This window comes from Mesorhizobium sp. M0340 (genome assembly GCF_040321535.1).
In the GTDB taxonomy this organism is placed as follows: Bacteria; Pseudomonadota; Alphaproteobacteria; order Rhizobiales; family Rhizobiaceae; genus Mesorhizobium.
This window is the reverse complement of record NZ_JAMYRR010000003.1, coordinates 282,923-396,039: the sequence shown is the minus strand read 5'-3', so window position 1 is coordinate 396,039 and position 113,117 is coordinate 282,923. Positions and strand designations below refer to the sequence as shown.

106 protein-coding genes, 2 tRNA genes, 1 pseudogene and 1 riboswitch (2 of these 110 running past the window's edge) are annotated in these 113,117 nt (G+C 62.4%); of the genes and pseudogenes, 51 read left to right on the top strand and 58 right to left on the bottom strand.

Annotation, left to right across the window (positions count from 1 at the left end):
* From murA to NKI79_RS06605, 10 genes are all read left to right on the top strand, one after another.
* Nucleotides 1–648 carry the 3' portion of a UDP-N-acetylglucosamine 1-carboxyvinyltransferase gene (gene murA, locus NKI79_RS06650; RefSeq protein ID WP_352800573.1) on the top strand. The gene continues 645 nt to the left of window position 1, outside the view, so the window shows 648 of its 1,293 coding nt (coding positions 646–1,293); the start codon falls outside the window, past its left edge; it ends in the stop codon at nt 646–648.
* A 93-nt stretch (nt 649–741) separates the two neighbouring features.
* A complete protein-coding gene (locus NKI79_RS06645; RefSeq protein WP_254820565.1) occupies nt 742–1,173 on the top strand; it encodes a DUF2948 family protein in 432 nt (143 codons plus the stop codon).
* Nucleotides 1,174–1,177: 4 nt separating this feature from the next.
* Nucleotides 1,178–2,470, top strand: coding sequence for a histidinol dehydrogenase (gene hisD / locus NKI79_RS06640; RefSeq protein ID WP_352800571.1), 1,293 nt, complete (start codon nt 1,178–1,180; stop codon nt 2,468–2,470).
* Between the two features lie 2 nt (nt 2,471–2,472).
* Nucleotides 2,473–2,958, top strand: a complete 486-nt coding sequence (locus NKI79_RS06635) for a UPF0262 family protein (RefSeq protein WP_352475885.1) — start codon at nt 2,473–2,475, stop codon at nt 2,956–2,958.
* 1 nt (nt 2,959) lies between these two features.
* Nucleotides 2,960–3,427 (top strand): arsenate-mycothiol transferase ArsC, encoded by a 468-nt coding sequence (locus NKI79_RS06630; RefSeq protein WP_292663983.1) that lies wholly within the window; start codon nt 2,960–2,962, stop codon nt 3,425–3,427.
* 89 nt (nt 3,428–3,516) lie between these two features.
* Nucleotides 3,517–3,735, top strand: coding sequence for a translation initiation factor IF-1 (gene infA / locus NKI79_RS06625; RefSeq protein ID WP_006200926.1), 219 nt, complete (start codon nt 3,517–3,519; stop codon nt 3,733–3,735).
* 25 nt (nt 3,736–3,760) lie between these two features.
* A complete protein-coding gene (locus tag NKI79_RS06620; RefSeq protein ID WP_352800569.1) occupies nt 3,761–4,390 on the top strand; it encodes a Maf-like protein in 630 nt (209 codons plus the stop codon).
* Entirely contained in the window at nt 4,387–4,578 is a 192-nt protein-coding gene (gene yacG, locus NKI79_RS06615; protein WP_023677402.1) for a DNA gyrase inhibitor YacG, read from the top strand. The genes NKI79_RS06620 and yacG overlap by 4 nt, the downstream gene beginning before the upstream one ends.
* 319 nt (nt 4,579–4,897) lie before the next feature.
* Nucleotides 4,898–4,973 (top strand) — tRNA-Phe (locus NKI79_RS06610).
* A 341-nt stretch (nt 4,974–5,314) separates the two neighbouring features.
* The gene (locus NKI79_RS06605; RefSeq protein ID WP_352800567.1) at nt 5,315–5,683 is read left to right on the top strand and encodes a VOC family protein; all 369 of its coding nucleotides are present in this window, start codon (nt 5,315–5,317) and stop codon (nt 5,681–5,683) included.
* A gap of 74 nt (nt 5,684–5,757) precedes the next feature.
* Here NKI79_RS06605 and NKI79_RS06600 read toward each other — a convergent pair whose 3' ends face one another.
* A complete protein-coding gene (locus tag NKI79_RS06600) occupies nt 5,758–6,231 on the bottom strand; it encodes a hypothetical protein (protein ID WP_352800565.1) in 474 nt (157 codons plus the stop codon).
* A 107-nt stretch (nt 6,232–6,338) separates the two neighbouring features.
* Here NKI79_RS06600 and NKI79_RS06595 point away from each other — a divergent pair, with 107 nt between their 5' ends.
* On the top strand, nt 6,339–7,223 hold the full coding sequence (locus NKI79_RS06595) for a sigma-70 family RNA polymerase sigma factor (protein WP_352800563.1): 885 nt from the start codon (nt 6,339–6,341) through the stop codon (nt 7,221–7,223).
* 150 nt (nt 7,224–7,373) lie between these two features.
* Here the strand turns inward: NKI79_RS06595 and ggt (NKI79_RS06590) are convergent, their stop codons facing one another.
* From ggt (NKI79_RS06590) to NKI79_RS06550, 9 genes are all read right to left on the bottom strand, one after another.
* Nucleotides 7,374–8,966, bottom strand: a complete 1,593-nt coding sequence (ggt, locus tag NKI79_RS06590) for a gamma-glutamyltransferase (protein WP_352800561.1) — start codon at nt 8,964–8,966, stop codon at nt 7,374–7,376.
* Between the two features lie 21 nt (nt 8,967–8,987).
* Nucleotides 8,988–9,707, bottom strand: coding sequence for an ABC transporter permease (locus NKI79_RS06585; protein WP_352800613.1), 720 nt, complete (start codon nt 9,705–9,707; stop codon nt 8,988–8,990).
* Nucleotides 9,704–10,417 carry an ABC transporter permease gene (locus NKI79_RS06580; protein WP_352800560.1) on the bottom strand — a complete coding sequence of 238 codons (714 nt, stop codon included), beginning with the start codon at nt 10,415–10,417 and terminating at the stop codon, nt 9,704–9,706. The genes NKI79_RS06585 and NKI79_RS06580 overlap by 4 nt, the downstream gene beginning before the upstream one ends.
* Before the next feature lie 69 nt (nt 10,418–10,486).
* The gene (locus NKI79_RS06575) at nt 10,487–11,332 is read right to left on the bottom strand and encodes a transporter substrate-binding domain-containing protein (RefSeq protein ID WP_254820023.1); all 846 of its coding nucleotides are present in this window, start codon (nt 11,330–11,332) and stop codon (nt 10,487–10,489) included.
* Nucleotides 11,333–11,415: 83 nt separating this feature from the next.
* Nucleotides 11,416–11,820, bottom strand: a complete 405-nt coding sequence (locus tag NKI79_RS06570) for a GntR family transcriptional regulator (protein WP_352800612.1) — start codon at nt 11,818–11,820, stop codon at nt 11,416–11,418.
* Nucleotides 11,821–11,832: 12 nt separating this feature from the next.
* Nucleotides 11,833–12,087 carry a GntR family transcriptional regulator gene (locus tag NKI79_RS06565; protein WP_352800558.1) on the bottom strand — a complete coding sequence of 85 codons (255 nt, stop codon included), beginning with the start codon at nt 12,085–12,087 and terminating at the stop codon, nt 11,833–11,835.
* A gap of 543 nt (nt 12,088–12,630) precedes the next feature.
* Nucleotides 12,631–13,008, bottom strand: a complete 378-nt coding sequence (locus tag NKI79_RS06560; protein WP_352800556.1) for a VanZ family protein — start codon at nt 13,006–13,008, stop codon at nt 12,631–12,633.
* A 638-nt stretch (nt 13,009–13,646) separates the two neighbouring features.
* Nucleotides 13,647–13,913: a DUF6894 family protein gene (locus tag NKI79_RS33210; protein WP_502894180.1), complete on the bottom strand. Its 267-nt coding sequence runs from the start codon at nt 13,911–13,913 to the stop codon at nt 13,647–13,649.
* 102 nt (nt 13,914–14,015) lie between these two features.
* Nucleotides 14,016–14,207 carry a DUF3606 domain-containing protein gene (locus tag NKI79_RS06550; RefSeq protein ID WP_254820019.1) on the bottom strand — a complete coding sequence of 64 codons (192 nt, stop codon included), beginning with the start codon at nt 14,205–14,207 and terminating at the stop codon, nt 14,016–14,018.
* Between the two features lie 418 nt (nt 14,208–14,625).
* Here NKI79_RS06550 and NKI79_RS06545 point away from each other — a divergent pair, with 418 nt between their 5' ends.
* The 3 genes from NKI79_RS06545 to NKI79_RS06535 all read left to right on the top strand — a co-directional run bounded on the left by NKI79_RS06545 (nt 14,626) and on the right by NKI79_RS06535 (nt 16,033).
* A complete protein-coding gene (locus NKI79_RS06545; RefSeq protein WP_352475896.1) occupies nt 14,626–14,925 on the top strand; it encodes a DUF1236 domain-containing protein in 300 nt (99 codons plus the stop codon).
* A gap of 138 nt (nt 14,926–15,063) precedes the next feature.
* On the top strand, nt 15,064–15,513 hold the full coding sequence (locus NKI79_RS06540) for a hypothetical protein (RefSeq protein WP_352475897.1): 450 nt from the start codon (nt 15,064–15,066) through the stop codon (nt 15,511–15,513).
* Between the two features lie 175 nt (nt 15,514–15,688).
* On the top strand, nt 15,689–16,033 hold the full coding sequence (locus NKI79_RS06535; RefSeq protein ID WP_352475898.1) for a hypothetical protein: 345 nt from the start codon (nt 15,689–15,691) through the stop codon (nt 16,031–16,033).
* Nucleotides 16,034–16,122: 89 nt separating this feature from the next.
* On the opposite strand, the gene ggt (NKI79_RS06530) is transcribed toward NKI79_RS06535, so the two are convergent.
* The 3 genes from ggt (NKI79_RS06530) to NKI79_RS06520 all read right to left on the bottom strand — a co-directional run bounded on the left by ggt (NKI79_RS06530) (nt 16,123) and on the right by NKI79_RS06520 (nt 21,654).
* Nucleotides 16,123–17,859: a gamma-glutamyltransferase gene (ggt, locus tag NKI79_RS06530; RefSeq protein WP_352475899.1), complete on the bottom strand. Its 1,737-nt coding sequence runs from the start codon at nt 17,857–17,859 to the stop codon at nt 16,123–16,125.
* Nucleotides 17,860–18,144: 285 nt separating this feature from the next.
* Nucleotides 18,145–19,437 carry an L-rhamnose catabolism isomerase gene (rhaI, locus tag NKI79_RS06525; RefSeq protein ID WP_352800553.1) on the bottom strand — a complete coding sequence of 431 codons (1,293 nt, stop codon included), beginning with the start codon at nt 19,435–19,437 and terminating at the stop codon, nt 18,145–18,147.
* Between the two features lie 114 nt (nt 19,438–19,551).
* Nucleotides 19,552–21,654 carry a bifunctional rhamnulose-1-phosphate aldolase/short-chain dehydrogenase gene (locus NKI79_RS06520; protein ID WP_352800551.1) on the bottom strand — a complete coding sequence of 701 codons (2,103 nt, stop codon included), beginning with the start codon at nt 21,652–21,654 and terminating at the stop codon, nt 19,552–19,554.
* 187 nt (nt 21,655–21,841) lie between these two features.
* On the opposite strand from NKI79_RS06520, the gene NKI79_RS06515 reads away from it, so the two are divergent.
* The 7 genes from NKI79_RS06515 (at nt 21,842) to NKI79_RS06485 (ending at nt 28,982) form a co-directional block, all read left to right on the top strand.
* A complete protein-coding gene (locus tag NKI79_RS06515; RefSeq protein ID WP_352644289.1) occupies nt 21,842–22,651 on the top strand; it encodes a DeoR/GlpR family DNA-binding transcription regulator in 810 nt (269 codons plus the stop codon).
* A 54-nt stretch (nt 22,652–22,705) separates the two neighbouring features.
* Nucleotides 22,706–23,701: a rhamnose ABC transporter substrate-binding protein gene (gene rhaS / locus NKI79_RS06510; protein ID WP_254820009.1), complete on the top strand. Its 996-nt coding sequence runs from the start codon at nt 22,706–22,708 to the stop codon at nt 23,699–23,701.
* A gap of 83 nt (nt 23,702–23,784) precedes the next feature.
* Nucleotides 23,785–25,326, top strand: a complete 1,542-nt coding sequence (locus tag NKI79_RS06505; protein ID WP_352800548.1) for a sugar ABC transporter ATP-binding protein — start codon at nt 23,785–23,787, stop codon at nt 25,324–25,326.
* Entirely contained in the window at nt 25,323–26,300 is a 978-nt protein-coding gene (locus tag NKI79_RS06500; protein WP_254820007.1) for an ABC transporter permease, read from the top strand. Before NKI79_RS06505 ends, NKI79_RS06500 begins: the two co-directional genes overlap by 4 nt.
* Nucleotides 26,297–27,298, top strand: a complete 1,002-nt coding sequence (locus NKI79_RS06495) for an ABC transporter permease (protein WP_352800546.1) — start codon at nt 26,297–26,299, stop codon at nt 27,296–27,298. Before NKI79_RS06500 ends, NKI79_RS06495 begins: the two co-directional genes overlap by 4 nt.
* On the top strand, nt 27,298–27,615 hold the full coding sequence (rhaM, locus tag NKI79_RS06490; RefSeq protein ID WP_352800544.1) for an L-rhamnose mutarotase: 318 nt from the start codon (nt 27,298–27,300) through the stop codon (nt 27,613–27,615). The genes NKI79_RS06495 and rhaM overlap by 1 nt, the downstream gene beginning before the upstream one ends.
* A complete protein-coding gene (locus tag NKI79_RS06485) occupies nt 27,612–28,982 on the top strand; it encodes an FGGY-family carbohydrate kinase (protein WP_352800543.1) in 1,371 nt (456 codons plus the stop codon). The genes rhaM and NKI79_RS06485 overlap by 4 nt, the downstream gene beginning before the upstream one ends.
* 141 nt (nt 28,983–29,123) lie before the next feature.
* Here the strand turns inward: NKI79_RS06485 and NKI79_RS06480 are convergent, their stop codons facing one another.
* Nucleotides 29,124–30,374, bottom strand: coding sequence for a D-amino acid dehydrogenase (locus tag NKI79_RS06480; protein WP_352800541.1), 1,251 nt, complete (start codon nt 30,372–30,374; stop codon nt 29,124–29,126).
* A 43-nt stretch (nt 30,375–30,417) separates the two neighbouring features.
* The gene (gene galE / locus NKI79_RS06475) at nt 30,418–31,413 is read right to left on the bottom strand and encodes a UDP-glucose 4-epimerase GalE (protein ID WP_352800539.1); all 996 of its coding nucleotides are present in this window, start codon (nt 31,411–31,413) and stop codon (nt 30,418–30,420) included.
* A 266-nt stretch (nt 31,414–31,679) separates the two neighbouring features.
* On the opposite strand from galE, the gene hemA reads away from it, so the two are divergent.
* On the top strand, nt 31,680–32,957 hold the full coding sequence (gene hemA / locus NKI79_RS06470) for a 5-aminolevulinate synthase (RefSeq protein WP_254816350.1): 1,278 nt from the start codon (nt 31,680–31,682) through the stop codon (nt 32,955–32,957).
* Between the two features lie 36 nt (nt 32,958–32,993).
* Here hemA and NKI79_RS06465 read toward each other — a convergent pair whose 3' ends face one another.
* On the bottom strand, nt 32,994–34,160 hold the full coding sequence (locus tag NKI79_RS06465; protein ID WP_352800537.1) for a pyridoxal phosphate-dependent aminotransferase: 1,167 nt from the start codon (nt 34,158–34,160) through the stop codon (nt 32,994–32,996).
* Nucleotides 34,161–34,271: 111 nt separating this feature from the next.
* Complete coding sequence (mscL, locus tag NKI79_RS06460; protein ID WP_352800611.1) at nt 34,272–34,694, bottom strand: large conductance mechanosensitive channel protein MscL; 423 nt, start codon at nt 34,692–34,694, stop codon at nt 34,272–34,274.
* Between the two features lie 234 nt (nt 34,695–34,928).
* On the opposite strand from mscL, the gene NKI79_RS06455 reads away from it, so the two are divergent.
* Nucleotides 34,929–38,417, top strand: coding sequence for a hybrid sensor histidine kinase/response regulator (locus NKI79_RS06455; protein WP_352800535.1), 3,489 nt, complete (start codon nt 34,929–34,931; stop codon nt 38,415–38,417).
* Between the two features lie 3 nt (nt 38,418–38,420).
* Here the strand turns inward: NKI79_RS06455 and NKI79_RS06450 are convergent, their stop codons facing one another.
* Nucleotides 38,421–39,083, bottom strand: coding sequence for a response regulator (locus NKI79_RS06450; RefSeq protein WP_473556440.1), 663 nt, complete (start codon nt 39,081–39,083; stop codon nt 38,421–38,423).
* Nucleotides 39,084–39,202: 119 nt separating this feature from the next.
* The gene (locus NKI79_RS06445; protein WP_352644304.1) at nt 39,203–39,634 is read right to left on the bottom strand and encodes a hypothetical protein; all 432 of its coding nucleotides are present in this window, start codon (nt 39,632–39,634) and stop codon (nt 39,203–39,205) included.
* Nucleotides 39,635–39,760: 126 nt separating this feature from the next.
* On the opposite strand from NKI79_RS06445, the gene NKI79_RS06440 reads away from it, so the two are divergent.
* Together NKI79_RS06440 and NKI79_RS06435 are read left to right on the top strand one after the other, a co-directional pair.
* Nucleotides 39,761–40,111, top strand: coding sequence for a DUF952 domain-containing protein (locus tag NKI79_RS06440; RefSeq protein ID WP_352800533.1), 351 nt, complete (start codon nt 39,761–39,763; stop codon nt 40,109–40,111).
* Nucleotides 40,108–41,184: a quinone-dependent dihydroorotate dehydrogenase gene (locus tag NKI79_RS06435; protein ID WP_352800532.1), complete on the top strand. Its 1,077-nt coding sequence runs from the start codon at nt 40,108–40,110 to the stop codon at nt 41,182–41,184. Before NKI79_RS06440 ends, NKI79_RS06435 begins: the two co-directional genes overlap by 4 nt.
* Nucleotides 41,185–41,187: 3 nt before the next feature.
* Here the strand turns inward: NKI79_RS06435 and NKI79_RS06430 are convergent, their stop codons facing one another.
* Nucleotides 41,188–42,450: an MATE family efflux transporter gene (locus NKI79_RS06430; protein WP_352800609.1), complete on the bottom strand. Its 1,263-nt coding sequence runs from the start codon at nt 42,448–42,450 to the stop codon at nt 41,188–41,190.
* A 212-nt stretch (nt 42,451–42,662) separates the two neighbouring features.
* On the opposite strand from NKI79_RS06430, the gene NKI79_RS06425 reads away from it, so the two are divergent.
* Nucleotides 42,663–43,565 (top strand): histone deacetylase family protein, encoded by a 903-nt coding sequence (locus tag NKI79_RS06425; protein ID WP_352800530.1) that lies wholly within the window; start codon nt 42,663–42,665, stop codon nt 43,563–43,565.
* A gap of 3 nt (nt 43,566–43,568) precedes the next feature.
* Here the strand turns inward: NKI79_RS06425 and NKI79_RS06420 are convergent, their stop codons facing one another.
* Nucleotides 43,569–43,871, bottom strand: a complete 303-nt coding sequence (locus NKI79_RS06420; protein ID WP_352800528.1) for a DUF6460 domain-containing protein — start codon at nt 43,869–43,871, stop codon at nt 43,569–43,571.
* A 92-nt stretch (nt 43,872–43,963) separates the two neighbouring features.
* Between NKI79_RS06420 and NKI79_RS06415 the strand changes: the two genes are divergently transcribed.
* A tRNA-Gly gene (locus NKI79_RS06415) sits at nt 43,964–44,037 on the top strand.
* A gap of 286 nt (nt 44,038–44,323) precedes the next feature.
* Here the strand turns inward: NKI79_RS06415 and NKI79_RS06410 are convergent.
* Nucleotides 44,324–45,313: a LysR family transcriptional regulator gene (locus NKI79_RS06410; RefSeq protein WP_352475919.1), complete on the bottom strand. Its 990-nt coding sequence runs from the start codon at nt 45,311–45,313 to the stop codon at nt 44,324–44,326.
* 317 nt (nt 45,314–45,630) lie between these two features.
* On the opposite strand from NKI79_RS06410, the gene chvE reads away from it, so the two are divergent.
* The 5 genes from chvE to NKI79_RS06385 all read left to right on the top strand — a co-directional run bounded on the left by chvE (nt 45,631) and on the right by NKI79_RS06385 (nt 51,279).
* Nucleotides 45,631–46,695 carry a multiple monosaccharide ABC transporter substrate-binding protein gene (gene chvE / locus NKI79_RS06405; RefSeq protein WP_254816339.1) on the top strand — a complete coding sequence of 355 codons (1,065 nt, stop codon included), beginning with the start codon at nt 45,631–45,633 and terminating at the stop codon, nt 46,693–46,695.
* Nucleotides 46,696–46,794: 99 nt separating this feature from the next.
* Complete coding sequence (gene mmsA / locus NKI79_RS06400; RefSeq protein ID WP_254816338.1) at nt 46,795–48,327, top strand: multiple monosaccharide ABC transporter ATP-binding protein; 1,533 nt, start codon at nt 46,795–46,797, stop codon at nt 48,325–48,327.
* Nucleotides 48,324–49,616 (top strand): multiple monosaccharide ABC transporter permease, encoded by a 1,293-nt coding sequence (mmsB, locus tag NKI79_RS06395; protein WP_352800526.1) that lies wholly within the window; start codon nt 48,324–48,326, stop codon nt 49,614–49,616. Before mmsA ends, mmsB begins: the two co-directional genes overlap by 4 nt.
* Before the next feature lie 191 nt (nt 49,617–49,807).
* Nucleotides 49,808–50,800 carry an AraD1 family protein gene (gene araD1 / locus NKI79_RS06390; protein ID WP_254816336.1) on the top strand — a complete coding sequence of 331 codons (993 nt, stop codon included), beginning with the start codon at nt 49,808–49,810 and terminating at the stop codon, nt 50,798–50,800.
* A 26-nt stretch (nt 50,801–50,826) separates the two neighbouring features.
* Nucleotides 50,827–51,279: a hypothetical protein gene (locus NKI79_RS06385; RefSeq protein ID WP_352800524.1), complete on the top strand. Its 453-nt coding sequence runs from the start codon at nt 50,827–50,829 to the stop codon at nt 51,277–51,279.
* A gap of 16 nt (nt 51,280–51,295) precedes the next feature.
* Here the strand turns inward: NKI79_RS06385 and NKI79_RS06380 are convergent, their stop codons facing one another.
* Entirely contained in the window at nt 51,296–52,390 is a 1,095-nt protein-coding gene (locus tag NKI79_RS06380) for a 2'-deoxycytidine 5'-triphosphate deaminase (RefSeq protein ID WP_352800522.1), read from the bottom strand.
* 134 nt (nt 52,391–52,524) lie between these two features.
* Nucleotides 52,525–52,602, top strand: a riboswitch (SAM riboswitch).
* 70 nt (nt 52,603–52,672) lie between these two features.
* Between NKI79_RS06380 and NKI79_RS06375 the strand changes: the two genes are divergently transcribed.
* A complete protein-coding gene (locus tag NKI79_RS06375; protein WP_254816333.1) occupies nt 52,673–53,863 on the top strand; it encodes an O-succinylhomoserine sulfhydrylase in 1,191 nt (396 codons plus the stop codon).
* Nucleotides 53,864–53,899: 36 nt separating this feature from the next.
* Here NKI79_RS06375 and NKI79_RS06370 read toward each other — a convergent pair whose 3' ends face one another.
* Entirely contained in the window at nt 53,900–55,054 is a 1,155-nt protein-coding gene (locus NKI79_RS06370; protein ID WP_352800520.1) for a ceramide glucosyltransferase, read from the bottom strand.
* A gap of 228 nt (nt 55,055–55,282) precedes the next feature.
* Here NKI79_RS06370 and apaG point away from each other — a divergent pair, with 228 nt between their 5' ends.
* The gene (gene apaG, locus NKI79_RS06365) at nt 55,283–55,675 is read left to right on the top strand and encodes a Co2+/Mg2+ efflux facilitator ApaG/CorD (RefSeq protein WP_254816331.1); all 393 of its coding nucleotides are present in this window, start codon (nt 55,283–55,285) and stop codon (nt 55,673–55,675) included.
* Nucleotides 55,676–55,681: 6 nt separating this feature from the next.
* Here the strand turns inward: apaG and NKI79_RS06360 are convergent, their stop codons facing one another.
* From NKI79_RS06360 to NKI79_RS06350, 3 genes are all read right to left on the bottom strand, one after another.
* Nucleotides 55,682–56,692, bottom strand: a complete 1,011-nt coding sequence (locus NKI79_RS06360; RefSeq protein WP_352800519.1) for an Hsp33 family molecular chaperone — start codon at nt 56,690–56,692, stop codon at nt 55,682–55,684.
* A gap of 162 nt (nt 56,693–56,854) precedes the next feature.
* On the bottom strand, nt 56,855–57,766 hold the full coding sequence (gene argF, locus NKI79_RS06355) for an ornithine carbamoyltransferase (RefSeq protein ID WP_254816329.1): 912 nt from the start codon (nt 57,764–57,766) through the stop codon (nt 56,855–56,857).
* A 14-nt stretch (nt 57,767–57,780) separates the two neighbouring features.
* Nucleotides 57,781–58,980: an aspartate aminotransferase family protein gene (locus tag NKI79_RS06350; protein WP_352800517.1), complete on the bottom strand. Its 1,200-nt coding sequence runs from the start codon at nt 58,978–58,980 to the stop codon at nt 57,781–57,783.
* Between the two features lie 355 nt (nt 58,981–59,335).
* Here NKI79_RS06350 and NKI79_RS06345 point away from each other — a divergent pair, with 355 nt between their 5' ends.
* Entirely contained in the window at nt 59,336–59,860 is a 525-nt protein-coding gene (locus NKI79_RS06345; RefSeq protein WP_352475925.1) for a GcrA family cell cycle regulator, read from the top strand.
* A gap of 117 nt (nt 59,861–59,977) precedes the next feature.
* Here the strand turns inward: NKI79_RS06345 and NKI79_RS06340 are convergent, their stop codons facing one another.
* From NKI79_RS06340 to NKI79_RS06330, 3 genes are all read right to left on the bottom strand, one after another.
* Complete coding sequence (locus tag NKI79_RS06340) at nt 59,978–60,985, bottom strand: magnesium and cobalt transport protein CorA (protein ID WP_023677347.1); 1,008 nt, start codon at nt 60,983–60,985, stop codon at nt 59,978–59,980.
* 117 nt (nt 60,986–61,102) lie between these two features.
* Nucleotides 61,103–61,828, bottom strand: coding sequence for a phosphate signaling complex protein PhoU (phoU, locus tag NKI79_RS06335; RefSeq protein WP_254816325.1), 726 nt, complete (start codon nt 61,826–61,828; stop codon nt 61,103–61,105).
* Nucleotides 61,829–61,945: 117 nt separating this feature from the next.
* The gene (locus NKI79_RS06330) at nt 61,946–63,211 is read right to left on the bottom strand and encodes a sensor histidine kinase (RefSeq protein ID WP_352800515.1); all 1,266 of its coding nucleotides are present in this window, start codon (nt 63,209–63,211) and stop codon (nt 61,946–61,948) included.
* 213 nt (nt 63,212–63,424) lie between these two features.
* On the opposite strand from NKI79_RS06330, the gene ppk2 reads away from it, so the two are divergent.
* Nucleotides 63,425–64,327 carry a polyphosphate kinase 2 gene (gene ppk2 / locus NKI79_RS06325; protein WP_352475928.1) on the top strand — a complete coding sequence of 301 codons (903 nt, stop codon included), beginning with the start codon at nt 63,425–63,427 and terminating at the stop codon, nt 64,325–64,327.
* Between the two features lie 24 nt (nt 64,328–64,351).
* On the opposite strand, the gene NKI79_RS06320 is transcribed toward ppk2, so the two are convergent.
* The 3 genes from NKI79_RS06320 to NKI79_RS06310 form a co-directional block, all read right to left on the bottom strand.
* On the bottom strand, nt 64,352–65,101 hold the full coding sequence (locus tag NKI79_RS06320; RefSeq protein WP_352475929.1) for an enoyl-CoA hydratase-related protein: 750 nt from the start codon (nt 65,099–65,101) through the stop codon (nt 64,352–64,354).
* A gap of 15 nt (nt 65,102–65,116) precedes the next feature.
* Nucleotides 65,117–65,755 carry an acyl-homoserine-lactone synthase gene (locus tag NKI79_RS06315; protein WP_352475930.1) on the bottom strand — a complete coding sequence of 213 codons (639 nt, stop codon included), beginning with the start codon at nt 65,753–65,755 and terminating at the stop codon, nt 65,117–65,119.
* 97 nt (nt 65,756–65,852) lie between these two features.
* On the bottom strand, nt 65,853–66,584 hold the full coding sequence (locus NKI79_RS06310; protein ID WP_023677341.1) for a helix-turn-helix transcriptional regulator: 732 nt from the start codon (nt 66,582–66,584) through the stop codon (nt 65,853–65,855).
* A 271-nt stretch (nt 66,585–66,855) separates the two neighbouring features.
* On the opposite strand from NKI79_RS06310, the gene NKI79_RS06305 reads away from it, so the two are divergent.
* Nucleotides 66,856–67,707, top strand: a complete 852-nt coding sequence (locus NKI79_RS06305; RefSeq protein ID WP_352800512.1) for an ABC transporter substrate-binding protein — start codon at nt 66,856–66,858, stop codon at nt 67,705–67,707.
* Nucleotides 67,708–67,715: 8 nt separating this feature from the next.
* On the opposite strand, the gene NKI79_RS06300 is transcribed toward NKI79_RS06305, so the two are convergent.
* Nucleotides 67,716–68,126, bottom strand: coding sequence for a tellurite resistance TerB family protein (locus NKI79_RS06300; RefSeq protein ID WP_352800510.1), 411 nt, complete (start codon nt 68,124–68,126; stop codon nt 67,716–67,718).
* Nucleotides 68,127–68,372: 246 nt separating this feature from the next.
* Between NKI79_RS06300 and NKI79_RS06295 the strand changes: the two genes are divergently transcribed.
* Nucleotides 68,373–70,028 carry a lysine--tRNA ligase gene (locus tag NKI79_RS06295; RefSeq protein WP_352800508.1) on the top strand — a complete coding sequence of 552 codons (1,656 nt, stop codon included), beginning with the start codon at nt 68,373–68,375 and terminating at the stop codon, nt 70,026–70,028.
* On the opposite strand, the gene NKI79_RS06290 is transcribed toward NKI79_RS06295, so the two are convergent.
* The 8 genes from NKI79_RS06290 to NKI79_RS06255 form a co-directional block, all read right to left on the bottom strand.
* Nucleotides 69,991–70,830 carry a thermonuclease family protein gene (locus tag NKI79_RS06290; protein ID WP_352800506.1) on the bottom strand — a complete coding sequence of 280 codons (840 nt, stop codon included), beginning with the start codon at nt 70,828–70,830 and terminating at the stop codon, nt 69,991–69,993. The two genes, NKI79_RS06295 and NKI79_RS06290, sit on opposite strands and share 38 nt — an antisense overlap.
* An 11-nt stretch (nt 70,831–70,841) precedes the next feature.
* Nucleotides 70,842–71,486 carry a S24 family peptidase gene (locus NKI79_RS06285; protein ID WP_352800504.1) on the bottom strand — a complete coding sequence of 215 codons (645 nt, stop codon included), beginning with the start codon at nt 71,484–71,486 and terminating at the stop codon, nt 70,842–70,844.
* An 81-nt stretch (nt 71,487–71,567) separates the two neighbouring features.
* Nucleotides 71,568–73,787 (bottom strand): 3-hydroxyacyl-CoA dehydrogenase NAD-binding domain-containing protein, encoded by a 2,220-nt coding sequence (locus tag NKI79_RS06280; RefSeq protein WP_352800502.1) that lies wholly within the window; start codon nt 73,785–73,787, stop codon nt 71,568–71,570.
* Nucleotides 73,788–73,799: 12 nt separating this feature from the next.
* Complete coding sequence (locus NKI79_RS06275) at nt 73,800–75,008, bottom strand: acetyl-CoA C-acetyltransferase (protein ID WP_254816314.1); 1,209 nt, start codon at nt 75,006–75,008, stop codon at nt 73,800–73,802.
* A 17-nt stretch (nt 75,009–75,025) separates the two neighbouring features.
* Nucleotides 75,026–75,481 carry an OsmC family protein gene (locus NKI79_RS06270; protein ID WP_254816313.1) on the bottom strand — a complete coding sequence of 152 codons (456 nt, stop codon included), beginning with the start codon at nt 75,479–75,481 and terminating at the stop codon, nt 75,026–75,028.
* A gap of 8 nt (nt 75,482–75,489) precedes the next feature.
* Nucleotides 75,490–76,659, bottom strand: a complete 1,170-nt coding sequence (locus tag NKI79_RS06265) for an acyl-CoA dehydrogenase family protein (protein WP_352800499.1) — start codon at nt 76,657–76,659, stop codon at nt 75,490–75,492.
* A 238-nt stretch (nt 76,660–76,897) separates the two neighbouring features.
* The gene (locus tag NKI79_RS06260; RefSeq protein WP_352800497.1) at nt 76,898–78,694 is read right to left on the bottom strand and encodes an acyl-CoA dehydrogenase; all 1,797 of its coding nucleotides are present in this window, start codon (nt 78,692–78,694) and stop codon (nt 76,898–76,900) included.
* 249 nt (nt 78,695–78,943) lie between these two features.
* Nucleotides 78,944–79,405 carry a MerR family transcriptional regulator gene (locus NKI79_RS06255; RefSeq protein ID WP_352506231.1) on the bottom strand — a complete coding sequence of 154 codons (462 nt, stop codon included), beginning with the start codon at nt 79,403–79,405 and terminating at the stop codon, nt 78,944–78,946.
* 552 nt (nt 79,406–79,957) lie between these two features.
* Between NKI79_RS06255 and NKI79_RS06250 the strand changes: the two genes are divergently transcribed.
* The 4 genes from NKI79_RS06250 to NKI79_RS06235 all read left to right on the top strand — a co-directional run bounded on the left by NKI79_RS06250 (nt 79,958) and on the right by NKI79_RS06235 (nt 87,068).
* Nucleotides 79,958–83,797 carry a peptidoglycan-binding protein gene (locus NKI79_RS06250; protein ID WP_352800495.1) on the top strand — a complete coding sequence of 1,280 codons (3,840 nt, stop codon included), beginning with the start codon at nt 79,958–79,960 and terminating at the stop codon, nt 83,795–83,797.
* A 191-nt stretch (nt 83,798–83,988) separates the two neighbouring features.
* Nucleotides 83,989–84,912, top strand: a complete 924-nt coding sequence (locus NKI79_RS06245) for a sulfite exporter TauE/SafE family protein (RefSeq protein WP_352800493.1) — start codon at nt 83,989–83,991, stop codon at nt 84,910–84,912.
* Nucleotides 84,912–85,703 carry a TIGR02186 family protein gene (locus tag NKI79_RS06240; RefSeq protein WP_352686777.1) on the top strand — a complete coding sequence of 264 codons (792 nt, stop codon included), beginning with the start codon at nt 84,912–84,914 and terminating at the stop codon, nt 85,701–85,703. The genes NKI79_RS06245 and NKI79_RS06240 overlap by 1 nt, the downstream gene beginning before the upstream one ends.
* 108 nt (nt 85,704–85,811) lie before the next feature.
* A complete protein-coding gene (locus tag NKI79_RS06235) occupies nt 85,812–87,068 on the top strand; it encodes an Hsp70 family protein (RefSeq protein ID WP_352800491.1) in 1,257 nt (418 codons plus the stop codon).
* Between the two features lie 5 nt (nt 87,069–87,073).
* Here NKI79_RS06235 and NKI79_RS06230 read toward each other — a convergent pair whose 3' ends face one another.
* Entirely contained in the window at nt 87,074–87,976 is a 903-nt protein-coding gene (locus tag NKI79_RS06230) for a LysR substrate-binding domain-containing protein (protein WP_352475944.1), read from the bottom strand.
* 279 nt (nt 87,977–88,255) lie between these two features.
* Between NKI79_RS06230 and NKI79_RS06225 the strand changes: the two genes are divergently transcribed.
* Genes NKI79_RS06225 through NKI79_RS06215 form a run of 3 tightly spaced genes read left to right on the top strand, consistent with a single transcriptional unit; the run spans nt 88,256 to nt 92,866 of the window.
* A complete protein-coding gene (locus NKI79_RS06225) occupies nt 88,256–91,189 on the top strand; it encodes a molybdopterin oxidoreductase family protein (RefSeq protein ID WP_352800489.1) in 2,934 nt (977 codons plus the stop codon).
* Complete coding sequence (locus tag NKI79_RS06220) at nt 91,186–91,920, top strand: 4Fe-4S dicluster domain-containing protein (RefSeq protein ID WP_352506166.1); 735 nt, start codon at nt 91,186–91,188, stop codon at nt 91,918–91,920. Before NKI79_RS06225 ends, NKI79_RS06220 begins: the two co-directional genes overlap by 4 nt.
* 10 nt (nt 91,921–91,930) lie before the next feature.
* Nucleotides 91,931–92,866 (top strand): dimethyl sulfoxide reductase anchor subunit family protein, encoded by a 936-nt coding sequence (locus tag NKI79_RS06215; RefSeq protein ID WP_352506165.1) that lies wholly within the window; start codon nt 91,931–91,933, stop codon nt 92,864–92,866.
* A 2-nt stretch (nt 92,867–92,868) separates the two neighbouring features.
* On the opposite strand, the gene pdeM is transcribed toward NKI79_RS06215, so the two are convergent.
* The 5 genes from pdeM to NKI79_RS06190 form a co-directional block, all read right to left on the bottom strand.
* Nucleotides 92,869–93,567, bottom strand: coding sequence for a ligase-associated DNA damage response endonuclease PdeM (pdeM, locus tag NKI79_RS06210; protein ID WP_352800486.1), 699 nt, complete (start codon nt 93,565–93,567; stop codon nt 92,869–92,871).
* A gap of 14 nt (nt 93,568–93,581) precedes the next feature.
* Complete coding sequence (locus NKI79_RS06205) at nt 93,582–96,104, bottom strand: ligase-associated DNA damage response DEXH box helicase (RefSeq protein ID WP_352800484.1); 2,523 nt, start codon at nt 96,102–96,104, stop codon at nt 93,582–93,584.
* 67 nt (nt 96,105–96,171) lie between these two features.
* Nucleotides 96,172–97,062, bottom strand: coding sequence for a C40 family peptidase (locus NKI79_RS06200; RefSeq protein WP_352800482.1), 891 nt, complete (start codon nt 97,060–97,062; stop codon nt 96,172–96,174).
* Nucleotides 97,063–97,413, bottom strand: coding sequence for a MarR family winged helix-turn-helix transcriptional regulator (locus NKI79_RS06195; protein WP_023676939.1), 351 nt, complete (start codon nt 97,411–97,413; stop codon nt 97,063–97,065).
* A 69-nt stretch (nt 97,414–97,482) separates the two neighbouring features.
* Nucleotides 97,483–98,847: a leucyl aminopeptidase family protein gene (locus NKI79_RS06190; RefSeq protein ID WP_352644366.1), complete on the bottom strand. Its 1,365-nt coding sequence runs from the start codon at nt 98,845–98,847 to the stop codon at nt 97,483–97,485.
* A gap of 122 nt (nt 98,848–98,969) precedes the next feature.
* On the opposite strand from NKI79_RS06190, the gene NKI79_RS06185 reads away from it, so the two are divergent.
* Entirely contained in the window at nt 98,970–99,791 is an 822-nt protein-coding gene (locus NKI79_RS06185; protein WP_254816398.1) for a tetratricopeptide repeat protein, read from the top strand.
* A 114-nt stretch (nt 99,792–99,905) separates the two neighbouring features.
* Here the strand turns inward: NKI79_RS06185 and NKI79_RS06180 are convergent, their stop codons facing one another.
* From NKI79_RS06180 to NKI79_RS06140, 9 genes are all read right to left on the bottom strand, one after another.
* Nucleotides 99,906–100,922 carry a type II secretion system F family protein gene (locus NKI79_RS06180; RefSeq protein ID WP_254816298.1) on the bottom strand — a complete coding sequence of 339 codons (1,017 nt, stop codon included), beginning with the start codon at nt 100,920–100,922 and terminating at the stop codon, nt 99,906–99,908.
* Between the two features lie 9 nt (nt 100,923–100,931).
* A complete protein-coding gene (locus NKI79_RS06175; protein WP_352800479.1) occupies nt 100,932–101,945 on the bottom strand; it encodes a type II secretion system F family protein in 1,014 nt (337 codons plus the stop codon).
* Nucleotides 101,946–101,974: 29 nt separating this feature from the next.
* Nucleotides 101,975–103,480: a TadA family conjugal transfer-associated ATPase gene (locus NKI79_RS06170; RefSeq protein ID WP_352800477.1), complete on the bottom strand. Its 1,506-nt coding sequence runs from the start codon at nt 103,478–103,480 to the stop codon at nt 101,975–101,977.
* A 29-nt stretch (nt 103,481–103,509) separates the two neighbouring features.
* Nucleotides 103,510–104,793 (bottom strand): CpaE/TadZ family protein, encoded by a 1,284-nt coding sequence (locus tag NKI79_RS06165; RefSeq protein ID WP_254816295.1) that lies wholly within the window; start codon nt 104,791–104,793, stop codon nt 103,510–103,512.
* A gap of 55 nt (nt 104,794–104,848) precedes the next feature.
* The gene (locus NKI79_RS06160) at nt 104,849–105,583 is read right to left on the bottom strand and encodes a CpaD family pilus assembly protein (protein ID WP_352800475.1); all 735 of its coding nucleotides are present in this window, start codon (nt 105,581–105,583) and stop codon (nt 104,849–104,851) included.
* A gap of 14 nt (nt 105,584–105,597) precedes the next feature.
* Complete coding sequence (locus NKI79_RS06155; protein ID WP_352800473.1) at nt 105,598–107,127, bottom strand: type II and III secretion system protein family protein; 1,530 nt, start codon at nt 107,125–107,127, stop codon at nt 105,598–105,600.
* The gene (cpaB, locus tag NKI79_RS06150) at nt 107,124–107,939 is read right to left on the bottom strand and encodes a Flp pilus assembly protein CpaB (RefSeq protein WP_254816292.1); all 816 of its coding nucleotides are present in this window, start codon (nt 107,937–107,939) and stop codon (nt 107,124–107,126) included. Before cpaB ends, NKI79_RS06155 begins: the two co-directional genes overlap by 4 nt.
* Nucleotides 107,940–108,128: 189 nt before the next feature.
* Nucleotides 108,129–108,647 carry an A24 family peptidase gene (locus NKI79_RS06145; protein WP_352800470.1) on the bottom strand — a complete coding sequence of 173 codons (519 nt, stop codon included), beginning with the start codon at nt 108,645–108,647 and terminating at the stop codon, nt 108,129–108,131.
* Between the two features lie 152 nt (nt 108,648–108,799).
* Complete coding sequence (locus NKI79_RS06140; protein ID WP_254816290.1) at nt 108,800–108,970, bottom strand: Flp family type IVb pilin; 171 nt, start codon at nt 108,968–108,970, stop codon at nt 108,800–108,802.
* Nucleotides 108,971–109,305: 335 nt separating this feature from the next.
* Here NKI79_RS06140 and NKI79_RS06135 point away from each other — a divergent pair, with 335 nt between their 5' ends.
* The 3 genes from NKI79_RS06135 to NKI79_RS06125 all read left to right on the top strand — a co-directional run bounded on the left by NKI79_RS06135 (nt 109,306) and on the right by NKI79_RS06125 (nt 111,092).
* The gene (locus tag NKI79_RS06135) at nt 109,306–109,728 is read left to right on the top strand and encodes a pilus assembly protein N-terminal domain-containing protein (protein WP_352800468.1); all 423 of its coding nucleotides are present in this window, start codon (nt 109,306–109,308) and stop codon (nt 109,726–109,728) included.
* Nucleotides 109,729–109,880: 152 nt separating this feature from the next.
* Entirely contained in the window at nt 109,881–110,441 is a 561-nt protein-coding gene (locus tag NKI79_RS06130; protein WP_254816288.1) for a TadE/TadG family type IV pilus assembly protein, read from the top strand.
* Between the two features lie 30 nt (nt 110,442–110,471).
* Nucleotides 110,472–111,092: a TadE/TadG family type IV pilus assembly protein gene (locus tag NKI79_RS06125; RefSeq protein ID WP_254816287.1), complete on the top strand. Its 621-nt coding sequence runs from the start codon at nt 110,472–110,474 to the stop codon at nt 111,090–111,092.
* Nucleotides 111,093–111,194: 102 nt separating this feature from the next.
* Here the strand turns inward: NKI79_RS06125 and NKI79_RS33205 are convergent.
* Nucleotides 111,195–111,323, bottom strand: a pseudogene (locus NKI79_RS33205) (phosphate/phosphite/phosphonate ABC transporter substrate-binding protein); the annotation flags it as partial.
* Nucleotides 111,324–111,479: 156 nt separating this feature from the next.
* Here NKI79_RS33205 and NKI79_RS06120 point away from each other — a divergent pair.
* Nucleotides 111,480–112,721, top strand: coding sequence for a phosphopentomutase (locus NKI79_RS06120; RefSeq protein ID WP_352800465.1), 1,242 nt, complete (start codon nt 111,480–111,482; stop codon nt 112,719–112,721).
* Nucleotides 112,714–113,117: the beginning of a bifunctional DNA-formamidopyrimidine glycosylase/DNA-(apurinic or apyrimidinic site) lyase gene (mutM, locus tag NKI79_RS06115; RefSeq protein ID WP_352751487.1), read on the top strand. 487 nt of this gene lie beyond the right edge of the window; the window shows 404 of its 891 coding nt (coding positions 1–404); the start codon lies at nt 112,714–112,716; the stop codon falls past the right edge of the window. Before NKI79_RS06120 ends, mutM begins: the two co-directional genes overlap by 8 nt.

Genomic DNA, 113,117 nt, shown 5'->3' with positions numbered 1-113,117 from the left:
AAGATCTCGGGCGCCGGCACGGCGACCATTACCGTCGACGGCGTCGAGGCGCTGTCGGGCGCCCGCGTCAGGGTGATCCCCGACCGTATCGAGACCGGCACCTATGCTATGGCGGTGGCGATGACCGGCGGCGACGTCGTGCTCGAAGGCGCGCGGCCCGACCTGTTGCAGACGGTGCTGGACATCATTTCGCAGACCGGCGCTGAGATCACGCAGACCAATTCCGGCATCCGCGTCAGCCGCAATGGCGCCGGCATTTCACCGGTTGACGTGACGACGGCGCCCTTCCCGGCTTTCCCGACCGATCTGCAGGCGCAGTTCATGGGCCTGATGACGATGGCCAAGGGCAAGTCGCGCATCACCGAGACGATCTTCGAAAACCGCTTCATGCACGTCCAGGAACTCGCCCGGCTCGGCGCCCACATCACGCTGTCCGGCCAGACCGCGATCGTCGACGGGGTGGCGAAGCTGAAGGGCGCGCCGGTCATGGCGACCGATCTTCGCGCCTCGGTGTCGCTGGTCATCGCCGGCCTCGCCGCCGAAGGCGAAACCACGGTCAACCGCGTCTACCATCTCGACCGCGGCTTCGAGCGGCTGGAGGAAAAGCTGTCCGGCTGCGGCGCGGAGATCGAGCGCATTTCGGGCTAGAGCCTTTCCGCAGGGCTTGTGGCGCGGTTGCACGGACCGGAAAGACCGCCTAACAGAAGGCTGAATAGTCCAACCTTCAGGTGTGAAATCCGCATGGCCCTCAAGCTTGTCGCGCTCGACGATCAGGATCTGAGCATCATCTCGGCGCATGTCCAGGATGCCGTCATGAAGGTCAGCGATCTCGAATACCTGCCTTCGGTAAAGCGCTTCGTGCTGACCATGAATCGCTTCGTCTGGGAGGCCAAATCCGGTTTCTTTCGCCAGCACAACGAGCGGCGGCAGGCTGTGCTGCATTTCGACCGGGTGCTCGGCGCCAAGACCAGCGGCATTGCCCGCGACAAGCCCGACGAAGTGCTGTCGCTGCTGGCGATCAGCTTTCTTGCGCTCGACAAGCCGGCCGGCATCGTCGAGCTGATCTTTTCGGGCGGCGGCGCGATCATGCTCGATGTCGAATGCATCGAGGCGCGGCTTGCCGATGTCGGCGGCGCCTGGGAAGCGACGTCGCGCCCGGCCCACAGGGTTTGAGCCGATGGCCATCACGCTTCGCCAGTCCGACGCCGATTTCGAGCAGCGCTTTGCCGCGTTCCTGCTGACCAAGCGGGAAGTCTCGGCCGATGTCGACGCCGTGGTGCGTGAGATCATTGCCAAGGTGCGCGCCGAGGGCGACGCCGCGCTGGTCGACTACACGCAGAAATTCGGCGGCGGCGACCTGGCCGAGCTCGGCATCGCCGTCTCCAGGAACGACATTGCCCAGGCTTACGATGCAGCCGATCCGCAAACGGTCGAGGCGCTGAAATTCGCCCGCGAGCGCATCCGCGCCCATCACCAGCGGCAGCTGCCGCAGGACGACCGCTACACCGATGCCGCCGGCGTCGAGCTCGGCTCGCGCTGGACGGCGATCGAGGCCGCGGGGCTCTATGTGCCGGGCGGCACGGCGAGCTATCCGAGCTCGGTGCTGATGAACGCGGTGCCGGCCAAGGTCGCCGGCGTCGAGCGCATCGCCATGGTGGTGCCGGCCTCCGGCGGCGACGTGCCGCCGCTGGTGCTGGTGGCAGCGGACCTTGCCGGCGTCTCAGAAATCTACCGCGTCGGTGGCGCGCAGGCGATCGCCGCCCTTGCCTTTGGCACCGAAACGATAAAGCCTGTCGCCAAGATCGTCGGCCCTGGCAATGCCTATGTCGCGGCGGCCAAGCGCCAGGTGTTCGGAACGGTCGGCATCGACATGATCGCCGGGCCCTCGGAAGTGCTGGTTGTGGCGGACGGCAGCAACGATCCGGACTGGATCGCCGCCGACCTGCTCGCCCAGGCCGAGCACGACGTATCGTCGCAGTCGATCCTGATCACCGACGATTCTGCCTTTGGCGCAGCGGTCGAACAGGCGGTGGAGCGGCAGTTGCAGAACCTGCCGCGCGGAGAAACGGCGGCGGCGAGCTGGCGCGATTTCGGCGCGGTGATCCTGGTGCCGACGATCGAGGCGGCACTGCCGCTGGTCGACCGCATCGCCGCCGAACATGTCGAGCTTGCCATCGACGACCCCGAAGCTTTCCTGGCGCGAATGCGCAATGCCGGTGCGGTGTTTCTCGGCCGCCACACGCCGGAGGCCATCGGCGACTATGTCGCCGGCTCCAACCACGTGCTGCCGACAGCGCGCTCGGCGCGCTTCTCGTCCGGACTTTCGGTGCTCGATTTCGTCAAGCGCACTTCGGTCCTGAAGCTCGGGCCGGAGCAGTTGCGGGCGCTGGCGCCGGCGGCGATTACGCTCGCCAAGGCGGAAGGCCTCGATGCGCATGGACGCTCCGTCGGCATCCGGCTGAACATGTAGACATGTCCGATTACGACCAAACCCGCGCCAGGCTGATCGATGTCGAGCTCGACGAGACGATCGGCCGCTCGACGCCCGATGTCGAGCATGAGCGGGCGGTGGCGATTTTCGACCTGATCGAGGAGAACCGTTTTCAACCGGTCAATGACGATGGCGCCGGGCCGTACCGACTAAAACTGTCGCTGGCCCAATCCCGGCTGGTTTTCGCCGTGACGCGTGAGGACGGCGCAGCCGTGGTCACCCACATCCTGTCGCTGACGCCGCTCAGGCGCATCGTCAAGGATTACTACATGATCTGCGAAAGCTATTATGATGCCATCCGAACCGCGACGCCCAGCCATATCGAGGCGATCGACATGGGCCGGCGCGGCCTGCACAATGAAGGCTCGCAAACGCTGATGGACCGGCTTGCCGGCAAGATCGAGATTGACTTCGACACGGCGCGCCGGCTGTTCACGCTGGTTTGCGTGCTGCACTGGCGAGGCTGAACTGGCCGCCCCGCTGCCCCGCCCGATCCTGCCCCGCTCGATCCTGTTTGTCTGCGGCATGAACGCAGTGCGCTCGCCGATGGCCGAATTGCTGGCACGCAAGGTGCTCCCGCCCACCACCTTCGTTGCCTCGGCCGGGGTGCGCGGCGGGGAACGCGATCCGTTCGTCGATGCCGTGCTGGCCGAAGAGGGCCTTTCACTGGGCGAACGGCACCCGAGAACGATGGACGACCTCGAGGACGATTATTTCGACCTGATCGTGACGCTGGCGCCGGAAGCCCACCACACCGCGCTCGAGCTCACCCGTTCGCTGGCCGTCGAAGTCGAATATTGGCCGATGCCCGACCCGACCGGCGTCAGCGGCACGCGCGAGCAGATCATGGCTGCCTATCGCGACGTGCGCGAGCGGCTGAAGGCGCGGATCGGCCGGCGTTTTCTCGGCAACGGGGCTGAAAACGCCGCGGATTAAGCATGTTCACAAGCGGACGTTTATCATATAGGTTCCGCGCAACTTTCCGGCCGGGGCGCTGGAAGTACCCATCCAAGCAAAGGTATCGAATGCCGAAGGAAGAAGTCCTCGAGTTTCCGGGTGTCGTGACGGAACTGCTGCCCAACGCGATGTTCAGGGTCAAGCTCGAAAACGAACATGAAATCATCGCCCATACGGCCGGCCGCATGCGCAAGAACCGCATCCGCGTTCTGACCGGCGACAAGGTCCTGGTCGAGATGACGCCCTACGACCTGACCAAGGGCCGCATCACCTACCGCTTCAAGTAAGTTCAAGGACCCGGCCGGGATCGCGATGGGCATTTTGCAGAAGCTCGTGCTTGCCTCGGGTTCGCCACGCCGGATAGAGCTGCTGCAGCAGGCCGGCATCGAGCCGGACCGTGTGCTGCCGGCCGATGTCGACGAGACGCCGCTGCGTGCCGAGCATCCGCGCTCGCTGGCCAAGCGGTTGGCGACGCAGAAGGCCGAGAAGGCGCTGGCCTCGCTGAAGACCGAGACCGACTACGTGCCTACATTCGTGCTGGCCGCCGACACGGTGGTCGCCGTCGGGCGGCGCATCCTGCCCAAGGCCGAGACGCTCGACGACGCCGCCAACTGCCTCGGGCTTTTGTCCGGCCGTTCGCACCGCGTCTATTCCGGCATCTGCCTGATCACGCCAGGCGGCAAGCAGCGTTTGCGGCTGGTCGAGACCAGGGTGCGCTTCAAGCGACTGCCGCGCGAGGAGATCGAGGCCTACATCGCGTCGGGAGAATGGCGCGGCAAGGCCGGCGGCTATGCCGTCCAGGGGCTTGCCGGTGCCTTCGTCGTCAAGCTTGTCGGCTCCTACACCAACGTCGTCGGCCTGCCTCTCTACGAGACGGTGGCGCTGCTCAGCGGCGAAGGGTTCAAGGTGCACGCCAACTGGCTGTTGGGTACGCGGCTATGAGCCCGGACGACAAGGTCACGCCGTTGCGGCCCAAGCGGCCATGCCCGGAATGCGGCAAGCCATCGGCGCGCGAAACTTACCCGTTCTGTTCGACGCGCTGCAAGGACATCGACCTCAACCGCTGGCTGAAGGGGGTCTACGTCATCCCGGGCCGCGACGACGAGGATGAGAACGACGACCAGAAATAGCACCGTCCACCTGCGGTTTTCCACAGGCTTGGGACGGCTTCGCAGCCGCGATCGTGACCGATGATCGGCCTTGCGGACTGCCTGTCGCTTCCCGACTGAAATCAATGTCCAGAACCTGTTCCATCCGGGTAGTGTCGGACGGAACAGGTTTTGGCGTTTTGTCTGAGCATGATCTTTTCCGAAAACCGGATTCCACTTTTCGGGATCATGCTCTAAGCGCTGGACAGGCCGGATTCCCGTGCTATAACCCACGCGCTTTCAAGGGGTGCCGACGGCGCTTTCATGAACCCGGTGTGCAGATTGCCGCCCACTGGGGCAGGCCCAGATAGCTCAGTTGGTAGAGCAGCGGACTGAAAATCCGCGTGTCGGTGGTTCGAATCCGCCTCTGGGCACCATCCACCTCCGGTCCATTCTGGACACATAGGTTACGGTTTATACCGGAGAGATAGGTAACACCCTTGGCCCGAAAGGGTTTTGGGGTGGTTCGAGCCTACATGTCTCATCGTCGAAATAGCCCAGATCATGTCCACGAAGCTGACCAGCCAGATATGGTCCTCGCCCTGTTTGGTGCCCGACGGTCTGGCCGGCGAAGACCTGGCTGAGGTTGATCTTTTTGTCCAAAAACCTCATCCGACTTTTCGGCGGGCATCCAGAAGGCCCGCTGCTGCACTCAGCTCCACCGACTGGGAAACCTTTGCCGAAGTTGACTGTTGTAGCTCCAAGACAGAGGAGAAGGTTGAATGGCTTCCGTCCGATACATCGTTGCGGAGTCGATGAGGCGGCCGCATTCTATCGAGACTATCTCGATTTCAAGATCGAAATGCACAATCCGGGCAAGTTCGCCGCGCTGCTGCGTGACGACTTGACGCTGTATCTCAGCGCCCCAGGTGCGGGGAGCGGTGGTCAGGCGGGCGGCGATCCGAAGCCGGGCGGGTGGAACCGATTTATGATCGTTACGAAGGGACTCGATGTGCTCATTGAGCGGTTGCGTCGGGCTGATGCAAGATTCCGCGGCGACATCAGCGACGGCGGTGCCGGTCGCGCCATCTTGCTCGAGGATCCATCGGGCAACGTCATCGAGCTATTCGAGTTCAAGAAGGACTGAGCTTGAACAAAGCTGGTGGTTGAGGGAATACGAATTCCCGCGATCAATGTGGATTGCCGCGCGTTTGCGAGTTGTTACGCCATAGTTCGACTCAGAACCACGCAGAGGAGCGCGAGCCCAAGCACGACCGTTGTCACGAGGTTGACCCTTTCGGCTTTGGCGATTGCTGTCGCCACGTCGCTGCCTTGGTCTCCTGTTGCAGAGCCCCGGATATTCCCGACCAGGTGGACCCACTTCCTCTCGGCGATCCGATTGGCCGATGCACCGAGAAACAGCGCCAGTATTGCCAAGCCTACGCTCAGCGTTGTCCACACGCCGCGGGCACCGGCCACGTACATCCACACGCGGGTCGCAACCGTCAGAAAGGCCAAGACAGCATAGAAGGGGCCGGTGCCGTAGCGCCGCGCGAGCGTCTGCAGGAATCCGACGCCGGACGGCCCCGCTTGAACGACGGCGGGGCCTATGACCACCACATAAAACACGGCTGCGCCGAACCAAGTCCCGAGCAAGGCAACAAAGATCGGAATCAGTGGGTTGGTCGGTTCCATGATGATATCTCCTTTGTCTCACCCCAGGCCGTTGAAAGGGGAGTTGTCACATCGGATGGGCGTCGTCCGTCATCACTGTGACGGACAGCGATGGGAAAATGTGACAGATGGAACCGGATCAATGGCTGGCAAAGCGCTTCGAAGCTGATCGCACGCATCTGCGGAAGGTTGCATACCGCCTGCTCGGTTCATCGACAGAGGCCGACGATGCAGTGCAAGAAGCGTGGCTGCGCCTCAGCCGCTCAGATGCCCGGAGCGTCGACAATCTTACCGCTTGGCTCACTACAGTCGTTGCGCGCGTCTGCCTCGACATGCTGCGGGCGCGCAAATCACGCGCGGAGACTCTGCAGGCGCTCTCCGCGTGGGGCGCGGATTCGGGAGACGCCGCGGACCTCGACAAGGAATTAGCGATTGCCGATTCGGTCGGCCTTGCGTTGAGTGTCGTACTCGAAAAGCTTGCTCCTGCCGAACGTGTCGCCTTTGTGCTCCACGACGTCTTTGATGTGCCCTTCGAAGAGATTGCCCCTATCGTCGCCCGCACCCCGGTCATGGCGCGGCAACTGGCAAGCCGAGCTCGTCGTCGCATACGGGGTCAGCCCACTGTTTCCGCTGCTGAATTGAACGGGCGGCGGCGGCTTGTGGATGAGTTTCTTAACGCAGTTCGTTCCGGCAACATTGATGCGATCGTGGCCCTCCTCGACCCGGACGTCGTTATCCTTGTTGATTCGTCTGCGGCTCCTGACGGAAGAGCGGTGGAAGCACATGGGTCCACAACAGTTGCGAGGGGGGCTCTTGCCTTCGCGGCACGTACGCAATTCGCGACGCCAATGCTTCTGAACGGGGCGCCAGGGATTGTTGTGGCGCCGACCGGACGTGCGCGATATGCACTGACGATAGACGCGGCAGGGGAGAAAATCCGAGCCATTGAAGTGATCGGCGATCCCGCTCGCCTGAGTCAGATCGATTTTGCCACGCTCAATTCACCAGATTAGCACAAGTCGCGACTTATGATTTGTCGCTACATCCAGCTGCCTGCCGTTGTCGATGGCGTGCGAGAATTATCTGGACCATGGCGCCAGCGACGCCGGTCAAAATGTCGATGAAAACGTCTTCGGCATCTCGGATCCCGCTCTGGCCACAACCTACAGACCGAGGGCGCAGCCGTCCTTGCGCGGTTCAGAACCGCCCAGCAGGGTCCCGTTTGCCCAATCGATGCGAATGGCCTGCGCACCGCCGATCGGGTCCGTGGCAGGAATGATTTCGAAACCGCGTCGGCTAAGTTCAGCTAGGGTTTCGCCAGCAAGCCCGTGTTCGGCCTGGACCTTCATCGTGCCGCTGACGGGGGCGATCCGCGGAAGATCGATCGCCTCCTGCAGATCCATCCCGAAGTCGAGCACTTTCGTCAGCAGGTGCGCATGGCCCATTGCCTGATAGTAGCCACCCATGACGCCGAAAGGCATTTCTGCCCAGCCGCCTCTCGCAAGCATCCCGGGTATGATGGTATGCAAAGGTCGCTTGTTCGGTGCCACTGCATTAGGGTGCCTGGGGTCAAGCGAAAAGCTTTGCCCGCGATTGTGCAAGACGACACCGGAGCGTGGCGAGACCAGGCCCGAGCCAAAGCTGTCGAAGACCGAGTTGATGAAACTGACCGCATTGCGATCCTTGTCGACAACCGAAATATAGACCGTGTCGCTGTGCAGCGGCATATCGAACGCCGGCAGATCCGCGCGGGCGCGCTTTAGGTCAATCATGCCGGCCAGACGATCGGCCCAGGCATTCGACAACATGTCGGCCACCGGGACCTCGGACGCGTCGGGATCGGCGACGAGCAGGTCACGCGCGGCGTAAGCGAGGCGTGTCGCTTCGATTTCCAGGTGAAGCCGGTCCGCGGATTGCGGGTCGCCGTGCGCTTCGAAGCGCGAAAGGATGTTTAGAATGAGCAGCGCGATCACACCCTGGCCGTTCGGCGGACATTCGAACACCTCGCAGCCTCGAAACGCCGCGCTGACCGGGGTCACGTACTCGCCTGTTGCCGAGGCGAAATCTTCGAGTGTGTGCAATCCGCCGAGCCCACGAAGATAGGCGACCATGTCTCCGGCCACAGGGCCAGTGTAGAAGGCCTCTCGTCCCTTCTTGGCGATCAGCCGCAGCGTTGCAGCCAACTCAGGCTGGCGATGCACTTCGCCAACGCCTGGCGCGCGGCCGTTTGGCAGGAAAATCCGTTTGGCGGCTACATCGGAGGCCAGAAGTTCTTCCTCCAACGCCCAGTCACGATGGACCCGCGGTGAAATGGCGTAGCCTTCCTCGGCGAAACGTATAGCGGGGGCCAGGATTTGATCGAAGGGCATATGTCCATGATCAGCGTGCAATCTGGTCCAGGCATCGATGGCTCCCGGGATGGTGACGGAGCCAGGAGAATTACGGGCCACCTCCGCCATGCCACGTTCAAGGAACCAGTCAATTGTCAGGGCGGCGGGTGTCCTGCCCGATCCGTTGTAGGCGATGACCTCGCCGGATCCGTTTCGCGACAGAAGAGCGAAGCAATCGCCTCCAATGCCGGTCGAGGCTGGCTCGACGACACATTGCACCGCGCAGGCTGCGATGGCGGCATCCATGGCGTTGCCGCCGGCCGCCATGATCTCCACCGCCGTCAGGGTCGCCGACGGATGAGAGGTGGCGGCCATGGCCTCGCGTGAAACGACAACCGAGCGCGTTGGTTTCTCAAAATTTCGCATGCTATGCCCTTCTGGTCGTGCTCAAGAGGCGGCGTCGCTCATCGTCGAGGGGCGCTGCCGCAGATGCCGCGACATCCAGTATTCGAGTGCCGCCAAGGCACGGATGATCGCGAAGTTCAAAGTGAGATAAATGGCGCCCGCGCAGATGAAGACTTCAAAGGCGCGGTAGGTCTGGGAGATCAATCCCTGGGCAATTCCAGTCACCTCCATCAAGGTTACGATGGAAGCCAGAGACGTGCCCTTGACCATCAGGATGATTTCATTGCCGTAACTCGGCAGCGCCTGGCGAAAGGCCAGCGGCAGGATAACGTGCCGATAGGTCAAATAGCTGGACAAGCCGACAGACCGGGCCGCCTCGACAAGGCCGCGTGGCACCGATTGAATCGCGCCGCGGAGGATTTCGCTGCCATAGGCGGTGGTGTTGAGTGTCAGCGCGATGATTGCGCACCAGTAGGGTTCGCGGAAAACGGCCCATAATCCAATTGCCGACAGTTGGTGCCGGAACTGACCAAGGCCATAATAGGTCAGAAAAATCTGCACCAGCAGGGGCGTCCCCCTGAACACGGCAACGAAGCCACGGATCGGCAGGACGACGAAGGGCGATTCCGATTGCTGGGCAAGCGCCAACGTGACGGCAAGAACGAAGCCGGCAACGATGGAAGTCAGGGCCAGTTCCATCGTGAGCGGCAGGCCGGCGAGTAGTTTCGGCAGGATTTCGAGGAAAAACCTGAAATCTATCATGCCGACCGGACGCGCCACGGCGCCTTTCGTTCCAGACGGTAAAAGGCATTGCCCGTGACGGAAGCGATAGCCAGATAGAGCAAGGCTGCAGCAATGTAGAAGATGAACGGTTCACGGGTCGAACCGGCGGCGATCTGTGCCTGGCGCATCAGTTCAACGAGGCCGATTACCGATATCAGCGACGAGTCCTTCAGAACCAATTGCCACACATTGCCGAGGCCTGGCAGCGCGTATCTCAGGAGCTGGGGAAAAATAATCTGGCGCAGCCGCTGCAGCCGGTTGAGACCAAGCGCGCAAGCGGCATCGTGCTGTCCCTGGTCGATGGCGACGTAAGCCCCTCGATAGACCTCGGCTTGATAGGCGCCCGAGATGATTGCGATAGCCAAGGTTCCAGTGGCAAAGGCCGGAACGCCGACGAATCCGGACCCTCCCAGGCTATGACCAAGCGAGGTCAGGGCGACACTACCGCCATAGTAAAGCAGATAAATGGTCAGAAGGTCGGGCACGCCCCTGAAAACCGTGCAATAGCCAAGGGCCAAGAACCTTAGCAGTTGGGAGTTGTGGAGACGCCCGGCCGCTGCCAGCCCGCCAAATACAGCGCCAAGCGCAAAGCCCAGCACAGAGAGAAGCAGTGTGACCGAGGCCGCCATGAGAAGAGCAGCCCCCCAACCTCCGTTCTGGAAACCAAGCAGCCGGAATGCGTCAACCATTAATACCCCCGGCAGGACGAACGGCTCAGCTCCGAAACGGGTCAGGAATGGCCGTTCGCCGGCAAGCGCCTACTTGACTGGAGTGACGTCGCTCTTGAGCCATTTAAGCGACAGGGTTTTGATGGTGCCGTCGGCGGTCGCGGCGTCGATGGCGCCGTTGAGCATGTCTTTCAGCTTGGTGTCCTCTTTGCGGATACCGGCCCCGGAGCCAAGACCGAAGAGACCCCCGACAAATCCTGGTCCTGCAAGCGTATAGTCGCTGAACTCCGGTTTGCTCAGCGTGGCAGCCAGCGCTGTCTGCTGTGCGAAGAGCGCGTCGATGCGACCCGCGGCGAGATCGAGATCGTGTTGCTCGGTGGTCTTGTATTCGCGAATCTCGGCGACGTCCGAGAAGTATTTTTTCACAAATTCCAGGTTTGCCGTCGCAGCCTGAACTCCAATGATCTTTCCCTTCAGCAATGGCTTGAGCCTGTCGATTGCCGCCTGCGCAGAGGCTTCGTTGTCCAGCTTGAAGCGCTCGTTGGAAATGCCGAGCTTGCCCAGTTCGCTATCCTTGGCGACCGCGAAACCTGAGGGATCCACCGCATATGGCTGGGTAAAATCGATGACCTTCAGACGTTTTTCAGTGATGAACATGCTCGCCATGATCACGTCGAACTTGCCGACGGTCAGCGCGGGGATCATGCCGTCCCAATCCTGTGCGACTATCTTGCACTCGATCTTCATTCGCCCGCACAGATCATTGGCCAGATCGACCTCGAAGCCGTCCAGTTTGCCGTCGGCCGTTGTGAAGTTCCAAGGCGCGTAGGCACCTTCGGTGGCAATGGTAATTGCCTTTGGCGTTTCTTGTGCGACAGCGGCCTGGACCAGGCCGAACAGGACCGACGCAATGGCTGCGATGCGGCTAATTTTCATGTGAATCTCCTCTTTTGCCGGTATGGCAGTTCCCTTTCGTCGTGCCGGATTATCTTCCGGCTTCAACGATTTAGATGGTATTCCTAGCGGCGGCCGGGACTTGCAAAGCTAGCCAGAAGCGGCGCTGTCTCGACGATATGATCCCGCATGACGATCTCTGCCTTGCCGGCATCACCTGACCGCAACACCTCGATCAGGATCTCGTGCTCGGCGCGCGCGCTGGCGGGTTTGTCGACATAGTCGAACCAGATGCGCAGGTAGGGCTCGATCACGACGTGCAGGCTGGCAATCTGCCGGACCAGCTTGGGTCTGTTGCTCAATTGGCAAATCTGCAGATGGAAGGCCTGATGGCGCACGACCCAGTCGCTGCTGCCGGTCTGGCTGGCGCGCTCCATCCGGTCGAGCTGGCGTTCCAGTTCTTCAAGCACTTCGACATCGATGTGCGGCATGGCAAGCCTCACCGCCAGCCCTTCGAGCACCGAGCGTATTTCAAAGGTTTCCTAGATCTCATCGAGGGTAAGCCCGGCGACGATGCAGCCACGGTTCGGGCGAATGACCACAAGACCTTCCGCGGCCAGTTGGCGGAATGCTTCGCGAACCGGCATGCGGCTCATGCCGATTTCCGTCGCGATCTCTTCCGGGATCAGCCGGTCCCCGGCCCGGTAACGCCCCATCCTCAGGGCCCGCTGAATGTGGCGATAAGCCTCCTCCTCGGCGGTCGTGATACCCAACGGCTCGATTGCGTCTGCTGCCACGTCCTTGGTCCGCTCAAAGCGTATCTGTGTATCCACTTATCCAGTTGTCGAGACCTGTGTCAAGCACCGAAGCTTGCGCGCGTTAGAATTTCTGTTGTGAGAATAAGCACTTGATCGGGGAAATCGGGCAAGCGCACCGTGGTGAGCTAAGCCGCTGATCGGCCGCTTTCGACGCCCGCGCGTCGGAAACCTTCAACGCCACCGAACTTTACAAAAAGGCCCGCCGCTCCATTTGCGAAGCGGCGAGGCCCCATATTCGGGGACGATCGCCGGAGTGTTCCCCGGCATTGCTTCCAGTGCAATTCAGGTGCCAGAATTGTTGACCCAAAACGGGTCACCGCACCGGAGGCGCGAGCGCGGACATTCCGCGATCACGCTACTGCCGCGCATTGCCATTCCTGCTACGTTATTTTGCGGCGGACCTGATTTTTCCGCCTGGCCGGCGCTCGATCAGGCAACTTACCCCAACGCGCCCCCCAGTGGCGCCGGCCATTTTCACAACCTTGGAGCGCGGGTGGGCCGGCGCCGTTAGGCTCTCAGCACCTATGGCAATCCGCCAGCGAGCCGCTTTGTCCAGCCTGCAACCATCAGTCCGCACGCAATTCCCACGCAGTCGGCGATCCAGTCGAACAGATCCGGGTCGCGCCCTATCAGTTGCACGGCCTGAAGCCCCTCGATCGCTGCGCCCGTGATAACGAGCAGTACGATCAGCTTCGCCTTGCGTTCCGGCCAGCCGAGACTTCCGAGAGCCGCCAGGACGACGAAGGCGGCGGCGTGATTGAGCTTGTCGTGATCAAACGTGAAAGCCAGGCCAAGACCCAGCAGGAGCTGCTCCGGCAAAAGGGCGAACAGCAGAACGCCGGCAAACGCGGCCGGAAAGGCAATCCTTGCCACGATCTGATAGGAATCCAGGCGCAACAAGGATAAAATGGCCTTTCGTCCGAAATCTGCGGGGGAACACCACCGGCCAGAGCGAGCGCGGCGTCCAATTTCCGCCGTCCGGGCGTCCGGTGCATCGTCAGAATGAATGAATGCCTCGGGTCAGCCGCCGCACAGGCCGGGCTCGTGGCGAGTGCAATAGGCCAGCGGTAGCTTCCGCGATCACGCAATTCCCTGCCGCGCTGACCCGGCTACTATCTGGCTGCGGCGGACCTGACTTCCGCTTGGCCGGCGCTGCGTCGGGGCACCTTACCCATGCCACACGAATCGGCGCCGGCCAGAATTCCACCGATTGCGCAAAGGGGTTAAAAGCCCGCCGCCCTGTCGGACGACGGGCTCCGTTGCCTGGGCGCCAGGGCGCCGCGGTAGCGACCGATGGTACGAATGCTCCCGCAGGTCTCCAATATGCTGCTGCCGAACGGCGTTGCGCATCGGCTAAACAAACGAAGCCCGCGCCTCTGGCGGAGGGCGCGGGCCGACCGGGTTTGCACCCGATCTGCAGCAGAAACCCGGGAGGTTCCCGCTGCTTAGGATAACAATTAGAGACTACTAATGTTCCGGTCTAGGGAAGATGCGGCTGCGCCAGAAACCTCATGGTCGGCGCGATGACGATCGAGGCGTCAGTTCGTGCGCAAGTCGATCTGGAAAATACGCTCGTCGAAATGCCGCGTTTCGACGGCAAAGGTCAAAGCCACTTCAAGGATCAGGCCGCCACGGTCGTCCCGGACCTTGACTGCAATCCTGCGGTGAGGAAGGCCATCCCTGGCCATCTCGGCCAATGTGCGAAGGGCTTCTTTCCTGACCAGCGGGAAATCGTCATATAACGTTCCCTGATCGTCGGAATAGACGATTCCGTCTTCATCGGAATCAAAGAAGCAGTGGGGCATTGCGCTTGGCCGAAGCTCGGCATCCGGGAACGTTGTCGGCAGATCGCCGCGATCTCGGCCAATCGCGATCAGTGCCTCTCCACCGTTGGCTTCGCCACCATCTCACTTGCGCTCGCGCAATGCCTTCACCGCCTGCGAGAGGATCATCCGGTCGCCGCCGGTCCTTTTGATCAGCTTGCTCACCTGGCTGGGCGAAACACCATTTTCCCGCGCGAAATATTCGACCTCGTAATACTCATCCACCGAAACACGCTTGCGGTCGCTGAAGTCTCGCTTGCTCTTGTCGTCGGCCATTTCTGTTCTCCTCGCCCCTTCTCTTCGCTTCAGGGGGTCAGCTTTGATGCACGCAGCAATTTGAGGGTTCGCTCGCCACAAGGTGACGGGCGAACCTATCGGCGCAGGAAGGGACAGGCTGCGCAGCTGCCGGGTTGGATCGGAATGGAAACAGCCAAGATCCGTGTGAGCAACCGTCGACTTTTCCATGGAATCCTCCCGGAACGTGCAGCCAGCAACGGCTACGCGCCGCCACGGTTCCGGGTCACGCGGCAAACCCACCCTTTGCGCGCAAGGATCAGACTTAGGTCCTGCGGCAACACGTCGGTTGGTCCCTGCCGGGCGGGACCGAAGCCCCGTCGACGGAACGTTTTCAGCTGCCTTACGTTCGAGTGAGCCTTGGCGCGAAGAGCGGACCGAGTTCGCAAAGGAGACGACCATGAGAATGCATTTATCCACCGCAGTGGCGGGATTTCTGCTACTGGCAGGCGTCGGAGCCGTTGCGGCGCAAGACGTCGTCATCGAGCCGGAGCAGGAAACGGTCATCAAGGAGTATGTGAAGAAGCAGCCGCTGGCCTCGGTGAAAATCCCTGGGGTGGAGCTCAATATCGGCTCAACGCTTCCCGATACCGTCGAGCTTCATGAGGTCCCCAACGTCAAATACCGCTATGTCGTCATCGACAACCGCACCGTCGTCGTCGACCCCGGCACGCGCAAGATCGTCAAGATCGTCGAGTGACGTGAAAACTCGGGCAGCCGTCACCCGCCGCTCAGAATGAGCGGCGGGTGACGTTTGCGTTAGGCGGCTCCGCGGCGTCGTCGCTCGGCAGGAACCCGCCGTACCGTGGACGGCCGGGGGGCCTCACAGGCAGTTTCAATGCGAACAATCAGCAGACTTTTCGATTCCCATGACCAGGCAGCGCGTGCCGTCGAAACGCTTCAGGCAGCAGGAATTGCGCGCCACCAGATCAGCGTCATCGGACCCTACGATGATGAAATCGGCGTCGTCTTGCGCGGTCCAGGCAGCGGTTCCGCCCTTGGCGCAGCGGCGGGTTTGTTGGCCGGCCTCGGCGCCTTTGATATCCCAGGCATCGATCCCGTCGGCGCGGGATGGCTGGCATCGGCCCTCGTCGGCGCAGCCTTGGGCTGCGTTGCCGGCAGGCTTTTCGACACATCGTCCGCTAGCGGCAAGCAGCCAGGCCGGCGGGATGCCGAACAGGGTGTGATCCTGGTGCTGGCGCATGTCGATGAAAGACAGGCCGACGCCGCACAGGCGGTGCTTGGAGCTTCCGTTCAGGCGATGCAGTCTTTGGCCAGGGCGGCCTGAAGATTCAACTCCTGCAAAGCGCTTGACCAGACCGCACAGCGGGGCGATCAAGGCACGCACCCAAAAATCTCTGGCAAGCCGCCGCGAGAAAGTGTTGAACACCGTGCCAATCACATTCGGCGAGCGGTTGCGCTCGGCGAGGCTTGATGATTTGCTGTCGGTTTGCGGAGAACGAATGATGCATGAGCCTGTCGGTCAAGACGAATATGGGTCGACCAGCCCGTTCGATCCGGACGATCTGTCGAGGTTGAACGCAATCGGCCCGAGCGCCGGCAGCAACGATTTCGAAAAATACGCAGTCGCCGTGATCATCGTGTTCGGCGCCCTGATCATCGGCGGCCTGATGGCTGCCGGCTTGAGCTTCGGGCGCCGCAGCACCTTCTTTTTCGCGCTTGGCGGCGCCACCGCGGCATGGATCTCCGGCAATGCGCTTCTGCTCGACCGGCCGCGCCTCTACGCGCTGTTCGTCGGCATCGCGGCGCTGATGCTGATTGCGTCGACGATCGCGCTGGTCACCTGAAGCAAGGCGCAATCTTCTTGTTGACCATGATCTTATCCGAAACCGGTTCCCACTTTTTGCCGCGCTGACCTTCGGTTCGGGATCATCGTCTAATACCCGATGGCCTCGCCGGCTGCGGCGCGGCTGTCGATGGCGCCGTTGTAGCGGGCGCCGCCACCCTTCTCGATTTCCGCCAGGCTCTTGCCGCCGACAAGGATGCCGGCCGCCTGGCCCCAGGTCGTGTCGGCAAGATCGAGGCGGTAGCCCATGCCGGTAAGCAGCTTTTCAGTATCCGGCGACAGGCCGAAGGGTTCGATATAGACCGTGTCGGGCAGCCATTGGTGGTGGATGCGCGGCGCGTCGATCGCCTCCTGGATATTCATGCCGTGATCGATGACGTTAACGATCGCCTCCAGCGTGATGGTGATGATGCGTGAACCGCCGGGGCTGCCGATGACCATGAACGGCTTGCCGTCTTTGGCGAGGATGGTCGGGCTCATCGACGACAGCGGCGTCTTTTTCGGCGCGATCGCATTCGCCTCGCCCTGGACCAGGCCATAGAGATTGGGGACGCCGGGTTTCTGGGTGAAGTCGTCCATCTCGTTGTTGAGCAGGAAGCCGGTGCCAGCGGCGACAACGCCGGCGCCGAAAGAGCCGTTCAGCGTGTAGGTCACCGCGACGGCGTTGCCGTCATTGTCGATGATCGAATAGTGCGTCGTCTCGCTGCTTTCGCCAAAGCCCTTCGGCATCAGTTCCTGCGACACCCCGGCCCGGAACGGATCGATCTTTTCGCGGATTTCCCTGGCGTAATTCTTGTCGAGCAGTTTTGCGACCGGATTGTCCACGAAGCCGGGATCGCCGAGCGCCGAATTGCGGTCGACATAGGCGTGGCGCATCGCCTCGACCATGACGTGAACCGTCTCGGCCGAACCGGCACCTAGATAGGACAGCGGGTAGAACTCAAGCACGTTGAGGATCTCGCAGATGATGACGCCGCCGGAGCTTGGCGGCGGCGAGGAAATGATCTCGTAGCCGCGATAATTGCAGGTCACCGGCTGGAGCTCGCGCACGGCATAATTTTCGAAATCCGCCTTGGCCAGAATGCCGCCCTTCTCGCCGCTCGCCTTGACGATGGCGTCGGCGATCGCACCTTTGTAGAAGGCATCCACGCCGCGTTCCGAAATCGCGGCAAGCGAGGCCGCGAGATCGGCCTGGATGAGGCGCTCGCCGACGGCATAGGGCTTGCCGTCCGGCTTGAGGAAAATGGCGGCCGCCGCTGGGTCCCTGGCCAGCCGCTCGGCGCCGCCCAGGAGCGAGGCCACATCGCCCTGCTCCAGCACGAAACCGTCCTTGGCATAGCGGATAGCCGGCGCCAGCAAATCCTGCCGCGTCAGCGTGCCGTATTTCTCCCGCGCCATCTCGAAGCCGGCCACCGAACCGGGCACGCCGACCGCCAGATAGCCGTCGAGACTGGCGCCCTTTACCGGCTTGCCGTCCTTGTCGAGATACATGGTTTTGGTCGCGGCGAGCGGCGCGCGCTCGCGGAAATCGAGGAAGGTCGAACGGCCGTCCTTGAAGCGGATGGTCATGAAGCCGCCGCCGCCGATGTTGCCGGCGGTCGGGTAGACGACAGCCAGAGCGTAGCCGACAGCGACCGCTGCATCGACCGCGTTGCCGCCCTTCTTCAGCACCTCGACGCCGACTTGCGACGCCAGATGCTGGGCGGTCACCACCATGCCGTGCTCGCCCTTCGCCGGCTGCGGCGAGGCGGCAAAGGCGAGGAACGGCACGAAGGTCAGGGTGAGGGAAAGGGTGACGGCGATTAGGGTTCGGCGGGTGTTGTGCATGGCCGTTCTCCGAGGCGTGGGTAGGCCTAGGAAACGCGCTTGGAGAGATTGAGTCTACTGACATTAATGGGAAGATATGGCGAGGCTTGCGCCTTTATCGACACCTGGGGTTCCTCGCCCCCATTCATGGCGGAAAGGAACCCAAGCTGAAATGAAGCCACGATCCAACGCTGACAAGCAATTTTGTTCTTGCTTTGTGCCGGCAGCTATGCTACTAATCCAACTATGGTGCTGAATCGCACCGCGACCCGCCTCAGGCGGGTTTTTCTTTTTCGACCCGTTCCTTCAAACAATCCCGCCGCCGACGCTCGCCACCGCCGGCCGTTCCGCTGCAACCTTCGCCCGGTAGCCGGCGGCGCGGTAGGCGCCGACCGGATCGATGGCGCCGCCTGTCTTCAGCCGTGCCGTGGCAAGTATCGGCTCGACATCGGTGCGATAAGCTATCTTCAGCGTCTGCGTCGCCATCAGCGCGTCGTTGGTATCCTGGAAGCCTTCGAGCGCCCTGCGGTCGACCAGCAGCGCCTGCGCATAGGCGCGCTGCACTTCTATCGCCGACAGCATCAGGCTTTCGATCGGATCGGTGACGTTATGGCTCTGGTCGAGCATGTGGGCCGGATCGAAGCCTTCGGCGCCTGAAAGCTCGGCATCGACCAGTTCGTTGAAGACCAGAAACAGGCGGTAGGGATCGATCGAGCCGGCGTCGAGGTCGTCGTCGCCATATTTCGAATCGTTGAAGTGGAAGCCTCCGAGTTTTTTGAACTGGATCAGCCGCGACACGATCATCTCGATATTGACGTTGGGGGCGTGATGGCCGAGGTCGACCAGGCAGAACGCCTTGTCGCCAAGCTCTTTGGCGATGATGTAGTTGGTGCCCCAATCCTGCACGACCGTCGAATAGAAGGCCGGCTCGTACATCTTGTGTTCGGTGAACAGCTTCCAGTCGTCCGGCAGCCCGGCATAGATCTCCTTCATCGCGTCGAGATAGCGCTCGAATGCCTTGGCGAAGTTGACCTGGCCGGGAAAGTTCGAGCCGTCGCCGATCCACACCGTCAGCGCTTTCGAGCCCAGCGTCCTGCCGATCTCGATGCATTCGAGGTTGTGCTCGACCGCCTGCCGGCGTGTTGCTGCATCGGCATGTGACAGCGAGCCGAATTTATAGGAAAGCTTCTGGTCGCTGGCGTCGGAGAAGGTGTTGGAGTTGATGGCGTCGAAGCCGAGACCGAAGCGGGATGCCGCCTGCTTCAGCCGGTTCGGATCGGCCTTGTCCCAGGGAATATGCAGCGAGACGGTCGGCGTCGCCTGCGTCAATTGCCGGATGACGGCGCAGTCCTCGAGCTTGTCGAAAATGTCGCGCGGCTCGCCGGCGCCGGGAAAACGGGCAAAGCGGGTGCCGCCGGTGCCGACGCCCCAGGACGGGATCGCCACGGCGAATTTCTCGACCTTGTCTCTGACAGCGTCGATGGCGATGCCGCGGCGGTCGAGGCGCTCGCCGAGAGAGTCGTAATCGCGCTTGAGGTCGGCGTTGCGCGCGGCATTATGCTTGTCGACAAGGTCGACGGAGATGATGGTTTCGGACATGGTTCCTCCCAAATGCGTTCGGTTGGCGCTGCCCCTTACCCGCCTGCCGGCACCTTCTCCCCGGGGAGAAAGGTAAAGCTCCGGCCTCGGCGCCAACCCCTCAAAGACGGTCGCTTATCGCGTAAAACTCTGCGCGTTGCCGGCGTCGACGTTGATGATGTTGCCGGTCGATTTTGCCGACATGTCGGAGGCGAAGAAATAGATCGCCTCGGCGATGTCCTCTGGGAACACCGAGCGCTTCAGCATCGAACGCGAGCGGTAATGCTCCTCGAGATCGTCGGTCGACATCTTGTAGGCGGCGGCGCGCTGTTCCTTCCACTCGCCGCTCCAGATCTTCGAGCCGCGCAGCACGGCGTCGGGATTGACGACATTGACCCTGATCTGTGCTTCCGCGCCTTCCAGCGCCAGACAGCGTGCCAGATGGATCTCGGCGGCCTTGGCCGTGCAATAGGCGGCGGCGTTGGGCGATGCGGCAAGCCCGTTCTTGGAAGCGACGAAGACGACGTTACCGCCGATCTTCTGCGCCCGGAACAGCCGGAACGTTTCGCGCGAAACGAGGAAGTAGCCGGTCGACAAGATGTCCATGTTCTTATTCCACAGCGCCAGCGTGGTTTCCTCGATCGGCGCCGAGGAGGCCAGACCGGCATTCGACACGAGGATATCGATGCCGCCGAATTCGACAGCCGTCTCGGCAAAGCCGGAGATCACCTGGTCCTCGGACGTGACGTTGATGACGACGGGCCGCACGAAATCCTTGCCATAGGCCTTGGCAAGCTCGTCATTGGCGCTGGCAAGGGCTGCCTCGTCGATGTCGGCCAGCACGACGCACGCGCCTTCGCGCAGCAGCCGGTTGGCGGTGGCCCGGCCGATGCCGCCGGCGCCGCCGGTGACCAGCGCAATCTGGCCGGCAAGGGCCTTTGGTTTCGGCAGGCGCTGCAGCTTTGCCTCTTCGAGCAGCCAGTATTCGATGTCGAAGGCTTCCTGGTCGGGCAGGCCGACATAGGTCGACACCGTCGAGGCGCCGCGCATGACGTTGATGGCGTTGACGTAGAATTCGCCTGAAATGCGCGCCGTCGCCTTGTCGCCGGCGAAGGTGAACATGCCGACGCCGGGCATCAGATAGACGACGGCGTTGGGATCGCGCACCGGCGGCGAATCCGGGTGCTTGCAGCGGTCATAATAAGCCTGATAGCCGACGCGATACTCCGCCACGTCATCGGCAAGACGGGCAATGACGGCATCGACGTCGGGATTTTGAGGGTCGAACTGGATGACCAGCGGCCGGATCTTGGTGCGCAGGAAATGGTCCGGGCAGGACGTGCCGAGTGCCGCCAGCGGCCGCAAATCCCTGGAATTGACGAATTCGAGCACGGCAGGCGAATCATCGAAATGGCCGAGCTTGTGGCTGTTCTCGGAGATCAGGCCGCGGATCCTCGGCATCAGTTTTGCGGCCACGGCGCGACGCGCCGGCGCATCGAGGGATTTGACGACTTCGCCGCCGAAGATCGCCTTGTCCTGGCTTTTGCGCTCGAACCAGTCGATTGCCTGGTTGATCACCGAGATCGTCGTCTCGTAGCATTCCTTCGGCGTGTCGCCCCAGCTGAACAGACCATGGCTGGCCAGCACGACGCCCTTGGCGTCGGGGTTCTCGAGGCAGAATTTCTCCAGCCACAGGCCGAGTTCGAAGCCCGGACGTTTCCATGGCAGCCAGCCGATCGTGTCGCCGAAGATCTCCTTGGTCAGCGCCTGCGAATCCTTGGCAGCGGCAATGGCGATGATGGCGTCGGGATGCATATGATCGACATAAGGCTTCGGCACGAAGGCATGCAGCGGCGTGTCGATCGAGGCCGCGCGCGGGTTGAGATTGAAGGTGCAATGAGGCAGATAGCCGACCATCTCGTCTTCATGTTCGAGGCCGCGATAGAGACCCTTCAGCGCCCGCAGTTTATCCATGTAGAGCGTGGCGAAGCCGTCGAGCTTGATCGAGGCGCTGTCGCCGCCCGAGCCCTTGACCCACAGCACTTCCACGCGTTCGCCGGTTAGCGGATCGTTTTGCCAGATCTTGGAGGAGGTGTTGCCGCCGCCATAATTGGTGACGCGCTTGTCGGAGCCAAGAACATTCGAGCGATAAACCAGACGTTCCGGTTCGCTCATTGCTTGCGCTTTTGCGTCATCCCAAAGATTGGCGAGGCGCGTGCCGGAGCGCTTGTCGAGCATAGGTATCCTCCCTTTGGGACACGCAAACGGCGCCGGTCCCTTTTGTACGAATTTCTACGCAAGCGGCTGTCTTGTCAATCACAAACGATCAATATCAGTCATATTGCACTGCACAATGAAATTATCTGATCGGAAATGATTGACACTGCGCGCTTTGGGTGCCTAGATGCTCAAGCAGGGAGGAACCATGCACGAGAAAGAGCGCCACAGGATCATTCTGTCCGCCGTCCAGGAAAAACCTGTGGTGACGGTGCAGGAGATGGTCGACCTGACGGAGTCGTCCGAGGCGACGATCCGGCGCGACATCGCGGCATTGCACGTGCAAAAGCGCCTGCGCCGGGTGCGCGGCGGTGCAGAGGCGCTTTCGCCGCCGCAGTTCATCGGCCTTGCCGGCCGGCCCTTTTCCGTCAACGAGACCATCAACGCTTCGCAGAAACGGGCAATCGCGCGGGAAGCCGTGGAACTCTGCAAGGATGGCGAGCCGATCATCATCAATGGCGGCACCACCACCTTCCAGATGGTGCACTTCCTGACCGGCCGGCGCATGCCGATCTTCACCAATTCCTTTCCGATCGCCGAGCACCTGCTCAGACATTCCAAGAACACGGTAATGCTGTCGGGCGGCACCATCTACCGCGAGCAGAACATCATCCTGTCGCCCTTCGACAATGACGTGACACGCAATTTTTACGCGCGCCGCATGTTCATGGGCGCGCAGGGACTGGGACCGCTCGGTCTGATGGAAGGCGACCCGCTGCTGATCCAGGCCGAGCAGAAGCTGATCGACCAGGCAGACGAGTTGGTGGTGCTGGTCGATTCCTCGAAGTTCCGCAAACGCTCGAGCCTGATCCTGTGCGGCCTGTCGCGCATCGCCACGGTGATCACCGACGACGGCATCGAGGATCGCGAAGCCAAGATGCTGGAGACCGCCGGCGTGACGCTGATCATCGCCCGCACAACGGCAGGCAATAAGGAAGAATCTTCGCTGCAGGCCTGAGAAAACTCACGCCCGCAGCGGCGATGGAATGCAACGCTCAAGGGAGGATATTCGATGAGCTTCTTTAGGAAATTGATGGTTACGGCGGCGTTCTCCGCCGCCATGTTCGTGAATGCCGCCTATGCCGAGAACGTCAAGATCGCGCTGGTGGTGAAGTCGCTCGGCAACGGCTTCTTCGACGCCGCCAACAAAGGCGCCGAAGAGGCGGCCAAGGAACTAGGCGATGTCGACATCATCTACACCGGCCCGACCAAGGCGACCGCCGAAGCGCAGATCGAAGTGGTCAATTCGCTGATCGCACAGAAGGTCAACGCCATCGCCATTTCGGCGAACGACGCCGACGCGCTGGTGCCGGTGCTCAAGAAGGCGATGGAGCGCGGCATCACCGTCATCTCGTGGGATTCGGGCGTCGCGCCGGAAGGACGCCAGCTTCACCTCAACCCCTCCGACACCAACCTGATCGGCGAGACCATCATCAAGCTTGCCGCCGACTACCTGCCTGAAGGCGGCGACGTCGCCATCCTGTCGGCTTCGTCGACGGCGACCAACCAGAATGCCTGGATCGACGCGGCCAAGAAGGTGCTGCCGGAGAAGTTCCCCAAGATCAAGCTCGTCGCCACCGTCTATGGCGACGACGACTCGGCCAAGAGCACGGATGAAGCCAAGGGTCTTTTGAAGTCCTATCCGAACCTCAAGGCGATCATCGCACCGACCACGGTCGGCGTCGTTGCCGCCGCGCAGGTGGTTACCGACGAAGGCCTGATCGGCAAAGTCAACGTCACCGGCCTGGCGCTGCCGTCGGAGTTCAAGAAGTTCATCGACAATGGCGCCAGCCAAGCGGTTGCCCTGTGGAACCCGATCGATCTCGGCTACTCCGCCGTCTACCTCGCCCACGACCTGGCGGTGAAGAAGGAAGAAGCCAAGCCCGGTGCTACGCTGTCGATCGGCCGCGTCGGCAAGGTCACGCTTGACGACACCAACTCGGCTGCCATGGCTCCGCCCTTCCAGTTCGACAAGTCGAACATCGAAAAGTTTTCCAAGATCTATTGATCCTGGAGCCTTCGAAACCGTGCGGCGGGGCTCAGGTCCCGCCGCGCTTTCAAACGAACCTTGTTTCAGGGCTTGATACGATTATGGACACGACAGCCCAACACGAGATGGCGAAGGAAACGCCTTTGTCCTCCGGACCGCGCCTGACGCTGTCCGGCATCTCGAAAAGCTTTCCCGGCGTGCGCGCGCTGCACGACGTCGGCCTGTCGCTCTATCCCGGCCAGGTAACCGCGCTGATCGGCGAAAACGGCGCCGGCAAGTCGACGCTGGTCAAAATAATGACCGGCATCTACCAGCCGGATGCTGGCACCATCAGCATCGACGGCCAGCCGGTCACACTGCCCAGCGCGCACGCCGCGTTCGGGCACGGCATCACCGCCATCCACCAGGAAACGGTGCTGTTCGACGATCTGACGGTGGCCGAAAACATCTTCCTCGGCCATGCGCCGCGCACGCGTTTCAAAACCATCGACTGGCGCACCATGCGCAAGAATGCCCGCGAGGTGCTCGACACGATGGGCGCCGGCCATATCGAAGCCGAGGCCAGGCTGAAGGATCTCGGCATCGCCAACAAGCACCTCGTGGCGGTTGCCCGCGCCATGTCGATCGACGCCCGGATCGTCATCATGGACGAGCCGACGGCAGCGCTTTCGATGAAGGAGATCGAAGAGCTTTTCCTGCTGATCGAATTCCTCAAGAGCGACGGCAAGGCGATCCTGTTCATCAGCCACAAATTCGATGAGATCTACCGCATCGCCGACCGCTATACCGTGTTCCGCGATGGCGAGATGGTCGGCGAAGGCCTGATCAAGGACGCCGGCCAGAGCCAGATCGTGCGCATGATGGTCGGCCGCTCGGTCGATCACATCTTTCCGCAGCGCAAGGCCGAGATCGGCGCGCCGGTGCTGGCCGTCTCCGGCCTGTCGCACCCGACCGAGTTCGACGACATAGGCTTCGAGCTGCACAGGGGCGAAATCCTTGGCTTCTACGGCCTTGTCGGCGCCGGGCGCAGCGAGGTGATGCAGGCGATATCGGGCATCACCCGCACCAGCCGCGGCACGATCACGCTGGAAGGCAAGGCGATCGCGCCGAAATCGGCGGCGGATTCGATCGATGCCGGCATCGTCTATGTGCCGGAGGAACGCGGCAAGCAAGGTGTGGTGATCGGCCTGCCGATCTTCCAGAACGTTTCGCTGCCTTCGCTCAAACGGACATCCAAATCCGGCATATTGCGGCTGGCCGAAGAGTTCGCGCTGGCCCGCTCCTACACCGAGCGGCTCGATCTGCGCGCCTCCTCGCTCAGCCAGGACGTCGGCACGCTGTCGGGCGGCAACCAGCAGAAGATCGTCATCGCCAAATGGCTGGCGACCGCGCCCAGGGTGATCATCCTGGACGAGCCGACGAAGGGCATCGACATCGGCTCCAAGGCGGCCGTGCACGGCTTCATGGCCGAGCTCGTCGCGCAAGGCCTGTCGGTGATCATGGTGTCGTCCGAACTGCCGGAAATCCTCGGCATGTCCGACCGCGTCGTCGTCATGCGCGAGGGCCGCATTGCCGCTGTCTACGACAATAAGGGGCTCGACGCCGAAACCTTGGTCAGGACGGCAGCGGGGATCGCGTCATGAAGGCTTTTCTCAGATATCGCGAGGTCTGGCTGCTGGCGGCAATCGTCGTGCTGATCGGGCTGATCTCAACGCGGTTTCCAGGTTTTGCCGATCCGGCCAATCTGCGCCAGGTGTTCAACGACACGTCGATCCTGATGATCCTGGCGCTCGGCCAGATGGTCGTCATCCTGACCCGCTCGATCGACCTGTCGATGGCTTCCAACCTCTGCTTCACCGGCATGGTGGTGGCGATGCTGAACGCCGCGCATCCGGCGATCCCGATCCCGCTGCTGATCGTCATCGCACTGCTGGTCGGCCTGGTGCTCGGCGCCATCAACGGCCTGCTGGTATGGCGGTTGAACATTCCCTCGATCGTGGTAACGCTCGGCACCCTCACCATCTACCGCGGCGCCACCTTCGTCATATCAGGCGGCGCCTGGGTCAACGCCGACCAGATGAGCGCTGAGTTCATCGGCCTGCAGCGCGCGGCTTTCCTCGGCATTCCGGTTCTGTCCTGGATCGCCATACTGGTCATTGCATTGTTTTTCCTCGTGATGACGCGCACCGCGCTCGGCCGCTCGATCTATGCCATCGGTGTCAACCCGACCGCATCGGTCTATGCCGGCATCGATGTCGGCCGGACGAAATTCATCGTCTTCTGCATCTCGGGGATGATCGGCGGCCTCTGTGGCTATCTGTGGATCTCGCGCTACGTCATCGCCTCGGTCGAGGTCGCCAATGGTTATGAGCTCAATATCATCGCCGCCTGCGTCATCGGCGGCATTTCGATTGCCGGCGGCATCGGTTCGGTCGGCGGCGCGGTGCTCGGCGCGCTGTTCCTCGGCATCATCTCCAACGCGCTGCCGGTGATCAACATCTCACCCTTCTGGCAGATGGCGATTTCGGGCAGCGCCATCATCCTGGCCGTGGTGCTCAACGCACGCGGCGAACGCCGGCAAGGCCGCATCATTCTCAAAAAGGCGGAAGCGGCATGACCGACACCCCTGCTCCACGCCACATTCCCGACCGGCTCGACAAGCCATTCACTGCGGCGGTCTTCTCCTGGGAGGCGCTGCTCGTCGCGGTGGCGGTCGCCATCTTTGCCGTCAACAGTTTTGCCTCGCCCTATTTCCTCGACGCGTGGTCGCTCTCAGACCTGACCTTCAACTTCACGGAAAAGGCGCTGATCGCGCTGGCCATGGCGCTGCTGATCATCTCCGGCGAAATCGACCTGTCGGTCGCCGCCATCATTGCGCTGGCGTCAACGATGATGGGCATGGCGGTGCAGGCCGGCGCCGGCACACCTGCGCTGGTGGCAATCGGCCTCGTCGTCGGGCTCGGCTGCGGCGCCTTCAACGGGCTGCTCGTCACCAGGCTCGGCCTACCGTCGATCGTCGTCACCATCGGCACGATGAGCCTGTTTCGCGGCAGTGCCTTCATCATCCTCGGCGACCAGGCCTATAAGGGCTATCCCGCGAGCTTCGCCTTCTTCGGCCAGGGCTATGTCTGGTGGGTCGTGTCGTTCGAACTGACGCTGTTCCTGATCGCGGCAGTTATCTACTGGTTCCTTCTGCACCGGACGAGCTTCGGTCGCCGGGTCTTTGCCATCGGCAACAACCCGGTCGCGGCGCAGTTTTCCGGCGTACGTGTCGGCCGCATCAAATTCATCCTGTTTTGCCTGACCGGCCTGATGGCGGGTATCGCCTCGGTGCTGATTACATCCCGGCTCGGCTCGACCCGGCCGTCGATCGCACAGGGCTACGAGCTTGAAGTCATCACCATGGTGGTGCTCGGCGGCGTCAGCATCCTTGGTGGCGCCGGCAGCATTTTGGGCGTGGTGCTGGCGGCCTTCATCATGGGACTGGTGACCTTCGGCCTCGGCCTGCTCAACGTGCCGGGGATCGTCATGTCGATCTTCATCGGCCTGCTGCTGATCATCGTCATCGCGCTGCCGATCCTGTGGCGGCGCGTGCGGCGGGAGCGCTTTGCCTGATGCCCGAAAAATATGCGTTCAAGATGAAGCTCAATCCGGGCATGAAGGCCGAATACAAGAGGCGCCACGACGGCATCTGGCCGTCACTCGTAGCGTTGCTGAAACAGGCCGGCATCTCCGACTATTCGATCCATCTCGACGAGGAGACCAACATACTGTTCGGCGTGCTGTGGCGACGCGATGACCACGGCATGGACGAATTGCCGAAGCATCCGGTGATGCAGCGTTGGTGGGCCGAGATGGCGGACATCATGGAGACCAGGCCGAACAACGAGCCGGTGGCGGTGCCGCTGGAAACAATGTTCCATATGGAATGACTCGCAACGTCGCCGTCATCGATATCGGCAAGACCAACGCCAAGGTGGCGCTGGTCGATCTCGCCACATCGAGCGAAGTGGCCCTGCGCACGGTGGCGAACGAGCCGGTTCGGCAAGGCCAGTACCCCCACCATGACGTCGAGCGGTTATGGGCGTTTATCCTCGGCAGCCTGGCCGAGATCGATCGCGAGCAGCGCATCGATGCGATATCGATCACCACCCATGGCGCAACGGGCGTGCTGGTCGACGCATCAGGCGAACTGGCGCTGCCGGTGCTCGACTACGAATTCGACGGGCCGGATGCCCTTGCCAGGGACTATGACACGATCCGTCCCGCGTTCTCCGAGACCGGCACGCCGCGCCTGCCGGCCGGCCTCAATCTCGGTGCGCAGCTGTTCTGGCAGCAGAAGCGCTTTCCGGCGGATTTCGCCAGAACCGCCGCGATGCTGATGTATCCGCAATACTGGGCCTTGCGCCTGACCGGCGTCGCCGCCAGCGAAGTGACGTCGCTCGGCTGCCACACTGATCTATGGAACCCGTGGAAAGCGGATTTTTCCTCGCTGGTCGACCGGCTGCAATGGCGCCGGCTAATGGCGCCGGTGCGGTCGGCCAAGGACCGCCTGGGGCCGATCCTGCCCGCCCTTGCCCGACAAATCGGCCTCGATCTGCAAACGCCGGTGTTTTGCGGCCTGCACGATTCGAACGCCTCGCTGCTGCCGCATCTTCTGTCCGACAAGCCGCCCTTCTGCGTCGTCTCGACCGGCACCTGGGTGGTGTCGATGGCGATTGGCGGCAACAAGGTCGGGCTCGACCCGGCACGCGACACGCTGGTCAATGTCAACGCGCTCGGCGATCCCGTGCCGTCGGCGCGCTTCATGGGCGGCCGTGAGTTCTCCCTGCTGACCGAGGGCCAATCGCAGAACTGGACGGAAGACGATGTTGCTACGGTGCTGGCGCGCAAGACGTCCTTATTGCCTTCCACGCAACAGGGTTCGGGGCCGTTTCCGCATCGTACCGCATCATGGTTTAACGCGGACGGTATGAGCGCCGGCCAGCGCTTTGTCGCCATCTCGTTCTACCTGGCGCTGATGACCGCGACCTGCCTCGACCTGATCGGCGCCGAGGGGTCAACCATCGTCGAAGGACCCTTCGCCCGCAACCGGCTGTTCACCCGCATGCTGGCTGCGGCGACAGCACGCGCCGTCACTGCCTCCGAGGCTGCGACAGGCACCAGCATCGGCGCCGCGCTGCTGGCGTCGGACCAGGGGACACCGCAAGGCAGAGGCGAAAGGACCGAACCGTCGGCCGATCCGGTCTGGACAAGTTACGTGCGCTCCTGGCGTTCGGCGGTCGACGAACGAGCCTGACCGCCGAGTTCATGGCGTCCTGATGTTCGGAGATGCCTAAAGCGCATCGCGTTCGATCGGCCTCATGCGATGCGCTTTAGGTTCTTGTTTTTAATGCATGTCGTTATCGCAAAACCGCTGCACACTTTTGCGCGACATGCATTAGCCCGCGTAGAGCAATCCCTGCGGATCGATCTCCGGCTTGCGGCCGGCAACGAGGTCGGCGAGGAACTTTCCCGAACCGCAGGCCATGGTCCAGCCGAGATGGCCGTGGCCGGTGTCGAGGTAGAGATTGTCGTACCGCGCCCGGCCGATGACCGGCACGGAGTTCGGCATCATCGGGCGAAGTCCGGCCCAGAGCTCGGCCTTGCTCTCGTCGAAGGCGCCGGGGAACAGGTCCTTGCCGGTGTTCAGGATCGAGTTGAAATCGCGCGGCTTGAACGTGCGGTCGAAACCGGTGAACTCGGCCGTCGAGGACATGCGCAGCCGATTTCCCAGCCTGGAATAGCCGATCAGCCGGTCCTCGTCGGCGCCGCCCATGATCGGCCCCTTGCTTTCATCTTCCAGCGGAACAGTCACGGTATAGCCCTTCACCGGATAGACGGGCAGATCGATGCCGTAGCGGCGGCCGAGCAGACCGCTCTCCGGCCCCATGGAAATAACCACCGCGTCACCGGCCACCGGGCCGGCCGAGGTCATCACCGCGCGCACGCGGCCGCCGTCGATGTCGAGGCCTTCGACCGTCGTGCCGTAGAGGAACTGGACGCCGAGTTTTTCGGCGGCATAGGCAGCGAGGCGCTGCGTGAATTGGCTGGAGTCGCCGGTCTGGTCGATCGGCGAATAGACGCCGCCGGCTATCTTGTCCTTGGCGGCGGCAAGGCCGGGCTCGAGCTCGACCAGCCGGTCGCGGCCGACGATCTCGATCGGCAGGCCGTGTTCGCCGAGATAGCGATAATTGTCGGTGCCGGTATCAAAGCTTTGCTGCGAGCGGAAGAAATAGAGAATGCCTTTCTTGCGCTCGTCATAGTGGATGCCGGTTTCGGCGGAGACGGCGTTGATGCAGTCGCGCGAATAGAGCGCCAGACGCAGCTTGACGTCGGTGTTGGCGCGCATGCGCTTATGCGTGCACTGGCGCAGGAAGCGCAGGCTCCAGGCGAAAAAATACGGATCGAAGCGCAGCCGCACCTTGATGCCGAGATCGTGGTTGTAGAGGCCGCGCAGGAACGTCTTCAGCGCGGCTGGCGAGGCCCAGGCGGTGGCGTCTCCGGGCGACACCAGGCCGGCATTCGACCGGCTGGTGCCGCGTGCCGCCGCCGGATGGCGCTCGATCACCGTCACCTCATGGCCGTCGCTGGCCAGATAATAGGCCGCCGCCGTACCGACGACGCCGGCTCCAAGCACCAGGATTTTCATTCCGCCCCCAGCGCGCTGAACCAAACTTTGCGGAGAGCCCACTTCACCCCAGAGCCGAATTCTTGCTGGTCAGGATGCGCTCCCAGGCAAGCGCATCGGCAACGATCTGGTCGAGGTTGTCGCGCTGCGGGGTCCAGCCGAGCTCGCCGCGCGCCAGCTCCGAATTGGCGACGACCGCGGCGGCGTCGCCGGCGCGGCGATCGCCCATCCGTACCTCGAAATCATGGCCGAAGACGCGGCGGACGCTGTCGATGACCTCGAGCACCGAATAGCCGTGGCTGTAGCCGCAATTGGCGACCAGGCTCGATCCGCCGGCACGCAGCCGCTGCAGCGCCAGCCGATGCGCCGCCGCCAGGTCGCTGACGTGGATATAGTCGCGCATGCAGGTGCCGTCCGGCGTCGGATAGTCGGTGCCGAACACCTGCATGAAGGAGCGCTTGCCGAGCGCCGTCTCGCAGGCGACCTTGATCAGATGCGTGGCACCGGGCGTCGACTGGCCGGTGCGGCCCTTCGGATCGGCGCCGGCGACGTTGAAATAGCGCAGCGCCGTATAGCGCAACCCATGGGCAATCGCCGCGTCGCGCAGCATCCATTCGCTCATCAGCTTGGACAGGCCATAGGGCGATTCCGGCGCAAGCCGGGCATCCTCGCGTACCGGCTCCAGGCCGGCGCCGCCATAGACGGCGGCGGTCGAGGAAAAGATGAAATTGGGCACGCCTTCGCGCACCGCGGTCTCGATCAAGGTGCGCGTCTTGCAGGTGTTGTTCTCGTAATAGGCAAGCGGGTCGGCGACCGATTCGGGAACCACGATCGAGCCGGCGAAATGGATGATCGCGTCGACCTTATTGTCGCGGATGATCGAGGCAACCAGTTCCCTGTCGGCGCCGTCGCCGACGACGAGCTTTGCTTCCGGAGCCACTGCCCATTCAAAGCCGGTGGAAAGCCGGTCGAGGACGACGACGCTGTCACCCGTGTCCAGCAATTCCCAGACCATATGGCTACCGATATAGCCGGCCCCGCCTGTCACCAAAACCGTCATCCGCATCCTCGCTATTCATGATTTGTCGGAACTTGTCTCAATCGTCGCCTTACTGGAAAACCTGCCGCCGAGCCATTAGAACCTGCGGTAACCGGTCTCATCGGCGCGTGGCATTGTCCTGAAACAAGATTGATCCACATCAAGGGAATAGGCCACGTTCCGTGGTCGTTAGGAACAGGCTCGGGGCGTGGCATTTTGACCAAAAAGGCCAAGTGGACGACGAATGGGCCAATGACTATGATCGCGCGCAAAATTGGGAAGGCGACATGAACTACCAGCGGTTTTTCGAGGAAGCGATCGACCAGCTCCATGCAGAGCGTCGCTACCGCGTCTTCGCCGACCTTGAGCGTATCGTCGGGAAATTCCCGCGCGCCATCTGGCGCGCCAATGGCCGCGCCGAGGAAATCACCGTCTGGTGCTCCAACGATTATCTCGGCATGGGCCAGCATCCCGACGTCATTGCCGCGTTCCAGAAGGCGGCAGGCAAGATGGGGTCGGGCGCCGGCGGCACCCGCAACATCTCCGGCACCAGCAACCCGCTGGTCGAGCTCGAACTGGAGCTTGCCGACCTGCACGACAAGGAAGCGGCACTGGTTTTCACCTCCGGCTTCGTTTCAAACGAGGCGTCGATCTCGACCATTGCAAAGCTGCTTCCCAATTGCCTGATCATCTCGGACGAACTCAACCACGCTTCGATGATCGAGGGCGTGCGGCGCTCGGGCGCCGAGAAGAAGATCTTCCGCCATAATGACGTGGCACATCTCGAAAGCCTGCTGCAGACGGCCGGCCGCGAGCGCGCCAAGCTGATCGTCTTCGAGAGCGTCTATTCGATGGACGGCGACATCGCGCCGATCAAGCAGATCGTCGAACTCGCCGAGCGTTACAACGCCATGACCTACATCGACGAGGTCCACGCCGTCGGCATGTACGGGCCGCGCGGCGGCGGCATCACCGAGCGCGAAGGGCTGGCCGACCGCATCGACATCATCGAGGGCACGCTGGCCAAGGCATTCGGCACGCTTGGCGGCTACATCGCCGGCAACACTGCGGTGATCGACGCGGTGCGCTCCTATGCGCCGGGCTTCATCTTCACCACGGCGTTGCCGCCGGCGATCGCTGCAGCGGCAACCACCTCGATCCGCCATCTCAAACGTTCGCAGGCCGAGCGCGACGCGCAGCTGCGTCAGGCAACACGGACCAAGCAAGTGCTGGCCGCAGCCGGCCTGCCGGTGATGGAATCGCCTACCCACATCGTGCCGCTTCTGGTCGGCGATCCCGAGCTCTGCAAGATGGCCAGCGACCGCCTGCTCGGTGTGCACGGCATCTATATCCAGCCGATCAACTACCCGACAGTGCCGCGCGGCACCGAGCGGCTGCGCATCACGCCTACGCCGTTCCATTCGGACGCGCTGATTGCTTCCCTGCAGGACGCGCTGGTCGAGACATGGGACGCGTTGGGGATTCCCTACGGTTCGGCCGGCCGGCCTTCAGTAGCCAAGAGCGACCGCGTCATTCCGTTGCTGGTGCCGAAGTCGGGCGGGTGAAGCCCGTTTGAAACTCTACTCGGGCTTCGAGGCAGCTCACACACTCGTCATCCATTTCGCCAGCCGGTGCGCGGCTTCTTCGAGCTGGTCGAGGCGGCGGTGGAAGCATAGCCTGAGGAAGGCTTCGCCGCCGGGGCCGAAGGCGGTGCCGGGGGCCAGGCCGACATTGGCGCGGTCGACCATGTCGAAGGCGGCGGCACGGGATTCGGTGACGCCGTCGACCGCGAAGAACAGATAGAATGCGCCCTGCGGCACGGTGAAGCGCGCCCGGCCGGTTTCGGCAAGAATACCGCAGACCAGGTCGCGCGCCGCCCTCGCCCGCTCCACCTGCTCGACGATGAAGGCATCGCCCTCATCCAGCGCAACGACGGCGCCGCGCTGCATGAACTGGGCAACGCCGGAAGTCGAATACTGGACCAGGTTTTCGAACACCTGCTGCAAGGTAGGATGGATCTTGATCCAGCCGATGCGCCAGCCGGTCATTGCCCAGTTCTTGGAAAAAGAATTGACGAACAGAATGCGGTCCTCATCGGCCATGATGTCGATGAACGACGGCGCGCGGCCGTGGCCGTAATGAAACAGCGAGTAGATCTCGTCGGCGATAATCCACAGACCCCTTTGGCGGGCAAGATCGAGGATCGCCTGCAACGTCTCCTTGTCGGCGGTCCAGCCGGTCGGGTTGGACGGCGTGTTGACAAACAGCGCCTTGGTCCTTGGTGTGATCGCCGCTGCGATCTTGTCGATATCGCAGGACCAGCCATTGCCCGACTGATCGAGCGTGACCGCGACTGGCACGGCGCCTGCGACGCCTGCGGCGGCGGCGAAGTTCGGCCATGCCGGCGACAGGTAGACGAGTTCGTCGCCCTTGCCGGCCACCGCGTCGATGGCCAGCTGGATGGCATGCATGCCGGAGCCGGTGACGATGAATTCTTCGTTGGCAAAAGTCTTGCCGAAATGCCTGGTGTAGTAGCGGGCGAGCGCCTGCCTGAGTTCGGGAATGCCTCTCTGCCAGGTGTAGAAGGTTTCGCCGTCGGCGAGCGCCTTGGCGGCGGCATCGGTGATGAAGGCGGGCGTCGGCAGGTCACCCTCGCCGGCCCAGAGCGGGATCATGCCGTCGCGGCCGCGGCCACGGTTCATGACGGCGACAATGCCGCTTTCAGGCGCCGCCCGAGCCTCGGCGCGCAAGGTATCGATCAAGGTCATGGATAGGTCCGTTTTCGTTTGCTCGACTGCTAGCGTGTTTCAGGGCGGACGAAAACAGAAAACCCCGGCCGCAAGCGACCAGGGTCTTGGTCCAGAAAGTTGCCGCAGGCGCTACTTTCTGGCGAGGAGATCGCGAATTTCGGTGAGCAGCGCGACATCGGGCGGCGGCGGGGCAGCCGGGGCGGCCGGTTTCTCGCGCTCCAGCCGCTGGCGCAGATTGTTCACCGCCTTGACCATCAGGAAGATGATGAAGGCGAGGATAAGGAAGTTCAGCGCCACGGTGATGAAGCTGCCATAGGCGAAAACCGCCCCCTGTTTCTTCGCATCCGCCAGCGATGTGGCGTTAACAGCCGAGGACAAGGGCAGAAAGTAGTTGTTGAAGTCCAATCCGCCCAAAATCGCCCCGATGACCGGCATGATGATGTCGTTGACCAGAGAGTCGACGATCTTGCTGAAAGCAGCGCCGATAATGACGCCGACAGCCAGGTCCATCACATTGCCCCTGGAAATGAATTCCTGAAACTCTTTCAGCATTTGACTCCTCCTTGTCCTGACCGACCGTTCTGCCGTCCGCTCCCCCGGCACCGACCTGCAGGCAGAATAGCAAAAACCTGCGGTTGCAACAGGATCAAAAGCTGGTTTCAGCCGGTCACGATTGCCCGAGGCAGCCGATATAATACGCCAAAAGCCGCGATGGACTTGATCGCCAAGCTGTGATTGCGTCTGATCAAGCCGATCCAAAACCGGCACAGGGAGGAAGTTCGAGGCGTGCAGGGCTGGTTTATCGTCATCATCGCGATTGCCTATGTGACGTTGCTGTTTGCCATCGCCAGCCTGGGCGACCGGCGCTCGACTTCATCCGGCCCCGGCCGCGCCCGGCCCTTCATCTATGCGCTCAGCCTTGCCATCTACTGCACCTCCTGGACCTTCTTCGGCTCGGTCGGGCTGTCCTCCGAGCGCGGCCTCGAGTTCCTCGGCATCTATATCGGACCGGTGCTGGTGTTTGTGTTCGGCTTTCCGCTGCTGCAGCGCATTGTCAGGCTGGCCAAGACCGAGAAGATCACCTCGATCGCCGACTTTCTCGGCGCCCGCTACGGCAAGAGTTTTGCTGTCGCGGCGATCGCCACACTGATCGCGACCATCGGCGCGGTGCCCTATATGGCGCTGCAATTGAAGGCAATCTCCGGCTCGGTCAGCCTGATGGTCGAGCACTATACCGGCGCGCCGCCCTCCTTCGATCCGTTCGTCAGCGACATCTCGCTGGTCGTGGCCATGCTGCTGGCGCTGTTCGCGGTGCTGTTCGGCACGCGCCATGCCGACGCCACGGAGCACCAGGACGGGCTGGTGCTGGCTGTGGCAGTCGAAACGGTGGTCAAGCTCGCCGCCTTCCTGGCGATCGGCCTGATGGTCACGTTCCTGATCTTCGGCGGGCCAGGCGACATGTTCGACCGGCTCGCCGAAAACACGCAGGTGCGCCAGGCGATGGGCTACAACACCTCGCTCGCTACCTGGCTGGTGCTGACATGCCTGAGCGGCTTTGCCATCCTCATGTTGCCGCGCCAGTTCTACGTCACCATCGTCGAAAACCGCAGCGAGGCCGAGCTGCGCACCGCGACATGGGTGTTTCCGCTCTATCTGGTGGCGATCAACCTGTTCGTGCTGCCGATCGCGCTGGCCGGCCTGGAACTGGTCGGCACGAGAACCAGCAGCGATCTCTATGTGCTGTCGCTGCCATTGTTCAGCGGCCATGACGTTCTGGCCATGGCCGCCTTCATCGGCGGCCTGTCGGCGGCGACCGCAATGGTGATCGTCGAAAGCGTCGCGCTGTCGATCATGATCTCCAACGATCTGGTCATTCCTCTGTTCGTGAGGCGATTGCTGCGGACCACGACCTCCGAGAACGAGGACTGGTCGACGCTCATCTTAAATGTGCGGCGGGCGGCGATCTTCGTCATGCTGTTTATCGCCTTCCTCTACTACCGCGAGAGCACCAACAACGCGCGACTGTCCTCGATCGGCCTGATGTCGTTCGCCGCGATCGCGCAGTTCGCGCCGGCAATGATCGGCGGCCTGGTCTGGCGCGGCGCCAACGGCCGGGGTGCCGCACTTGGCATGGTCGCCGGCATCGTCGTCTGGAGCTACACGCTGCTGCTTCCCTCGCTCGTCGCGCCCGATACCGGCATCCTCGTCCACGGCCTGTTCGGCTTAGATGCGTTGCGGCCGCAAGCCCTGTTCGGCACCGTCGCCGAGCCGCTGAACCATGGCGTGCTGTGGAGCCTGTCGATCAACACGCTGTTTTTTGTGTTCGGTTCGCTGTCGCGGGCGTCGGTGCCGCTGGAACGCATCCAGGCGTCGATCTTCGTGCCGCGCGAGGCGGGGCCGCTGCCGAGCCTGCGCCGCTTCCGCACCACCATCACCGTCAACGACCTCAAGGACACGATCGCGCGCTATCTTGGTGTCGAACGGACCGAGCGGTCCTTCCAGTCATTCGAAAAGAGCAGCGGCACTTCACTGCACGGCAACGAGCAGGCCAGCATGGATGTCATCCGCTTCTCCGAGCAGCTTCTGGCCAGTGCCGTCGGCTCCTCTTCGGCGCGGCTGATCCTGTCGCTGCTGCTGCGCCGCAACGACCGCGAATCCAAGGACGCCTTCCGCCTGCTCGACGACGCCACAGAGGCGCTGCAACACAATCGCGACCTGCTGCAGATCGCGCTCGACCAGATGGAACAGGGCATCACTGTCTTCGACCGGGATTTTCGGTTGATCTGCTGGAACCGCCAGTACCGGGCGCTGTTCGACCTGCCCGACGAGATGGGCCAGGTCGGCGTCTCACTCGATCGTATCCTGCGCCACCTTGCCGAGCGCGGCGATATACCGGCAGATCAACGCGTTACCATGCTGAACCGCCTGACCAGCTTCGTCAGCCCGTGGCAGATGGAACTGAAGACCAGCGGGCGCATTCTCGAATTGCGCTCCAACCCGATGCCGGACGGCGGCATCGTCGCCACCTACGCCGACATTTCCGGACGCGTCGAGCAGGATCTGGCGCTTAAGCGCGCCAACGAATCCCTGGAACAGCGGGTGAAGAACCGCACCGCCGAGCTCACCCGCGTCAACGAGGAGCTGGCGCAGGCGCAGATGCTGGCCGAGGAGGCCAATCTCGGCAAGACCCGCTTCCTAGCTGCCGCCGGCCACGACATCTTGCAGCCGTTGAACGCCGCCCGCCTCTATTGCTCGTCGCTGATCGAGAAGACCGGCAAGGGGCCTGCCGGCAAGGCGGCGATGAACATCGAATCGTCGCTGGAATCGGTCGAGACCATCCTCCGCGCGGTGCTCGACATTTCGCGGCTCGATGCCGGCGCGATGAAGCCGGACGATACGACCTTCGGCCTCGACGGGCTGCTGCGCCAGATCGGTAACGACTTCCGGCCGCTTGCCGCCGAAAAGAAGCTCGAGCTCTCGATCATGCCGTCGTCGCTCAGCGTGATGACGGACCGCAATCTGCTGCGCCGCCTGATCCAGAACCTGGTCTCCAACGCCATCAAGTATACGCGCCGTGGCCGTATCCTGGTCGGCGTGCGGCGGCGCGGCGAACTGGCCGAGATCCAGGTGATCGACACCGGCATCGGCATTGCCGGCGACAAGCTGAACACCGTGTTTCGCGAATTCACCCGGCTGGACGAGGGCGCGCGCGAGGCGGAAGGCCTTGGCCTTGGGCTCTCCATTGTCGACCGCATCGCCCGCGTCCTGCGCCTCGAAATCCGGATCTTCTCCAACCCCGGCAAGGGCACACGCTTTTCCGTGCTGCTGCCTGTGGCGGCCGTGCAGGCGCCGCGACGCGAGGCCGAGGCGAAGCCGCCTGCCCGTGCCGCGGCCTCGCTTACCGGGCTCAACGTGCTCTGCATCGACAACGACGCCCGCATCCTCGACGGCATGCGGCTCCTGCTTGAGGGCTGGGGCTGCAGCGTCGACACGCTTTCCGGCGCGGAGGAGCTCGACAGGTCCGGCATGCATCGGCCGGACATCGTGCTTGCCGACTATCATCTCGACAACAGGACCGGCCTCGAATTGATCGCCCAGTTGCGTGCGATCCATGGCGAGGACCTGCCGGCCGTGCTGGTCACCGCCGACCGCTCCAGCGAGGTTCGCGCCGCCGCCGGCAGGCTCGACGTGCCGGTGATCAGCAAACCGCTGAAACCGGCGATGCTGCGCTCGATGATGGCCAGGGTCAGGCCGCTGGCACCGGCGGCCGAATAGGGATCAGCCGGCCGTCTGCAGCGGGTCGCTGCCTATTTTGGACAAAAGGATGACCGCCTGGGTGCGGCTGTCGACGCCGAGCTTCTGCAGGATAGCCGAGACATGCGCTTTGATCGTCGCTTCGGAGACCCCGAGCTCATAGGCGATCTGCTTGTTGAGCAGTCCCTCGGCCAGCATGCCGAGCACGCGCGTCTGCTGTGGGGTCAGCGCCTGCAGCCGCTTGATCAGGTCGGAAATCTCGGGATCGCGCTCGACGCCGAGATCGACCCCGGCGGGTGCCGCGATATCACCTGCGAGCACCGACTGCACCGCATTGCGGATCTCCTCCATGCTGGCCGATTTGGAGATGAAGCCCGAGGCGCCGAGGTCGAGCGCGCGCCTGATCGTCACCGGATCGTCATGCGCCGAGACCACCATCATCGGCACCGCCGGATGGATGCCGCGCAGCGAGATCAGGCCGGAAAGACCGCTTGCCCCCGGCATCGAGAGATCGAGCAGCACCAGATCGACATCCTCATTGGCCAGGACCAGCGCCTTGGCGCTTTCGAAATCGCCGGCCTCGTGAATGGCGGCAACGTCTCCGATGCCCGCGAGTGCCTCCCTCAATGCACCGCGAAAAAGCGGATGATCGTCGGCAATGACGAATGTGTAGCCCAACGGTGATATCCCTCCCCGAATCCCGTTGGCGATTTTCCGCCTTGCAGGATATGAACGATCATAACGCCAAGCCTGCTGTTCGGCGTGGCCGGCTTGCTATTCCCGCCCCAGGTCTTTTTGCGAATTGCCTAGGTCTTTTGCGAATTGGGCTTGGCGCCGTCTTCGTCCTTGTCCATGTCCTTGACGATGTCCATGAAGCTACGCAGGAAGCGCTCCATGTAACCCATCGTCTTGTTGAAATCCTCCTCGCTGGGCAAAGTCGATTCGAGACGCGCGGCAAGCGAATTTTCGAGCTTGGCGACACGTTCGTCGAGCGCCTTCACCGAATTTTGCAGGCGGTCGACCTCATCCTGGAAGGCGGCACGTTCGTCGGCCGCCGTCTTGCAGACAAGCTGACCGGAGCGTTCCTCGCAGAGCGACATGGCGCCGGTTTGCGTATCCATACGGACATAGCCATTGGCCGATTTTTCCAACCGGTAGCGATCGGCTTCCTCGGAAAAGGCCGACGCCGCTATAAGCGAGACCAGTGCTGCGGGGATCAAGACGTGTTTCAGACGCATGTTTTCCTCCATGAGCCAGTCAGCGCAATCTATCACAGTTTGCGCCTGAAATGGGGACGAACCTGAAATGGGGAAGAACACGGGCCTGCCCTTCCCCGCGTGGTCGGTTCGGACTATAGCGCAACCATGTCCGAGATCATCTACAAGATAGTTCCCGAGGCGCTTTGGCGCGAGGCCGAAAGGGAAGGCCGATTCACCGGCGCGCCGATCGACGTCGCCGACGGTTTCATCCATTTTTCCGCCGCCGGCCAGGTTCGGGAAACGGCGGCCAAACATTTCGTCGGCCAGGGCGGGTTGCTGCTGGTCGCCGTCGACGGCGCGCGCCTTGGCGATGCGCTGAAATATGAGGTCTCGCGCGGCGGCGCCTTGTTCCCGCATCTCTACGACGCACTCGGCCTCGATGCGGTCGTTTCGGTGCAGGCATTGCCGCTCGGCGCCGACGGGCAGCATGAATTCCCGGCGCTGGAGGCCGAATGAGCGCGCTCGGCCAGATCGGCCAGAAACTGCTGTTCACGCTCGATCCGGAAACCGCGCATGGACTGTCGATCGCCGCGCTGAGATGCGGGCTGCCGGTCGCCGGTCGTCCGCCGCAGGACAACAGGCTAAAGGTCAGCCGTTGCGGACTCGATTTCCCGAACCCGCTCGGCATGGCGGCGGGTTACGACAAGAATGCCGAAGTGCCGGACGCGCTGCTCGGCCTCGGCTTCGGCTTCGCCGAGGTCGGCACGATCACGCCGCTGCCGCAGGGCGGCAATCCGAAGCCGCGCATTTTCCGGCTGCCTTCGGACGGGGCGGTGATCAATCGGCTGGGCTTCAACAATGAGGGCCACGACGCCGCGGAAAAGCGCCTTGCCGCCCGCATGGGCCGTGCCGGCATCGTCGGCGTCAACATCGGCGCCAACAAGGACAGCACCGACCGCGTCAGTGACTATGAACGCGGCGTGGTCCGGTTTGCGCGATATGCCAGTTATCTGGCAATCAACATCTCCTCGCCGAACACGCCGGGCCTGCGCAACATGCAGGCACGCGAACAGCTTGGCGAACTCCTGTCGCGTGTCATGGCCGCGCGTGCGGCAGCATCCGCGAAACCACCCGTCTTCCTCAAGATCGCGCCGGACCTGGTCGAGGCCGAGTTGGAGGACATCGCCGCCGAGCTCACCGAGAAGCAGATTGACGGCCTCATCGTCTCCAACACCACGATCGCGCGATCCGGCCTGCGCAACGCCGGCCTTGCCGGCGAGGCCGGCGGTCTTTCGGGGAAACCCTTGTTCGAGCGCTCGACCATCGTGCTGGCAAGGATGCGAAAACTGCTTGGCCCGGATACCACTATCATCGGCGTCGGCGGCGTTGATTCCGCCGAGACGGCCCTGGAAAAGATCCGCGCCGGCGCCGATCTCGTGCAGCTCTATACCGGCATGATCTATGCTGGGCCCGCGCTGCCGGGGCGCATTCTTTCCGGCATGGCCCGTTTCATGGACAGTCAAGGGCTGAAGTCGCTGCGCGAGCTTCGCGACAGCCGCCTCGATCAATGGGCGGTGAAACCGCTTTAGCGATCAGTTAAAGGCGGTGCGCACCCGCAGCCGCAATATGGCGAGCAGGCTGAAGCCGCGTACCAGCAGGAAGACATGCAACGCCGCCCACAAGCCGTGATTGCCGAAGGCCGGCACCAGAATCAGCAGGGCGGCGCTGAACGACAGGAACGACACCAGCATCATGTTGCGCATGTCGCGCGACCATGTTGCGCCGATGAAGACACCGTCCATCTCGAAAGCCAGCACGCCGCTGAGCGCGGTGAACGCCGCCCATGGCAAGTAGATGTCGGCAATGGCGCGAACGTCCGTCGAGGTCGTGATCAGGGCGACGAGATCGGTGCCCTCCAGCAGGAAGAAGAGCGTCGCCGCGCCCGCCAGACCGAGCCCCCAAAGCAGCGTCAGCCGCACCGCCTGGTTAAAGGCGGTGGCGGCGCGCGCTCCAATGGCGCGGCCGGCGAGCTGCTCGGCGGCAGTGGCGAAACCGTCGAGGAAATAGCCGGCAACCAAGAAGAGGTTCATCAGCACGGCGTTGGCGGCCAGCGTCAGCGTGCCGAACTGCGCGCCTTGGCGCGTGAACAGCGCAAAGGCGGCGAGCAGCGAAAAGGAGCGGATCATGATATCGCGATTGAGCGACATCATGCGCAGGAATGACGGCAAATCGAGGACGCGGTGGCGCGGCAGCGTGGGCGCTGCCCAAAAGCGCCGGCCGACAATGGCGAGACCAAGCAGCATGGCGACGAATTCGCCGGTGACCGTTGCCCAGGCAACGCCGGCAACGCCCCAGCCGAGCTCCAGGCCAAGCAGGAAGCAGAGGGCGATGTTGATGCCGTTCAATATCAATTGCAGCATCAGCCCAAGCCCGCCCTCGCCGCGCCCAAGTACGTAGCCAAGGATGGCGTAATTGATCAGCGAGAACGGTGCTGCGAGCATCCTGATGCGGATATAGACGTCCATCGCCGCGCTGACGCGCGGTTCGGCGCCGATGAACCATTGCCCGGCGGCGGAAACCAGCGGCGCAAGCGCGGCAAGCACGACGCCGGCGACGACCGCGATCAGCACGGCGCGCCAGAACACCGCCTGCTCCTCCAGCGCATCGCCGCGCCCGAAGGCCTGGGCGACGAGGCCGGTGGTGCCGGAGCGCAGGAAATTGAAGGTGGTGAAAACGACGTCGAAGATCAGGGCGCCGGCCGCCAGGCCGCCGAGAAGGGCGGCGTCGCCGAACTGCCCAACCACCGCCGTGTCGACGATTCCGAGCAACGGCGTCGTCAGATAGGCAAGCGTCATCGGCACGGCGATGGCGAGCACCGAGCGGTTGGTGACGACGAAGGCCCTGGCTTCGGTGGCGTGGGCTTCGGTGGGTAAAGCCTGCTCCAAACGCGTGTTGCTTCCTGTTGCGGCTTGATCGGCTGGCCGATGTGCCCCAATTTGCGGACCTCGCGCAACCATCCACCCCGCTATGGTCAACCGAAACCCGCCTCTGGCGCACCGCCCGTTCCATGCCCTTACAGATCGTTCATCATCCCGACTACGACGCCGGCTTCGCCGTCAACCACCGCTTCCCGATGAGCAAATATCCGCTGCTGATGGATGCCTTGCGGGCGCGCGGCCTGGCGCAGCCCGAAGCGCTCAACATGCCGGAGGCGGCGCGGCCATCATGGCTGAAGCTTGCCCACGCGGCAGACTATGTCGACCAGGTGCTTGCCTGCGAAGTGCCGGTGAGGATCGAGCGCGAGATCGGTTTCCCCATTGGACAGCGGGTTTCGCTGAGGGCGCAGCTCGCAACGGCCGGCACGGTGCTGGCAGCGCGGCTGGCCTTGCTGAACGGCATCGCCTGCAACACCGCCGGCGGGAGCCATCATGCGCGGCGCGCGCAAGGCGCCGGCTTCTGCACCTTCAATGACGTAGCCGTTGCCGCGCTGGTGCTGCTCGCCGAAGCTGCTGCCCAAAACATCCTGGTCGTCGACCTCGACGTGCATCAGGGCGACGGCACGGCCGACATCCTGGGCGACGAGCCGGGCGTGTTCACCTTCTCCATGCATGGCGACCGCAACTACCCCGCGCGCAAGATCGCCTCCGATCTGGACATCGCCCTGCCCGACGGAACCGGCGATGCAGCCTATCTGAAGCGGCTGAACGCCATCCTGCCGGAGCTGTCGGCGCGAAGGCGCTGGGATCTCGTCTTCTACAATGCCGGCGTCGATGTCCATGTCGAGGACCGGCTCGGCAGGTTGTCGCTCACGGATAACGGGCTGCGCGCCCGCGACGATATGGTGATCCGCCATTTCCGCACGCTCGATATCCCGGTGTGCGGGGTCATCGGCGGCGGCTATTCGGCGGATGTCGCAGCACTCGCCGCACGCCACGCCATCCTGTTCGAGGTGGCTGCGGAATACGCCTGAAATTCACTTCCTGAAATTGACGATCCTGAGCAGGATGAAGGCCGGCACGACGATCGCAGCACCGAGCAGGATGTAGCCGAGGAAACGGTCGATGGCGTGGAAGCCCAAATTCCACAGGTCGATGAAGAATTTGCGGATGCCGTAAAGCACGTCCATCGGCGACCAGCCGAAGGCATTCATGACCAAGCCGACGAGGAACGACACCACAAGCAGCTTCAGGATCACCCGGAGCGGCGTATCGCCGAGAAAGCGGTTCAGTGCGGACAAGGCCTGTCTCCACAGTCGGGTGCCGCGATTCGGGCACATGCCCAGAAATACGCAGTTGACAGCCCCGCATCAAGCCGAGCCCTCAAACCGGATTGCGCATCGGCGCCGGGCCATGATATCGGAGGAACAGCGCGGGTATGATGTAATGGTAGCTTGTCAGCTTCCCAAGCTGAACGCGCGGGTTCGATTCCCGCTACCCGCTCCAGCTTTTGCCCCAGTGCATTGCACTTGTTTTGGCCAGTTGAAAACCAGCGGACTTACAGCCAGTTTTTTGCAACCCGGCTGGCCGCCTTTCATCTGTTTGGCCGATGTACCGGTTCCTGGAATATTTCACATTGAGGGTCGGCGGGGCCTCGAATGACCCCAACCGGAATGTCTACCCTTTGCCCGCTGGCTTCTGCTGGCGGGCTTTTTTGAGCATCCTCGGTATTGCCAACGTGCACCGGCGCCGCTCGGGGCCACGGAATGCGCCCCGCTACTCGCTCCAAGCCTCAGCCCACCTCTCGCAAAATGAAATCGTGCAGCATCTTGGCTGCCGGCGACAGCGCGCGGTTCTTCACCGTGATCAGGCTGTAGGGTCTGACCTCGATGTCGAACTCGGTCTGGACAACATCGATGGCGCCGGCCAGGCCTTCCGGGTTCTGGATGAACTTCGCGACCTGGATCGAAACCGGCGCGATGGCGTCGGATTGCGCGACCATGACCAGAGTCAATAGCAGCGAGCTGGTATTGAGGATGCGGTCCGGCAACGCGATGTTTCGGTTCAGAAAGTTGCTCTCCATCGCCTGGCGCAGCGGCGAGCCGCCCGACTGGAAAACCCAGTCATAGGCGGCGGTGTCTTCCAGCCGCACCACCTTGCCCTTGGTCAGCGGGTGGCCGCGGCGCACGATCAGGCAGGCCTTCTCGACGCCGATGACGCGGGCTTCGAACAGCCGCGGATTGAGGTCGTCGGGGATGCGGGCGATGATGAAATCGTGGCGCGAGGCGATCAGCTCGCGCGCCAACACGTTCGAGGTCTCGACCTGCATGGTGATTTCGATGCGCGGATAGAGGCGCCGGATCTCGCGGATCGCCGGTACCGCCAGCTCGATCGCCGGTGCTGTTACCGCCCCCAGGAACACCGAGCCGCCCTTGCCCGCCTTGAGCTCGAAAATCTCACGGTCGACCTCGCGCATCTCGAGCAGGATCGATCGCGCGCGCCGTGCCAACGCCTTGCCATAGGGCGTCAGCGTGATGCCGCGCGGCAGCCTTTCGCAGAGCTTGACATCGAGCACGGCCTCCATCTCGGCGATCATGCGCGAGGCCGCCGGCTGCGAGATGTTCATGACCTGGGCCGCGGCGCTCACCCGGCCGTGCTCGTCGAGCGCTGCGATCATGCGCATGTGACGCAGGCTCAAGCCGCTGCGCAGCAAGGTTCCGCCATCGCCCGGGATTTCATCGTAACCGGCTGATATTCCGCCAGGATTTCGCAGCGCTGCCATGATTTTTCCCTACTCGCACGCCCGCCGCCCCGGCAAAATCCGGCAGCGTCGTCACTAGCCTAAGCCATATCAGTCTCGATATAGCAACCATCAAAGATCGCATTTGACAGTTATGGCAAAGCGACACACCCTTCGCGCGTCCTGAGACTTGACGATCGGTGACGAGGGAAAACTCGTATCGATTGAACCCAGAGTTTCGGGGCCGATTGGGAGGATACCGGAGATCGATTGACGGCAGCGGCGCCTTTGGCGCTCCTGCACGATTGCGCGGCCCACGAAACCCAAGGGTACGCGTCCATCAACCAGGGAGAGTTAATGTGAAGATTATCAAGACACTGGCCGCCGTCGCGGCCCTAGGCATCGCGGCCATGACGCTGCCGGCGCAGGCTGGCGAAGGGTTGATCGGCGTGCTGATGCCCACCAAGACCTCGCAGCGCTGGATCAACGACGGCGACGCCGTCAAATCCCAGCTCGAGGCTTTGGGCTACACTGTCGACCTGCAATATGCGCAGGACGACATTCCGAACCAGCTCAGCCAGCTGGAAAACGAAATCACCAAGGGACCGAAGGCGCTGATCATCGCTTCGATCGACGGCACCACGATGGGCGATGCGCTGCAGAAGGCCAATGACGCCGGCGTTGTCGTCGTCGCTTACGACCGCCTGATCAAGAAGACGCCAAATGTCGACTACTACACCACCTTCGACAATTTCGGCGTCGGCGTCATCCAGGCCAAATCGCTGCTCAAGGGCCTCGGTTATCCCGAGAAGAAGGGACCGTTCAACATCGAGCTGTTCGGCGGTTCGCCGGACGACAACAACGCGTTCTTCTTCTATAACGGCGCCATGTCGGTTCTTCAGCCGCTGATCGACGACAAGACCCTCGTCGTGAAGTCCGGCCAGATGGGCATGGACAAGGTCGGCACGCTGCGCTGGCTGGCGGCAACCGCCCAGGCCCGCATGGACAATCTGCTCTCCGCCAACTACTCGGACGGCAGCCGCGTCGATGGCGTGCTCTCGCCCTATGACGGCCTGTCGCGCGGCATCATCGCTTCGCTACGCGCCGTAGGCTACGGCACCGCCGATCAGCCATGGCCGATCGTCACCGGACAGGACGCCGAGACCGCCTCGGTCAAGGCGATCATCGCCGGCGAACAGTATTCGACCGTGTTCAAGGACACCCGCGAACTCGCCAAGGCGACGGTCGAACTCGTCGATAAGGTGCTCTCTGGCGGCAAGCCGGAAGGCCTCGACACCACGACCTACAACAACGACGTCAAGGTCGTTCCCTCGATCCTGTTGACGCCGCATGACGTCGACAAGTCGAACTACCAGGCGCTGGTGGTCGACTCCGGCTACATCAAGGCTGAAGAACTGAAGTAATCGCGGTTACAAAGCCTGGGGTCCTGCGCAGGCAGGGCCCCTTTTCGTTGGCGAGCCAGCCCGGTATTGTTTGCGGACCTCGCAGGAGTGGTATTCTCAATGGCATCGACGATTTTGGAGATGCGCGACATCACCAAGACGTTTCCCGGCGTCAAGGCGCTGTCGAACGTCAAGCTCATGGTCGAGGAAGGCGAGATCCATGCCGTGGTCGGCGAGAACGGCGCCGGTAAGTCGACGCTGATGAAGGTGCTGTCGGGCGTGTATCCGTCCGGCACCTACGACGGCCAGATCATCTATCGCGGCGACGAGTGCCATTTCAAAGGTATCCACGACAGCGAGCGCAAGGGCATCGTCATCATCCACCAGGAGCTTGCGCTGGTGCCGATGCTGTCGATCGCCGAAAACATCTTTCTCGGCAACGAGCACGCCAGATACGGCGTCATCGACTGGAACGCCAACGAGGCGCGCACCAGCGCCCTGCTCAAGAAGGTCGGCCTCAAGGAAGACCCCAACACGCTGATCACCAATATCGGCGTCGGCAAGCAGCAGCTGGTCGAGATCGCCAAGGCGCTCAGCAAGGAAGTGAAGCTGCTCATTCTCGACGAGCCGACGGCGAGCCTGTCCGAAAAGGACAGCCAGGCGCTGCTCGATCTGCTGCTCGAATTCAAGCGGCAGGGCATCACTTCTATCCTGATCTCGCACAAGCTCAACGAGGTGAACCGGGTCGCCGACAAAGTCACCATCATCCGTGACGGCCGGACCATCGAGACGCTGGCCAAGAAGGACATCTCGGAGGACCGCATCATCACCTCGATGGTCGGCCGTTCGCTCGACGATCGCTATCCGCCGCGCGAGCCGAACATCGGCGAGACCGTTCTCGAAGTGAAAAACTGGTCGGTCTACCACCCCATCCATGCCGAGCGGCAGGTCATCAAGGGCATCAACCTCAACGCCCGCAAGGGCGAAGTGGTCGGCATTGCCGGGCTCATGGGCGCCGGCCGGACCGAGTTTGCCATGAGCCTGTTCGGCCGGTCCTACGGCCGCCGCATAACCGGCGAGGTGTTCCTCAACGGCAAGCCGATCGACGTCTCTTCGGTGAGCAAGGCGGTGGAACACGGCATCGCCTACGTTACCGAGGACCGCAAGACTTACGGTCTCAACCTGATCGACCACATCAAGCACAACATCACGCTGGCCAATCTGCCCGGCGTGTCGCGCCACGGCGTGATCGACGATTTGCGCGAGCTTTCGGTCGCCAACGATTATCGCGGCAGGACCAATATTCGCGCCTCGAGCGTCTACCAGATGACCGGCAACCTTTCTGGCGGCAATCAGCAGAAGGTGGTGCTGTCGAAATGGCTGTTCGCCAATCCGGAAGTGCTGATCCTCGACGAGCCGACACGTGGTATCGACGTCGGCGCCAAATATGAAATCTATACGATCATCGCGCGTCTCGCCTCCGAGGGTAAGGCAATCATCGTCATCTCGTCGGAAATGCCCGAACTGCTCGGAATCACCGACCGCATCTACGTCATGAACGAAGGACGCATCGTCGGCGAAATGGCGGCAAGCGACGCCAGCCAGGAAAAGATAATGCGCGCCATCGTCCGCGGAGAAGGAAAAGCATCATGAGCACCGAAAGCGCTCCCGGGCCGCAGACCGGCGTTGCCCAGGATCTACAACAGGGACCTCGCATTGCCGTCTCGGCGCTGATCACCAATCTGCGCGAATACGGGTTGGTGCTGGCGTTGATCGCAATCATGGTGTTCTTCCAGTTCACCACGTCCGGAACGCTGTTCAAGCCGGTGAACCTCAGCAATCTCGTGCAGCAGAACAGCTTCATCATCGTGATGGCGCTGGGCATGCTTCTGGTGATCGTTTCGGGTCACATCGATCTCAGCGTCGGCTCCGTCGCCGGCTTCATCGGCGCGCTGGCGGCGATGATGATGGTCATCTGGCCGCTTGGCCCATTGAGCAATCCGCTGGTGGTGTCGATCATCTGCCTGATCGTGGGTGGCGCAATCGGCGCGGCACAAGGCTACTGGATTGCCTATCACCGAATACCGAGCTTTATCGTCACGCTGGCGGGCATGCTGATCTTCCGCGGCATCTGCCAGGCGCTGCTCGGTGGCGGGTCCTCCGTGGGGCCGCTTCCCGTCGGCTTCAAGGCGCTCAGTTCCGGCTTCATTCCGGACCTGATCGGCCCATTGACGCTGATACCGCCAACCGTGAACGCCGCCGGCAAAACCATTGTCGGCAGCGGCCTCACGCTGCACCTGACGACGATCGTGATCGGCCTCGTCGCCGTGCTCGCCTATGCCTATTTCGGGCTCAGGGCACGGCGCACCCGCGAGAAGCATGGCTACGAAGCCGAGCCCTTCTCGCTGTTCGTCGTCAAGACCCTGGTGATCAGCGCGCTGGCGCTGTTTCTCGTCTACCAATTCGCCACCTACAGGGGCCTCCCCATCGTTCTCATGGTGATGGGCGTGCTGATCGCGTTGTTCGTCTTCGTTACCAAACGCATGACGATCGGCCGCCGCATCTATGCGATGGGCGGCAATGCCAAGGCAGCCCAGCTATCGGGCATCAAGACCGAACGGCTGACGTTGATGGTGTTCATCAATATGGGCGTGCTGTCGGCACTCGGCGGCCTGATTATCGCAGCGCGCCTGGGGCAGGCTGTGCCGGCGGCCGGCCTCGGCAGCGAGCTCGACGTCATCGCCGCGGTGTTCATCGGTGGCGCTTCGGCGATGGGCGGCGTCGGCCAGGTCATCGGCGCGGTGGTCGGCGGCTTCATCATGGGCGTCATGAACAACGGCATGTCGATCATGGGCGTCAATGTCGACTGGCAGCAGGTGGTCAAAGGCCTGGTGCTGCTCGGCGCCGTCGTCTTCGACGTCTACAACAAGAACAAGGCTTGAGAGGCAACCAGGAGGCATACGGGTCACATCGCGGCGCTGCCGGGCGACGCAAAGAAGTCCCTCGAGGGACCTGATCCGCGAGCGCAATCCGGACGAAGAATTTCAACCGAGGCGCGGACAACGGTCCGAGCCGCGCTGGGCAGGGTTTGCCAAGAAAGGCACGCCAAGCCCGCAATTCAGAGAGGGTTACCATGCTGATCTCACAGATCCTCGACGACGCCGAGACGATCCGCGTCGTTGCCCGCAACGGCGGCAAGACCCGCGTCATCAACGGCGCGCGCAGCGTCTATTCGCTGGCGATGGAAGCCGCGCGCACCGGCAGCGGGCTTGTCGCCCTGATCGAGCGCAAGGGCTTCGGCGAAACCATCGATCTGGACGCAGCCTACAAGAAGGGACGGCTGCTGTCGCCGATCAACCATCCCGATCCGGCGCATCTCCATCTCACCGGCACCGGGCTGACGCATCTCGGCTCCGCCGCGACCCGCGATTCCATGCACAAGAAGCTCAGCACGGACGGCGAGGAACAGCTGACCGATTCCATGAAGATGTTCCGCATGGGGCTTGAGGGCGGCAAGCCGGCGAAGGGCCAGATCGGCGTGCAGCCGGAATGGTTCTACAAGGGCAACGGCACCATGGCGGTGGCGCCCGGTGCGGCGCTTATGTCGCCGGCCTTCGCCCAGGATGCCGGCGAGGAGCCGGAGATCGCCGGGATCTATGTGATCGGCGACGACGGCGCCCCGTTCCGCGTCGGCTTCACCCTGTCGAACGAGTTTTCCGACCACGTCACCGAGCGTGTGAACTATCTCTTCCTCGCCCATTCCAAGCTGCGCAACGCTTCGTTCGGCCCGGAGATCCTGATCGGCGACCTGCCGTCCGATATCCGCGGCGCTTCACGCATCCTGCGCGACGGCAAGCTGCTTTGGGAAAAGCCGTTCCTGTCGGGCGAGGCGAACATGTCGCACACCATTGGCAATCTCGAGCATCACCACTTCAAATACTCGGCCTTCCGCCAGCCGGGTGATGTGCATGTACACATGTTCGGCACGGCGACGCTGTCCTTCGCCGACGGCATCAGGACCGAGGCCGGTGACGTATTTGAAATCGAGGCGCAGGATTTCGGCCTGCCGCTGCGCAACCCGCTTGAAATCGAGCAGCCGGTGAAGGTGGCGGTGAAGGCGTTGTAAACTAGTGACAGAATTCAGGAACGAAAATGAACGGCCTGCGGATTGGCACTGTGTCCCTAAGTTTAGTCCTGTTCCTCGCCTTTTTCTCCCCGTCGGCTTACAGCGCCGGACAATGCAGCGCAAAATCCTATCGCGAAGCCCGGATGTCCATGACTAACCGGCTTCTGGCCACCGGCTATTCGAAATCGCAAGTGGGCTTTCTGATGCGCAACGCGGATCGCATGACGTCCGCACTCCGCGCTGACAGACTGAACGACAATGGCAGAGCCTGCGGTATCGACTCCGCCAGAGCCCATGTGCTGGGATGTCTCGGCAAGCAGTTGTTCCCCTTGCAGTCCAGCTCAAGCGCCTCACTTGACGACGAGAAGCAAACCAGAGGATTTTGGGGGAAGAAGCGATTTGCAGTGCGAGAACTGCTCTTTGTCGGTCAGTTTCATGGCTGCCTTGGCGCCGCGAAAGAATATCTGTTTCGCGGCTGACGGCTTGCGAACAAGATCATCGCGCGGCGCGGAAATGCTTGGACAGTTTCAGACCCTGCGCCTGATAGTTCGAGCCGAGATCTGTGCCGTAGAGCGCCTGCGGCCGTTTCAGCATGTGCTCGTAGACCAACCGTCCGACGATCTGGCCGTGGTCGAGGATGAACGGCACTTCGTGGCTACGCACCTCGAGCACCGCCCGGCTGCCGGTGCCGCCCGACGCCGAATGGCCGAAACCCGGGTCGAAGAAACCGGCATAATGGACGCGGAACTCGCCGACCAGCGGGTCGAAAGGCGTCATTTCGGCGGCGTAGAGTGGCGGCACATGCACCGCCTCGCGCGACACCAGAATATAGAATTCGTCCGGATCGAGCACCAGCTCGCCGGCACCGCTCTTGTAAATGGGCTCCCAGAAATCGACGACATCCTGCGCGGCGCGCTTGTCGACGTCGACCAGGCCGGTGTGGTGCTTGCCTCGATAGCCGACCAGCCCGTCCTTGTCGCCGTCGAGATCGATCGACAGCGCGATTCCGCCGCCTGAGATGTTGGGTGGTTCGGTGGCGACCAACATTTCGGCGCGGTGCAACTCGTGCAGCTGGCTTTCCGACAAGAGCGCATTGCCGGTGCGGAACCTGATCTGCGACAGCCGCGAGCCGGTCCGCACGACGATCGGGAAAGTGCGCGGGCTGACCTCCAGATAGAGCGGGCCTTCATAGCCGGCGGCGATCTTGTCGAACTCGTGGCCACGGTCGGTCATTACCCGGGTGAAGATATCGAGCCGTCCGGTCGAGCTTTTCGGGTTGGCGGAGGCGGAAATATGGGCGGGCAGCGCCAGGCTTTCGAGCAGCGGCACGATGTAGACGCAGCCGGTTTCCAGCACGGCACCTCCGGCGAGGTTGATCTCGTGCAGCTTCAGCCGGTCGAGCTTGTCGACAACCCTGTGGTCCGGGCCGGGCAAGAAGGAAGCACGCACTCGCCAGGCCTTGTCGCCGAGCCTGAGGTCAAGGCTGGCCGGCTGGATCTGATCGGCATCGAGCATGTGCGGCGATTTCAGCGCACCCGTCTGGAACAGCGCGGAAATATCCTGATCGGGAAGAATGCCTGTCTGCCGCAAGGGTCTGGCTCCGTTCGAACGCCGGGCGAGGTCTTGTTCTGTCGCAGGTCCGACCTGGACGCCTTTGGCACCTGCTTGGTACAACCCTCTTAATCATGCCGGCAATTGACGCAAGCGTGGCGCGGGTCTAAAGCTCGTTATCCCGTGGTGATTTGGCCGGTCGGCTTGCAGCCACGTTAAACAAGTCGCTAAAGGACCGTCGGGCCGCAAGGCCATATGGACCGGTTGCGACTTTCGCGGCCGGTTTTTTGTTGTTTGGACCAATTTTGGTGTTTGGATGGAATGATGACCAAGAAGCGCGACTGGAAGCCTCAGACCGCACTCGTGCATGCCGGGACGCTGCGTTCCGGCTTCGGCGAGACCTCCGAGGCGATGTATCTCACCCAAGGCTATGTCTACGAGACGGCGCAAGCGGCGGAGGCCCGCTTCAAGGGCGAGGAGCCGGGCTTCATCTATTCGCGCTATGCCAATCCGACGGTCGACATGTTTGAGAAACGCATGTGCGCGCTGGAAGGAGCCGAGGACGCGCGCGCCACGGCATCCGGCATGGCGGCGGTGACGGCAGCACTGCTGTGTAGCGCCAAGGCGGGCGACCATATCGTGGCGGCGCGCGCGCTGTTCGGCTCCTGCCGCTGGGTGATCGAGACGCTGGCGCCGAAATACGGCATCGAGGCAACGCTGGTCGACGGCACCGACATCGCCAATTGGGAAAAGGCGGTCAAGCCAAACACCAAACTGTTTTTCCTGGAAAGCCCTACCAATCCAACGCTGGAGGTAGTCGACATTGCCGCCGTCGCGGCACTTGCCAATTCGATCGGCGCCAGGCTGATCGTCGACAATGTCTTCGCTACGCCCTTGCAGCAGAAACCGCTGCAACTCGGCGCCCACATCGTCGTCTATTCGGCCACGAAGCATATTGACGGCCAGGGGCGCTGTCTTGGCGGCATCGTTCTGTCGGACAAGAAATGGATCGACGAGAACCTGCATGACTATTTCCGCCACACCGGCCCAAGCCTCTCGCCCTTCAATGCCTGGACGCTGCTGAAAGGCCTGGAGACGCTGCCGCTACGCGTACGCCAGCAGACGGAAAGTGCCGGCCGCATCGCGGATTTCCTGGCCGAGCGCCCGCAAATCGCCCGCGTCATCTATCCCGGCCGCGCCGACCACCCGCAAGCGGCCGTGGTCAAGAAGCAGATGTCGGGCGGCTCGACGCTGATTTGCTTCGATGTGAAGGGCGGCAAGCAGGCGGCCTTTGCCTTCCAGAACACACTCGACGTCGTGCTGATTTCCAACAATCTCGGCGACGCCAAGAGCCTGATCACCCATCCGGCGACGACCACACACAAGAACTTGACTGATGAAGCCCGCGCCGAGCTCGGCATCGGACCGGGAACGCTCAGGCTGTCAGTCGGCCTTGAGGACGCCGACGACCTGCTCGAAGACATCGAGCAGGCACTGAGAGTTGCCGGATAAGGGCTGGCCGAACAGAGGCGAGCGGGGACGTGCCGATCAGGCGCCGGACGGGGTCTCTTCCAGCTCCGCGACGGTCTTTGTCTGGATAGTCATCACGTTGCCGCGCCAGTCGACGGCGCCGCTCAGCCATCCGCGCGCCCAAATGGCGGGAAGCATCAGGTCTCGTGCCATCATCGCCGGGATCGTGCGCGGCGACAGGTGCCATCTCTTGGCCGAGGCCAAGGCGCATTCCGGCAGGTAGGCCGCGACCAGCACGGCGATGGCGGTGGCCGGCAGGCTGACGCCGGCGTCAGCCGCCGCGATCAGCGCCAGCACCAGCGGCGGTGCCGCGCCGATCAGGATTTCGGGAGCAAAGAACAGTGCAAAGGTGACGCGGCGCAGCCGCGCCCAGCGCGCCTGCCGCGACCAGATTTCGCCAAGCGTGCGCCGGCCGAGCGGCTGTTCGAAGGGAGAGGCGACAAGATTGACCCGCAGTCCGAGCCCGTTGACCAGCTTGGTCGCGGCGGCGTCCTCGGCGATCTCGGCAGCAAGCGCGCGGATGCCGCCATTGGCATCGAGCATCGGCTTATTCCACAACATGCTCTTGCCCTGGGCGAAGCCGAGGCCGAGCGCCTCTCCAGCGTACTGCCAGCGTGCCTGCAGCGTGTTGAGAAAGGCGCATTCGACCTCCCCCCAGAAGCCGTCCGGCCGCGAGCCGATTGGCGTCGAGCAGACGAGGCCGGTGTCATGCCGCCACGCCGCCATCAGGTGCTGGACGTAGTCGCTCGGCATAAGCACATTGGAATCGGCAAGGATGACCCAGCGATAACGCGCTGCCTCCCAACCCTTCACGCAATTGTTGAGTTTTGGATTGCCGCTGATGCGGTCGTCACCGACCAGAAGGCGCGCGCGAATAGCTGGAAAGCGCGCCATTGCGGCAGTGATCGGCTTGACCACCGGGTCGTCGGCATGGGCGACACAGAAGATGAGTTCATAGCGCGGCCAGTCGAGTGAGAAGGCGCGCTCCAGCGTCTCTTCGGCAAACGGCTCGACGCCGCGCGCCGGGATGACGATCGATACCGGCGGCGCGTTGGCCGCCGGCGGTGCAATACTGGCTGGTCGCTTCAGCTTCTGCGAAGCTAACAGGATGCTGGCGAGATTTGAAAGAAGGAGGGCTATGGAAAGGAGGGCGGCTGCGAATGTCGGTTCCATCGAGATCTGGTCACTCCAGAAATGCCGGCCGCATGACAGCCGTTTTCAACAATTCGACAGAACGCTGAGTCGTCCGGCACAAGCCTGCACACCATCATTGTCATGTGTCACTCAAATGACATTGTTTTTCGGCACCTGCGCTTGAGATCGGGCAAGAAGATGCTGCGCATCGTTGACCAAACTGCGCTGAGCATCGAAAGTTCCATCTACATTGCTTTGGAGCAGTTTATGTACAGCGCCGTCACCCGCAACATCGAAGTGCAGGTCAGGCCGTTCTATCTGGAGGATCACTCCGATCCGCCGCAAAACCGCTATGTCTGGGGCTACCAGGTGACCATCGACAATCAGTCGGATGAGTTCGTGCAGCTTCTATCACGCTACTGGCACATTACCGACGGTACCGGCAAAGTCGAGGAAGTGCGCGGCCCCGGGGTCGTCGGCGAGCAACCCGGACTCAACCCCGGCGACAGCTATCAGTATACGTCCGGATGCCCGCTCTCGACCCCGTCCGGCATCATGGTCGGGCACTACACAATGCGCAACAAGCGGGGCGAGACGTTCGACGTCGCCATCCCCGCCTTCTCGCTCGATTTGCCGGGCACGCGGCGCACCGTCAATTGACCGCCGTCATCCAGCCGCTGCAAACTCCGCCGGGTCGAAGTCATATTGCTTCGAGCAGAATTCGCAGGCGACGTGAATGCTGCCATCCTCGCTGCTGTCCCTAATCTCCTCGGCGGAAAAGTCTTCGAGAATGCCGCGGATCTTCTCCCTCGAGCATGAGCACTGGTCGGCGACCGGCACGCCGCCGAACACGCGGACGCCATGCTCGTGGAAAAGCCGGTAAAGCAGCCGTTCGGCGCCGATCGTCGGATCGATCAGCTCGGTCGGTTCAATGGTGCCAAGCAGCGCCAGCAGCTCCTGCCAGGAATTGTCGGTCGGGTCGTGGATTTCCTCACGCGGATCGCCGTCGCCCCCGGGAAGGTCGGGTACGCGCATACGCTCCGCCGACTGCGGCAGGAATTGTGCCAGCAGGCCACCGGCCCGCCATTGCTCGCGGGCACCGCCGACGCCGGGCGTCAGAAGCTTGGCAACCGAAAGGCGGAGGTCGGTCGGAATCTGCTCCGACTGGCGGAAATAGGTGCGTGCGGCATCTTCAAGTGTGACGCCGTGGAGCTGGACGATGCCCTGGTAGCGCTGCGTGTGAGCGCCCTGGTCGATGGTCAGCGCCAGGACACCGCTGCCGATCAGCGTCTGCGGTGACGTCTCGCCGGCCGAAGTCAAAGCCTGCAGCCGGTCGGCATCGAAGCGGGCATACGCGCGCAGCGCGTGCGGCGTGGAGAAATCGGCGACCAGCATGTCGACCGGCCCATCGGTGCGGGTCTGCAGAATGAACTTGCCCTCGAATTTCAGCGAAGTTCCGAGCAGTACCGTCAGCACACAGGCTTCGGCCAGGAGCCGGGCGACCGGCTCGGGATAGTCGTGGCGGCTGAGAATGGCGTCGAGCATCGGCCCGAGCTGGACGGTGCGGCCGCGCACGTCGAGCGGGCCGACCTCGAACGGCACGACATGATCGTCGCCGGCGTAGCCGAATTCGCCGAGCTTGGGTTTATGTTCAGCCAATTGATGAGTTTCCAACATGACAAAGCTCCGGGGCGCGGCGATGCCGCCCTCCGGCGCGCATGCGACGAGACGCGCTCGATTTGCGTGATGCGCCTGAGATAGGCACCACCCACTCCCGGATCAAGGCAGCCCAGATCAAGGCGGCGCAGATCAGGCCGGCCCGGATCATCGCGGCCCGTATCAAGCGCCCAGGCACCAGGCCAGGACCGCCTTCTGGGCATGGAGCCGGTTCTCGGCCTCATCGAACACCACAGAATGCGGTCCGTCGATGACCTCGTCGGTAACCTCCTCACCGCGATGCGCCGGCAGACAGTGCATGAACAGCGCGTCCGGCTTGGCTTTCGCCATCAGTGCCGCATTGACCTGATAGGGCAGGAAGACATTGTGGCCGCGGGCACGGTGCTCCTGGCCCATCGACACCCAGCAGTCGGTGACGATGCAGTCGGCCTCGTGAACGGCCTCCTCGGGCGAGCGGGTGAATTTCAGCTTGCCGCCATTGGCTTTCGACCAGTCGACATGCTTCTGAGCCGGTTCGCTGCCCTCGGGCACGGCGACGTTCAGCTTGAAATGGAACCGCGCAGATGCCTCCAGGAGCGAATGCAGCACGTTGTTGCCGTCGCCGGTCCAGGCGATCGTCTTGCCGGCCACCGGACCGCGGTGCTCTTCGAAGGTCATGATGTCGGCCATCAGCTGGCAGGGATGGGTCTCGTCGGTCAGCCCGTTGATGACGGGGACCGTAGCGTTTTCCGTCAGTTCCAACAGCCGGTCATGCGAGGTGGTGCGGATCATGATGGCATCGACATAGCGCGACAGCACCTTGGCCGTGTCGGCAATGGTCTCCGAGCGGCCAAGCTGCATCTCGGTGCCGGTCAGCATGATCGTCTCGCCACCCAACTGCCGCATGCCGACGTCGAACGATACGCGCGTGCGCGTCGACGGCTTGTCGAAGATCATCGCCAGCACCTTGCCCTCGAGCGGCTTGCTGCGTTCTCCGGCCTTGAGCCTTGCCTTTCGCACAGCTGCGTCGTCGAGCATGAAGCGCAGATCGCCTTCGGAAACGGCAGAAAGATCGGTAAAATGGCGAAGGGACATCAGGAATTCCAGGATTACTTCGCAGCGGCAGCGACGATGGCATCCGCCAGGCTCTTGGCGCCGGCACGGATGCGCTCGAGCGCCTCGTGGATCTCGGCATCGGTGACGGTGAGAGGCGGCAGCAGGCGGATAACGTTGTCGCCGGCCGGAACCGTCAAGAGATGCTGGTCACGCAGTGCCACCGTAACCTTGGTGTTGGGCATCGCGCATTTAAGCCCAAGCATCAGGCCGGTGCCCCTGATGCTTTCGATAACATCCGGAAATTCGTCGGCGACACCGGCAAGCCCCTGCTTCAACAGCAGCGCCTTGCGCCGGACGTCCTCGAGAAAGCCGTCTTCCAGCACCACGTCGAGCACGGCGTTGCCGACCGCCATCGCCAGCGGATTGCCGCCGAAGGTGGTGCCGTGCACGCCGGCGGTCATGCCAACCGCCGCCTCGTCGGTGGCGAGGCAGGCACCCATCGGGAAGCCGCCGCCGATGCCCTTGGCCACCGCCATCAGGTCGGGGGTGACGCCCGCCCATTCATGCGCGAACAGCTTTCCGGTGCGGCCGACGCCGCATTGGACCTCGTCGAAAATCAGAAGCAGTCCGTGCTGATCGCAGAGCTGCCTGAGCCGCTTCAGCGATTGCGTCGGCACTTGCCTGATGCCGCCCTCGCCTTGCACCGGCTCGATCAGGATCGCCGCGGTTTCAGGCGTGATCGCCTTTTCGGCTGCATCCACATCGTCGAAGCCGACCTGGTCGAAGCCGTCGACCTTGGGGCCGAAACCTTCCAGGTATTTGTACTGGCCCCCGGCGGCGATGGTCGCCAGGGTACGGCCGTGGAAGGCGCCTTCGAAGGTGATTGTGCGGTATCGCTCGGGATGGCCTTTGACGAAGTGGTAGCGCCGCGCCGTCTTGATGGCGCATTCGAGCGCCTCTGCGCCGGAATTGGTGAAGAACACCTTGTCGGCGAAGCTGGCGTCGGCCAGCCGCTCGCCGAGCCGGCTCTGTCCCGGAATCTCGTACAGATTGGAGACGTGCCAGAGCTTGGCGGCCTGCTCGGTGAGGGCAGCGACCAAATGCGGATGGCCATAGCCCAATGAATTGACGGCGATCCCGCCGGCGAAATCGAGATATCGCTCGCCCTTATCGGTGACCAGCCAGGTGCCTTCACCGTGGTCGAAAGCCAGGGGTGCGCGAACAAAGGTCTCGAAAAGCGCCGAACCGCTCATTATATGCGTCTCCGGAACCGGAAAAATCAAAAAGCCGCCAAAGCGGCGGCCCTTGTGGCTTATCGTGTTTTTCGGCCGTGAAGTCAACGAAAAGGTCGCGCAAGGACGTGCGGCAAGCCCTCCAGCATAACGCCGGCTCATAAGCGACCGGGCAAGTTGGGGAAAACCGAAAAAACCGATTCGTGTTGGCCTTGGGACTCTTGTCACCGAGTCAGCGCATAAGGTAATTGTAGTAGAGAAATAACTAGATTTCGTGCGGCGGACCTAATCACCCGATATATGTGGTGTCTGCCCGGCAGAAGCCGGGTCGGGAATGGATTCCGATTGCCGCACGTTTCAGCAGGAGCGCGGTCTCATGAACTGGACTGACGAGCGAGTCGAACTTCTCAGAAAATTGTGGTCGGAGGGCCTCAGCGCCAGCCAGATCGCCGCACAGCTTGGCGGGGTCAGCCGCAATGCCGTCATCGGCAAAGTGCACCGGCTGAAACTGTCCGGTCGCGGACGTACGACCGCCTCACCGGCACGCCAGAAGAAGACGGTACAGGGATCGACGATCCAGAAATCGGTGTCCCGGGCAGCAAGCGCCACGCGCCATGCCACCACGTCGATGTCGATCGGTGCGACCGCGCTCAAGGCGCAGTTCGATGCCGAACCGGTAGCGCGCCACTATATCCGCCCGGTCGAGAACGTCGTCGTGCCGATCTCGCGGCATCTGCAACTCGTCGAGCTGAACGAGCGCACCTGCAAATGGCCGAATGGCGATCCGCTTTCGGAAGATTTCCATTTCTGCGGCAACGACGCCGCCGAAACCGGCCCCTACTGCAAGTACCACGCCCGCGTGGCGTTTCAGCCAGCATCGGAGCGGCGGCGGCATAGATAGGCGATAGGCACTGGGGAGTAGGCAGTAGGGGAAGATAGCGCTTCACAAGGGTCGTTTCGCCAACAACCCACTTCCGTATTGCCTATTCCCTACTGGCTACTGCCTATTCCCTTACCCTTACAGCCACCCATTCTTGCGAAACCGCCAGTAAAGAAACGTGCAAATCAGGGCAATTGCCGCCAGGACGGCCGGGTAGCCATATTCCATCCTCAGTTCCGGCATGTCGCTGAAATTCATGCCGTAAATGCCGGCGAATGCTGTGGGCACGGCCAAGATGGCGGCCCATGAGGCAAGCTTCTTGGAAATCGCCGTCTCCTGGCTTTGACCGACCAGAAGGCTCGCTTCGAAGGCGAAAGCGAGAACCTCACGCAGGCTGTCGATCTTTTCCTGGACAGTGCGGATATGGTCGGTGACGTCGCGAAACAGCGGATGCATGGCTGTGTGGATTTGCGGCAGATCGGCGCTGGTCAGCCGCCGGCAGACCTCCACCAGCGGCAGAGCAGCGTTGCGCAGGCGCAGGAGATCGCGGCGCAGCATGTAAAGCCGCTCGATATCGGAGCCGGTCATCGGTTTCAGCAGAACCTTGTCCTCGATCGCCTCGACCTCGTTTTCGATCTGCTCGAGCACGGGCATGTAGTTGTCGACGATGAAATCGAGAATGGCGTAGAGGACGAAATCCTCGCCCTTGGCGAGGGAATGCGGACAGCTTTCCCAGTGCTGGCGAACGGCAGCGTAGGAGGTCGACGGGCCATGCCTGACGCTGACGATATAGCCGGCGCCGACGAACAGATGCGTCTCGCCGAAGGTGACACGGCTGTCGATCAACTGCGCCGTGCGGGCAACGATGAACAGGGCATCGCCATATTGCTCGATCTTCGGCCGCTGGTGCGGATGCTCGGCGTCCTCGATCGCCAGCTCATGCAGATGAAATTGCGCCTGGACGCGCAGTAACAAATTGCGGTCGGGCTCCAGCAGTCCGATCCAGACCACGTGGCCCGGCTTCCCGGCCCATTCGCCGGCTTCCTCGATCGGAATGTCGGCGATGCGCCGCCCAGCCGTATAGACGCCGCAAGCGATTATACCCGACATCGGCGGCGCAGGAGCAAACTCGCGGACATATTCCATCGCAGCCTCCTGGAGGCGGGGCCTTCATCGCGGAACTGAGAAGTCAGCGCGTCGAAAGCTTAGCGCAATTTTCTGTCAGGTGGCGAATCCGAAATTCGCATTAGTATCGAGAGACACTCATTTCGCTGGTTGCGTTGCGGGAAGAATAATCTTGTCCGTCTTGTCGCCCTTCGGACGATCGGCCGGCATCTGGTCGCCGGTGACGATATAGTAGATCGTCTCGGCGATGTTGGTGGCGTGGTCGCCAATGCGCTCGATGTTCTTGGCGCAAAACAGGAGATGCGTGCAGGGCGTGATGTTGCGTGGGTCTTCCATCATGTAAGTCAGCAACTCGCGAAACAGCGAGGTGTACATGGCATCGATCTGGTCGTCGCGGTCGCGCACGAAACCGATTTTTTCCACCGACCGCGATGCGTAGACGTCGAGTACTTCCTTGAGCTGTGTCAGCGCCAGATTAGCCAAAGCCTCGAGGCCGCGGAACAGGCTGCTCGGCTGGCGCCCATCAGCGACAGCAACCACTCGCTTGGCGACGTTCTTGCCGAGGTCGCCTACCCGTTCGAGGTCCGCCGAGATGCGGATCGCACCGACGATCTCGCGCAGATCCGTCGCCATCGGCTGGCGCTTGGCGATGATGATGATCGCCTTATCGTCGATCTCGCGCTGCCCCTCATCCAGAACCAGGTCGTCTCGAATGACTTTCTGGGCAAGTCCCGGATCCGCATTGACCAGTGCCGCGACGGCCTGCTCGACCATGCGCTCGGCATGCCCGCCCATCGCCGCGATGCGCTTCGACAGATATTTCAGCTCCTCGTCATAGGCGCTGACGATGTGCACGGACTGCATGGACCAAATGCCTTCCCGGGATCTTGTGGTTGAGTCGCTCCCTCGAATCCCCGCTGATACGCTAGCCGGATGACAGAAAAAAGAAACGGCCCATCATGGGCTAGAGATAGTACTGCGTCAGCGAGCCGGCAAATGGACGGTGAACGCCGCACCCTTGCCGACTTCCGACCAGATGGAGAGCCTGGCGTTGTGCCGGGTCAGGATATGCTTGACGATGGACAGGCCAAGGCCGGTGCCCTTCTGGGTCCGGCTGTTCTCGACGTCGACGCGGTAGAAGCGCTCGGTGATGCGCGGGATGTGTTCTTCGGGAATGCCGGGGCCGAAATCCCTGATAGTGACGTCGATCCCCGGTTCGGTATCGCTGTCGCTGCGCGTGATCGACACCACGACGCGTCCGCCCGACTGACCATATTTGCAGGCGTTTTCCAGCAGGTTTTCGAAGACCTGGAAAAGCTCGTCCCGATCGCCGGGCACGGCGAGCGGTCCTTCCGCGAAATCACGCTCGATGACGACGCCGTTTTCTTTTGCGAGCGGCCCAAGCGAATCGATTACGCTGTCGATGGCCTGGCGCAGATCGACCTCGGTTCCCAGCTTGAGATAGGGCTTCATCTCCAGCCGTGACAGCGACAGAAGGTCGTCGATGAGGCGCGCCATGCGGCTGGTCTGGTTCTGCATGATCTGCAGGAACTGCTCGCGTGCCGCAGGGTCGTTGCGGGCCGGCCCGCGCAGCGTCTCGATGAAGCCGGCAATCGAGGCGAGAGGCGTGCGCAGCTCGTGGCTGGCATTGGCAATGAAGTCGGCGCGCATTCTGTCGATCCGGCGCGCTTCGCTCTGGTCCTTAAACACCAGCACGTAGAGATCCGTGGCGTGACCGACAGAAGACGCGCTCACCCGATAGGCTCGTTCGACCGGCAGCCTTTCTATGTAGTCGACGCTGTCCGATGCGACGTTGCCTGCCAAAATATTATCCAGCAAGGACTGCATTTCGGGCGCGCGGAATTTCAGCGACAGCGACATGCCGGGGGCAATCCCGCCAAAGGCTGCAAAGGCAGCGGCGTTGGCATGGACGATGGCGGCGGAACGATCGAAAATGATCAGCGGATCGGCAACCGCTGCCGCGAGATATTCGCCGGAAAGTTGTTGCAAGCCGCTCGCCTCGACGGCCGCGGCATTTTCGGTCGATTGACGGGCGACGCCGGCCGGCAGTATCGCAGCGGCAACCAGCACGGCGCCTGCCAGCAGCACCACATAGCCAGACATGCCGGCAAAACCATAAACGATCAGAACCGCAGCGAAGCCGGCCGCGAGCAGCCAGCGGCTGTTCCACAGCCGCATGGCGACGGCTTGCGCCCTGCCTTTCCGCTCTGTGCCGATATCGGCCATTTGCGCTCCGTCGCCTGCGCTCCGTGTGCGGCCAACGCTCAATAACTTCCTGCTGGACCGACGCTAGAGCGCCGTGCGTCCAATTGGGCGCACAAAGGACGCTCTACCGGTTTATCTGCTGCATCGTTCTTTCCGAAAATCGATTCCGATATTCGGGCCGATGCAGTAAGGCTTCCAATAGCATGAGTCCGGAGGCTGGAAAGGTTCGTCTCGATGAAAAACGCCAAGGAAAGCCCCGCTGCAGCTTCATCGGGGCCGCTGAAGATCATGATCGACGGCAAGGAGCGGGAGTTCGACATCGAGGCCCCGACGCTTCCCGACTGGATCGAGGACCGCAAGCTCACCGCCGGCGGCTACCCTTACGACAAGAAAATGAAGAGCGAGGAGTATGACGAGAGGTTAGAGAAGCTGCAGATCGAGCTGGTCAAGGCGCAGGCGTGGCTGCAGTCGACAGGCAAGCGGGTAATGTCGCTGTTTGAGGGGCGCGACGCTGCCGGCAAGGGCGGCACGATCTTCGTTTTGCGCCAGTATCTGAACCCTCGCACGGCGCGCAACGTGGCGCTGACCAAGCCAACACCCACCGAGCTTGGACAATGGTACTTCCAGCGTTACGTCGACCACTTCCCGACGTCGGGCGAATTCGTCACCTTCGACCGCTCCTGGTACAACCGCGCCGGTGTTGAACCGGTGATGGGATTCTGCACGCCCGAGCAGCACGAGCAATTTCTGGACGAGGTTCCGCATTTCGAGCGGATGATCCGCAACGAAGGCATCCATTTCTTCAAATTCTGGCTGAACATCGGTCGGGAAACACAGCTCGAGCGGTTCCACGACCGTCGCTGGAGCCCGCTGAAGAGCTGGAAGTTTTCGCCGATCGACATCGCCGGCATCACCAAATGGGACGACTACACCAAGGCGCGCGATCTGATGGTCGAACGCACGCACAAGGAGTTCGCGCCCTGGATCATTGTGCGGGCGAACGACAAGCGGCGCGCGCGGCTGGCCGTCATGCAGCGCATTCTCCTGTCGCTTCCCTATGACGGCCGCGATCTAGACGTCATCGGTAAGGTAGACAAGAAGATCATCGGCGAAGGGCCGACTTTCCTCGAAAAATAAGCTCACCTCATCGATACGCGGCTGTCATGCCGCCAGCCGGGCAATCCGCTGCAGTCGCTTCAGCGTAGTGTCGTCCTGCAGCGCCTGCTGGAAGAGCGAGATCTCCTGGTCGATGCGGTCGCAGAGCGCGCCGGTGTCGCCCCTAAGCAGGTCGCGCGTCTGCTGCAGCGCCGCGACAGGCTTCTTGGCGAGTTGCCTGGCTCTTGCCAACGTGGCTTCCTCGACGCTGGCGTCCGTCACGATCTCGCCGACAAGGCCCAGTGCCCTGGCATCTTCGGCGGCGAGCGTGTCGCCCAGGCAGAAGAAGCGGAACGCCCCGGCATAGCCGAGCTTCTGCGGCGCCAGGATGCTGGTCGCCGCGTCCGGCACCAGGCCGAAATCGACGAACGGCACCCGAAACGTGCTCTTGCTCGAGGCGATCACCATGTCGCAGTGGAACAGGAGGGTGCAGCCGACGCCGACGGCGTCGCCGTCGACACAGGCAAGGACCGGTTTCGGGAATGTCGCCAGCGTGCGAAACATATCGGTAACGGCGTCGATCAGTCGCCGATGTTTGGTGGCGTCGAGAAATTCGGAGAAATCGGCGCCGAGGCAGAAGCACCCGGCCAGACCGCGCAGGACCACGACGCGGACGTCGTCGTCGGCAGCGGCTTCATGGAATGTCCTGGCCAGGCTTTCATAGGCCAGCCTGTCCAGCACCGGGCGGCCGTCACCCGACGATACCGTGACGATCAGCGTGTGATTGCGGAATTCTGCTTTTGAGTGAACGTTCATGGCCTCTCTCCAATCTCACGAGGCGCGCCTCTGTCCGAGCATGTCCGGGTACCCTCTGGCCAGCACCGGCGCAAAGTGGTTGCGGCGCGAACGCACCACGTCGAGCGTGTGCTCGTTGAAGGTGAGCAGTGTGGCAACCACCTGCTGGTTGCCATAGGTACGCTGGTAACCGAGCGGCGTTGCCAGGAAATGCAGCTGCAGCGCGCGAAGCACCCACATCGGCTCGAATTCGATGATAACCTGGTTGACGTTGCGCTTCAGACCCCACTCGACGAAGCCGGCGATCAGCTCCGTGCCGACCGTCGACACGCCGCGCCGGCCGTCGCGGAACCCCGGTGCAACCGCATAGCGGGTCAGTTCATAGACATTCGGGCCCGACGGTGGGGTTCCCTCATAAAGGTCCGCCAGCACATCGGTTAGAAGATGTGCCCGAGTCGTCGGCAACATCCGCTGGTAACCGGCGAGCTCGCCATTGCGGATGACGATCTGGTGCACTGCCTCGTCGTGGTCGAATTGATCGATCTCCAGGCCATCGGGGCGCTGCAGATCGGTCCATCCCATCTCTTCGACGAAAATCTTGTAACGCAAACGATGAACTGACTCCCAGAGGTCGGGCCGTTCCATCAATTCCTGGGTCGTGAGGGAAAAGAGCATTTTGCCGTCTCCTGTTTCAATAGGAAGATACGGCCGTGCTTTCCCAAAAAAATTACGCGATCACGCAAGCAAGAATTTCTAGGCCGGCGCGGCCGACCTAGTTAATATAGCCGCGCCTTATCGCTTCCGCGACGGCCTGGACCCGGTTGACGGCACCGAGTTTGCTTTTGGCGTTAAGAAGGTGTTTCTCTGACGTGTGTTCCGAAATGCCGAGAATTTGTGAGATCTCCCATTCGGACTTGCCAACGGCGGCCCATTGCAGGCATTCGCGCTCACGCGGCGTTAATTCGACATGATCGATGGTTTTGCCCGCCATGGTGTGGAGTTGCATTGCGCGGCCAATCGCATAAGTCGAGACAAGCGACACCAGTCCAAACTCGGCGCTCGACAATTCGACAGCCTCGCCGCCTAGTGACACCATGACGATCTGGCCATCGAGCGTGATTAGCGGGAAGGCCAACCCGTCGCGCAGCTTGAATTCGCCGGCATCGCCCATCACCTCGCCGCCGCTCTTGCCGATGCGGATGCCCTGAGACGCTTCCCGCCACTGGAATGGCGCTTGAAGCTGCTTCATGTGACTGACGACGGGGTCGTGATCGACGTAGTTGCGCGCGACGTAGCGCTCAAGCCATTCAGCCGGCCAGTCGCAAAGCAGCACATGGTCCTTTTGCTGGTTTCTCGGCGTGCCAGGTTGCGGAACCGTCCCGGCCATCAGCGCCGTCAGCCCGAACCCGCTTGTTACCCCCAGCAGCTTTTCGCAGACGGCGGCCGCTGTGCCGGCGTGCTGCAACTGATCTATCAGTTCCAGGGTACGATCGAAATGACCCATCGCAACATCTACCCCATGTTGCCTTCCGCTCTTGAGGCCAATGGCAGTGATCAACCCGCACCACGCCATCAACCCCGGACTGCAAAGCTGCTTCCCCTGTGCGTCCTACTGCTCCTCTTCAGCCGGCATCACGCAGTCATTTGCAAACTCACTAAACAATATCCCTAAATCGTCACGATGAAACCAAAAACCGTTGTACCTGTGTTATTTTCGTACAAAAACCTGTGTTATTTCGTACTAAAGCCGGGGCAAGACCGGACGGAGTCGTCGCGTGGCGTTTCGGCGCATATCCATTTCATTGATTTCGATATTGATCGGGGCGCAATCGCTTGCGGCTGATGCGCTCGCCGCGGAGCCGCAGGTGCCCGTGTTTTGGGACGCCAAGGAGCGGCTGCCAAAGCCGGACCTTTCGATGCTGCCGCGGCTGCGATTCCTGACCACCACGGATTTCCCGCCATTCAATTTCCTCGATGGGGCAGGCCGGCTGTCGGGCTTCCATGTCGACCTGGCGCGCGCCATCTGCGCCGAGCTCGGCATTGCCGAAAAATGCCAGATCCAGGCGCTGCCCTGGGCCGAGCTCGAAGGTGCGCTCGGGAAAGACGAAGGCGAAGCGATCATTGCCGGCATCGCCGCGACGCCGGAGTCGCGGTCGAAATACGCATTCTCACGCCCCTACCTGCAATTTCCGGCACGCTTCATCATGCTGAAGACACAGGCGTTGACCGAACCAATGTTCGACAGGCTGCGCAGCAAACGTGTCGGCGTGATCGCCGGTTCCGCGCATGAGCGGATGCTGCGCACTTATTTCGGCGACGTCCAAATCGTCCCCGTCGCAAAGCCGGAGGAGCTTTATGGCAGGCTTAAAGCCGGCAAGATCGACGCCGCCTTCGGCGACGGCATGCGTTTCGCGTTCTGGCTCGGCGGCTCCGATGCGGCTGGCTGTTGCCGCTTTGCCGGCGGCCCCTATCTGGCGCCCGAATACCTTGGCTCGGGCATGGCGATCGCCACCAGGGCCGACGATCCGGCACTGGCGGCCGCATTCGACTACGCGCTGCAGGAAATTTCGGTGAAACGTACGTTCGCCGAGTTCTATCTTCGCTATTTTCCGGTCAGCTTTTTCTGACTGCCGGCTCAGGTCAGCGTGCGAAGGCGCGCCTTGGCGGCTCGCGCGATGGCGGCGACCGTCAGCGCATCGAGATCGAGTTCCCGGCGGACGAGCTGCAGCACGCGCACCTCCTCCAGGCGCATTTCGAGATCGACGGCCGCAACCTCGAAGGCGGCGGCATAGGCGGTGTCACGCAGGCGTTCCGGAAGCGCCTCGGCGACACGCGCCAGGACGCCCTCCAGCCCGTCCCTTTCCTGCAGCATTTCCTGGCAGGCCTGGGCGACATCGACCAGCCGCTCCTGGTTGAAATCCTCAAACACCGGCCAGGATCGAACGACGTCACCGATCCGCGCCAGTTCGATATCGGTCATGTCGCGGTCAGACGCCGAGGTGATGACCATCAGGTAGATCATGGCTTCGTGCGGCGACAAAGGCATTTGGAACTCCTTGAGATGGTTCCGAAGTTAGGAACGAGGGACCGGCGCCGCAAGGAAAAACAGCCGCCATCGTTGGCGCTCCGGTCACGCCTTGGAACTTGATCCATCCCGACTAATTGGGACGGGAGCTCTTAATCTTCTTGCCTGATCGCCGTCCTACCCTGAAACCGGGTTCCACTTTTCGGGATCATGGTCTAGAGCATGCGGCTGCCGGCATGGATGCCGGCAAGTTGCAGGAATAGCATCATGGTCGAACAACAGCCGATCGATCTCAGCCCGAAAGTCCTTACCGCCGCCGCCGAAAGCAAGGCGTGGCCGTTCGAGGAAGCGAAAAAGATCGTCGCTCGCTACGCGAGCGGCGGCTACCCGGAAACAGTGCTGTTTGAGACCGGCTACGGCCCATCCGGCCTGCCGCATATCGGCACGTTCGGCGAGGTGGCGCGCACATCTATGGTGCGCCACGCCTTCCGCGTGCTGACCGAAGACAAGGTCAAGACGCGACTGCTGTGCTTCTCCGACGACATGGACGGATTGCGCAAGGTGCCGGACAATGTGCCTAACAAGGACATGCTGCGCGCCTATCTCGGCAAGCCGCTGACCAGGATACCGGACCCTTTCTCCAATGAGTATCCGTCGTTCGGCGCCGCCAATAACGCACGGCTGCGCGCTTTCCTCGACCGTTTCGGCTTCGATTACGAATTCGCTTCCTCGACCGACTATTATACTTCCGGCCGCTTCGACGCGACGCTGCTCAAGATGCTCGAGCGCTTTGATAAGGTGATGGCAATTATGCTGCCGTCGCTGCGCGAGGAACGGGCGCTGAGTTATTCGCCTTTCCTGCCGATCCATCCCAAGACCGGGATCGTCATGCAAGTCGCGATCGACGAGCGCAAGCTCGACGCCGGCACCATAGTGTGGCGCGATCCGGACACCGGCGAGCGCTTCGAGACGCCGGTGACCGGCGGTCATGCCAAGCTGCAATGGAAGCCCGATTGGGCGATGCGCTGGGCAGCACTCGGCGTCGATTACGAGATGTCCGGCAAGGATCTGATCGATTCCGTCAAGCTCGCCGGGCAGATTTGCCGCGCGCTCGATGCTCCGGCGCCGGAGGGCTTCAATTATGAGCTGTTCCTCGATGAGCACGGCCAGAAGATCTCGAAGTCGAAGGGCAATGGGCTAACCATCGACGAGTGGCTAACTTACGCGCCGACCGAGAGTCTTAGCCTTTATATGTTCCAGCGCCCGCGAACGGCGAAGAAGCTTTATTTCGACGTTATCCCGAAGGCAGTGGACGAGTATTATACGTTCCTCTCTGCCTATCAGAGGCAGGACTGGAAGGAGCGGCTGGGCAATCCGGTCTGGCACATGCATGACGGCAATCCCCCGGCAGTCGACCTGCCGGTTCCGTTCTCGCTGCTGCTCAACCTGGTCAGCGCCTCGAATGCCCAAAACAGGAGCGTGCTGTGGGGTTTCATTTCGCGCCACGCGCCGGGTGTGACGCCGACGACCCATCCCGAGCTCGACCGGCTGGCCGAATATGCCATCCGCTATTTCGACGATTTCGTGAAGCCGGCGAAAGTGTATCGTGCCGCCGACGCGGTCGAGCGCGAGGCGCTGACCAAGCTTTCGGAAGCGCTCGCCGCGCTGCCGGCTGATGCCGACAGCGAGGCAATCCAGAACGCTGCCCTCAATGTTGCGCGCAAGATTGAGCGCTACCAGGATCATTCCAAGCAGAGCCCGGAGGGCGGACCCGGTGTCTCCGTCGCCTTCTTCCAGATGATCTATCAGGTGCTGATAGGTCAGGAACGCGGGCCGCGCTTCGGCTCCTTCGCCGCGCTCTACGGCATCGCCGAAACGCGTGAGCTCATTCAGCGGGCGCTGGCTGGTCAGCTGGCGGCATGAGGGCGCCGTCCTGCTCCTCCAGGATCGAGCTAGGCGCTACAGGCGCGGCTCGCGACGCAGCAGCCGGGAGCGGCGGCAGGCCTGAAACGCTCGGCGCCGGCCCGAAGACGCCTTTTTTTGCTGCACGCGCCTTCTCGCCGGCTTCTACGTAAGGGCCGCCCTTGGCGGCGCGCGCCCAGCCATTTTCGACCAGCCATTGGCCGATATCCTGATTGCCGATCCGGCACTCGGCGGCGATCAGATCACGACCGCCTTCAGGCGGCACGGCACAGACCACAGCACGACTGCGGAGAAAGGCGCGGAAGGCCGTTCGCGCCCGAATGCCGCAATTCCAGGACTCGCCGCCGTCGGTGCAAGTCTCCTCCTGCTTGACGATGTCGATACCGGAAACCGCAATCGAATAGCCTTTTGCTTCGATGACCCCGGCCGCCGACGCGACGGGCTGGAATAGTTTCGTGCCTTTCCAGTCGTCGGGCATTTTCGTTTTTGGCGGCTTGGGCGGTCCGGCCAATGCTAGATCGCTCAACGGGGCGCGCGGCTCTATCCGTTCAAGCTCGTTGGAACCGAGCTGCGGCGGCACCACGATTTCTGGATCGATTGCCCTCGAATGCGCCGCCTGCTTGGCCGGCACTGGTTTCGGGATGGCCGACGTAGCCGGCGCGGCGGGCTGCGGTTCAGCGCCGACCTGGATTTGCTCCCTGGCGCCGCCGCTTTCGCTCTGGACGGCGCGGCCGCCGGCGACAATTGCCGTGGCCATCGCCGGGATCGCCAGAACAGCCAAGGCAAGGTGAGGCAGACGCACCGGCCCCGCGCCTACTGGCTTGCCCAGACAATCCGCGCCACCCATTCGACATCGCGCATGGGGATGTCGCGGTCCGGGTGATCGGGATTGAGGGAGACCAGCGCGATCGACTTCGGTGTCTGGCGGTCGAGCACCTTGGCCATCACCTCGCCGGCATTGGTCTTGACGACGACGCGATCGCCCTTTCGTATGGTAGCTCCCGGCTCGACGATGAGGACATCGCCATTGCGGTAGAGCGGCAGCATGGAATCGCCCTGGACCTTCAACGCATAGGAGGTGTCGGTTGCCCGTGCCGGCAATTCGATCAGGTCCCATCCCTGCCCCGCCGGAAACCCGGCATCGTCGAAGAAGCCACCGGCGCCCGCCTGGGCGAAGCCAAGCAGCGGCACCGACGATTTCTGCACGGGCAGTGCGCCGGAATTACCCCGGCCTTCGACCAGTCCTGCAAATTCATCCAGCGAGGCGCCGGTCGCCTCGATGATCTTGGCCAGCGATTCGGTCGACGGCCAGCGGGGCCGCCCATCTGAGGACAGCCGCTTCGATTTGTTGAAGGCGGTCGAGTCGAGGCCAGCGCGCCTGGCCAGTCCGGAGGCCGAAAGCGAATAACGCTCGGCAAGAGCGTCGATGGCGGCCCAAACGCGGTCGTGCGAGAGCACCTTGCTCTCCTTCGAAACAGGAAAAAATACCTTCGCTGTTCTACCCCTTGGCCGCCATCTTGTCCACCGCCGGAGACGGCGTCAGGCCGCCTCCTTGGCCTCGTTCCTGGTATAGGGATCGAAGCGCTCGTAGAAGGTCTCGCCCTTCTCGGCCATGTCGAGCAGCAGCTTCGGCGCCTTGAACTCGGCGCCGTATTTCTTCTGCAGGCGCTTGGCGAGTTTGACGAATTTCTTCGCGCTGATGCCGTCGATGTAGGACAGTGCACCGCCCGTATAGGGTGCGAAGCCGAAGGCCAGGATCGAGCCGACATCGGCCTCGCGTGGGTCGTTAACGATGCCCTCTTCCATCACCCGTACCGCCTCAAGCGCGATGGTGACCAGCAGCCGCTGCTTCAGTTCCTCATAGTCGACCTGCTCCGGCGACAGCTGCGGGTAGAGGTCCCTGAGGCCTGGCCACAGCTTCTTCTTTGCCGGTTTTGCCGGATAGTCATAGAAGCCCTTGCTGTTCTTACGGCCCAAGCGACCATGTGTGTCGACCATCGTGTTGATCAGCGCCATCTGCTTCGGATCGACCGCCTTGTCGCCGAGGTCGCGCATGGTCTGCTTCATGATCTTCTGGGCAAGGTCGATCGCCGTCTCGTCGGTCAACGCCAGAGGACCGACCGGCATGCCAGCGGCTTTCGCCGCATTCTCGATCATCGGCGCCGGAACACCTTCGATCAGCATCTTGTAGGCTTCCGACATGTAGCGCAGTACGCAGCGATTGACGTAAAAACCGCGCGTATCGTTGACGACGATCGGCGTCTTCTTGATGGCGCGGACAAAGTCGATCGCGGTGGCCAGCGCCTTGTCGCCGGTTTTCTTGCCGAGGATGATCTCGACCAACATCATCTTGTCGACCGGCGAGAAGAAGTGGATGCCGATGAAATTCTTCGGCCGCGCCGAATTCCTGGCCAGCGATGTAATCGGTATGGTCGACGTATTCGAGGCGAAGATCGCCGACGGCTTGAGTACAGCCTCGGCCTGTTCGGTGGCATCCTTCTTGACGGCCGAGTCCTCGAACACCGCCTCGACCACAAGATCGCAGCCGGCAAGATCCGCGTAATCGGCCGTTGGCGTAATCAGCGACAGCAATCGATCCTTGTCCTGCGGCTTGGCACGGCCCTTCTTCACCTGATCCGAGATCAGGGTCTCGGAATGCGCCTTGCCCTTGGCGGCGGACTCCATGTCGCGGTCGAGCAGCACCACCGGAATGCCGGCCTTGGCCGTTACATAGGCGATGCCGGCGCCCATGAAGCCGGCGCCGAGCACGCCGATCTTCTTGAACGTCGTTTCCGGCACACCAGCTGGGCGGCGAGCGCCCTTGTTCAGTTCTTGCAGCGACACGAACAATGAGCGGATCATCGCCGCCGCTTCCCTGGTCTGCATGACCTCGGTGAAGTAGCGTTGCTCGATCCGCAAGGCGGTATCGAACGGCACCAGCAGGCCCTCGTAGACGCATTTCAGGATGGCGGCGGCAGCGGGATAATTGCCATAGGTCTCGCGGCGCAGAATGGCGATAGCCGGCGGCCACAGATTGGCACCTGCCACCGAATAGATCGGAGCGCCGGGCAGCTTGAAGCCCTTTTCATCCCATGGCGCCACCGGTTTCAAGCCGTTCTTGATCATCCCCTTGGCAGTTTCGACCAGCTTGTCCGCCTCGGCAATCTCATGGATCAAGCCCATTGACTTGGCCTTCTGCGGCGACAGCGTCTGGCCGGACGTCAGCATTTGCAGCGCCTGCTGCTGGTCGGTCAGCCGCGGCACGCGCTGGGTGCCGCCGGCGCCTGGAAAAATGCCGATCTTCACTTCCGGAAGCGCCATCCTCACCTGGTCGGAATCAGCCGCGACGCGGCCATGGCAGGCGAGCGACAATTCGAAGGCGCCGCCCATGCAGGTGCCGTTGATCGCCGAAACCCACGGCTTGCCCGAGGTTTCCAGTTTACGGAACAGGCCATTCATAGCGCCCGCCTTGTCGAACAGCGCCTTGGTCGCCTTCTCCGGGTCCTTCGCTTTGTCGGCGGCGAAGGTCGCCAGCATCTTCTGCAGCATGGTGATATCGGCGCCGCCCGAGAACGTATCCTTGCCGGAGGTGATCACCGCGCCCTTTATCACTGCATCGCTTGCCACTTTGTCGACGATGGCGTTCAGTTCGCGCATCACCTCCTCGGTGAAGACGTTCATCGAACGGTCCGGCATGTTCCAGGTGACCAGCGCAATGCCGTCGGCGTCGATGTCGAGGGTGAAATTGGTGTAGCTCATCATCTCTCTCCGTCAGACGCGTTCGATGATCGTTGCGGTGCCCATACCGGCGCCGATGCAAAGCGTCACCAGCGCGGTGTTGAGGTCGCGGCGTTCCAATTCGTCCAGCACCGTACCGAAGATCATCGCACCGGTGGCGCCGAGCGGATGGCCCATGGCGATGGCCCCCCCATTGACGTTGATCCGGTCATGCGGAATGTCGAAAGCCTGCATGTAGCGCAGCACCACCGAAGCGAAGGCCTCGTTGAGCTCGAACAAGTCGATGTCCTGCAGCTTCATCTTCGCCCGCTTCAACAGCTTCTCGGTGACGTCGACCGGGCCGGTCAGCATCAGCACCGGTTCGGAGCCGATATTGGCGAACGCACGGATGCGCGCGCGCGGCTTGAGGCCGAGCGTCTTTCCCGCCTTTTTCGAGCCGAGCAGCACGGCCGCCGCCCCGTCGACAATGCCGGAGGAATTGCCGGCATGGTGGACGTGATTGACCTCTTCCACCTCGGGATGCTTCTGCACAGCGACGGCGTCGAAGCCGCCCATTTCGCCGGGCATGACGAAGGACGGGTTGAGCGCGGCCAGCGACTGCATGTCGGTCGAAGGCCGCATGTGCTCGTCGTGGTCGAGGATGGTCAGGCCGTTCTGGTCCTTGACCGAGATCACCGAATTCTTGAAGCGCCCCTCGCCCCACGCCTTGGCGGCACGCTTCTGGCTTTCGACCGCGTAGGCATCGACATCGTCGCGCGAAAAGCCGTATTTGGTGGCGATCAGGTCGGCCGATATGCCTTGCGGCACGAACCAGCCGGGCAGGCCGACCGAGGGATCCATGAACCAGGCGCCGCCGGAGGCGCCCATGCCGACGCGCGACATTGATTCGACGCCACCGGCAATGACGATCTCGTCGGCGCCATGCGCGATCTTGGCGGCGCCGAAATTGATGGCGTCGAGGCCCGAGGCGCAGAAGCGCGATATCTGCATGCCGGGCGCCTTGGTGTCGTAGCCGGCCTCGAAAGCGGCGGCACGTGGAATGACCGCACCCGCCTCGCCAACCGGATCGACGCAGCCGAAGATGATGTCGTCGACAGTGCTAGTGTTCAGCCCGTTGCGGTCGCGGATGGCCTCGAGCACCTTGGCGCCGAGCCGCACCGCCGGCACTTCGTGCAGCGAGCCATCTTTCTTGCCCCTGCCGCGCGGCGTGCGCACGGCATCATAGACATAAGCTTCGGCCATTGGTGATCTCCTGTGATCTAAAATCGGGGCTCGACCACCACTTCGGTCCGCACCGAATTGGCGATGAAACAGGCGTCGTGCGCCTTGTGATGAATGCTCTCGATCATAGCCGCATCTGCGTCGCATTCGACGAGCGGCCGAAGGGTGACATGTGTGATGGCTGTGCGCCCTTCAGCATTCTTGGCCATCAGGCCTTCGGCTTCGTCGTGATAAGATCGGACATTGAGCTTAGCGCGTTTTGCCAGATCCAAGAACCAGAGCATGTGGCAAGAAGAAAGCGAAGCGACGAACAGTTCTTCCGGATCGACGATCGTTGCATCGCTAAAAGGTGCCGGCACAATCGACGGCGATGCGGAAGCGGAGATGACCGCGCCACCATCAAAATGAAGTTCATGGACCCGGGAATAGCGGCCGGAAAGGAAATCCTCCCGTGCCCCCGACTTCCAGCGAAGCCCAGCAAAATGCTTCGACATGCGACCTCCTAAAGGCTCCGCCCGATCAGCAATTTCATGATCTCGTTGGTGCCGCCGTAGACGCGCTGGACGCGGGCATCGCGGAACATGCGGGCGATCGGATATTCATTCATGTAGCCATAGCCGCCATGCAATTGAAGGCATTCGTCGACGACTTTTCCTTGCAGGTCTGACAGCCAGTATTTGGCCATCGAAGCCGTCACCGGGTCGAGGCCACCGTTAATATGGCGGGCGACGCAGTCATTATAGAAGACGCGGCCGATGGTCGCCTCGGTCTTCAATTCGGCAAGCTTGAACTGGGTGTTCTGGAATTCGATGATGGCCTTGCTGAACGCCTTACGCTCCTTGACGTAGTCGATGGTAAGCGCCAGAGCCCGCTCGACCATGGCAATAGCAGTGGTGCCGATCTGCAGCCGCTCCTGCGGCAATTGTTGCATCAACTGGACGAAGCCCTGGCCTTCGTCATTGCCGAGCAGGTTCGAGGTCGGCACACGCACGTCGTTGAAGAACAGTTCCGACGTGTCGTTGGCCTTGAGGCCGATCTTGTCGAGGTTACGGCCGCGCTCGAAACCCTCCACCTCGTCAGTCTCGACGACGATCAGCGAGATGCCCTTGGCGCCCTTCTCAGGATCGGTCTTGGTAACGACGATGATGAAATTGGCGAGCTGGCCGTTGGTGATAAAAGTCTTCGAGCCGCTGAGCTTGTACCGGTTGCCGTCCTTTTCGGCACGCATCTTGATGCCCTGCAGGTCGGAGCCCGCACCCGGCTCAGTCATGGCGATGGCGCCGATCAGCTCGCCGGTGGCCAGCCTCGGCAGCCACTTCTTCTTCTGCTCCTCCGAGCCGTAGTGGAGGATATAGGGGGCAACGATCGAATTGTGCAGGCCAATGCCGAACCCGTCGACGCCGACATGGCCGATCGCCTCGATGATGGCGCTCTCATGCGCGAACGTGCCGCCCGATCCACCATATTCCTCCGGCATCGAGGCGCACAGCAGTCCGGCAGCACCCGCCTTCTGCCAACTTTCCCGGTCGACCATTTCGTTCTTCTCGAACTCGTCGTAACGCGGCGCGATCTCTTCCGACATGAAGCGGTGCGCCATGTCGTAAAGCATGCCGACCTCGTCCGCCGCCCAGGCGGGCTTGGGTAGGCCAAGGATTTCGGCGGGGTTGGTCATGGTTTCTCCCTCGCGCCGACGTTCCCCTCCCCCTCGAGACGAGGGTGGCCGCGAAGCGGCCGGGTGGGGTCGCCGATGACTTGCTCGACCTTATCTTTTACAACCTGCGCCATGTGCCACGGCATTGCGATCATTTTCCTCCAAGGCGTGCACCAGAATGGAGGTCGGCGCACTGCAGGCAGGACCCCTCCCGGCCCTTCGGGCCACCCTCCCCTCGAGGGGCAGGGGAACGCCGAAGCTAGAACGCTTCCGCCGCCAGTGCCATCAATGTGTCGGCACCGCTGGAGATGCGGGCAAGATGCGCCGACGTCTCCGGCATGATCCGCTCTACGAAGAAGCGCGCCGTCACCAGCTTGTTGTCGTAGAAAGACGAAGCGCCGTCGGGGCCATCAGCCAATTTCGCTGCGGCCACCTTCGCCATCCGGGCCCACATATAGCCCAGCGCCACCAGGCCGAAGAGATGCATGTAGTCGGTCGAGGCGGCACCCGCATTGTCGGGCCTGGCTATGCCGTTCTGCACCAGCCACATCGTCGCCGCCTGCAGATCGTCGAGGCCCTTTTTAAGCGCCTTGGTGAAGGGCGCCATCTTCTCGTCGGTGCGGTTCTCCTCGCAAAACTCTCCGACTTCCCTAAAGAAGACCTGGACCGCGCGGCCGCCATTCAAGGCCAGCTTGCGGCCGACGAGGTCGAGCGCCTGGATGCCGTTGGCACCCTCATAGATCATGGCGATGCGGGCATCGCGGACGAACTGGCTCATGCCGTGTTCTTCTATATAGCCGTGGCCGCCGAACACCTGCTGCGCCATTACCGCATGATCGAAACCCTTGTCGGTGAGCACGCCCTTGACCACCGGCGTCATCAGGCCGGTATAGTCGTCTGCGACCTGGCGATCTTTGTCGTCACCGGAGCGGTGAGCGATGTCGGACTTGATCGCCGTCCACAGCGCCAGCGCGCGGCCGGCCTCGTTGAACGCCTTCATGGTCATCAGGCTGCGGCGGATGTCCGGATGGACGATGATCGGATCGGCCTTCCTGTCCGGCGCCTTCGGTCCTGACAGCGAGCGGCCCTGCAGACGGTCCTTAGCGTAGGAAACCGCATTCTGGTAGGCGACCTCCGATAGCGAGAGCCCCTGCAGGCCGACGCCAAGCCGCGCCTCATTCATCATGGTGAACATTGCTTTCAGCCCGCCATTGGCCTCGCCGAGCAGCGTGCCTTCAGCGTCGTCGTAATTCATGACGCAGGTCGAGTTGCCATGGATACCCATCTTCTCCTCGATCGAGCCACAGGAAACGGTGTTCTTCTCGCCCGGATTGCCTGAGGCATCGAGCTTGAACTTCGGCACGATGAACAGCGAGATGCCCTTCACGCCATCCGGCGCGCCCTCGATACGGGCCAGCACCAAGTGGACGATATTGTCCGACATGTCATGCTCGCCGGCCGAGATGAAGATCTTCTGGCCGGAGATCCTGTAGGTGCCGTCGCCATTTGGGACGGCCTTGGTGCGCAGCAGGCCAAGATCGGTTCCGCAGTGCGGCTCGGTCAGATTCATGGTGCCGGTCCAGGCGCCCTCGACCAGCTTCGGCAACCATGTTGCCTTCTGCTCTTTGGTGCCATGGGTGATGATCGCAGCGATCGCGCCTTGCGTCAGGCCGGCATACATCATCAGCGACATATTGGCCGACACCATGTATTCGGCAACCGCGGTGTGCACCGCGTAGGGCAAGCCTTGCCCGCCAAACTCGACAGGTGCGGCGAGCCCCATCCAGCCGCCTTCGCGATACTGGTCGAAGGCCTCCTTGAAGCCTTTCGGCGTCGTTACCGAACCGTCTTCATGGCGCACGCAACCTTCCGTGTCGCCGACACGGTTCAGCGGCTGCATCACGTTTTCAGCGAGTTTCGCCCCTTCGGCAAGGATGGCCTCGAGCACATCCGGCGCGGCGTCGGAAAATCCGGGAAGATTGGAATAGCGCTGATACCCCAGCACTTCGTTCAGCACGAACAGCGTGTCGCGGATCGGCGCCTTGTAGATCGGCATGCGTTTTCCTCCACCATGCGGTCTTGGCCCCGAAATCAGCCCCAGTGGAACCAGTCTATGAGGATAGCAGGCGGGCCAGTATGACGGCTCGGAGATAGCAAATGTTGACGTTTGCGTAAACGTCAATTCTGCGGGGCGACGAATTTTCTCCCGCGCGCCAAGACCGCAAACGGCGAAGGACGGTAAACGACGAAGAACCCCGCAGCGAAAACCGCGCGGCTCTTATCCGTCGGAAATCGAAAGCTTAGTTTAGCTCGCCACGCTGGCCTGCGGCGTCGAGCGCTCGATCAGCATTTGCCGGACGGTCAACATCGAAGCACTCAGTTCGCTGATGGCATCGTCGATCAGCGCCCGCTGCTTCTGCAGACGGGCAAGCTGCTTCTCCGACTTGTCGAGCGCCAGCCGCAATTGCTTTGTGTTGGAGCCGTTCGGATCGTAGAGGTCCATCATCTGCTTGACGTCACGCAGCGAGAATCCGACCTTGCGGCCAAGCAGGATCAGCTTCAGCCGGGCCCTGTCGCGGCGCGTATAGAGGCGGGTCGAGCCGTCGCGCTGCGGGTTGAGTAGACCCTTGTCCTCATAGAAACGCAGCGTACGCAGCGTCACTCCGTATTTCTTGGCCATTTCGCCGATACGGACAAGCTCTTCACCGGTTTCGCTCGACATATCGTTGGTGTTGGCCGCGGCTTGACCGGGCGAAATAAGTTTCATGGTCACTGGCTTTCCCCGTCTGGTGGCGTCGCGGTCGCGGACCTTGCGTCGCCTGAGTGAAAGCGGGGGCGTGCTTCCACTCGTGGTTTCAACAAACAAATCGCAAACGGCGTAATCCGCTCATTTACGTTTACGTCAATTCTATATCGATAGCCGCCTTACCACGCAAGAGCGTTCTAGGCTTGGAACTTTATGCCGCAGCGCCGGCGGATAACCTAAAAAGTCGTTGCCGATTTCGGGAGCGATCATGCGGCTGATCAAACTTCCACGGCGTCTTTTGTGCGTCCACTAGAAGACACCCGGCACCGTCCGCAGCCAGCCGACAAAGTTGCAACTTCTTAAGCTTGGTTAACGCGTTGTTTACCACGTTGGGGCGAAATGTGCGCATGTCGGTTACCCGTGTCTATCCTGTATTGAATTTTTCACGGTTTTCGGAGCGCGGATGAGACCCGGGAAGCTCGTCTTCCACTGCAACAAGCCAAGCAGTCGCCTTCGTCCCGGCAGGACTTTGGGAACCTGGTGAAAGCCAGCAATTCTGAAACGGGCGCATTGATGAACAGCAAGCGGTCCTACCTCGATACACTCAACGCCGGCAGGCAACGCCGGCCGCACACGACGCTTGAAGAGCTCAACCGCTCCCTGGAAACTCTGGAGCAGCGGCTGGAGCGAACGCGCGAGGAGACGACAAGCCGACCAGCGGCAGAACCGCGCTATCCCAGCGCTCAACCCTATGGCCAGCAGCGCCGGTATGAAGACCCACGCGAGGCGCAGCGGCCGAAAGGTCCAGCAGCGGCCTTCGACCAGAACTACCAGGCGATCGCCCGCGATATCGACCGGGTGCGCGGTCAGGAGGACGGCGTCGCCTTAGCCGGCAAGATCGCCGGGGAATTACGCGGCCTGCGCGAAGAGCTGCGCCAGCAGATGACCTCCGGCCTGCAACGCGAGTTCGACGTACTGCGCAAGAATATTGAGCGAGCCTTCCAGTCAAATGGCGGCGGCAAAGGCAGCGCCGAACTCGGTGTCGAGTTCGAGCGGCTTTCCGGCGCCATCCAGACACTGGCCGAAAAAAGCGACGACAGAAGCGTAAATATGCTGCGGCTCGAGCTTGAGCAGGTCAAGGCCGCGCTCGATACGCTAGCGCGCGAGGAGAGCGTGCAGGCGGTCGGCCGCCGCTGGGACGAATTCGACCGCCGCTGGAATGCCTTCGAGGACCGCGTCGACGCCGATCAGCGCAAGCGCTCCGACGCGCCCGGCCTGTCGGCGCTGACGGAACGGCTCGAACAGATCAGCAATGCCGTCAGCAATCTCCCGGAATCGCTGTCGCTGCGCTCGCTCGAAGAAAAGGTCCGCACGCTTGCCGGAGCGGTCGACCATTTCGCCCGCCAGCAGGACAATCGCGGCAGCGACACATTCAGCCAGATCGACGAGCGGCTCGACGAGATTTCCCGCGCGATCGTCGCCTCGACGGTTGCCGCGCAAGCCAATTCGTTCGACCCCGAGCCCTTCGAACGCATCGAGAAGCGGATCGATTCACTGGCCCAGCAAATCGAAGAAGTGTCGCAGGACCGTCCGGGCCGGGAGGTCATCGACCGTCTCAACACATTGTCGAGCCGCGTGGATGAACTGGCCGGCCGAGCCAATCTGCCGGAACAGGCGATGGAGCGCCTTGCCAGGCAAATCGAGCTTATCTCCGACAAGATCGACCACGCACCGGCCATGCCCGACGCCGATTACATCTTCCAGGGGCTTGAGCAGCGCTTCGACGTGCTGTCCAGCATGATGGAACGCCGCCAGGGCGACGCCATCGAACAAGGCAACATGCTGTTTCGCGACCTCGAGCGCCGGTTGGACGAGGTCGCCGACAGGCTGGACCAGCGCATGCCGCAGGTCGACAACGCCGACATCATGGATGCCATCGACGCCCGCTTCACCGCGCTGGCCAAGCGGATGGAGACACGCGTTCCAGATCCCGCCAACGAGGCGGCGATCCGCGGCCTGGAGAGTCGGCTCGAAGACATCTCAAGCCGGCTGGATTCGTCCGCCGCACAAGTCGCCAGCATCGACCCGGCTTTGATCCGCAGCCTCGAAGCGCAGGTCGCCAGCCTGACGGCGCATCTTTCCAAGCCCGGCACGCCGCTGCCGGAATTCGACGACATCAGCCCGCGTCTCAACGAAATCGAGAAATCGCTGGCCGGAACCCGCGATTCCATCCTCGGCGCGGCGCGCGAGGCGGCCGAGAGTGCCGTCCGCTCGCTGGCCGGATCAAGCGCCAACACGGCGGCCGTTACCGGCCTCGCCCAGGACCTGAAGACGCTCGAGGCGCTGACGCGCCGTTCGGACGAGCGCAATTCGAGGACGTTCGAGGCTATCCACGATACGCTGCTCAAGATCGTTGACAGGCTTGGTTCACTGGAGACCGGCGAACCGGCAAGCGCGGAGTTGAGTAAGCGCTCCGGGCGGGCATCCAAGATCTCGGTGCAGGATGCACCGTCGATGGACCTCGAGCAGCCGCTGCCGTTGACGGGCAACATGGCCGATCTCGACGGCCGCGCCGCGGCGCTCGTGCGCGGAGAGCCAGGTCCGCGAACGCCGGCCGAGGCCGCCGCCGCAGCCGCACTGGCGGCTCTCGGTTCAGACACGACACGTGAAAAGAACGAACAAGGCGGCGGCAGGAAATCGATGTTAGGCGGGCTGGCGCGCGCCTTGAAGGGCAAGAAGGAGGCTGAGACGCCGCCGCTTGCAGGCTCGGCGCCGAGCGCCGAGATACCGAGCGTCGATCTCGACGAGCCCCTCGACCCCAAGCTCGCCAACCGGCCACTGGAACCCGGCTCCGGCGCACCCGACCTCAGTGCCATCATGAAGCGCGTGCGCGACGAGCGCGGGCAGCCGGCCAGGGAAGGTAGTGCCGAGGCGGCGAAATCGGACTTCATCGCGGCAGCCAGAAGGGCTGCGCAAGCGGCGGCCGCCGAGGCGGACGCCCTCAAGCGCCAGTCGACGATGAAAGGCCCGGTCAAGGCACTCAGGATCGGCGACCTGCTCAAGGCGCGGCGCAAGCCGATCCTGATGGGGGCAATCGCCATCATGCTGGCGCTTGCCGGCCTGCAACTGGGCAAAGCCTTCTTCTCCGACCCGGTCGAAGTCGCCGACAATGAGGCGGCACCAGCCGTGGCCGTAAAGCCGGTGGAAACCGCATTGGCCAGCGTTGCCAGCGAGCCGAAGGCGGACGCGCAGACAACAACACAGGAGAGCGAGCCGTCGCCCACCGTCAGGCAGGCCGAGCCATCCGCATCGATGACCAAGGACGACACGGCGGCGCAAACCGGCCCCGCCACATCGGCAGCCGAGGCATCGACGGCGCCCTCGCCTTCCGGAGCGTCCGCTGACCTGGCGGCGCCAGACACCACGGCCGCAGTGCCCGCGCCGGCAGCGGCGACCGCCGAGCCAAAGGCTGCCGCGCCTGCTATTGCCCCCGCTGCCACGCAGGACACGACCGGCACTGTGCCGCCGGCGGATGCTGCCCCGGCAGGCGTTGCCAAGATCGACGTTCCGGCCGATGCCGGGCCGGCCGCCCTGCGCGATGCAGCGGCCGGCGGCGACGCCAAGGCGCTGTTCGAGATCGGCTCGCGTTACGCCGAGTCGCGCGGCGTTAAGGAAGACATGACGGCGGCGGCCAAATGGTATGAGAAAGCTGCCGAACTCGGTTTCGCACCGGCAGAATACCGCATCGGCAACTTCTACGAGAAGGGCATCGGCGTCGCACGCGACATCAAGAAAGCGAAGACCTGGTACCAGCTTGCCGCAGAGCAGGGCAATGCCAGCGCAATGCACAATCTTGCCGTGCTGTTTGCGATGGCGGCGGACGGCGTGACCGACAACGAATCGGCAGCACGCTGGTTCCAGGCGGCGGCGGATCTCGGCGTCAAGGACAGCCAGTTCAATCTCGGCATCCTCGCGGCGAAGGGTGTCGGCATGAAGCAGAACCTCGAGGAGAGCTATAAATGGTTCGCGCTCGTCGCCAAGACCGGCGACAAGGATGCAGCGGCCAAGCGCGACGAGATCGCCAAGGCGCTGAGGCCCGAGCAGTTGGAGCGTGCGCGGGCCGCGGCTGAACTGTGGAAAGCCAAGCCGCTCGATCCAGCCGCCAATTCGGCCGACATTCCTGAATCGTGGCAGGACGGCACACCGCAGACGACCGCCGGCATCGATATGAAGAAAGCGGTCCAGAACATCCAGCGCATTCTCAACAAGAACGGCTACGAGGCCGGCAATCCCGACGGCATGATGGGCCTGAAAACCAAGAACGCAATCATGGCCTTCCAGGCCGACAACGATATGAGGGCAACCGGCGCGATCGACGAAAAGCTGGTCAAAGCGCTGCTCGCGCGTAAATAACGGCGGATGCGTCGTTTCCGCGACGCCCTTGCCACAGATTTGCCTGTTAACTGATTGAGTTGTTTTTTGTTTCGGCGGCGCGGCGAAGTTTGACTTCACCGCCCGGCCGGCGCAAGAACGAAATAGCCTTTTGGCGCAAAATGCCCGCAACGGTTGCATTCGCCAGGAGGCAAACTGATCGAGACTGACGGGTGGGCATCTATCTCCCGATCGCGGAAATTTCCGTCAACATCTTCGTGCTGCTGGCCATGGGTGCGGCGGTGGGTTTCCTGTCGGGCATGTTCGGCGTGGGCGGCGGCTTTCTCATTACGCCGCTGCTGATCTTCTACAACATACCGCCGGCAATCGCGGTCGCCACCGGCGCCAACCAGGTCATCGCTTCCTCCTTCTCCGGCGCCCTGTCGCACATGAAGCGCGGCACGCTCGACTTCAAGCTTGGCGGCGTGCTTTTAGGCGGCGGCATCGTCGGCTCGACCGGTGGTATCTATGTATTTGCGCTCCTGCGCCGGCTCGGCCAGCTCGACCTGTTTATCTCGCTGCTCTACGTCCTGCTGCTCGGCACTGTCGGCGGACTGATGCTCGTCGAGAGTGTCAATGCATTGCGCGCCACTCGCAGCGGCGCCGCACCGGTGTTGAAGAAATCCGGCCAGCACAATTGGATCCACCGCCTGCCGCTGAAGATGCGGTTCAGGGCCTCGAAGCTCTTCGTCAGCGTCATTCCGGTGCTTGGGCTGGGCGCGGCGATTGGCTTCCTGTCGTCGATCATGGGCGTCGGCGGCGGCTTCATCATGGTGCCGGCCCTGATCTACCTTTTGAAAGTGCCGACCAACGTCGTCATCGGCACCTCGCTGTTCCAGATCATCTTCACCTCGGCCTACACCACGCTGGTCCACGCCACCACCAACCAGACGGTCGACGTCATGCTCGCTTTCCTGTTGATGGCAGGCGGCGTCGCCGGCGCGCAATATGGCGCCAAGGCCGGTCAGAGGCTGCGGGGCGAGCAACTCAGGGCGCTGCTGGCGCTGCTGGTACTGGCGGTCGCCATCCGGCTTGCAATCGATCTCTTCGTCACGCCGCCCAATCTCTATTCGCTGTCCGGCGTGGGCCTGAGCTGATGGCTGGCTTCAGGACGCTCGCGGCCGCCGCCTTGCTGTCGCTGCTGGCGGCTGCGCCACCGGCGAAGGCGCAGGCGCCTCTGACCGAAAATATCCAGATCGGCCTTTCGACCGACAATGTCTCGATTACCGCCGGCTTTTCCGGCGCCGACCTGACCATCTTCGGCTCGCTGGAAAATGCGGATCCGCTTGTCGCGCGGCAAGGGCGCTACGACGTGATCGTCGTGCTGGAAGGCCCGGCCCGACCGGTCGTCGTGCGCCGCAAGGACCGGGTGCTCGGCGTCTGGGTCAATCTGGAGTCGGAGACCTTCAAAAACGTACCTGTCTCCTATTCGGTGGCGACGACGCGGCCGCTGCAGGACGTCACCGATCCGAACAGCTACAAGCAGCTGTCGCTTGGCGCCTCCAACCTCTATTTGCAGCCGGCCGACGCCGGCGACAGCCCGGCGACAATCGAGGAGTTCACCGCCGCGCTGCGCGAACGCAAGGCGGCGACCGGCCTCTACAGCGAGAATGTCGGCGGTGTGCAGTTCCTGTCGCAGAACCTGTTCCGCGCCACCGTCAGGCTCGCCCCAAACGTTCCGGTCGGCACCCATAAGGCCCGCGCCTTCCTGTTCAAGAGCGGCCTGTTCATCAAGGAAAGCTCCGCCCAGCTCGAAATCCGCAAGTCCGGTTTCGAACAGTCGATCTTCCGCGTCGCCCACGACTACTCGTTCCTCTACGGTGTCTTTGCCGTATCGCTGGCCATGCTGACAGGCTGGCTCGGAAGACTGGTCTTCAGGAAAGACTGAACTCTCGTAAAAGTGGTTTCCCTTTCCGAGGGTATGGGTTAGACCGCGACCCCCGGCCCGACCGGACACGAGCTGCTGCTCCCCAAATCAGAAATACAGGAACGCACGATGCGACCAGCATTCGCCGGGATCGACTTCGGCACTTCGAATTCCACCGTCAGCGTGGTCAGGAACGGGCAGCCGCGGCTGGTGCCGTTGGAAGACGGCCAGGTCACGCTGCCCAGTGCGGTGTTTTTCAATTTCGAGGACAACCGCACCTATTTCGGGCGGCGCGCCCTTGCCAACTATACGGACAGTATCGAAGGCCGCCTGATGCGCTCGTTGAAGAGTGTGCTCGGCAGCTCGCTCGCCCACGAAAAGACACGCATCAAGGCGCGCTCGATCGGCTTCATGGAGATTGTCGGCCTGTTCGTCGGCCATCTGAAAAAGAAGCTGGAAGAAGAAGCCCATGACGCGGTCGACAGCGTCGTGCTGGGACGGCCCGTGCAGTTCGTCGACGACGATGCCCAGGCTGACGCGAAGGCGGAGCACGAACTCGAAAATGCCGCTCGTGCCCACGGCTTCAAGCACATCGCCTTCCAGTTCGAACCGATTGCCGCGGCACTCGACTACGAACAAAAGGTGACGCGCGAGGAATTGGCGCTGATCGTCGATATGGGCGGCGGCACGTCCGACTTCTCAATCGTGCGCGTCTCGCCCGAGCGCGCCCGCTCGCTTGACCGCAAGGACGACATCCTGGCCAGCCGCGGCATCCACATCGGCGGCACCGACTTCGACCGGCTGTTGAGCATCGCCCATGTGATGCCGCAGCTCGGCTATCTCTCGCCGACCAAGGATGGCAAACGCAATCTGCCGGCGAGCTACTTCATCGACCTGGCGACGTGGCAGCGCATCAACCTGGTCTATACCGCGAGGGCGATGACGCATCTGCGCCAGATCCGCTATGAGGCGGAGCGTGCAGACCTGATCGACCGCTTCATCCACATCGTCGAGCATCGTTACGGCCACGCGCTGGCGGCGCTGGTCGAAAAGGCCAAGATCGAGCTGACGGACCGTTCGTCGGCCGATGTCGAGGTCGCGCTGCCGGAGGTGAAGTTCACGGCAGAAATCACGCGCAAGGGGCTCGAAGCCACCATAGCCAGGGACATTGAGCGTGTTGCGGCTACGGTCGAGCAGACCATCCTCGACGCACAGGTGAAGGCCTCGGACGTCACCGCGGTGTTCTTGACTGGCGGATCGACCGCGATCCCGCTGGCCAGGCAGCGGATCCTGGCGCTGGTGCCGCAGGCGTCGGTAATCGAAGGCGATGTGTTCGGCTCGGTCGGGCTTGGGCTGGCGCTCGACGCGCAGCGGAAGTTCGGCTGATCGGCTTAAAGCGGCGCGAGTCTCTCAGCTTTGCCGCCAAGATGCGCCTTGAGCGCCATCTGGGCCAGGCTCGGCTGCCGGTCGCGATGCGTGATCATGGCAAATTCGCGCTTCGGCAGATCGACCGGCACAGAACGTAGGCTACCTTCGGCGACCGCGCGGGCGACGACGAGTTCCGAGATGATGCTGGCGCCGGCGCCGGCCTCGACCGCCTGGCGAATAGCCTCATTGCTCGGCAATACCAGGAATATCTGCAGGTCCGCGAACGAAATCCCGTCGCGTCGGGCAAGGTCCTCCAGCGCTTCGCGCGTGCCCGACCCGCCTTCGCGAATGATCCAGCGAAGCCCGCCAAGGTCGGGATGTCCAGGCGAAACTTCCGCGATCTCAGGGTGCGAGCGCGCCACGACCAGCATCATGCGATCGATATCGACCTTGGCACGCCGCAAAATGTCGGATTCGGTGCGCCCCTCGACCAGGCCAAAATCGGCTGCGCCATCAAGTACATCGGTCTCGACCTGCCTGGTGTTGCCAATGCTCACGCTCAGCCTGACGGCAGGATAGGCTTCGTGGAAAGAGGCGAGCCGGCGCGGCAGCCAATAGCTGGCAATGGTCTGGCTGGCAGCGATCGAGAGACTGCCGGTGATCGTTTGCGAAACATGCTCCAGCACGTTGTGGGCGGCCGCAGCCCGCTCGAGGACCGCCTTGGCCTCGGGCAAGAATCGGCGTCCGGTTTCGGCGAGCTCGATGTTGCGGCCGACGCGGTTGAACAACTGGACGCCATGCTGCTGTTCGAGCGAGCGAATCGCGGCGGATGCGGCCGACTGTGAGATGCCCAGCAACTCGGCCGCTTTGGTCATGTGCGCCCGTTCGGCGACGGCGACGAAGATCCGCAACTGGTCCAGGGTCATTCCGACACTAAGAAGCAAATCCGATTGGAATTACAAGAGCAAGTTGTTAGACGGATCGGTCGCTTTGTTCTAAATTTTGGCCCGAAATTGGAAAAAAGTCGCGCCAGAGCAGTCGAGGGTAGAATTGGTGGGGCGGTTCAAATCCGTGTTTGCGCACTGGACCCGCAGCCTGCGGCGGCGGCTCTTGGGTGAACGCTATCGCCCGGAAGAGCATTACATGCGCGGCCCAGGCCCGAAGACGAGAGCCAAGTTCGCGGAGCGCAAGAGCATCATCGGACCATGACCAACAACCTGCTGCGCGGAGCCAATTCGGCACCATCACAACGGCCGCTTGCCGATACGCGAGCGCCCGCTGAACGCGACGGCGTCGATACTTCGCCTGATGTCTCCGACAGCATCGCCAAGACCACCTGCTATATGTGCGCCTGCCGCTGCGGCATCGACGTCCATATCAAAGACGGCAAGGTCCGCTACATAAACGGCAATAAGGATCATCCGGTCAATCGCGGCGTGCTGTGCGGCAAAGGCAGCGCCGGCATCATGCAGCATTACAGCCCGGCCCGGCTGACGAAACCATTGCTGCGCACCGGACTGCGCGGCTCGGGCGAGTTCCGCGAGATCGAGTGGGAGGAAGCTTTGTCGCTCGCGACAGAACGGCTTTCGAACATCCGCCAGACCGATCCGAAGAAACTCGCCTTCTTCACCGGCCGCGACCAGTCGCAATCGCTGACCGGTTGGTGGGCGAGCCAGTTCGGCACGCCGAACTTCGCAGCCCATGGCGGTTTCTGCTCGGTGAACATGGCAGCCGGCGGCCTCTACACGATTGGCGGCTCGTTCTGGGAATTCGGCGAGCCCGACTGGGACAACACCAAGTATTTCATGCTGTTCGGGGTTGCCGAAGACCATGATTCCAATCCGATCAAGATCGGCCTCGGCAAGCTCAAGGCGCGCAGCGCCAAGGTGGTTTCAATCAATCCCTGCCGCACCGGCTACAACGCGATTGCCGACGACTGGATCGGCATCCGGCCCGGCACCGACGGCCTGTTTGTGTTCGCCCTCATCCACGAATTGCTGAAGGCAGGGCGCGTCGATCTCGACTACCTCTTGCGCTACACCAACGCCCACATCCTGGTCATTCAGGAGCCTGGAGCCGCCGATGACGGGCTGTTCCTGCGCGACGGCGACGGCAATCCGCTGGCTTGGGACAGGGTGGCGAAGACGCCTGTCGACGCCGGCGATACCGACGCAAAGCCCGCACTGACCGGCAGCGTTCTCGTCGACGGCCGCCTCTGCGTGCCGGTCTTCCAACTCGTCGCCGAACGCTATCTGGACGAGTGCTATTCACCCGACGCCGTCGCTGACCGGTGCGGCATCTCCGCCGACACGATCCGACGCATTGCTGCAGAACTCGCTCATGTCGCCTTCGAACAGCAAATCGAACTGCCGGTGGCCTGGACGGACTGGGCCGGCCGCCGGCACAAGACCATCAAGGGCCGGCCGGTGTCGATGCATGCGATGCGCGGCATCTCGGCCCATTCGAACGGGTTTCACACTTGCCGCGCCATTCATCTGCTTCAGGTGCTTCTCGGCACGGTGGACGTGCCGGGCGGCTTCCGCTTCAAACCGCCTTATCCGCGGTCCGCGCCGCCGGGTCCAAAGCCCGCCGGCAAGAATGTGAAGCCGATGACACCGCTCGAAGGCATGCCGCTCGGCTTCGTCTGCGGACCTGAGGACCTGCTGATCGATGAAGGCGGCAGGCCTGTTCGTATCGACAAGGCATACTCCTGGGACGCGCCGCTGGCCGCCCATGGGCTCATGCACACGGTCATCCGTAACGCCTGGGCAGGCGATCCCTACAAGATCGACACTCTGTTCATGTACATGTCCAACATGGCCTGGAACTCGTCGATGAATACGGTCGAGACGATGGCGATGCTGACCGATATCGATGCGGCGGGCGAGTACAAGATCCCGTTCATCATCTATTCCGAGGCTTATTATTCCGAGACCGTGCCCTTTGCCGATCTGGTGCTGCCGGACACGACCTATCTCGAGCGTCATGACTGTATCAGTCTGCTCGACCGGCCGATCAGCCACGCCGACGGTCCGGGCGACGCCATCCGCCATCCCATTGTCGAGCCGGACCGCGACGTCAGGCCGTTCCAGACGGTGCTGATCGAACTCGGCGCGCGGCTCGGTCTGCCCGGTTTCGTCGATGACGACGGCTCCGCCAAATACCGCGACTATGCCGACTACATCGTCAATCACGAGCGTACGCCAGGTGTCGGTCCACTCGCCGGCTGGCGCGGCAAGGACGGGACCCTGGTCGGCAAGGGCGACGTCAATCCCGACCAGTTGCAGCGCTACATCGACAATGGCGGCTTCTGGCACCAGGATTTCGCCGCCGATCAGCGCTACTACAAGATGGCAAACCGCTCCTATCTCGACTTCGCCGAGAGCATGGGCTTCATCCTGAAAGCCGAGCCGATCGTGTTCCAACTCTATTCCGAGCCGATGCAGCGCTTCCGCCTGGCGGCACGCGGCCATGGCCGGGTGCTGCCGCCGGAAGCCGAGCGTAGCCGCATCGAGACCTATATGGATCCGCTGCCGTTCTGGTATGCGCCCTTCGAAGAGACTGCGGTTGACAGCCAAGCCTATCCGCTGCACGCGCTGACGCAGCGGCCAATGCACATGTATCATTCCTGGGGCTCGCAGAATGCCTGGCTAAGGCAGATCACCAGCCAGAACCGGCTGTTCGTGCATCACCGGACCGCCGCCAGCCTCGGGCTTGTCGATAACGACTGGGTGTGGATCGAGAGCATCAACGGCAAGGTCAAAGGACAGATCAAGCTGGTCGACGGCGTCAACGCCGATACGGTGTGGACGTGGAATGCGATCGGCAAGCGTCGTGGCAGCTGGGGGCTCAAGGATGACGCGGCCGAATCCAATCGCGGCTTCCTGCTCAACCACATCATCGGCGACCAGACCTCCGCCGATGCCAGCGGCAAACGCTATTCGAATTCCGATCCGGTGACCGGCCAGGCGGCGTGGTTCGACCTGCGCGTGCGCATCGTCAAATGCGCGGCCGAGGAAGGCGGCTTCACCGAGCCGCAGTTCGAGCGGTTCCGGCAGCCGCCGCATTTCGAACCCTCGCCTGACAAGCTCACTTTCGGCGCAGAGTTCCGCCGGGAAAGAGAAGCTGCCAGACCATGACCTGCCTTCCCGCCCAAACCGACAAGAAGCTCGGCCTGGTCATCGATCTCGACACCTGTGTCGGCTGTCAGGCCTGCGTCACCGCCTGCAAGGAATGGAACACCGGCGGCCACATGGCGCCGCTGACCGACATCGATCCGTATGGCGGCGACGCCGACGGGGTCTGGTTCAACCGCGTGCACAGCTATGAGCACATGACTGAGATGGGTGGGCGCACGGTCAATTTCCCGCGCTCCTGTCTGCATTGCGAGACACCGGCCTGTGTCACCGTATGCCCGACCGGCGCCTCCTACAAACGGGCCTCGGACGGCATTGTGCTGGTCGACGAGGACAAGTGCATCGGCTGCAAATTGTGCAGTTGGGCCTGCCCCTATGGCGCGCGCGAGTTCGACACCGATGTCGGCGTGATGAAGAAATGCACGCTGTGCGTCGACCGTATCTACAACAACAATCTGGCGGAAGAAGATCGCGTTCCGGCCTGCGTCGCTGCTTGCCCGACCAGTGCGCGGCATTTCGGCGATCTGGGCGATCCGGCATCGGCTATCTCGCAACTGGTGGCCGAGCGCGGCGGTGTCGATCTGATGCCGGAAATGGGCTATAAGCCGACCAACAAATATCTGCCGCCACGTGCCCACACCACCCGCGCCGCATCGGTGCCGGCGCCGGCGCTTGAAGCGGTGCGGGCCGAAGGCGGCTTCCTCGGCTGGGTCGACCGCATGCTTTCGAACTAACCCGCGTCTCATGCATCCAGCATTCTCCGTCGTCTTTTTCACCACCGCCACGGGCGCCGGTTACGGCCTGCTCGCACTACTTGGCGTGCTCGCCGGACAGGGCTTTATCCCGCCCGATTTCTGGCTTGGCCTCACCGGCATGGGGCTGGCGCTTGGCCTGATCTCGGCAGGCCTGCTGTCGTCGGCCGGCCATCTCGGCCGTCCCGAACGCGCCTGGCGTGCCTTCTCGCAATGGCGAAGCTCCTGGCTGTCACGCGAAGGCGTTGCGTCGGTTGCGACCTTCATGCCGGCGGGACTGTTCGGTATTGGCTGGGTGGTCCTCGGCCGTACGAGCGGCTGGGTGGCTGTCGCCGGGCTGCTCGCTGCCATCGGCGCGGTCGCAACCGTCTGCACCACCGGCATGATCTACGCGTCCTTGAAGCCTATCGCCCAATGGCACAGCCGCTTCACCCTGCCCGGCTATCTGATCTTTTCGGCAATGACCGGCTGCGTGCTGCTTAATGCGCTGCTGCAGGGTTTTGCCGTCGGCTCGAATACGCTTCTCGCGGCTGCCCTATTGCTGACCGTGCTCGGCTGGGGCTGGAAGCTGGCGACCTGGCGGTACAACGACCGGCTGGAAATCCCGACCACAGCCAACACGGCGACGGGTCTGGCCGGCGGCACGGTGCGGTCGATGGAATGGCCGCATACCGAGGAAAACTACTTGCTCAAGGAGATGGGCTTCCGCATCGCGCGCAAGCACAGCGTGCGGCTACGCCAGATCACGCAGGTGCTGGCCTTTGCTTTGCCTGCGTTGCTGTTGGTGGCGGCGTTCGCCCTGCCGTGGCCCTATGCGGCGGTTTCGTCGATGCTCGCCGCGATCGCCCAACTCGCCGGCATGCTGGTCGAGCGCTGGCTGTTCTTCGCCGAGGCCAAGCACACCGTCACTTTGTACTACGGCAGGTAGGTTCAGCCCGGCCTGAGCATCGCGTGGGAAATCGCGAAGATGCGTTCGGTGCCAAGCATGTAGGCCATCAGCGTTTCACGGCGGAACAGCCCGGCATAGGCGCGATCAAGCAGATTGAGCGAGCCGGTATAGGCGCCGAAGGCCGGCATGATCATGCGGCCGCCATCGCCGGCAAAGCAGCGCCGCCGCACCGAGCGGCCTTGCTGCACGATGCGGGCGCAAGGATGCAGATGGCCTGATATCTCGCCCTCTACCCTTACCGCCGAAGGCTCGTGCCGGAAGAGCAGAGAGCCGATGGCCAATTCGCGCACGGTCTCGCCGGGCAGGTCGGCCGGTGCTTCAGGATCATGATTGCCGGTGACCCAGAACCAGTCGCGCCCAACCATCAGGCCTTCCAGCCTTTCGCGAAAGCTTGCGTGCATGCGCGCAGCGCCGCCGCCATCGTGAAAACTGTCCCCCAGGCTGATGACGATCGAAGGCTGGTAGTCGGCGATTACCGCTTGCAAGCGGAGTAACGTGGCTCCGGTGTCGTAAGGGGGAACCAGCGTGCCGCGCCTGGCCAGCGAGGAGCCTTTTTCCAGATGCAGATCGGACACGGCCAGAAGCCGAAATTCGGGAAAGTAGAGCACGCCGCGGCGGTCGCAGACCGCGCGTTCGCCGGCGATATCGACAGAGCCTACCTCCGCCAGAGGTGCAGCCATGGCCGACGCGACAATCATTTCGTCCCCATGGCCTCCTCGACCAGCGTGGCTGCATCCATCAGCAGCGTGTCATCGGCCTCGCCATGCACCGGCATTTTGCCGATCTCGAGCATGATCGGCACGGCGAGCGGCGATATTAGCTCGAGATTCTTATGCATGATTCGACCCTGGACGCGCGAGAGCATCTCGGCAAGTCTGCTGACGTCCAGCAGACCGGTCGCGGCGTCGGCACGCGTCGCCTGCAGCAGGATATGGTCAGGCTCATGGCTGCGCAGCACGTCGTAGATGAGATCCGTCGACACGGTCACCTGGCGGCCGCTCTTCTCTTGGCCCGGGTGGCGTTTCTCGATCAATCCCGAGATCAGCGCGCAATTGCGAAAGGTGCGCTTCAACAACCAACTGCCGGCGAGCCAGGCTTCGAGGTCGTCGCCCAGCATGTCCTCATCGAAGAGCGCTGCCAGCGACGGTTTCTTCGCCCTGAACATCCGGCCCATATCGGCAAGCGACCATATGGCAAGCGCATAGTCGGTGGCGACGAAGCCGAGCGGCTTGGCTCCCGCCCTGTCGAGGCGGCGGGTGAGCAGCATGCCGAGCGTCTGGTGCGCCAGCCTGCCCTCGAACGGATAGGCCACCAGATAGTAGCGGTTGCCGCGCGGAAAAGTCTCGATCAGCAGATCGTCGCGTTTCGGCAGCACCGACTTGTCGGCCTGGAAACGTAGCCAGTCGGCGACCTGCTCCGGCAGCTTCTTCCAGCGCTGCGGATCGTCCAGCATGGCGCGGACCTGTTCGGCCAGGTACGTCGAAAGCGGGAATTTGCCACCGCCGTAATACGGCACCTTGGCGTCGCTGCCGGGTGCATTCGAAACGAAGCACTCATTCTCGCGGATACCTTCGAAGCGCAGCACCTTGCCGGCGAACATGAAGGTGTCGCCGTGCGTCAGCGTTTCAAGGAACGCCTCCTCGATCTTGCCCAGAACCCGGCCGCCACGCGAAGCCGCGCCTCTGCTGCCGGGCTGGACGTAGCGGACGTTGAGCGCCGGCACTTCGATGATGGTGCCGACATTGAGCCGGTATTGCTGGGCGACGCGAGGATTTGAGACCCGCCACAGCCCGTCCTTGTTCAACCGGATGCGGGCATAGCGCTCGTAGTTCTTCAGCGCATAGCCGCCAGTGGCGACGAAATCGATGACGCGATCGAATGTCGGGCGATCGAGATCGGCGTAGGGTGCTGCCGTCCGCACTTCCTCAAACAGCGCATCGGCATGGAACGGCGCACCGCAGGCACAGCCCAGCACATGCTGCGCCAGCACGTCGAGCCCGCCATTGACCAGCGGCGGCGTATCCTGGGCACCGAGATAATTGGCATCGAGCGCCGCCCTGCATTCCAGCACCTCGAAGCGGTTGGCCGGAATCAGGATCGCCTTGGACGGCTCGTCCATACGGTGGTTGGCGCGGCCGATGCGCTGCGCCAGCCGGCTCGCACCTTTCGGCGCGCCGACATGGACGACCAGGTCGACATCGCCCCAGTCGATGCCGAGGTCGAGCGTCGAGGTGGCGACGATCGCGCGCAAGGCATTCTCGCCCATCGCCTTTTCGACGCGCCGGCGCTGGGCGACATCGAGCGAACCGTGATGCAGCGCGATCGGCAAGGTGTCCTCGTTGACCCGCCACAACTCCTGAAACAGCAGCTCCGCCTGGCTGCGCGTGTTGACGAACAGCAGGGTTGTCTTGTGGCGCTTGATCTCGTTGTAGATCTCCGGCGTTGCATAACGGGCCGAATGTCCCGCCCACGGCACGCGCTCCTCCGAATCGAGGATGGAGATGTCTGGCTTGGCGCCGCCGGTGACGACGATCAGTTCGGCCATCGGCCCTGGTGGATTCTGGCTGACCAGCCACCGCCGCAATTCGTCGGGCTCGGCGACCGTCGCCGACAGGCCTATCGTCTGCAGGGCGGGCACAAACGAGCGCAGCCGGGCCAGCCCGAGCGACAGGAGATGCCCGCGCTTCGAGGTCACCAGCGAATGCAATTCGTCGAGCACGACATAGCGCAGGTCCTCGAAGAAGCGCCTGGCATCGGGCGCGGCAATCAGCAGCGCCAGTTGCTCGGGCGTGGTCAGGAGAATGTCGGGCGGCGCCAGCTTCTGCCGCTGGCGCTTGTGTGCGGGCGTGTCACCGGTGCGCGTCTCGACGGTGACCGGCAGCCCGATTTCTGCGACGGGTTTGCCGAGATTGCGCTCGATGTCGACGGCCAGCGCCTTCAGCGGCGAGACGTAGAGTGTATGGATGCCTCGATGCGCCTGCCCCGGCCTTCTCCTCGGTCGGCCGGCCAGTTCGGTCAGCGATGGCAAGAACCCGGCCAGCGTCTTGCCGGCGCCGGTCGGGGCGATCAGCAATACCGACTGCCCGTCCTGGGCTTTGGCCAGCAAATCGATCTGGTGGGCGCGCGGCGACCAGCCCTTTTCCGCAAACCATTTGACGAATGGCTCGGGCAGGACGACGGCGGCATTCTGTTGGGCAAGGCGCGGCTGCTCTGTCACGTGCCAGAGGTAGCGCGGCGACGCGCAATCGCCAAGCAGAATCAGAACAAAAGGTGATCGATTCGCGTTAGGGCCGGCGAAACCCGGTCGGGCCGCCATAGAGATAACCGATACGGGCGACCGCCTCCCTCAGTCCTTCGCGCGACACCAGCATGGTGTGGCCGTTGGCGTGGATCATCGTCTCCGGATCCGTCATGATCGCGACGTGGCCTTTCCAGAAGACCAGGTCGCCGCGCCGCAACCCGGCAAAATCCGGCCCGGGATCGAGCGGGTCACCGATGGTCGCCGCCTGCATGTCGGTGTCGCGCAGCACTTGCCTGCCGGCCATTCGCATCGCAAGCTGCACCAGGCCGGAACAGTCGATGCCGAATCCGGAGACGCCACCCCACAGGTAGGGCGTGCCGAGAAACGACTCGGCGACCGCGACGTAGTCGGGGGCAAACTCGGCGACAGGCCTGAGATGACCCGAGATGACCGCCTGGCCGGACGGCAACAGCGCATAATGCGTGCCGCGCGTTTCCGCTGAGCCCGTCACCGCCACCAATGACCCCATCGAGAGCTGCCCGCTCACCGGGAACCGCAAATCCGGTCCCGGATAGAGAAACGTGCGCGGCACCGAAACGACATGGGTCGGCGCATGGTCCCGCGCGCCCAATGCCGTGTCGGCGACATAGCCGACGTAACCGTCGCGTTCGGCCTGTATCCAGGCCCAGCCCCCAACGTCCTCGAAGACGAGGACGTCTTCGCCGAACAGAAGCTGGGTATCGACGCCGGCGTCCGGCCGCGGCGCCCTGCGGATGTCAGCGACGGAGGCTGATATGCGAGCCGGCCGGCCGGCGACGAAACGGGCGGCGGAAACCTCGCCTTTCAGCCTGGCGTCCGCGAGATCGGAGCGGAAGGCATGGAGGCGGGCATCCCTAGCGGTCAAATCGGCAACTCGTTCAAATGGGCAACTCATTCAAATGGGCAACTCTTGGGCTCTGGCAATGATAACATCGCCAAAGCGCTCGACAAAGAGCGCGCCTTCTACTGTGCGCCTGACCAGCACGTTGCGCTTGTCGAGCTCGTCGCGGTGGCGCGACACCAGTTTCAGCGCCCCCATCGTATCGAGCGCACGGGTGATCACCGGCTTGGTGACGTTGAGGCGGGCGGCTAACCCCCGCACCGTGTGTGGCGGCGGATCGAGATAGATGGTGAACAGGATCGCCGTCTGGCGCATGGTGAGATCGGGCGCGTCGTCACGCACCTCGGATAACACCACCTGTTGCCATAGTCGCAAGGCCTGGCTTGGACGCATGATAATCGACATCCGTCCAGCATGACTGAAAATTGTTTCGGTTCCGTTTCAGTCAATACCTTCGTCGGCTATGCCCGAGAATCAAGCGTAGCGGTTCGAAATGACCTGCTCCAGCGCCCGGATGCCTTGCGCTTCGCCACCGGCAAGACCGTGCGGGCGGTCGGACGGGTTCCAGGCGAAGATGTCGACATGCGCCCAGCCGGCGGTCTTTTCCACGAAGCGCTTCAGGAAAAGCGCCGCGGTGATCGAGCCGGCGAAACCGTCTGACGTGACGTTGTTGATGTCGGCCACCTTCGACGCCAGCTTGGCGTCATAGGGCTTCCACAACGGCATGCGCCATAGCGGATCCTCGACCGCAACGGAGGCGTCCGCCAGCTCGGATGCAAGCGCCTCGTCACCGGTGTAGAACGGCGGCAGGTCGGGACCGAGCGCAACACGGGCAGCGCCTGTCAGCGTCGCCATATCGACCAGCATCTGCGGCTCTTCGTCATCGGCCAAGGCCAAGGCATCGGCGAGTACCAGCCGTCCTTCGGCGTCGGTGTTGCCGATTTCGACGGTGATGCCCTTGCGGCTCACCAGCACGTCGCCTGGCCGGAAGGCGTTGCCGGCTATCGAATTCTCGACAGCCGGGATGAGCACGCGTAGCCGGACCTTCAGCCCGGTGGCCATAATCATGGAAGCGAGGCCCAGCACGTTGGCAGCGCCGCCCATGTCCTTCTTCATCAAAAGCATGCCCGAGGACGGCTTGATGTCGAGACCGCCTGTATCGAAGCAGACCCCCTTGCCGACCAGCGTTATCCTGGGGGCATTGTTCGGCCCCCAAATCATGTCGATCAGGCGCGGCGCGTCGGCAGATGCCCGACCGACGGCGTGGATCATCGGAAAGTTGGCGGTAAGAAGATCGTCGCCTTTGGTCACCGATATTTCGGCCTTGTGCGTCGCGGCCAAGGTCCGGGCGGCTTTTTCCAGCTGGCCGGGGCCCATATCGCTGGTCGGCGTGTTGACCAGATCGCGCGCCAGGAAAACGCCATTGGCGATGCGGCGGATGCGGGCAGCGTCTGTGCCTGCTGGCAGCGCGAGGCGAAGGCTCTTGCCTGGCTTCTTGCCGTAGCGGGTGAAGACATAGCCGCCGAGCGCCACGGCGAGTGCCGTAAGCTCCGGCTTGGCGGGTGCCGACGCAAAATGCCAGTCGCCTGCGGGCAAGGCTCTCGCCAGTGCGCCGATGGCCAGTGCGCCCTCGTCATCACCGGTGCCGAACAGGGCTCCGGCAATCGCGCCGTTGTCGCCAGGCACGATCAGCGTCCTGCCAGCTTCGCCGGAGAAGCTGTTGGCCTTGGCCCAGGCGACCGAGGATGGCGCAAGGCCCGCTGCCGCCAGAGCATCCTTCGCCACCAGATGGACCGGCAGCGCATTGCTCAATTCTTTCTCGACGAGTTCGACAGGCATTCGCTGGTCTCCGGGTTTCCGAGTCGGCGTTTCTTAACTCTCCGTTAGGGTTAACAGAATATTTCTGCGGGAGGGAAGATGACCACGCAAATGGTCACGCGATGAACGGAGCCTTGGTGCCGATGCTGACCAACCGCAGGATGAACGCCAGCGCAAACAGGCTGATCAGCACGGCGTTGATGATGGCGCTTGCCGCAGGCGTCGCTGGCTGCGGAACCAGCAAATTGACGACTGGCTCGATTTCTCGTCCAAGCGGCAGGCCGCTGGAAACAATGTCGGCGGGCGAACTGCACAACGCTACGATGGCGCTCGGCCAGTCCTATGCGAAAAACCCCAGCGACAAGCGCATCGCGACAAATTATGCCGCGGCGCTGCAGATGGACGGCGACGCAGACCAATCGCTTGCGGTGATGCGCAAGCTGGCGATCGCCTTGCCGAAGGACCGCGACGTGCTCGCCGCCTATGGCAAGGCGCTTGCCGCCAACGGACAGTTCGAACCGGCTCTCGATGCCGTGCGCCGCGCGCAGACCCCTGAATATCCTGATTGGAAACTGGTGTCGGCGGAAGCTGCCATTCTCGACCAGCTGGGCCAAAAGGACGAGGCGCGCCAAGGCTATCGCAAGGCCCTTGACCTCAGGCCGAACGAACCGTCGATCCTTTCCAATCTCGGCATGTCGTACGTGCTGGAGGGTGATTTGCGCACGGCCGAAACCTATATGCGCTCGGCCGCCCAGCAGCCGAATGCAGATAGCCGCGTTCGCCAGAACCTGGCGCTGGTCGTCGGTCTGCAAGGCCGTTTCGACGAGGCTGAGAAGATCGCCTCGCAAGAGCTGTCGCCGGATCAGGCGCAGGCTAACGTCGCTTACCTTCGCCAGATGCTGGCGCAGCAGAATGCCTGGAGCCAGCTCAAGGACCAGGACAAGGCAAAGCCCGCCACCAACTGACCGGCTCGGGCACCGAACCGGCGCACAAATTCCGCAACATGTCTAACGCAAAGAGCCGCGCTGCACCGGCAGCGTGGCTGAATCGTATCAGCGTTTCTGGCAACGCCGCTGGTGCTACTCGCTGCTGGATTTCGGCTGGTCGCCAAAGATGCCGCGCTGGCTTACCTGGATGCCGGCGGGACCCAGAATGATGGCGAACAGTACCGGCAGGAAGAACAGGATCATCGGCACGGTGAGCTTCGGCGGCAGCGCGGCCGCCTTCTTCTCAGCGGCATTCATGCGCATATCGCGGCTCTCACTGGCAAGCACTCGCAACGCATGCGCCACGGGCGTGCCGTAGCGCTCGGCCTGAACCAGCGCCTGGGAAACCGACCTGACGGATTCCAGGCCAGTTCGGCTTGCAAGGTTCTCGTAGGCCTGCTTGCGCTCCTGCAGATAGGAAAGCTCGGCGTTGGTCAGGATGAACTCTTCCGCTAATGCCACCGATTGCGCGCCGATTTCATCGGCGACTTTGCGAAGCGCCGCTTCCACCGACATGCCGGACTCGACGCATATCAGCATCAGGTCGAGCGCGTCCGGCCACGCCATCTGAATCGACTGCTTGCGCTTGGTAGCGCGGTTGTTGACGTAGAGCACCGGCGCGTAGAACCCCGCATAGGCAACCACGATGCACACGAACAGCTTCACGAAAAACGGCTGCTCGGGCAATCCGCCGAGCACGAACAGATACATCGCCGCCAATGCAAAGCCGATGAAGGGCAGGACGAGACGGAAGAAAAGGAAGCGCGTCAGCGGATTTTGCCCGCGAAAACCCGCCACTTTCAATTTCTGCAAGGTACCTTCATCCGCCAGCGCACGCCTGAGATCCAGGCGATCGACAATATTGCGCATGCCGACCGACTGTTCTTCGCGCAGGCCCTTGCGGCGGCGGTCGGCTTCGATTGCCAGCCGCGCCCGCTGCTTGGCGCGCAGCTCATCGCGCTCCAGCGCCACGGATTTCATGCGCGCCTTGAGCTGGTTCCCGCCAAAGGCGGGCAGCAGCGTGAAGACGGTCGCAAACACCGCTATTCCGACCAGCAGTGCGATCAGCAGGGACGGATCGGTGAGAGTTCTGACGACGTGATCGGTCATACGCGAGTCCTAGACTTCGAAGTTCATCATCTTGCGCATTACCAGGATGCCCATTGACATCCAGATGCCGGAACAACCGAGGATCAGATTGCCGGTGCTGGTGGTGAAGAGGGGCATGATGTAGTTCGGGCTCGTCAAATAGACGAGACAGGCGACGACGAAAGGCAACGCGCCGATGATCACGGCGGATGCCTTGGCTTCCATGGACAACGCCTGGACCTTGGCTTTCATTTTCTTGCGATCGCGAAGCACGCGCGAAAGATTGCCCAGCGCTTCGGAAAGATTGCCGCCGGCCTGGGACTGGATCTGGATGACGATGCCGAAGAAGCTCGCCTCGGTGCACGGCATCGTTTCTGGCATGCGCATGGCCGCGTCGGGGATCGACAAACCCATTTGCTGCGAATCGACGATGCGGCGGAACTCGGTCTTGACCGGCTCGGGGGATTCGTTGGCGATCAGGCGCACGGCATCGTTCAGCGGCAGGCCGGATTTTACCGCACGCACAATGATATCGAGCGCGTTCGGAAATTCGTTGAGGAACGCCTTGACGCGGCGCGCGCGGCGAAACGAGACGAACCAGCGTGGCAGACCCAAGACGCCGACCAGCAGCGCAGCCGGCAAGACCAGCAGCGGGGCGCCGATGAAATAGATAAGAGCCGTCAAGACGACGCCGCAGACCGCCGAGTAGACATAAAAGCGCTCGAGCGAGATCTTCATGCCGGCCTGACGGATTTGGATCTTCAGCGGTGGTTTTTTGACCAGGCTCTGATTGGACTTTTGCTTTTGATCGAGATCCTTCAGCGAATCCTGGACGGACTTGCGACGCTTGGCCGCTTCCGCGACGCGATCGCGCGAAGCCTTGACGACGGAACGATCCGTCTCGGCGGTCTTGATCGATTCAAGCCGCTTGCCGACCTGCTTCTCGGTGCTGATCCGGTTGAACAGGAAAGCATAGGCCACAGCGCCGGCGCTGAAGCCGGCGAGCACGACGAATGCCAATACGGTGCCGTCAATTCCGAACATCGATCCTGGCCCCCACGTTTCCGGACGGATCAGTCAGCGCGCTTCTCCATTGCCTCTAGCGCAACGGCGAGGCGCTGCTCCTCGCCGTAGTAGCGGGCGCGCTCCCAGAAATGCGGACGACCGATGCCGGTCGACACGTGCTCGCCCAGCAGCCTGCCGTTCGCGTCCTCGCCCTTGATGTTATAAAGAACGATGTCCTGGGTGATGATGACGTCGCCCTCCATGCCGATCACCTCGGTGATATGGGTGATGCGCCGCGATCCGTCGCGCAGGCGTGCAGCCTGTATGATCACGTCGACGGAGCCGACGATGATTTCGCGCACGGTTTTTTGCGGCAGCGTGTAGCCGCCCATGGCGATCATCGACTCTATACGGTTGAGGCATTCGCGCGGGCTGTTCGAGTGGATCGTTCCCATCGAGCCGTCATGGCCAGTGTTCATCGCCTGCAGCAGGTCGAACACTTCGGGTCCGCGCACTTCGCCGACGATAATGCGTTCGGGCCGCATGCGCAGACAGTTCTTGACCAGGTCGCGCATGGTCACTTCGCCCTCGCCTTCGAGGTTGGGCGGGCGGGTTTCGAGACGCACCACATGCGGCTGCTGCAATTGCAGCTCAGCCGAGTCCTCGCAGGTGATGACGCGTTCCTCCCGGTCGATATAGTTGGTCAGGCAATTGAGCAGCGTCGTTTTGCCCGAGCCGGTTCCGCCCGAGATGACGATGTTGCAACGGACACGGCCGATGATCTTGAGAATCTCGGCCCCTTGCGGCGAAATCGAGGCGAACTTGACCAACTGATCGAGCGTCAGCTTGTCCTTCTTGAACTTGCGGATGGTAAGTGCGGTGCCGTCAATAGCCAAGGGCGGTGCGATGACGTTGACACGCGAGCCATCAGGAAGACGCGCATCGCAGATCGGGCTTGATTCATCGACGCGGCGGCCGACCTGGCTGACGATACGCTGGCAGATGTTGAGGAGCTGCTGGTTGTCACGGAACCGGATGCCGGTCTGCTCGACCTTGCCGTTGACTTCGATGTAGACGTTCTTGGAGCCGTTGACCATGATGTCGGCAATATCGTCGCGCGCAAGCAGTGGCTCCAGCGGCCCGTAGCCCAAAACGTCGTTGCAGATGTCCTCGAGAAGCTCTTCCTGCTCGGCGATGGACATCGCGAAATTCTTGATCGCGATGATGTCGTTGACGATGTCGCGGATTTCCTCGCGCGCGCTTTCGGGATCGAGCTTGGCCAGCTGCGACAGGTCGATCGTGTCGATCAGTGCGGCGAAGACCTGGCTTTTGGTGTCGTAGTAGGTTTCGCTCTTTTGGCGCTGGATAGTTTTCGGCTCCGGCGCCAATGGCGGCGGCTCGACTGCACGGCGAACCTGCGCAGCAGGCGCGCCGGACGGCGGCAGCGTCGCGGGTCTGGCACCTATAGCCGCTTCCATAGGGTTCGCGGCAGCCGGCGCAGCAGCTGCGGGTGCGGGCTGACGGAATTCCGGGATGGTCCGGTTGCCGTCGTCGCTGCCTCTTTTACCAAACATGATCGCTTACCAATTCCACCGCTGAGGCATCACTTCTTGTTGCGCGAAAGCTTGCCTATCAGGTTGCCGAGGCCAGCCTTTTTCTTCACCTTGATTTCGCTGCGCCCTGTCAGCACATGGGCGATCTCGTTGATCGTGGCGACGACCGGACTCTTGGCATCCATTTCACCAAGCATACGTCCGTTATTGGCAGCATTTCCGAACAAAAGCGGCTCGAACGGGATGACTGACATCGGCGAAAGGCCGAGGGATTCGGAGAAGTCGGACGGCGTAATCTCGGGACGCTTCGGCACACCGGCCTGGTTGATCACAAGCTTTGGCGCAGGATCGTTCGGACGAAGCCGCTTCAGCATGTCGACCAGGTTCTTCGTGTTGCGCAGATTGGCCAGTTCGGGCGTCGCCGTGATGACGATCTCATCGGCCTTGACCAGCGTGTTCTTGGTCCAGCCCGCCCACAAGTGGGGAACATCGAGCACGAGGAGCGGCGCGCTACGCTGGGCTATGTCGATAAGCTGGGTGAAAGCGTCGGGATCGAAATCGTAGACCCGCTCCAGGGTCGAAGGGGCCGCAAGCAGCGACAGGTGCTCGGCGCATTGGGCGAGCAGTCGGTCGAGATAGACCTCGTCGACGCGTTCCGGCGAGAAGACCGCCTCGGCAATGCCTTGGGCCGGGTCCTGGTCGAAGTTGATATTGGCCGTTCCGAAGGCGAGGTCGAGATCGGCGACAACCACTTCGGATTTGAAAAGGGACGACATGGCCCAGGCCACATTATGGGCTATGGTCGAGGAGCCGACGCCGCCCTTGGCGCCGATGAACGCAATCGAGCGGCCGATCGGCTCAGCTTCCGGATCAACGAAGATCGAAGACACCACGCTGACGATGTCGGCCATCGATACGGGCGCGATGACATATTCGGAGATGCCCGAACGAATGAGTTCGCGATACAGGCCGACATCGTTGTAGTGGCCGACAACCACCACCTTGGAGGTCGGGTCACAATGCTCGGAGAGCTGGGCGAGTTGTTCAAGCAACAGCTTCGGCTCGCTGCGGGATTCAAGCAGGATCAGGTTCGGTGTCGGCGCCGACTGATAGAATTCGATAGCGGTGGGGATGCCCCCCATATGCACCTTCAGATGGGCCTTGGCCATGCGGCGATCCTCGCCGGCGCGCTCGACCGGATTGGCTACGCCTTCGGTCTCGCAAAATGCCTGGATCGAAATGCGCGGGATCGGCCGCAACGCCTGCATCGCGGCAATATCCTGCTCCGAGGTTTCGCCGCCCGGTACCTCTGTGTCATAGGCAAGATTGCTCATTGTCATCACTTTCCGTGACTTGCGCGGCTTAGAGTTTGTTGAGCCTCAACACTCGTTAATAATCGACTTCCGAATTGCCGAGGAATTCGTCCGAAATACCCCTGTCACGATAGACGTCGATCACCGCGCCGCGATTTTCCGCGTCGATCGGCGACGGTTTGCGTGGCCCGATCAGATCGGACGGATTGGCCATCTGGGCAGCCAGGTTGTTCTGATACGAACAGCCGAAATCGGCATAGTGCTTGTTTTCCGAAGTCTGCAGCAGGTCTTCGGGCCAGCGCCCGCATTTATCCGTCTGAGCCTTCACCGAGACATAGGCAACGCGGACCGGTGCGGACGCTTCGGCTGAAACAGACTGATAGGACCGCATGGCGATCCGCTTCCGGCTGATGCCGCTGGCTATGGCGAGCCTGGCGAAATCGCGGCCGGCCGCGGCCGCTGCGATTTCGTTAGCTGAGCCGCTCGGAATCTCGATCGTCAGCACCGGAGCCGCGCTCCTGTCGTATCCGTTGAGAAAGCCCAGGAGCGTGTCACGCTGGGATCTGGTCATGCCACGGTCGCCGGCGCCGACCGGAAGGTCGATCTTCTGCACCTTCTCGGCGATGACGATAGGATGGGTGGTGCGATAGTCGTCCGGTATGGCACCGACCGTGACGCTGTCGCGATTGGCGCAGCCGGCCAGTGATGCCGCTACCGCGATCGCTATGATCGGAACGGCCGGCCGCCAGATCCGCGAATGAACGGACTGTATCGCGGTGACCGCCCTTGCCTTCGATACTGACTGAGACATGTCGACTTCCCCGCTTACTTGTAGATAAAGCCGACAACGCCGTGATAGCGGCCGTTGGGCTTGTCGGTCTGCATGGTGCCGTAGACGCGGTTGACGCGGCCAAGGAACATGCCGGCGCCATCGCTGGCTGCGTTGAAATTGTCATCCGGCTTGGCAAGATCGTTGCGCGCCACCGGCTTCACCAGATAGGGCGTGATGATGATGACGAGTTCGGTCTCGTTGCGGACGAAATCCCTGCTGCGGAACAGCGTGCCTAGCACCGGTATTTTGGTCAGGCCGGGCAGCCCGGCAACCGCCTGTCTGATGTCGTCGCGGACAAGGCCCGCGATCATCATGGAACCGCCGGAGGGCAATTCCACCGTGGTGTCGGCCAGGCGTTTGCGGATCGACAGCAAAGTGGTGCCGGGTAAGTCGCCGGCTCCTTCCAGGACTGCGGCGCCTTCGGTCGTAGGTTCCGAAACCGACGTCCTCACTTTCAGGCTGATGCGGCCCGCCGAGAGCACGACCGGCTGGAATTCGAGCCCAATTCCATATTCAAGGCGTTCGTGCTCGTAGGTAATCTGGCCAGTTTGATTGTCGTTTGAAACGTTGCTTGTTCGGCCGGTGATGATATTGAATTCGCCGCCGACCTTGAAGGTCGCCTTCTCGCCGGAAACGGCGGTGAGAGTCGGCTCGGCCAGCGTCTTCATGACACCGCTTTGCTCCATGGCGTTTATGTACGCTTGAAGAGTTGAGCTGCCGATCGCCGCCCCCGAATATTGCGACAGTGGCTTTCCCAATCCGTATGCAGGCGTGGTGAGAGCGCTCCAACTGATGCCGTTGCTGCTGCCGTTGCCGACCATGTTGACGCCGAGCTGCTTCATCACCGTGCGGCTGACCTCGGCAACCGTCACCTTCAGCGTCACCTGGTCGTCGCCGATAATCTGCAGCAGGTTGATGATCTGGCTGACGCGGCGCTCGGCATCCGGGTTGTCGATGGCGACGCCGGCTTCGGCCGAACCGCCGGCAGCGGTCTGCGAATATTGACCCGTGGTCGCCTCGCCGCCGGACACGAAGATGTTTGCCAGATCAGCCGCGCGCTTGGCGTCAAGAGGAGTGTCGACGGTTCCGGTCAGAACGACGTTGTCGTTCAGCAACTCGACCTTGACCTCCGATGACGGGATGAAGCGCTTGATATAGTCCTCCAGCCCGGCAACATCGCGTTCGACCGCCAGGTCAAGGCTGACGATCTGCTCGCCATTCGGGCCAAAGACGAAGATGTTGGTCTCGCCGACCGCCTTTCCGAACAGATAGATGCGGCGGGCGGTGCGGGTCACTGCGTCGGCTACAGCGGGGTTGGCGACGAGAATATCATAGGCATCGCTCGGCAGGTCGATCACCACCGATTTATTGAGTCCGAGTTTGACCCGCTGGGTGGCGGTCGAAGCCGTGACCCTGGCATTGCCCGCCGCACTGGCATCGAGGATGCCATATGCATTCGTTCCAAGGAGAAACAGGCCGATCGCCACAGCCAGGGTGAGCGGCAGTTTGGTTTTTAGCCTCATTTCCTTGCCCCCACCTCGGAAACTTCGCCCGACTTGATCAACCGCACGGTGCCGCGCCGACCATTGCCGGAAACCAGGTAGTCGGCCTCGCCCACATTCTTGTCCTGGCTGTCCTTGATCGAGCGCAGCGCCAGTGTCAGGCGATCCGCCATCTGCTGTGCGACGGTGATGATCTCGGACTGCTGCGGCGTCAGCTCCAGGGTGGCGGTCTGGCCGACTCTGGTCTTCTTGCCTTCCTCATCCTCCTGAATGGTCTGGTCGATCGCCAGGACACGAATGTTCTTGAGGATAGTTTCGGTCGTGAAGCCCGGACCACCGCCATTGGCGGCATCGGTTCTGCGGGTCATGATGACGTCGACGAAATCGTTCGGAAGAATGAAGCCACCGGCCGAGGTGTCGGCCGAAATGCTTGTGGCGACAGCCCGCATGCCGGAGGGCAGGATCGACGACATGAAGCTTTGCCCTTCACCGATCAGCTTCGAGCGGCGCAGCGGCTCGCCGGCATAGAGCGCCACGCGGGCGACGGCGCCCTTCAGCTTGTCCAGCGCTTCAGGCTCGGCAGCGCGGGTGATGAAATTTGCGTTGATGCCGGCGGACGGCCATGACTCCCAGGAAATGTTGTTTTCAAGCGGACTGCCCATCGGAACGTCGCCGGAAAGAACAAGCACATCCTGCAGCGCGATCGCCGGCGCCTGAGGACCGGAATCGACAACCGGAGGCGGCGGAGCCACAACCATGTTCTTCGCGACATAGCCTGCACCGCCGGCCGCGGCTATCGCCACGCCTAGAATAATCAATCGGGATGCTGGCATCTGTCCGAACCTCGCCTTGGCAAACCACTAGCCAAGCCGGACTTTGCAGCGGCAATCGTCAAAACAAGGTTAATGTTATACTTACGATCGTGATTAATTTAAGGTTTACATAAATTAGAGCGACAACTCTGGCCCGAAGGAAAACGTGGCCAATTCGCCTGCTCGGCGCCAACGGCGGAAAGCGAAAATTCAGCCCGCCAGCCTGGTAAGCGCCCAGGCCATCAACGGTGAGTCGGAATAGGTGAGCAGACCGCCAATGCCAAGCGCAATGCCGTACGGAACGCCGGTCGCCTCTTCGGCGAAATGGCGCAGGAACCGATTGTGGCTTGTGACGGCGGCAAGCAGCGATTTTCGATAGGCGATGATGGCAAGGGTCAGCAGACCGCCGATGAACGTCGAGGTGACGAGATACTCGACGAGATGGATGTTCAGTCCCATCCATACGGCAGTGGCGGCCAAGAGCTTGGCGTCGCCGCCGCCCATGCCGCCAAGCGCGAACAGGCCGAATGTCACTACAAGAACCAGGCCGCCGGCGGCGAAGTGCCCGCCATAAGTGGCCCAGTCCATGCCGGTCAAGGGCGCAACCAAGGCAAAGACAACGACGAGCAGCACAGGCACGCGATTGGCGATCGTCATCGACAGCATGTCGGAGATCGCGGCAAAAAGCATGCAGAATGGAAAGACGACGAAGATCACGGCTTCAAGCATGGGCGCGGCGCCTGTGGTCAAACTGTACCTGGTCCCAGCCTAGGTATGTTCGATTAACGATTGATGAGGTCTAAAGTTCAAAATCATGCGTAGGACTAAATAAGGGCCGCCAGTGCGGCGGCCCTTATTGGGAAGCAATGGAATGTTGTTGCTTACGAAGCGTTGACCTTGGTGGCAATCTTGTCAAACTTGGCGTTCAGCGCGGTGCCGAGCGAGGTGGCGCCGACCATGATGGCGAGCGCGATGAGAGCGGCGATCAGACCGTATTCGATAGCGGTCGCGCCGGATTCGTCCTTCACAAAACGTGCGATGAGGTTAGACATTTGAGCTCCTACTCCAATTGTTACAGCACTTCCGTCAACTTCTCTTGGTGGCTGATCGGATACTGCGAATCTAAGGAGAAGCTGTTTCAATCGGCTTAATAAACAGGCTTACCGATTCCTTTCCCGCTTAGATGGCATTGCGTGGTTAACCCAGAACTAAAATACCCGCAGCTAGGACCCCGGGCCGACAAAAGGCGCAAAAGGCGCAATTCGGCAAAGACGTTCCAGCCGTGCCGGCTAGGCCCAATGCCGGTTCCGGTGAACTCCAGCCGCTTAACGGTTGGTTCACCAATCTCGTTCATGTTCCGTTGAACAGTTTGCCAGGGGGCGCCTTAATGGCCGGGCCGAGATCATCATTTCCAGTTGCCGTGCTTTGTGCCGCAGCGGCTTTCGCCTTTCCAGCCAAGGCCGGCGCCGGCATCGAGGTGACGATGAACCAGGCAAAGATCATCAAATTGTCGCGCGCCGCCGATACGATTGTCGTCGGCAATCCGGCGATCGCCGACGCCTCCGTGCAGGACGCATCGACGATCGTACTGACCGGCAAGGGATTTGGCGTCACCAATCTTGTCGTCCTCGATCACGAGGGCAACCCGATCGTCGATGAGCAAATAACCGTCGTGCGCCAGGCGGCGGCGTCGGTGCGCATCTATCGACGCGCCGAAGTGCAGACGATGTCCTGCGCGCCATATTGCGAAAGCTCGTATAAGAGCGATGCCGAGAAGGCCTCTGAAGCCGAGATGAGCGCCGGGCATTAGCTAGCCGGCGTCTCCGTCTTTGGCGAGAACGTGCTTCGGTTATGGCCGGGTTAAGGCCTTCCCGTTGAATTTAACGGTCATTCCAACCGGACTTCAATCGGTTCCGACTAAGGGTGGGACCGATACAGAAGCGGCATCGGCGGGCAGAGGACATGAGCAAGGCTGGACGAGCAGGTTCTCCAAGACGGTTTTTGGGCGACCGCCGCGGAAGCACGGCGATCGAATTCGCCCTGCTTGCAATTCCTTTCGCGCTTCTTGTATTCGCCATACTGGAGAGCTGCATTTCATTTGCCGCACAGGAAGTGATGGCAAACGCCACAGACGACATCGCGCGCCAGTTGCGTACCGGCCAGCTAAGACCGGCCGATGTGTCCGGCACCAAGCTGCGGGATATGATCTGCACCAAATTGGAGATCATGGTCGCCAAGACCTGTCCCGGATTGCTGGTGGACTTGCGCGAATATCCGACCTTCGCCGATGCGGCGCTGGCCGGTTTCAAGATCCAGGATGGCGACGTCGTGCTGACCAAGGGCACGAGCACACAGACCTTCACGGTCGCACCGGGCCTGGCGGAGTCGAGAAACATGCTGCGGGTTTTTTACAAATGGCCGGTGATGACCGACTTCATGGCCAAGTCGATGGCCAATCTGAAGGACGGCAAAACGCTGCATTTTGCCTCGATCACTTGGCAGAACGAGCCTTTCGACAACTGAACCACCTAGTCGCTTGAAAAGGGCAAAGCCATGATTCGTGCGGGGGCACAGTTGGGCATCGCAGGGATTTGTACAAGAGCAGTCCGGCTTTGCTCCGACCGCCGCGGTATTGCGGCCGTCGAGTTTGCCCTCATCGTGCCTGTCCTGTTGATCATGTACTTTATGACAATGGAGGCCTCGCAAGCCATCGAGACCAGCAAGAAGGTCAGCCGCATCGGCAGCATGGTAGCGGACCTCGTCACACAGCAGCAGACCATCAAGGCGGCCGATGTCGATGCCATCATGGCGATCGGCAGTTCCACGCTCCAGCCCTACAACCGCTCGAAACCGAAGATCATTATCACGGCGATACAGGTGACGAACGAGACGACGCCGAAAGTCCTGGTCGTGTGGTCGCGCAAACTGGTGGATGGCGTCTCTAGCCTCGACGCGGTCAAGGATTCCACCACAACGGTCCCGAGCGCGCTCAAGATCAAAGGCACTTTCCTCATTCGGGTCGAAAGCGATCTCGCCTACAAGCCAATCATCACCTGGTCGGCGGACGGCCAAAGCCGGTTCGGGTTGAGCTCGGTCTTCAATTCGATATCGATGGCGGAAACTTATTATCTGCGGCCGCGCAGGAGCCCGACCATTCCGTGCAGCGATTGCTGACGCCTGAGGCCCGCTAACCGGTCTGTTGCTATTGCTTGCAACCGCGGGCCGAGACCAGACGCACGATGGCTGCAGCCGGCACATCGTCCCTCGGACCGGCAACGGTTCGGCGACGATACCGATACGGAACGTTCCGATAACATAGCGCCAATCGGCGCGCGCCAGGTTTGCGCAAGACGCATCCAGCAGCAAAGCCAGTACGGCGGCGAATGCTGTCAGGGCAAGCCTCATGCGAGCTCCGCGCCGCGCATTTCCATCCGCAGATCGACCATGCCGCGATTCGTCTCTCCGGGACCAGCATGCCAACCGTGCTGTTTGGGTTTCCGAATTGCCAATGACGGCGCGGAACCCTATGTCTGAGCCAACACAGGAATGATGAACCTTTCGATGGCACGCGCCTTCCTTTTTGTCCTCGACTCCTTCGGCATCGGCGGCGCGGCCGATGCCGAACGCTATGGCGACACCGGCTCCAATACGTTCGCACACATCGCGCGGGCCTGCGCAGAAGGCCGCGCCGATCGCGAAGGCCTGCGTGACGGGCCCCTTCTTGTACCAAACATGCTTTCGCTCGGCCTCGGCCAGGCCGCGGCAACGGCGACGGGTTTCAGGTTCGAGAATGCCGGCAGTGCGCCGCTTGCCGCCGCCTTTCACGGCGCGGCCCAAGAGGTTTCGAGCGGCAAGGACACGCCATCGGGCCATTGGGAAATAGCCGGCCTGCCGGTCCGTTTCGACTGGGGTTACTTCCCGGACGCGATTCCCGCCTTTCCGGCCGGGCTGACCGAAGCAATGGTGCGTGAAGGGAAGGTGCCTGGCATCCTCGGCAATTGCCATGCTCCGGGCACCGAGATTATCGAACGGTTCGGCGATGACCATATCCGCACCGGCAAGCCGATCTGCTACACCTCGATCGACTCCGTCCTGCAGATCGCCGCGCATGAGGTTCATTTCGGCCTGGAACGGCTTTACGAGTTCTGCAAGGTGGTGCGCAGGCTCGTCGATCCGCTGAATATCGGCCGCGTCATAGCACGGCCGTTCATCGGTGAAACCGCCGCCACGTTCGAGCGAACGCATAATCGTCGCGACTATGCCGTACCGCCGCCGGAACCGACGCTGCTCGACCGTCTGACGGCGCGCGGCAGCCGGGTTATCGCGGTCGGCAAGATCGGCGACATTTTCGCCCACCGGGGCATCTCGGAAGTCCGCAAGGCTGCCGGCAACATGGCGATGTTCGACAAAGCGCTTGGCGCCATGGAAGACGCCCGCGACGGCGACCTCGTCTTCGCGAACTTTGTCGATTTCGACACCGAGTTCGGGCATCGGCGCGACGTTGCGGGGTATGCCGCCGCACTCGAAGCTTTCGACCGGCGCCTGCCCGAGGCATTCGCACGGCTGAGGTCAGGCGATCTGCTCATTTTGACCGCCGATCACGGCAACGATCCGACGTGGCGCGGCACCGACCACACGCGCGAGCGGATTCCGGTTATCGGGACACGGCCGGGTTTCAAAGGCGCAGACATCGGACTGAGGGCGACATTTGCCGACATCGGCGAAACCGTGGCCGAACATCTCGGGCTGGCGCGCGGCCGTCACGGCACCTCCTTCCATGCCACGATAGGTGGCCATGCCTGAGCTGCCGGAGGTCGAGACAGTCAGGCGCGGTCTGCAGCCGGCCCTTGAAGGTGCCCGCATTGTCGACGTCGAGGCACGCCGGCCGGATTTGCGGTTTCCGTTCCCCGCGAGATTTTCGGAGCGGCTGACCGGCAAGACGATTGCTGCGCTCGGCCGCCGTGCCAAATATCTGACAATGCACATGGACAACGGCCCGGTTCTGATCTGCCATCTCGGCATGTCGGGTTCGTTTCGCATCGAAACGGCCGACGAGAGCGCAACGCCCGGCGCGTTCCACCACGAACGTTCGAAAAACACTGCTCACGATCACGTCGTCTTCGACATCGCATCCCCTGCCGGCGTCCGCTCTCGCGTGATCTTCAACGACCCGCGCCGCTTCGGGTTCATGCTGTTTTC

Excerpts from the sequence above, each read along its gene's own strand:
- NKI79_RS06645 (WP_254820565.1), top strand. The coding sequence starts at position 742 with ATGGCCCTCAAGCTTGTCGCGCTCGACGATCAGGATCTGAGCATCATC.
- hisD (WP_352800571.1), top strand. The coding sequence starts at position 1,178 with ATGGCCATCACGCTTCGCCAGTCCGACGCCGATTTCGAGCAGCGCTTT.
- NKI79_RS06635 (WP_352475885.1), top strand. The coding sequence starts at position 2,473 with ATGTCCGATTACGACCAAACCCGCGCCAGGCTGATCGATGTCGAGCTC.
- infA (WP_006200926.1), top strand. The coding sequence starts at position 3,517 with ATGCCGAAGGAAGAAGTCCTCGAGTTTCCGGGTGTCGTGACGGAACTG.
- NKI79_RS06620 (WP_352800569.1), top strand. The coding sequence starts at position 3,761 with ATGGGCATTTTGCAGAAGCTCGTGCTTGCCTCGGGTTCGCCACGCCGG.
- yacG (WP_023677402.1), top strand. The coding sequence starts at position 4,387 with ATGAGCCCGGACGACAAGGTCACGCCGTTGCGGCCCAAGCGGCCATGC.
- NKI79_RS06600 (WP_352800565.1), bottom strand. The coding sequence starts at position 6,231 with ATGGAACCGACCAACCCACTGATTCCGATCTTTGTTGCCTTGCTCGGG.
- NKI79_RS06595 (WP_352800563.1), top strand. The coding sequence starts at position 6,339 with ATGGAACCGGATCAATGGCTGGCAAAGCGCTTCGAAGCTGATCGCACG.
- ggt (WP_352800561.1), bottom strand. The coding sequence starts at position 8,966 with ATGCGAAATTTTGAGAAACCAACGCGCTCGGTTGTCGTTTCACGCGAG.
- NKI79_RS06585 (WP_352800613.1), bottom strand. The coding sequence starts at position 9,707 with ATGATAGATTTCAGGTTTTTCCTCGAAATCCTGCCGAAACTACTCGCC.
- NKI79_RS06580 (WP_352800560.1), bottom strand. The coding sequence starts at position 10,417 with ATGGTTGACGCATTCCGGCTGCTTGGTTTCCAGAACGGAGGTTGGGGG.
- NKI79_RS06575 (WP_254820023.1), bottom strand. The coding sequence starts at position 11,332 with ATGAAAATTAGCCGCATCGCAGCCATTGCGTCGGTCCTGTTCGGCCTG.
- NKI79_RS33210 (WP_502894180.1), bottom strand. The coding sequence starts at position 13,913 with ATGCCCCACTGCTTCTTTGATTCCGATGAAGACGGAATCGTCTATTCC.
- NKI79_RS06550 (WP_254820019.1), bottom strand. The coding sequence starts at position 14,207 with ATGGCCGACGACAAGAGCAAGCGAGACTTCAGCGACCGCAAGCGTGTT.
- NKI79_RS06545 (WP_352475896.1), top strand. The coding sequence starts at position 14,626 with ATGAGAATGCATTTATCCACCGCAGTGGCGGGATTTCTGCTACTGGCA.
- NKI79_RS06540 (WP_352475897.1), top strand. The coding sequence starts at position 15,064 with ATGCGAACAATCAGCAGACTTTTCGATTCCCATGACCAGGCAGCGCGT.
- NKI79_RS06535 (WP_352475898.1), top strand. The coding sequence starts at position 15,689 with ATGATGCATGAGCCTGTCGGTCAAGACGAATATGGGTCGACCAGCCCG.
- ggt (WP_352475899.1), bottom strand. The coding sequence starts at position 17,859 with ATGCACAACACCCGCCGAACCCTAATCGCCGTCACCCTTTCCCTCACC.
- rhaI (WP_352800553.1), bottom strand. The coding sequence starts at position 19,437 with ATGTCCGAAACCATCATCTCCGTCGACCTTGTCGACAAGCATAATGCC.
- NKI79_RS06520 (WP_352800551.1), bottom strand. The coding sequence starts at position 21,654 with ATGCTCGACAAGCGCTCCGGCACGCGCCTCGCCAATCTTTGGGATGAC.
- NKI79_RS06515 (WP_352644289.1), top strand. The coding sequence starts at position 21,842 with ATGCACGAGAAAGAGCGCCACAGGATCATTCTGTCCGCCGTCCAGGAA.
- rhaS (WP_254820009.1), top strand. The coding sequence starts at position 22,706 with ATGAGCTTCTTTAGGAAATTGATGGTTACGGCGGCGTTCTCCGCCGCC.
- NKI79_RS06505 (WP_352800548.1), top strand. The coding sequence starts at position 23,785 with ATGGACACGACAGCCCAACACGAGATGGCGAAGGAAACGCCTTTGTCC.
- NKI79_RS06500 (WP_254820007.1), top strand. The coding sequence starts at position 25,323 with ATGAAGGCTTTTCTCAGATATCGCGAGGTCTGGCTGCTGGCGGCAATC.
- NKI79_RS06495 (WP_352800546.1), top strand. The coding sequence starts at position 26,297 with ATGACCGACACCCCTGCTCCACGCCACATTCCCGACCGGCTCGACAAG.
- rhaM (WP_352800544.1), top strand. The coding sequence starts at position 27,298 with ATGCCCGAAAAATATGCGTTCAAGATGAAGCTCAATCCGGGCATGAAG.
- NKI79_RS06485 (WP_352800543.1), top strand. The coding sequence starts at position 27,612 with ATGACTCGCAACGTCGCCGTCATCGATATCGGCAAGACCAACGCCAAG.
- NKI79_RS06480 (WP_352800541.1), bottom strand. The coding sequence starts at position 30,374 with ATGAAAATCCTGGTGCTTGGAGCCGGCGTCGTCGGTACGGCGGCGGCC.
- galE (WP_352800539.1), bottom strand. The coding sequence starts at position 31,413 with ATGACGGTTTTGGTGACAGGCGGGGCCGGCTATATCGGTAGCCATATG.
- hemA (WP_254816350.1), top strand. The coding sequence starts at position 31,680 with ATGAACTACCAGCGGTTTTTCGAGGAAGCGATCGACCAGCTCCATGCA.
- NKI79_RS06465 (WP_352800537.1), bottom strand. The coding sequence starts at position 34,160 with ATGACCTTGATCGATACCTTGCGCGCCGAGGCTCGGGCGGCGCCTGAA.
- mscL (WP_352800611.1), bottom strand. The coding sequence starts at position 34,694 with ATGCTGAAAGAGTTTCAGGAATTCATTTCCAGGGGCAATGTGATGGAC.
- NKI79_RS06445 (WP_352644304.1), bottom strand. The coding sequence starts at position 39,634 with ATGCGTCTGAAACACGTCTTGATCCCCGCAGCACTGGTCTCGCTTATA.
- NKI79_RS06440 (WP_352800533.1), top strand. The coding sequence starts at position 39,761 with ATGTCCGAGATCATCTACAAGATAGTTCCCGAGGCGCTTTGGCGCGAG.
- NKI79_RS06435 (WP_352800532.1), top strand. The coding sequence starts at position 40,108 with ATGAGCGCGCTCGGCCAGATCGGCCAGAAACTGCTGTTCACGCTCGAT.
- NKI79_RS06430 (WP_352800609.1), bottom strand. The coding sequence starts at position 42,450 with ATGACGCTTGCCTATCTGACGACGCCGTTGCTCGGAATCGTCGACACG.
- NKI79_RS06425 (WP_352800530.1), top strand. The coding sequence starts at position 42,663 with ATGCCCTTACAGATCGTTCATCATCCCGACTACGACGCCGGCTTCGCC.
- NKI79_RS06420 (WP_352800528.1), bottom strand. The coding sequence starts at position 43,871 with ATGTGCCCGAATCGCGGCACCCGACTGTGGAGACAGGCCTTGTCCGCA.
- NKI79_RS06410 (WP_352475919.1), bottom strand. The coding sequence starts at position 45,313 with ATGGCAGCGCTGCGAAATCCTGGCGGAATATCAGCCGGTTACGATGAA.
- mmsA (WP_254816338.1), top strand. The coding sequence starts at position 46,795 with ATGGCATCGACGATTTTGGAGATGCGCGACATCACCAAGACGTTTCCC.
- mmsB (WP_352800526.1), top strand. The coding sequence starts at position 48,324 with ATGAGCACCGAAAGCGCTCCCGGGCCGCAGACCGGCGTTGCCCAGGAT.
- araD1 (WP_254816336.1), top strand. The coding sequence starts at position 49,808 with ATGCTGATCTCACAGATCCTCGACGACGCCGAGACGATCCGCGTCGTT.
- NKI79_RS06385 (WP_352800524.1), top strand. The coding sequence starts at position 50,827 with ATGAACGGCCTGCGGATTGGCACTGTGTCCCTAAGTTTAGTCCTGTTC.
- NKI79_RS06375 (WP_254816333.1), top strand. The coding sequence starts at position 52,673 with ATGATGACCAAGAAGCGCGACTGGAAGCCTCAGACCGCACTCGTGCAT.
- NKI79_RS06370 (WP_352800520.1), bottom strand. The coding sequence starts at position 55,054 with ATGGAACCGACATTCGCAGCCGCCCTCCTTTCCATAGCCCTCCTTCTT.
- apaG (WP_254816331.1), top strand. The coding sequence starts at position 55,283 with ATGTACAGCGCCGTCACCCGCAACATCGAAGTGCAGGTCAGGCCGTTC.
- NKI79_RS06360 (WP_352800519.1), bottom strand. The coding sequence starts at position 56,692 with ATGTTGGAAACTCATCAATTGGCTGAACATAAACCCAAGCTCGGCGAA.
- argF (WP_254816329.1), bottom strand. The coding sequence starts at position 57,766 with ATGTCCCTTCGCCATTTTACCGATCTTTCTGCCGTTTCCGAAGGCGAT.
- NKI79_RS06350 (WP_352800517.1), bottom strand. The coding sequence starts at position 58,980 with ATGAGCGGTTCGGCGCTTTTCGAGACCTTTGTTCGCGCACCCCTGGCT.
- NKI79_RS06345 (WP_352475925.1), top strand. The coding sequence starts at position 59,336 with ATGAACTGGACTGACGAGCGAGTCGAACTTCTCAGAAAATTGTGGTCG.
- NKI79_RS06340 (WP_023677347.1), bottom strand. The coding sequence starts at position 60,985 with ATGGAATATGTCCGCGAGTTTGCTCCTGCGCCGCCGATGTCGGGTATA.
- phoU (WP_254816325.1), bottom strand. The coding sequence starts at position 61,828 with ATGCAGTCCGTGCACATCGTCAGCGCCTATGACGAGGAGCTGAAATAT.
- NKI79_RS06330 (WP_352800515.1), bottom strand. The coding sequence starts at position 63,211 with ATGGCCGATATCGGCACAGAGCGGAAAGGCAGGGCGCAAGCCGTCGCC.
- ppk2 (WP_352475928.1), top strand. The coding sequence starts at position 63,425 with ATGAAAAACGCCAAGGAAAGCCCCGCTGCAGCTTCATCGGGGCCGCTG.
- NKI79_RS06320 (WP_352475929.1), bottom strand. The coding sequence starts at position 65,101 with ATGAACGTTCACTCAAAAGCAGAATTCCGCAATCACACGCTGATCGTC.
- NKI79_RS06315 (WP_352475930.1), bottom strand. The coding sequence starts at position 65,755 with ATGCTCTTTTCCCTCACGACCCAGGAATTGATGGAACGGCCCGACCTC.
- NKI79_RS06310 (WP_023677341.1), bottom strand. The coding sequence starts at position 66,584 with ATGGGTCATTTCGATCGTACCCTGGAACTGATAGATCAGTTGCAGCAC.
- NKI79_RS06300 (WP_352800510.1), bottom strand. The coding sequence starts at position 68,126 with ATGCCTTTGTCGCCGCACGAAGCCATGATCTACCTGATGGTCATCACC.
- NKI79_RS06295 (WP_352800508.1), top strand. The coding sequence starts at position 68,373 with ATGGTCGAACAACAGCCGATCGATCTCAGCCCGAAAGTCCTTACCGCC.
- NKI79_RS06280 (WP_352800502.1), bottom strand. The coding sequence starts at position 73,787 with ATGAGCTACACCAATTTCACCCTCGACATCGACGCCGACGGCATTGCG.
- NKI79_RS06275 (WP_254816314.1), bottom strand. The coding sequence starts at position 75,008 with ATGGCCGAAGCTTATGTCTATGATGCCGTGCGCACGCCGCGCGGCAGG.
- NKI79_RS06270 (WP_254816313.1), bottom strand. The coding sequence starts at position 75,481 with ATGTCGAAGCATTTTGCTGGGCTTCGCTGGAAGTCGGGGGCACGGGAG.
- NKI79_RS06265 (WP_352800499.1), bottom strand. The coding sequence starts at position 76,659 with ATGACCAACCCCGCCGAAATCCTTGGCCTACCCAAGCCCGCCTGGGCG.
- NKI79_RS06260 (WP_352800497.1), bottom strand. The coding sequence starts at position 78,694 with ATGCCGATCTACAAGGCGCCGATCCGCGACACGCTGTTCGTGCTGAAC.
- NKI79_RS06255 (WP_352506231.1), bottom strand. The coding sequence starts at position 79,405 with ATGAAACTTATTTCGCCCGGTCAAGCCGCGGCCAACACCAACGATATG.
- NKI79_RS06250 (WP_352800495.1), top strand. The coding sequence starts at position 79,958 with ATGAACAGCAAGCGGTCCTACCTCGATACACTCAACGCCGGCAGGCAA.
- NKI79_RS06240 (WP_352686777.1), top strand. The coding sequence starts at position 84,912 with ATGGCTGGCTTCAGGACGCTCGCGGCCGCCGCCTTGCTGTCGCTGCTG.
- NKI79_RS06235 (WP_352800491.1), top strand. The coding sequence starts at position 85,812 with ATGCGACCAGCATTCGCCGGGATCGACTTCGGCACTTCGAATTCCACC.
- NKI79_RS06230 (WP_352475944.1), bottom strand. The coding sequence starts at position 87,976 with ATGACCCTGGACCAGTTGCGGATCTTCGTCGCCGTCGCCGAACGGGCG.
- NKI79_RS06225 (WP_352800489.1), top strand. The coding sequence starts at position 88,256 with ATGACCAACAACCTGCTGCGCGGAGCCAATTCGGCACCATCACAACGG.
- NKI79_RS06220 (WP_352506166.1), top strand. The coding sequence starts at position 91,186 with ATGACCTGCCTTCCCGCCCAAACCGACAAGAAGCTCGGCCTGGTCATC.
- NKI79_RS06215 (WP_352506165.1), top strand. The coding sequence starts at position 91,931 with ATGCATCCAGCATTCTCCGTCGTCTTTTTCACCACCGCCACGGGCGCC.
- pdeM (WP_352800486.1), bottom strand. The coding sequence starts at position 93,567 with ATGGCTGCACCTCTGGCGGAGGTAGGCTCTGTCGATATCGCCGGCGAA.
- NKI79_RS06200 (WP_352800482.1), bottom strand. The coding sequence starts at position 97,062 with ATGAGTTGCCCATTTGAACGAGTTGCCGATTTGACCGCTAGGGATGCC.
- NKI79_RS06195 (WP_023676939.1), bottom strand. The coding sequence starts at position 97,413 with ATGTCGATTATCATGCGTCCAAGCCAGGCCTTGCGACTATGGCAACAG.
- NKI79_RS06190 (WP_352644366.1), bottom strand. The coding sequence starts at position 98,847 with ATGCCTGTCGAACTCGTCGAGAAAGAATTGAGCAATGCGCTGCCGGTC.
- NKI79_RS06185 (WP_254816398.1), top strand. The coding sequence starts at position 98,970 with ATGCTGACCAACCGCAGGATGAACGCCAGCGCAAACAGGCTGATCAGC.
- NKI79_RS06180 (WP_254816298.1), bottom strand. The coding sequence starts at position 100,922 with ATGACCGATCACGTCGTCAGAACTCTCACCGATCCGTCCCTGCTGATC.
- NKI79_RS06175 (WP_352800479.1), bottom strand. The coding sequence starts at position 101,945 with ATGTTCGGAATTGACGGCACCGTATTGGCATTCGTCGTGCTCGCCGGC.
- NKI79_RS06170 (WP_352800477.1), bottom strand. The coding sequence starts at position 103,480 with ATGTTTGGTAAAAGAGGCAGCGACGACGGCAACCGGACCATCCCGGAA.
- NKI79_RS06165 (WP_254816295.1), bottom strand. The coding sequence starts at position 104,793 with ATGAGCAATCTTGCCTATGACACAGAGGTACCGGGCGGCGAAACCTCG.
- NKI79_RS06160 (WP_352800475.1), bottom strand. The coding sequence starts at position 105,583 with ATGTCTCAGTCAGTATCGAAGGCAAGGGCGGTCACCGCGATACAGTCC.
- NKI79_RS06155 (WP_352800473.1), bottom strand. The coding sequence starts at position 107,127 with ATGAGGCTAAAAACCAAACTGCCGCTCACCCTGGCTGTGGCGATCGGC.
- cpaB (WP_254816292.1), bottom strand. The coding sequence starts at position 107,939 with ATGCCAGCATCCCGATTGATTATTCTAGGCGTGGCGATAGCCGCGGCC.
- NKI79_RS06145 (WP_352800470.1), bottom strand. The coding sequence starts at position 108,647 with ATGCTTGAAGCCGTGATCTTCGTCGTCTTTCCATTCTGCATGCTTTTT.
- NKI79_RS06140 (WP_254816290.1), bottom strand. The coding sequence starts at position 108,970 with ATGTCTAACCTCATCGCACGTTTTGTGAAGGACGAATCCGGCGCGACC.
- NKI79_RS06135 (WP_352800468.1), top strand. The coding sequence starts at position 109,306 with ATGGCCGGGCCGAGATCATCATTTCCAGTTGCCGTGCTTTGTGCCGCA.
- NKI79_RS06130 (WP_254816288.1), top strand. The coding sequence starts at position 109,881 with ATGAGCAAGGCTGGACGAGCAGGTTCTCCAAGACGGTTTTTGGGCGAC.
- NKI79_RS06125 (WP_254816287.1), top strand. The coding sequence starts at position 110,472 with ATGATTCGTGCGGGGGCACAGTTGGGCATCGCAGGGATTTGTACAAGA.
- NKI79_RS06120 (WP_352800465.1), top strand. The coding sequence starts at position 111,480 with ATGGCACGCGCCTTCCTTTTTGTCCTCGACTCCTTCGGCATCGGCGGC.